Origin of the sequence: Klebsiella sp. CN_Kp100 (genome assembly GCF_040065315.1) — a bacterium.
Classification (GTDB): Bacteria; Pseudomonadota; Gammaproteobacteria; order Enterobacterales; family Enterobacteriaceae; genus Klebsiella; species Klebsiella oxytoca.
The window spans coordinates 56,425-139,800 of record NZ_JBEAIJ010000032.1 but is presented as its reverse complement, the minus strand read 5'-3'; the positions used below and the strand labels follow the sequence as shown (position 1 = coordinate 139,800).

At 56.0% G+C, this 83,376-nt stretch carries 79 protein-coding genes, 1 tRNA gene and 1 pseudogene (1 of these 81 only partly in view); 35 read left to right on the top strand and 46 right to left on the bottom strand.

Annotation, left to right across the window (positions count from 1 at the left end):
* Positions 1–199 precede the first annotated feature (199 nt).
* Complete coding sequence (nlpA, locus tag ABLV12_RS11465) at positions 200–1,009, top strand: lipoprotein NlpA (RefSeq protein ID WP_017145214.1); 810 nt, start codon at positions 200–202, stop codon at positions 1,007–1,009.
* 24 nt (positions 1,010–1,033) lie between these two features.
* Positions 1,034–1,894, top strand: a complete 861-nt coding sequence (locus ABLV12_RS11460) for a DMT family transporter (protein ID WP_004116528.1) — start codon at positions 1,034–1,036, stop codon at positions 1,892–1,894.
* Here the strand turns inward: ABLV12_RS11460 and ABLV12_RS11455 are convergent.
* Complete coding sequence (locus tag ABLV12_RS11455; protein ID WP_004116525.1) at positions 1,886–2,440, bottom strand: NUDIX hydrolase; 555 nt, start codon at positions 2,438–2,440, stop codon at positions 1,886–1,888. The two genes, ABLV12_RS11460 and ABLV12_RS11455, sit on opposite strands and share 9 nt — an antisense overlap.
* A gap of 169 nt (positions 2,441–2,609) precedes the next feature.
* Between ABLV12_RS11455 and ABLV12_RS11450 the strand changes: the two genes are divergently transcribed.
* Both ABLV12_RS11450 and ABLV12_RS11445 read left to right on the top strand, forming a co-directional pair.
* Positions 2,610–3,389 carry an MBL fold metallo-hydrolase gene (locus ABLV12_RS11450; RefSeq protein WP_064399126.1) on the top strand — a complete coding sequence of 260 codons (780 nt, stop codon included), beginning with the start codon at positions 2,610–2,612 and terminating at the stop codon, positions 3,387–3,389.
* A gap of 14 nt (positions 3,390–3,403) precedes the next feature.
* Positions 3,404–4,357, top strand: a complete 954-nt coding sequence (locus ABLV12_RS11445; RefSeq protein WP_064399124.1) for a helix-turn-helix domain-containing protein — start codon at positions 3,404–3,406, stop codon at positions 4,355–4,357.
* On the opposite strand, the gene ABLV12_RS11440 is transcribed toward ABLV12_RS11445, so the two are convergent.
* The 4 genes from ABLV12_RS11440 to ABLV12_RS11425 form a co-directional block, all read right to left on the bottom strand.
* Positions 4,354–5,403, bottom strand: a complete 1,050-nt coding sequence (locus ABLV12_RS11440) for an NAD(P)-dependent alcohol dehydrogenase (protein WP_064399122.1) — start codon at positions 5,401–5,403, stop codon at positions 4,354–4,356. The two genes, ABLV12_RS11445 and ABLV12_RS11440, sit on opposite strands and share 4 nt — an antisense overlap.
* Positions 5,404–5,561: 158 nt before the next feature.
* Entirely contained in the window at positions 5,562–5,864 is a 303-nt protein-coding gene (locus ABLV12_RS11435; RefSeq protein ID WP_004107000.1) for a putative quinol monooxygenase, read from the bottom strand.
* Position 5,865: 1 nt separating this feature from the next.
* Positions 5,866–6,873 (bottom strand): zinc-binding alcohol dehydrogenase family protein, encoded by a 1,008-nt coding sequence (locus tag ABLV12_RS11430; RefSeq protein WP_160887232.1) that lies wholly within the window; start codon positions 6,871–6,873, stop codon positions 5,866–5,868.
* A gap of 112 nt (positions 6,874–6,985) precedes the next feature.
* Positions 6,986–7,453 carry a DUF3237 domain-containing protein gene (locus ABLV12_RS11425; protein WP_004106996.1) on the bottom strand — a complete coding sequence of 156 codons (468 nt, stop codon included), beginning with the start codon at positions 7,451–7,453 and terminating at the stop codon, positions 6,986–6,988.
* Between the two features lie 259 nt (positions 7,454–7,712).
* Here ABLV12_RS11425 and ABLV12_RS11420 point away from each other — a divergent pair, with 259 nt between their 5' ends.
* A complete protein-coding gene (locus ABLV12_RS11420; RefSeq protein ID WP_224314363.1) occupies positions 7,713–8,207 on the top strand; it encodes a shikimate kinase in 495 nt (164 codons plus the stop codon).
* 625 nt (positions 8,208–8,832) lie between these two features.
* Here ABLV12_RS11420 and ABLV12_RS11415 read toward each other — a convergent pair.
* The 5 genes and pseudogenes from ABLV12_RS11415 to ABLV12_RS11395 form a co-directional block, all read right to left on the bottom strand.
* Positions 8,833–9,678, bottom strand: a complete 846-nt coding sequence (locus ABLV12_RS11415) for an HNH endonuclease (protein ID WP_105889373.1) — start codon at positions 9,676–9,678, stop codon at positions 8,833–8,835.
* Complete coding sequence (locus ABLV12_RS11410) at positions 9,675–10,355, bottom strand: OmpA family protein (RefSeq protein ID WP_064399113.1); 681 nt, start codon at positions 10,353–10,355, stop codon at positions 9,675–9,677. Before ABLV12_RS11410 ends, ABLV12_RS11415 begins: the two co-directional genes overlap by 4 nt.
* A 7-nt stretch (positions 10,356–10,362) precedes the next feature.
* Complete coding sequence (locus ABLV12_RS11405) at positions 10,363–11,670, bottom strand: hypothetical protein (protein WP_064399110.1); 1,308 nt, start codon at positions 11,668–11,670, stop codon at positions 10,363–10,365.
* A 339-nt stretch (positions 11,671–12,009) separates the two neighbouring features.
* Positions 12,010–12,087, bottom strand: a pseudogene (locus ABLV12_RS11400) (hypothetical protein); the annotation flags it as partial.
* A 159-nt stretch (positions 12,088–12,246) separates the two neighbouring features.
* Positions 12,247–12,341, bottom strand: a tRNA-Sec gene (locus ABLV12_RS11395).
* Between the two features lie 290 nt (positions 12,342–12,631).
* Here ABLV12_RS11395 and ABLV12_RS11390 point away from each other — a divergent pair.
* The 3 genes from ABLV12_RS11390 (at position 12,632) to ABLV12_RS11380 (ending at position 17,310) form a co-directional block, all read left to right on the top strand.
* Complete coding sequence (locus ABLV12_RS11390; protein WP_004106990.1) at positions 12,632–14,026, top strand: glycoside-pentoside-hexuronide family transporter; 1,395 nt, start codon at positions 12,632–12,634, stop codon at positions 14,024–14,026.
* 13 nt (positions 14,027–14,039) lie between these two features.
* Positions 14,040–16,358, top strand: coding sequence for an alpha-xylosidase (gene yicI, locus ABLV12_RS11385; RefSeq protein ID WP_017145223.1), 2,319 nt, complete (start codon positions 14,040–14,042; stop codon positions 16,356–16,358).
* Between the two features lie 220 nt (positions 16,359–16,578).
* Complete coding sequence (locus tag ABLV12_RS11380; RefSeq protein ID WP_004106985.1) at positions 16,579–17,310, top strand: MurR/RpiR family transcriptional regulator; 732 nt, start codon at positions 16,579–16,581, stop codon at positions 17,308–17,310.
* Between the two features lie 96 nt (positions 17,311–17,406).
* Here the strand turns inward: ABLV12_RS11380 and ABLV12_RS11375 are convergent, their stop codons facing one another.
* The 4 genes from ABLV12_RS11375 to ABLV12_RS11360 form a co-directional block, all read right to left on the bottom strand.
* A complete protein-coding gene (locus ABLV12_RS11375; protein ID WP_024274824.1) occupies positions 17,407–18,786 on the bottom strand; it encodes a glycoside hydrolase in 1,380 nt (459 codons plus the stop codon).
* 13 nt (positions 18,787–18,799) lie between these two features.
* Positions 18,800–20,359 carry a PTS transporter subunit EIIC gene (locus tag ABLV12_RS11370; RefSeq protein WP_004106980.1) on the bottom strand — a complete coding sequence of 520 codons (1,560 nt, stop codon included), beginning with the start codon at positions 20,357–20,359 and terminating at the stop codon, positions 18,800–18,802.
* A gap of 407 nt (positions 20,360–20,766) precedes the next feature.
* Positions 20,767–22,482, bottom strand: coding sequence for an AsmA family protein (locus ABLV12_RS11365; protein WP_047720523.1), 1,716 nt, complete (start codon positions 22,480–22,482; stop codon positions 20,767–20,769).
* A 145-nt stretch (positions 22,483–22,627) separates the two neighbouring features.
* Positions 22,628–24,019 carry a uracil-xanthine permease family protein gene (locus ABLV12_RS11360; protein WP_004106976.1) on the bottom strand — a complete coding sequence of 464 codons (1,392 nt, stop codon included), beginning with the start codon at positions 24,017–24,019 and terminating at the stop codon, positions 22,628–22,630.
* Positions 24,020–24,305: 286 nt separating this feature from the next.
* Between ABLV12_RS11360 and gltS the strand changes: the two genes are divergently transcribed.
* The gene (gltS, locus tag ABLV12_RS11355; protein WP_004116504.1) at positions 24,306–25,508 is read left to right on the top strand and encodes a sodium/glutamate symporter; all 1,203 of its coding nucleotides are present in this window, start codon (positions 24,306–24,308) and stop codon (positions 25,506–25,508) included.
* Positions 25,509–25,726: 218 nt separating this feature from the next.
* Here gltS and glpK read toward each other — a convergent pair whose 3' ends face one another.
* Both glpK and ABLV12_RS11345 read right to left on the bottom strand, forming a co-directional pair.
* Entirely contained in the window at positions 25,727–27,238 is a 1,512-nt protein-coding gene (gene glpK / locus ABLV12_RS11350; RefSeq protein WP_348867045.1) for a glycerol kinase GlpK, read from the bottom strand.
* A 21-nt stretch (positions 27,239–27,259) separates the two neighbouring features.
* Positions 27,260–28,111, bottom strand: a complete 852-nt coding sequence (locus ABLV12_RS11345; RefSeq protein ID WP_004106970.1) for an MIP/aquaporin family protein — start codon at positions 28,109–28,111, stop codon at positions 27,260–27,262.
* A gap of 443 nt (positions 28,112–28,554) precedes the next feature.
* Between ABLV12_RS11345 and zapB the strand changes: the two genes are divergently transcribed.
* From zapB to ABLV12_RS11305, 8 genes are all read left to right on the top strand, one after another.
* Positions 28,555–28,800, top strand: coding sequence for a septal ring assembly protein ZapB (gene zapB, locus ABLV12_RS11340; RefSeq protein WP_009652751.1), 246 nt, complete (start codon positions 28,555–28,557; stop codon positions 28,798–28,800).
* 150 nt (positions 28,801–28,950) lie between these two features.
* A complete protein-coding gene (locus ABLV12_RS11335; RefSeq protein ID WP_004106966.1) occupies positions 28,951–29,940 on the top strand; it encodes a sulfate ABC transporter substrate-binding protein in 990 nt (329 codons plus the stop codon).
* Between the two features lie 217 nt (positions 29,941–30,157).
* Complete coding sequence (locus ABLV12_RS11330; RefSeq protein WP_070556447.1) at positions 30,158–30,919, top strand: CDP-diacylglycerol diphosphatase; 762 nt, start codon at positions 30,158–30,160, stop codon at positions 30,917–30,919.
* Between the two features lie 266 nt (positions 30,920–31,185).
* Complete coding sequence (locus ABLV12_RS11325; protein ID WP_064398969.1) at positions 31,186–32,520, top strand: MFS transporter; 1,335 nt, start codon at positions 31,186–31,188, stop codon at positions 32,518–32,520.
* Positions 32,521–32,530: 10 nt separating this feature from the next.
* The gene (locus ABLV12_RS11320; RefSeq protein WP_233678994.1) at positions 32,531–33,490 is read left to right on the top strand and encodes an aminoimidazole riboside kinase; all 960 of its coding nucleotides are present in this window, start codon (positions 32,531–32,533) and stop codon (positions 33,488–33,490) included.
* 9 nt (positions 33,491–33,499) lie between these two features.
* Complete coding sequence (locus tag ABLV12_RS11315) at positions 33,500–34,540, top strand: ADP-ribosylglycohydrolase family protein (RefSeq protein ID WP_004106952.1); 1,041 nt, start codon at positions 33,500–33,502, stop codon at positions 34,538–34,540.
* Between the two features lie 62 nt (positions 34,541–34,602).
* Positions 34,603–35,325, top strand: a complete 723-nt coding sequence (locus tag ABLV12_RS11310) for a GntR family transcriptional regulator (RefSeq protein ID WP_004106944.1) — start codon at positions 34,603–34,605, stop codon at positions 35,323–35,325.
* A gap of 99 nt (positions 35,326–35,424) precedes the next feature.
* Positions 35,425–36,729, top strand: coding sequence for an SLC13 family permease (locus ABLV12_RS11305; protein ID WP_023321782.1), 1,305 nt, complete (start codon positions 35,425–35,427; stop codon positions 36,727–36,729).
* A 105-nt stretch (positions 36,730–36,834) separates the two neighbouring features.
* Here ABLV12_RS11305 and tpiA read toward each other — a convergent pair whose 3' ends face one another.
* Together tpiA and ABLV12_RS11295 are read right to left on the bottom strand one after the other, a co-directional pair.
* Positions 36,835–37,602: a triose-phosphate isomerase gene (gene tpiA, locus ABLV12_RS11300; protein WP_004106939.1), complete on the bottom strand. Its 768-nt coding sequence runs from the start codon at positions 37,600–37,602 to the stop codon at positions 36,835–36,837.
* A 108-nt stretch (positions 37,603–37,710) separates the two neighbouring features.
* Positions 37,711–38,310, bottom strand: a complete 600-nt coding sequence (locus tag ABLV12_RS11295; RefSeq protein WP_064398967.1) for a DUF1454 family protein — start codon at positions 38,308–38,310, stop codon at positions 37,711–37,713.
* Between the two features lie 112 nt (positions 38,311–38,422).
* Between ABLV12_RS11295 and ABLV12_RS11290 the strand changes: the two genes are divergently transcribed.
* Positions 38,423–38,851 (top strand): DUF805 domain-containing protein, encoded by a 429-nt coding sequence (locus ABLV12_RS11290; protein WP_004106933.1) that lies wholly within the window; start codon positions 38,423–38,425, stop codon positions 38,849–38,851.
* On the opposite strand, the gene fpr is transcribed toward ABLV12_RS11290, so the two are convergent.
* The 7 genes from fpr to gmk form a co-directional block, all read right to left on the bottom strand.
* Positions 38,852–39,598 (bottom strand): ferredoxin--NADP(+) reductase, encoded by a 747-nt coding sequence (gene fpr / locus ABLV12_RS11285; protein ID WP_064398966.1) that lies wholly within the window; start codon positions 39,596–39,598, stop codon positions 38,852–38,854.
* A gap of 95 nt (positions 39,599–39,693) precedes the next feature.
* Positions 39,694–40,704: a class II fructose-bisphosphatase gene (gene glpX, locus ABLV12_RS11280; RefSeq protein ID WP_016809637.1), complete on the bottom strand. Its 1,011-nt coding sequence runs from the start codon at positions 40,702–40,704 to the stop codon at positions 39,694–39,696.
* Positions 40,705–40,757: 53 nt separating this feature from the next.
* Positions 40,758–42,839 (bottom strand): ATP-dependent DNA helicase RecG, encoded by a 2,082-nt coding sequence (gene recG / locus ABLV12_RS11275; RefSeq protein WP_004106930.1) that lies wholly within the window; start codon positions 42,837–42,839, stop codon positions 40,758–40,760.
* A 5-nt stretch (positions 42,840–42,844) separates the two neighbouring features.
* Entirely contained in the window at positions 42,845–43,534 is a 690-nt protein-coding gene (gene trmH, locus ABLV12_RS11270) for a tRNA (guanosine(18)-2'-O)-methyltransferase TrmH (RefSeq protein ID WP_004106929.1), read from the bottom strand.
* A gap of 163 nt (positions 43,535–43,697) precedes the next feature.
* Complete coding sequence (gene spoT, locus ABLV12_RS11265; RefSeq protein ID WP_004106928.1) at positions 43,698–45,818, bottom strand: bifunctional GTP diphosphokinase/guanosine-3',5'-bis pyrophosphate 3'-pyrophosphohydrolase; 2,121 nt, start codon at positions 45,816–45,818, stop codon at positions 43,698–43,700.
* An 18-nt stretch (positions 45,819–45,836) separates the two neighbouring features.
* Positions 45,837–46,112 (bottom strand): DNA-directed RNA polymerase subunit omega, encoded by a 276-nt coding sequence (gene rpoZ, locus ABLV12_RS11260; RefSeq protein ID WP_004106927.1) that lies wholly within the window; start codon positions 46,110–46,112, stop codon positions 45,837–45,839.
* Between the two features lie 54 nt (positions 46,113–46,166).
* Positions 46,167–46,790, bottom strand: a complete 624-nt coding sequence (gene gmk / locus ABLV12_RS11255; RefSeq protein ID WP_348867043.1) for a guanylate kinase — start codon at positions 46,788–46,790, stop codon at positions 46,167–46,169.
* A gap of 257 nt (positions 46,791–47,047) precedes the next feature.
* On the opposite strand from gmk, the gene ligB reads away from it, so the two are divergent.
* Positions 47,048–48,724: an NAD-dependent DNA ligase LigB gene (ligB, locus tag ABLV12_RS11250; RefSeq protein ID WP_064398964.1), complete on the top strand. Its 1,677-nt coding sequence runs from the start codon at positions 47,048–47,050 to the stop codon at positions 48,722–48,724.
* A 5-nt stretch (positions 48,725–48,729) separates the two neighbouring features.
* Here the strand turns inward: ligB and ABLV12_RS11245 are convergent, their stop codons facing one another.
* Complete coding sequence (locus ABLV12_RS11245; protein ID WP_023329082.1) at positions 48,730–49,347, bottom strand: trimeric intracellular cation channel family protein; 618 nt, start codon at positions 49,345–49,347, stop codon at positions 48,730–48,732.
* Between the two features lie 275 nt (positions 49,348–49,622).
* Here ABLV12_RS11245 and ABLV12_RS11240 point away from each other — a divergent pair, with 275 nt between their 5' ends.
* Complete coding sequence (locus ABLV12_RS11240; protein WP_064398962.1) at positions 49,623–50,882, top strand: chloride channel protein; 1,260 nt, start codon at positions 49,623–49,625, stop codon at positions 50,880–50,882.
* Between the two features lie 74 nt (positions 50,883–50,956).
* On the opposite strand, the gene ABLV12_RS11235 is transcribed toward ABLV12_RS11240, so the two are convergent.
* Positions 50,957–51,820 (bottom strand): YicC/YloC family endoribonuclease, encoded by an 864-nt coding sequence (locus ABLV12_RS11235; protein WP_004106922.1) that lies wholly within the window; start codon positions 51,818–51,820, stop codon positions 50,957–50,959.
* A 123-nt stretch (positions 51,821–51,943) separates the two neighbouring features.
* Between ABLV12_RS11235 and rph the strand changes: the two genes are divergently transcribed.
* On the top strand, positions 51,944–52,660 hold the full coding sequence (rph, locus tag ABLV12_RS11230; protein WP_004106921.1) for a ribonuclease PH: 717 nt from the start codon (positions 51,944–51,946) through the stop codon (positions 52,658–52,660).
* A gap of 65 nt (positions 52,661–52,725) precedes the next feature.
* Entirely contained in the window at positions 52,726–53,367 is a 642-nt protein-coding gene (gene pyrE / locus ABLV12_RS11225) for an orotate phosphoribosyltransferase (RefSeq protein WP_004106918.1), read from the top strand.
* Positions 53,368–53,404: 37 nt separating this feature from the next.
* Here pyrE and ABLV12_RS11220 read toward each other — a convergent pair whose 3' ends face one another.
* The 4 genes from ABLV12_RS11220 to coaBC all read right to left on the bottom strand — a co-directional run bounded on the left by ABLV12_RS11220 (position 53,405) and on the right by coaBC (position 57,004).
* Entirely contained in the window at positions 53,405–54,421 is a 1,017-nt protein-coding gene (locus ABLV12_RS11220) for an SMP-30/gluconolactonase/LRE family protein (RefSeq protein WP_004106915.1), read from the bottom strand.
* A 160-nt stretch (positions 54,422–54,581) separates the two neighbouring features.
* Complete coding sequence (slmA, locus tag ABLV12_RS11215) at positions 54,582–55,178, bottom strand: nucleoid occlusion factor SlmA (protein WP_004106912.1); 597 nt, start codon at positions 55,176–55,178, stop codon at positions 54,582–54,584.
* Positions 55,179–55,356: 178 nt separating this feature from the next.
* A complete protein-coding gene (gene dut / locus ABLV12_RS11210) occupies positions 55,357–55,815 on the bottom strand; it encodes a dUTP diphosphatase (protein ID WP_004106909.1) in 459 nt (152 codons plus the stop codon).
* The gene (gene coaBC / locus ABLV12_RS11205) at positions 55,793–57,004 is read right to left on the bottom strand and encodes a bifunctional phosphopantothenoylcysteine decarboxylase/phosphopantothenate--cysteine ligase CoaBC (RefSeq protein ID WP_026056021.1); all 1,212 of its coding nucleotides are present in this window, start codon (positions 57,002–57,004) and stop codon (positions 55,793–55,795) included. The genes dut and coaBC overlap by 23 nt, the downstream gene beginning before the upstream one ends.
* 175 nt (positions 57,005–57,179) lie before the next feature.
* Between coaBC and radC the strand changes: the two genes are divergently transcribed.
* The 4 genes from radC (at position 57,180) to mutM (ending at position 59,489) form a co-directional block, all read left to right on the top strand.
* Positions 57,180–57,845 (top strand): DNA repair protein RadC, encoded by a 666-nt coding sequence (gene radC, locus ABLV12_RS11200; protein WP_004106905.1) that lies wholly within the window; start codon positions 57,180–57,182, stop codon positions 57,843–57,845.
* A gap of 217 nt (positions 57,846–58,062) precedes the next feature.
* Positions 58,063–58,299 (top strand): 50S ribosomal protein L28, encoded by a 237-nt coding sequence (rpmB, locus tag ABLV12_RS11195; RefSeq protein ID WP_002436699.1) that lies wholly within the window; start codon positions 58,063–58,065, stop codon positions 58,297–58,299.
* Positions 58,300–58,319: 20 nt separating this feature from the next.
* The gene (gene rpmG / locus ABLV12_RS11190) at positions 58,320–58,487 is read left to right on the top strand and encodes a 50S ribosomal protein L33 (protein WP_003024094.1); all 168 of its coding nucleotides are present in this window, start codon (positions 58,320–58,322) and stop codon (positions 58,485–58,487) included.
* Positions 58,488–58,679: 192 nt separating this feature from the next.
* Entirely contained in the window at positions 58,680–59,489 is an 810-nt protein-coding gene (mutM, locus tag ABLV12_RS11185; RefSeq protein ID WP_016809752.1) for a bifunctional DNA-formamidopyrimidine glycosylase/DNA-(apurinic or apyrimidinic site) lyase, read from the top strand.
* A gap of 126 nt (positions 59,490–59,615) precedes the next feature.
* Here the strand turns inward: mutM and coaD are convergent, their stop codons facing one another.
* The 7 genes from coaD to rfaQ all read right to left on the bottom strand — a co-directional run bounded on the left by coaD (position 59,616) and on the right by rfaQ (position 66,549).
* Complete coding sequence (coaD, locus tag ABLV12_RS11180) at positions 59,616–60,092, bottom strand: pantetheine-phosphate adenylyltransferase (RefSeq protein WP_004106901.1); 477 nt, start codon at positions 60,090–60,092, stop codon at positions 59,616–59,618.
* Positions 60,089–60,865, bottom strand: coding sequence for a glycosyltransferase family 2 protein (locus tag ABLV12_RS11175; RefSeq protein ID WP_004106899.1), 777 nt, complete (start codon positions 60,863–60,865; stop codon positions 60,089–60,091). Before ABLV12_RS11175 ends, coaD begins: the two co-directional genes overlap by 4 nt.
* Positions 60,865–62,139, bottom strand: coding sequence for a lipid IV(A) 3-deoxy-D-manno-octulosonic acid transferase (gene waaA / locus ABLV12_RS11170; protein WP_004106896.1), 1,275 nt, complete (start codon positions 62,137–62,139; stop codon positions 60,865–60,867). The genes ABLV12_RS11175 and waaA overlap by 1 nt, the downstream gene beginning before the upstream one ends.
* Before the next feature lie 92 nt (positions 62,140–62,231).
* Complete coding sequence (locus ABLV12_RS11165) at positions 62,232–63,221, bottom strand: glycosyltransferase (RefSeq protein ID WP_004106893.1); 990 nt, start codon at positions 63,219–63,221, stop codon at positions 62,232–62,234.
* Between the two features lie 30 nt (positions 63,222–63,251).
* Positions 63,252–64,346, bottom strand: coding sequence for a glycosyltransferase (locus ABLV12_RS11160; protein WP_064398960.1), 1,095 nt, complete (start codon positions 64,344–64,346; stop codon positions 63,252–63,254).
* A 2-nt stretch (positions 64,347–64,348) separates the two neighbouring features.
* Positions 64,349–65,476: a glycosyltransferase family 4 protein gene (locus ABLV12_RS11155; RefSeq protein ID WP_004106887.1), complete on the bottom strand. Its 1,128-nt coding sequence runs from the start codon at positions 65,474–65,476 to the stop codon at positions 64,349–64,351.
* Positions 65,473–66,549, bottom strand: coding sequence for a putative lipopolysaccharide heptosyltransferase III (rfaQ, locus tag ABLV12_RS11150; protein WP_004116432.1), 1,077 nt, complete (start codon positions 66,547–66,549; stop codon positions 65,473–65,475). The genes ABLV12_RS11155 and rfaQ overlap by 4 nt, the downstream gene beginning before the upstream one ends.
* A 111-nt stretch (positions 66,550–66,660) precedes the next feature.
* Here rfaQ and ABLV12_RS11145 point away from each other — a divergent pair, with 111 nt between their 5' ends.
* Together ABLV12_RS11145 and ABLV12_RS11140 are read left to right on the top strand one after the other, a co-directional pair.
* Entirely contained in the window at positions 66,661–67,623 is a 963-nt protein-coding gene (locus tag ABLV12_RS11145) for a polysaccharide deacetylase family protein (RefSeq protein WP_160887244.1), read from the top strand.
* 21 nt (positions 67,624–67,644) lie between these two features.
* Positions 67,645–68,727, top strand: a complete 1,083-nt coding sequence (locus ABLV12_RS11140; RefSeq protein ID WP_335270613.1) for a glycosyltransferase family 9 protein — start codon at positions 67,645–67,647, stop codon at positions 68,725–68,727.
* Positions 68,728–68,752: 25 nt separating this feature from the next.
* Here ABLV12_RS11140 and ABLV12_RS11135 read toward each other — a convergent pair whose 3' ends face one another.
* From ABLV12_RS11135 to rfaD, 5 genes are all read right to left on the bottom strand, one after another.
* Positions 68,753–69,919, bottom strand: a complete 1,167-nt coding sequence (locus ABLV12_RS11135; protein WP_160887248.1) for an O-antigen ligase family protein — start codon at positions 69,917–69,919, stop codon at positions 68,753–68,755.
* A complete protein-coding gene (locus ABLV12_RS11130; protein WP_160887250.1) occupies positions 69,897–70,805 on the bottom strand; it encodes a sugar glycosyltransferase in 909 nt (302 codons plus the stop codon). Before ABLV12_RS11130 ends, ABLV12_RS11135 begins: the two co-directional genes overlap by 23 nt.
* Positions 70,805–71,776: a lipopolysaccharide heptosyltransferase RfaC gene (gene rfaC, locus ABLV12_RS11125; RefSeq protein ID WP_348867041.1), complete on the bottom strand. Its 972-nt coding sequence runs from the start codon at positions 71,774–71,776 to the stop codon at positions 70,805–70,807. Before rfaC ends, ABLV12_RS11130 begins: the two co-directional genes overlap by 1 nt.
* A 3-nt stretch (positions 71,777–71,779) precedes the next feature.
* The gene (gene rfaF, locus ABLV12_RS11120; protein WP_016807661.1) at positions 71,780–72,838 is read right to left on the bottom strand and encodes an ADP-heptose--LPS heptosyltransferase RfaF; all 1,059 of its coding nucleotides are present in this window, start codon (positions 72,836–72,838) and stop codon (positions 71,780–71,782) included.
* 116 nt (positions 72,839–72,954) lie between these two features.
* Positions 72,955–73,899 (bottom strand): ADP-glyceromanno-heptose 6-epimerase, encoded by a 945-nt coding sequence (gene rfaD, locus ABLV12_RS11115; RefSeq protein ID WP_004106868.1) that lies wholly within the window; start codon positions 73,897–73,899, stop codon positions 72,955–72,957.
* 214 nt (positions 73,900–74,113) lie between these two features.
* Here rfaD and kbl point away from each other — a divergent pair, with 214 nt between their 5' ends.
* The 3 genes from kbl to ABLV12_RS11100 all read left to right on the top strand — a co-directional run bounded on the left by kbl (position 74,114) and on the right by ABLV12_RS11100 (position 77,302).
* On the top strand, positions 74,114–75,307 hold the full coding sequence (gene kbl / locus ABLV12_RS11110) for a glycine C-acetyltransferase (RefSeq protein ID WP_064398950.1): 1,194 nt from the start codon (positions 74,114–74,116) through the stop codon (positions 75,305–75,307).
* Positions 75,308–75,316: 9 nt separating this feature from the next.
* Positions 75,317–76,342 carry an L-threonine 3-dehydrogenase gene (tdh, locus tag ABLV12_RS11105; protein WP_004106864.1) on the top strand — a complete coding sequence of 342 codons (1,026 nt, stop codon included), beginning with the start codon at positions 75,317–75,319 and terminating at the stop codon, positions 76,340–76,342.
* 162 nt (positions 76,343–76,504) lie between these two features.
* Entirely contained in the window at positions 76,505–77,302 is a 798-nt protein-coding gene (locus tag ABLV12_RS11100; RefSeq protein ID WP_004116381.1) for a glycosyltransferase family 2 protein, read from the top strand.
* Here ABLV12_RS11100 and ABLV12_RS11095 read toward each other — a convergent pair.
* The 3 genes from ABLV12_RS11095 to gpmM are packed head-to-tail and all read right to left on the bottom strand — an operon-like array spanning position 77,299 to position 81,063.
* Positions 77,299–78,234, bottom strand: coding sequence for a divergent polysaccharide deacetylase family protein (locus ABLV12_RS11095; protein WP_032726811.1), 936 nt, complete (start codon positions 78,232–78,234; stop codon positions 77,299–77,301). The genes ABLV12_RS11100 and ABLV12_RS11095 overlap by 4 nt on opposite strands.
* Before the next feature lie 3 nt (positions 78,235–78,237).
* Entirely contained in the window at positions 78,238–79,509 is a 1,272-nt protein-coding gene (gene envC / locus ABLV12_RS11090; RefSeq protein ID WP_004106857.1) for a murein hydrolase activator EnvC, read from the bottom strand.
* 9 nt (positions 79,510–79,518) lie between these two features.
* Positions 79,519–81,063 (bottom strand): 2,3-bisphosphoglycerate-independent phosphoglycerate mutase, encoded by a 1,545-nt coding sequence (gpmM, locus tag ABLV12_RS11085; RefSeq protein WP_064398948.1) that lies wholly within the window; start codon positions 81,061–81,063, stop codon positions 79,519–79,521.
* A gap of 245 nt (positions 81,064–81,308) precedes the next feature.
* On the opposite strand from gpmM, the gene ABLV12_RS11080 reads away from it, so the two are divergent.
* The 4 genes from ABLV12_RS11080 to gpsA all read left to right on the top strand — a co-directional run.
* Positions 81,309–81,740: a rhodanese-like domain-containing protein gene (locus tag ABLV12_RS11080; RefSeq protein ID WP_004106853.1), complete on the top strand. Its 432-nt coding sequence runs from the start codon at positions 81,309–81,311 to the stop codon at positions 81,738–81,740.
* 111 nt (positions 81,741–81,851) lie between these two features.
* Positions 81,852–82,103 (top strand): glutaredoxin 3, encoded by a 252-nt coding sequence (gene grxC, locus ABLV12_RS11075; RefSeq protein WP_004106850.1) that lies wholly within the window; start codon positions 81,852–81,854, stop codon positions 82,101–82,103.
* A 60-nt stretch (positions 82,104–82,163) separates the two neighbouring features.
* Positions 82,164–82,631 carry a protein-export chaperone SecB gene (gene secB, locus ABLV12_RS11070; RefSeq protein WP_004106849.1) on the top strand — a complete coding sequence of 156 codons (468 nt, stop codon included), beginning with the start codon at positions 82,164–82,166 and terminating at the stop codon, positions 82,629–82,631.
* Positions 82,631–83,376, top strand: the 5' portion of a protein-coding gene (gene gpsA, locus ABLV12_RS11065) for an NAD(P)H-dependent glycerol-3-phosphate dehydrogenase (RefSeq protein WP_064398946.1). The gene runs 271 nt beyond the window's last position; the window shows 746 of its 1,017 coding nt (coding positions 1–746); the start codon lies at positions 82,631–82,633; the stop codon falls past the right edge of the window. Before secB ends, gpsA begins: the two co-directional genes overlap by 1 nt.

The following is an 83,376-nucleotide window of genomic DNA, read 5'->3' as shown; positions in this document are numbered from 1 at the left end:
CGTTACACAAAATGCAGAGATGGCTTGCATAACGGGAGGTGTCCATATACGGGCAGGCGCATCACGCCGCCCCCGGGAGAAAGGGGAAGATGATTTTATTTCCGGTTGCGGTTTTTGCGTTTAAAACCTCCCCACAAAGTCGTTATAGTTTCAGACGAAAAAAAATAACGATCTTCTATGGACTGACGGGGTGATAACAATGAAATTGCGTTTACGGACAGCCGCCGCCGTGGTGCTGGCGGGCCTGCTGCTGGCGGGCTGCGACCAGAAGGGCAGCGATGCGAAACACATTAAAGTCGGCGTGATTAACGGCGCTGAACAGGATGTGGCGGAAGTGGCGAAGAAAGTGGCCAAAGAGAAATATGGCCTCGACGTTGAGCTGGTGGGGTTTAGCGGCTCGCTGCTGCCCAATGAGTCCACCAACGCCGGCGATCTGGACGCCAACGTCTTCCAGCATCGCCCGTTCCTCGAACAGGATAATAAAGCCCACAACTATCACCTGGTAGCGGTAGGCAACACCTTCGTCTTCCCGATGGCGGGCTACTCGCGCAAAATTAAATCCGTCACCGAGTTGAAAGACGGCGCGACGATTGCCATACCGAACGACCCAACCAACCTGGGCCGCGCGCTGCTTCTGCTCCAGCAGGAAAAGCTGATTACCCTCAAAGCGGGCACCGGCCTGCTGCCGACGGCGGTCGATATCACCGACAACCCGCATAACCTGAAAATTATGGAGCTGGAAGGGGCGCAACTGCCGCGCGTTATCGACGACCCGAAGGTCGACGTAGCGATCATCAGCACCACCTACCTGCAGCAAACGGGCCTTTCCCCGGTGCGCGACGGTATCTTTATTGAAGATAAAAACTCGCCCTATGTGAACATCATCGTGACCCGCGAAGACAACAAAGACGCGGAAAACGTCAAAGCGTTTATCCATTCCTACCAGTCGCCGGAAGTGGCGAAAGCGGCAGAGACGATCTTTAACGGCGGCGCGGTGCCCGGCTGGTAATCACTCACACAAGGAGACGTGGCGATGACCCGGCAACGCCAGGCTGATTTGCTGCTCATAGCCGCGACGGTTATCGCCGCCTGCGGATGGATTTTTTCCCGGGAAGCGATTGCCGGTATGCCGGTTTTCGCTTTCCTCGGTCTGCGCTTTTTCTTCGCCGCGCTGCTGCTGCTGCCTTTCTGCCGCGGCTTTCGCGTCGGCAGGGAGCACTGGCCGCGCATTATAATCAGCGGTCTGTGGTTTGCCTTAAACCTGTGCCTGTGGATCTACTCGGTATCGACGACCCCGTCGCTGGGCGAAGGGGCGTTTATCATGAGTCTGTCGATGCTGTTCGTGCCGCTTACCGCCTGGGTGATGATGAAGGCGAGGCCGGCGCGGGCCTACTGGGAGTGCCTGCCGATAGCGGTTGTCGGTCTCGGCTTGCTCAGCCTGCATATGCCGATTGCGTTTCACCCCAGCCAGGGTTGGTTTCTACTGACCGCGCTGGTGCAGTCGATCTGGTTTTGCTACACCAGCAAAAGCGCCCGCGAGGTGCCGCTAATCCCGCTGACCACCGTGCAGCTCGGCATTACCGGGATTGTTGGACTGGGGGTCTCCGCCGCCGTTGAAAGCTGGGATCAGCCGTTTACGCTGCCGACCTTCGGCTGGCTGCTCGCCAGTATCGTTATCGCCACCAGCCTGCGCTTCGGCCTGCAAATGAAGGGGCAGAAGTACGCGGCGGTCGCCAGCGCGGCGATTATTATGGTGCTGGAGCCGCTGCTGACGGTGATTGCCGCGGCGCTGTGGTACGGCGAACAGCTACCGCTGCAGAAAATTATCGGCGGCCTGCTGATCCTCGTCGCTCAGCTATGGTTCCGCTGGCGAATGCTGAAGCCGCTACGCTAAACCGGTACGCCGCTGCGCCATCAGATGCAGCAGCGGCACCAGCGATAGCCCGTCCGGCATATCGCCGCGGGCGATCATCTGGCCTATCTCTTCGAGGGTAAACCAGCCCGTTTCCATCACTTCGTCCTGATCTTCATCCATTCCCACCCAGGCCAAATCGCGGGCCAGCCAGGTAATAAACAGCTGATCGCTGCTGCCGTAGGAGGGGTTATAGCGGATAATTTCTTCAGCGTGCTGCGCCTGCCAGCCGGTCTCTTCTCGCAGCTCCCGCAGGGCCGCCTCGCGCGGGTCTTCGCCTTCATCGACGCCGCCGGAAGGAATTGCCCATACCACCCGATCGATCAGGTAACGGTAGTGGCGAATCAGCAGCACTTTGTCATCCTGCATCGCCACAATCCCTACCGCCGGGTGCGGGTAGTGAATAGAGTAAAAATCCCGCCGATCGCCGGGCGCCATATCAATCCCAACCTTGCGCATACTGAACCACGGACAATGCGCCAGAACTTCGGCATCATGCAGGTCGTCGGAGGTGAGTTTTTTCTTCATCGTCGCCACTGTTTCTGAAAAATGAGCCTTCAGCACACCATAGCCGGGCGGCGATGGCAACCGTCGCAGATTGGCCCGATTTCATCGTTCATTGCCCAAACGCCCATATTGCGCCAGGCTTGTGGGACGTACGATGTTCAGCAGATGACCGCGAAGAGGAATGAACATCATGAAAATCACCCATGTGCGTAATGCCACCCAGCTTATTGATTATGCGGGTAAAAAGTTTCTCATTGACCCGATGCTTTCTGCCAAAGACGCCTGGGCGGGCTTTGCCGGTACCGCGCGCAGCGAGTTGCGTAACCCGCTGGTGGACCTGCCTTTTTCCATCGAAGCGATCGTTGACGTGGATGCCGTGATTGTTACCCACACCCATCAGGATCACTGGGACGAAGCGGCGATCGCGGCGATCCCCAAAACCCTGCCGGTTTACGTCCAGCATGAGGCCGACGCTCAGCTACTGCGCGGGCAGGGCTTTCGCGATATTCGTCTGCTCTCTGAGGACAGCGCGTTTGCTGACGTTGCGCTGGTAAAAACCACCTCGGGCCAGCACGGCAGCGACCGCACCTATGCGCTGGCGGCAATGGCCGAGCGTCTGGGCGAAGCCTGCGGCGTGGTGCTGCGCCATCCGCAGGAGAAAACCCTGTGGCTGGTGGGGGACACTATCTGGCGCGATGAAGTGGAAGCCGACATGCTCAGGCTGCGCCCTGAGGTGGTGGTGCTGAATGCCGGGTATGCGCACGTCATCGGTTTTGGGCCGATCATCATGGGCAAAGAGGATGTGCTGAAGGCGCACTTCACCCTACCGGAAGCCAAAATCGTCGCCAGCCATATGGAAGCGGTGAACCACTGTCTGCTGAGCCGCGATGAGCTGCGCCAGTACGTGGCTGACAATCAGATTGCCGGGGCGGTCAGCATCCCGCAGGATGGGGAAAGTATGGTCTTTTAGAAGCGGAGCGGGCGATGAAACTGACGGAAGTGGCGATTGTGGCGGTGGACGGGTTTAGTCCGTTTCACTACTCGGTGCCCTGTATGCTGTTTGGCGATACGGTCTCGGAAACCAAACGCTTTAACCTGCATATTTGCGCCGAACACCCCGGGCTGCTGAACGCTCGCGACGGCTTTGCGCTGAACGCCAGCGGCGATTTTTCCACTCTGGAGCAGGCGGATATTGTGGTGGTGCCTTACTGGGGGGCGGTGAATCAGCGCCCACCGCAGCCGCTGCTTGACGGCCTGGTTAGCGCGCGTAACAACGGCGCGCAGATCGTCGGCCTGTGTCTCGGGGCGTTTGTGCTTGGCTACGCCGGGCTGCTGGATGGCAGGCGTGCGGCGACCCACTGGGAGTTCGAGCAGGATTTTCAGCACCTGTTTCCGCAGGTGCGGCTGGATATCAACGCGCTGTACGTTGACGATGAGGGGATCATCACCTCGGCGGGCACCGCGGCGGCGCTCGACTGCTGCCTGTATCTCATTCGCCAGCGCTTCGGCAGCCTTGCCGCCAATCAGATCGCCCGGCGGATGATCGTCCCGCCGCACCGGGAGGGAGGACAGGCGCAGTTTATCGCTCAGCCGGTACCGAAAAACACCCGCGACGCGCGGATAAACGGCCTGCTTGAGTATCTTCAGCAGCATATCCGCGAATCGCATAATCTCGATTCGCTGGCGCAGGTGGCGGCGATGAGCCGCCGTACCCTGACCCGCCATTTCGCCAAAGCGACCGGTATGGGCATTGCCGACTGGCTGGCCGCCGAGCGCCTGCGGCGCAGCCAGATCCTGCTGGAGGCCGGGGATTTACCCGTCGGGCAGGTGGCGGAGGAAGTGGGCTATCGCTCCGCCGTAACCTGGCGTCAGCAGTTTAAAGCGCGCTTTGGCGTCAGCCCGGTGGAGTGGCGGCGCACCTTTCGTCGCGGGGCTTAGCCGCCGAGGGTGGCGCTGTCGATGACGAAACGGTATTTCACGTCGCCTTTAATCATCCGCTCCCAGGCCTCGTTAATCTGGTCGCCGCGAATCAGCTCAATATCGGCGACGATGCCGTGCTCGGCGCAGAAATCGAGCATCTCCTGAGTTTCCGGGATGCCGCCGATCATCGATCCGGCAATTGACCGGCGGCGGAAGATCAGATTAAACACTTCCGGCGAGGGATGCGGCGTGGCGGGCGCGCCCACCAGCGTCATGGTGCCGTCGCGTTTGAGCAGCGTGGTGAAGGCATCGAGGTTATGCGGCGCCGCCACGGTGTTAAGTATAAAGTCGAAGCTTTTCAGATGGGCGGCCATTTCGTTTTCGTTGCGCGAGACCACCACTTCGTCCGCGCCCAGCTCTCGTGCCGCGTCACGCTTGGATTCCGAGGTAGTAAAGGCCACCACGTGGGCCCCCATGGCGTGGGCCAGCTTGATGCCCATATGCCCCAGCCCGCCGATGCCCACGATGCCGACTTTTTTGTCCGGCCCAACGTTCCAGTGGCGAAGCGGCGAATAGGTCGTGATACCCGCGCACAGCAGCGGCGCGACGGCGGCCAGCTGTTCTTTGGGATGGGATATGCGCAGCACGTAGCGCTGATGAACAACGATCTGCTGGGAGTAACCGCCGAGCGTGTGGCCGGGCGCATCCTGCGTCGGGCCGTTATAGGTGAGCACCATATGATCACAGTAGTTTTCCAGCCCGTCCCGGCACTCCTCGCACTCTTTACAGCTATCGACCATACAGCCGACGCCCACCAAATCGCCAACGGCGTGACCGGAGACGCGGCTGCCCACGGCGGTCACTCGGCCGACGATTTCATGACCCGGCACGCAGGGATAGAGCGTCCCTGCCCACTCGGAGCGCGCCTGGTGCACATCCGAGTGGCAAACGCCGCAATAATCAATGGCGATCTGCACATCGTCCGGCCCCGGCTCGCGGCGGGTGATGGCCATAGATCCCAACGGCTGGCTGGCCGAATTCGTTCCAATAGCGTTGATTTGCATAGCAAAACCTCTTCTACATAATGGCGTTGAATAAAACGGAGGGGGAGAGCGTTTTTTGAGCGGCAGGATCAAGCGTAGCCTGGTTGAGGCGCGATGGGAGGGGGAGAGCTCAAAGGGTTAAAGATGGGCTCACCCCCGCAAACGGAGTGCAGAAAATATCAGGGCGCGACGGGCGTCAGATAATCCAGCCGCAGCGGCCCGGCAAGCAGGCTATCCATCTGCGCAATAAAAGCCTGGAAGTGCGGCAGGGCGATATGCGCGTCCAGAGCCTCCTGATTGCGCCAGGATTCGCGCATATAGAACGTATCCGGCGCATCGCGCAGCTGAAACAGAGCGTAATCGAGGTTGCCTGGCTCCTGACGCGTGGGCAACAGGAGCGCCCGCAGGGCCTGGCGCAGCGCGTCGCTGTGGCCCGGTTTCGCCGTCAGCACCGCGAGAAGTGAAATCGCCTCGCCGCTCATCTTAAAAGCCCTCCAGCACGATTTTGCCCACCGAACGCCCGGTTGCCAGCTGCGCGTGCGCTTTTTGCAGGTTGGCGGCGGTGATGGCGCCGTAGTGCTCGCCGAGGGTGGTCTTAATGGTGTTGTCGTCAATCAGCGCCGCCACGCGGGTCAGCAGCTGATGCTGGGCGATCATGTCCGGCGTTGCGAACATTGAGCGGGTAAACATAAATTCCCAGTGCAGGGAGATGCTTTTCGCCTTCAGCGGCACCACGTCGAGGGTTTGCGGATCGTCGATTAGCGCCAGCTTGCCCTGCGGTGCGAGAGCGGCGATCAGCTGCGGATAGTGCTGGTCGGTATTGGTCAGGCTGGCGACGTGGGTTACCGCTTTGACGCCAATCCGCGCCAGCTCTTCAGCAAGCGGTTTGCTGTGATCGATAACATGATGCGCGCCCGCTTCCCGTACCCATTTCTGGCTTTCCGGACGCGAGGCGGTGCCGATAACCGTCATACCGGTGAGCTTGCTGGCGAGCTGGGTCAGTATCGAACCGACGCCGCCCGCCGCGCCGACGATCAGCAGCGTGTCGCCCGCGTTGCCGCCTTCCTCTACGCCAAGGCGGTGGAACAGCAGCTCCCATGCGGTGATGGCGGTGAGCGGCAGCGCGGCGGCGGCGGCGTTATCCAGCGAACGCGGTTTGCGGGCGACGATGCGTTCGTCCACTAACTGAAACTCGCTGTTGCTGCCCGGACGGCCCAGCGCGCCGGCGTACCACACTTCATCGCCCGCGGCGAACAGGGTTACCGCGCTGCCGACGGCTTTAACTACGCCAACCGCGTCCCAGCCCAGCACGCGCGGGGTATCGGCGTTAAAGCCGGCGCGGACTTTGGTATCCACCGGGTTGACGGAAATGGCCTTCACTTCAACCAGCAGATCATGCCCCTCGGCAACCGGCTGCGGCAGCTCGATGTCGGTTAAAAAAGGAATGTTGCTGCCTTCGGTCGCTGCGCGAGTAATGGCGATCGCTTTCATACACTCTCCGGTTTTGAATGAGGTTCATCGTTTGAATGTATTGAGGATAGACCGCGGCACGTGGGGGAAAAATGGCCCGGCGGCGATAACAGTTATATTGAAAAAGTGAAAATCAGCGGACGCGATAAAAATCGAGCGTTACGCCGTCCTGGGAGCGGCCGCCGGAACAGATAAACAGCGAGGTGGTGAGCCAGCGCAGCGCCGGCGCATCCACTTCGAAAGTCGGTACGGTACGAAAATAGATCGCTTCCGGCGGTATATCGCTAAAAAAGCGCATATCGTCGCCAAAAAGACGTTCTTTATACTCTTCGGGTAGGCGTCGAATGCCGTTGTTTTCAATATATACCGTGCCTCCTTCCACGTGTAAGGCATAGCGCGCGGAGAGGCGGCAGGTGCCGTCAGGCTCGATGATCTGGCTGTCGACGCCGCCGGGTAAGACGTGGCCGTTGAGCTCACCGCGTACGATTCCGCTGAGGATAGGGATCAGCTGACGTTTCCCGCTCTGCGGGCTGCGGGAGACGATGACCGGTTTGTCGACCTGAATGGTGATAGAGAAGCTGTGTTTGAGTTCGGGTGTCATCATTGGTCTCCTTTTTAAGCCACGTTATCCCGTTAGTGTAAGGATTTAAAGGTGAAGGGAATAACGCAAACATTGGATGGAAATGATTGGCTGGGGAGATGAAAGTGAACAAAAAACGGCCGCGATCGCGGCATTATTTGGCGTATTCTGTTGACATAATGCTTTCACACGGACGCGAGGAATAAAGATGAATACGCTATTTCTGATTGGCCCCGGCGGGGTGGGAAAAAGCACGGTTGGAGCGCTGCTGGCGTAGGCGATGAGCTACCAGCTTATCGATCTCGATAGCGAATTTTGCGAACGGATTTTAAATATTCGACAATATATTCAGTGTAATGGATACGAACGTTATGTGCGTGATAACGCCGCGCTATGCTCTCGCCTGCTGGCGGAGAATCCGCATGAAAAACGAGTGGTGGTGCTCTCCTCGGGATTTCTTGCCACCGATGTCTGTCCGGAGATTGTCGCCGGGAATCGACAGCTTGTGCGGCAGACCGGGTATTCCATCCTGCTATTGCCTTCAGAGGATATTGATATCGCTACGCGCATAGTGGTCGCGCGCCAGCTGATGCGCGGCTTTGGTCTGGTCGAAGAAAAAGAAGAGATAAAGTTCCGCCAGCGCTTTAGGGAATATTGTGCATTATGCGATTGCCGGGTGATTTCGTCTGAGGAGCCGGAGAGGGTGGCGGAGCTGGTGCGGGAGAAGGTGGCTGCGGAACAGCGGAAACAAAAAAGCCTGGAGGCGATGCGTTAGCTGAGTGAACTATCACAGAAGTTGGGATTGTATAACTAAACGCCATGCAGCGCAGCTCTGTGGGTATTACACAGGCCCAAAGATAATCTCAGATCGCGTAGGCCGGGCAAGTCGCCGCCCGGCAGAAAGGCGCGAACAATACATAAAACATGAAATATATCAGTTGCTTAATTTATGGCGCAATTTAGACGTTACTTAATGCTCTGCCTACACTTTGGGAGGATTGATGAAGTTGCAGTAATACGGCCTGATGTCAGGGATGCAAAATCTGCATAGAAAACAAAATCAACTCGTTGAAGTAATAGCTGGATACCGTGGCAGCGGAAGAAGGGGGGAATTTTACGAGCTGGTTTAAAGAGCTGGCGAGAAGCGCTAAAAGCGAAGGGTATTGAATCGAAAGGCTGATTTTCTGGATAAGTTCACATGGATAAAAATGATTGAACGCAATCGCAGAGAATGCATTCAAAGTCATAATTGATATGATCATATTGGATATTTTTTTGTATGATTTTCTCTAGTGCCCTTTTGGTGTCCTCAGATGATTTTGGCTGCCTGATCATCCTTGGTTCATATAATGGTTTGCAAACGATACATGATATAGAGCGAACACCAATTTGTGTTGCGCTCAGCACTTGTAATTTGTCATAAATAGTTTGTAATCAGGATGCTCTTTAAGATGCCCATGCTCAGGTTGCTGTGCATGGCAGGCAATACAAAGCACAGCCAGATTTGAGCTTCTATTGTCATTCTTCAGACCATTGCGATGGTGAACATGAACAAATCGAGAATCATTCGGGCTGAAAGACTCCTTGCAGGATTCACACAGGTACCCACGCCTTTGCCTGATGCTTTTCGATAACTCAGCCCAGTTTTTAGGGTAGTCGTTAAGTGGTGCGGTCATTGACGTGTGCAAGGGTTTTGCGCCGATCAGGTCACGAGGATACTCTTTGAAAAATTCAGTTAGCGAAAAATTAAATACTCTACTCCAACGTTCACCGCCAGACATGTTTTGCAGGCTAAACCCATGCCAGCGAATCCTGTCAAGACAATTCTGGCAAATATTTAATCTTACGGTTTGGTTTTCTTTGCTATTACCTATGATGTTGACCTGAAACTCCCCCGTATCTCTGTTTGCGACAACATACCGATCAAACCGAGAATTCCTACGCATTTTTTCGAGAACCCGACAATTAGCCAAATGATATTTTGGCATCCGGACCTCTCCTGCAATGGATGAAATGTCCCGTATATGAAGCAATACGCGTTTACCATTACAGATCAATGTTCCATCATTATGAGCCTTAACTTCATCGAGGTTGATTTCGATACCACCTGAAAGCAATTTTTCAGCAAAAGAGCCATCTGACTGTATGGACACCAATGAAAAATTGGTTGTTAACGGCGCATTCATCTTCTGCCGCAAGGCATCCAGTGATGACCAGTTGAGAAAATCAGGTAATTTAAAACTCATTTTTTAGTTAATTTCCCTGCGATCAAATCCATCTTCTCGCTGGCGTTAGTGACAATACGGAACTCAACGCGCTGGTTTGCCGCTTGCGATGACTCATGCGAGAGAGGATGGGAGGATGACAGTCCATTCGCAGTAACATGCTGAATCAGCCATTTTTCATTACCTTGCACTTTTGATAATGACATCAGATATTCGAGTGTGCTGCGGGTTCTTGCCTGGGAGAGTTCCATATTTTTGAAGTAAGCCTCTTTTTCATTTTCAGCGCCGCTCCAGAAAGCACTGGTATGCCCTTCTATACGTATTTCTTTGACTGCGCTTCTGTATTTATCTGATGTCAACAGAGCGATATAACGCGGGAAAAACTCACCGAGCACTTCTCTGAAACGAGGACGTAATTCCGACGAGCCAGTGGCGAAAAGAACGGAAGGATCGTTAAAGCGGATAGTCATATCCCCCAGAATTTCGGCGTTCCATTGCTTCAGGTCTTTCGCAAATTCTTTCTGGAGGGCCAACTGCATATCACGCTTCGTGACTTCATACTCTTTTACTACCAGCGTCGTCGTCTGCTCTACGCGGAGCATAAATGCGGCAGTTAGCAGCATAAATACCATCATTAAGCCCGTCATCAGGTCCGCAAGAGGTATCCAGTAAGATTGATTACTTTGTTCTAAATTCATCTTTTTCTCACGTCGCAGAAGCGATCCGCACAACCTCTCTAAGGCGCTCGGTGAGAGGGGTATAATCAGCGACAAATTTCTCGGAAAGAGAAGCAAGCTGTCGGCCCAAGGTTTCGAGGCTTTTTGTCAGCTCCTCCTGCAGTCCAGTATCCAGCGCGACAACACTCTGATGGATCTTTTCCATGGACTGAGTGAGTCCTGAACTGACTTCCGACTGAGACTGGCTAAGTGTCTCAGTCAAAAAACGTTTAATGTCAGAGGAGAAAGATTGTGCTTGGGTACCAAAATCTATGACGATATCACCGACGTTGTCCTGCAGTTTTGCCACGCCCAGGGACATTGATGCCATCATTTCATCAATTTTGCGTGAGAACTGAGGAGTGACCTCTTTCATCTGCGCCAGAACTTCACTCATGGAACGCTGAGACTGATCGATGTCCTGATGCTGCTGAACCAGATGTTCAAGCGTTGTTTCCAGCACGCTTGCGGTCTGGGCGAAACTGGATGCCTGTCCGATGAATGAAGCAAGGCCCAAGGAGGCTTCTCTGAGATCCTCGGCTGAGGATTTTTGTACAGCCTGCAACGTATCCAGTTCGTCCTTATACTGCTGCTGCCAGATGACAAGCTTTTCCACACTTGCGTTCAGATGTTTGAAATTTTCGCCAAACTGCTCGTTAATTTGCGAATTAAAATCATTGATGACGTCTTTCAGTGCATTAATAAGTGCTTTGGAGCCATCCTCTGCCATTTTCTGAGAAAATGTATCAAAGGAGCTGCGTAAGGCACGTAATTCGTCCGCCTGTTCCTGGCGCATTAATTTAAGCTGTGTCAGGAGGCTGCTGTCTTCGTTGCCGGCGAGACTTTGCTGAAGTGCATGAGTGGCCGCAACGACATCATCCAGACTTGCTGCTTTAGGAGTACCAGAAGTTTGAGGTATGGGCTTATTCTGGAAATAGTGTCTTGCTCTGATCACTAGTGAACCGAAAACACCACTTAATGAAGCGAGGAATGCTGTCTTAACGCCTTCAAGTAAATGTGGAACGCTTTCTGCTACGTTGGTCGAATCAAAGTGCAGTAGCGAAGTTGCAATTCCCGCGAAACAACCGAGGATGCCAACGGTCGTGAGTATTTCAGGGCCATGAACAACTGCGAACCTGTCGAAGCGTATGAAGGCGAAAAATATTGCCAGGGCAAGGTTAACTAATACGAAGCCGTTGGTAATGGGATCGGATGTAACAGTGCTGAATGTTACAGATGTTGCGGCGTATGACATGCAAGGCGTGAGTAACAACAGAAGTAGAAGTCTTTTCTTCATTATCTTGATCAAAGGAAGGGGCTCTAAATGTAAGCGCCTGACATTGCATACAGGCCGTAAAATGCTGTTTATGATACTCCCTGATTTTTGTAGAGTTTATGTTATTGTGGCATTTGCCCGAATAGCTGCCTTTATATCGTCCACTATGTACTGAAAGAACTAGCAAACTAGGGCTTGGTTCAGAAAACGCCTAGGTATTGGTTTGAAATCCGGACCAATATTTCCTGCAACATCCAGATGTAGTGTTAGATAAACGCCCAAGGCAGGCGCTTCTCTTTACCAGTATAACGGTATTTGAATCTCAAGTAGCGAGCACCACTATTTGATACTGCCCAATTAACGTCCTCCTCCATCGGATAGCTTATATGTCTTGTCTTTGGACTTAGCTGTTTCAACTTGCCGGACGGCTAGGTTCATTGAGGGTAGCCAATGGAGTCCAGTTATGCTCACTTATAATGCCACCAGAATGCACTTAATTCAGAAAGCCATGTGTTGAACTCAGGAGAGCACTATTGGCTTTATTTGCTAGTAAAATAAGGAATTTATCGAGTCGAATGGAGTTCATGAGAATTGAACTGGCGGAAGATCACAGGAGTTGAACCTGCCCGGGACCGCTGGCGGCCCCAACTGGATTTGAAGTCCAGCCACCTCACCGGAGATGACGATCTTCCGCGCCTCGATTGCTACATGGAGGCGGGCGCATTATAGCTACTTTCCTGCATTAACCACATCCCCCAAGGCACTTTTTTACTGCGAAAACTGGACTTTACAGAACCTTCTGAAACATTCCTTTGCAAAATCCGTGGCTTACACTTTTACACACTCTTTCAGGCTACCGGGATCACATAAAACAAGAAACGTAATTTGATTATGAGATATCGCAATTCATCTTACTGCGCGGATGGGTTACAAAGCATGTAACCGGTACCAATCCGCGGTAGCGCTGAGAGAAGAGTGTGCGATGAAAGATCATATTTTGTCCGTCAAAGAGAAGATTGGCTACGGCATGGGCGATGCCGCTAGCCACATCATTTTTGATAACGTCATGTTGTATATGATGTTTTTCTATACCGATATCTTTGGTATCCCTGCCGGCTATGTCGGTACCATGTTCCTGCTGGCCCGCGCGCTGGACGCGATATCCGACCCTTGCATGGGGCTGCTGGCCGACCGTACCCGCAGCCGCTGGGGAAAATTCCGCCCGTGGATACTGTTCGGAGCGATTCCGTTCGGTCTCGTGTGCGTACTGGCCTACAGCTCGCCGGACCTGAGTCATAACGGCAAGCTGATATACGCCGCGGTCACCTACACGCTGCTGACCCTGCTCTACACCGTGGTCAACATCCCCTACTGCGCGCTGGGCGGAGTCATTACCGACAATCCGACGCAGCGCATCTCCCTGCAGTCCTGGCGCTTTGTGCTGGCGACGGCGGGCGGCATGCTCTCCACCGTCCTGATGATGCCGTTGGTGAACTTTATCGGCGGCGAAGATAAAGCGTTTGGTTTCCAGGGCGGCATCGCGGTGCTCTCGGTGATCGCGTTCCTGATGCTGGCGTTTTGCTTCTTCACTACCAAAGAGCGCGTCGAAGCGCCGCCGAGCTCTACCTCGATGCGGGAAGACCTGCGTGATATCTGGCGCAACGATCAGTGGCGAGTGGTTGGCCTGCTGACCATTCTCAATATTCTCGCGGTCTGCGTTCGCGGCGGCGCGATGATGTACTACACCACCTGGATTATGGGATCCGCGGGTCTGTTCACCGCCTTCCTCACCACCTACTGCGTCGGCAACCTGATTGGCTCGGCGCTGGCGAAGCCGCTTACCGACTGGAAATGCAAAGTCAGCGTTTTCTGGTGGACCAATGCTCTGCTGGCGGCGCTGAGCGTGGCGATGTTCTTCGTGCCGATGGACGCCGAAATCACCATGTTCGCCTTTATCTTCGTAATTGGCGTGCTGCATCAGCTGGTGACGCCGATTCAGTGGGTGATGATGTCCGACACCGTCGACTACGGCGAATGGTGCAACGGCAAACGCCTGACCGGCATCAGCTTTGCGGGCACCCTGTTCGTGCTCAAGCTGGGCCTGGCGCTGGGCGGCGCGCTGATTGGCTGGATGCTGGCGGGCGGCGGTTACGATGCCGCGGCCAAAACCCAGAACAGCGCCACTATCACCATCATCATCTCATTGTTCACCCTTGCTCCGGCGGTCTGCTACCTGCTGAGCGCGGTTATCGCGAAACGCTACTACACCCTGAAAACGCCGTTCCTGAAGAAGATGATGGCGGAACTGGCTCAGGGCGCGCGCCGCAACGAACACGACTTCACTTCAGCGCCGACAGGCAAAGAATTGCAAAACTAAGAGGAAGCTATTCATGAAAATCAGTGATGGAAACTGGCTTATTCAACCAGGGCTCAATCTGATCCAACCCGTGCAGGTCTATGAGGTTGAGCAGCAAGGTAACGAGATGGTCGTCTATGTGGCGTCTCGCGAAGTTCGCGAACGCGCCGCCCAACTGGACGTTCCGCTCTTTACCGTGCGCTTCTTCTCCCCACAGGAAGGGGTGATCGGCGTACGCATGGAGCACTTCCAGGGCGCGTTGAACAACGGCCCGCATTACCCGCTGAACGTGCTGAAAGACGTGAACGTGGAGATTAATAATGGCGCTGAATATGCCGAGCTGAAAAGCGGCAATTTGACCGCACGCGTCATGAAAGGCGATTTCTGGTCGCTGGATTTTCTGCGCGACGGCGTGCGTATTACCGGTAGCCAGCTGAAAAATGACGGCTACGTGCAGGATACCAAAACGAATCGCAACTATATGTTCGAGCGTCTGGATCTCGGCGTCGGCGACACCGTTTATGGCCTCGGCGAGCGCTTTACCGCGCTGGTGCGTAACGGCCAGACGGTCGAAACCTGGAACGAAGACGGCGGCACCAGTACCGAACAGTCGTATAAAAATATCCCGTTCTACCTGACTAACCGCGGCTACGGCGTGCTGGTGAATCATCCTGAGCGCGTCTCTTTCGAAATCGGCTCCGAAAAAGTCTCGAAGGTGCAGTTCAGCGTTGAAGGGGAATACCTGGAGTACTTCGTCATCGACGGCCCGACTCCGAAAGAGGTGCTGAACCGCTATACCCGGTTTACCGGGCGTCCGGCGCTGCCGCCAGCCTGGTCCTTCGGCCTGTGGCTGACCACCTCGTTTACCACCAACTACGATGAAGCGACGGTTAACAGCTTTATTGACGGTATGGCAGAGCGCAACCTGCCGTTGCACGTGTTCCATTTCGACTGTTTCTGGATGAAAGCCTTCCAGTGGTGCGATTTTGAGTGGGATCCGGTGACCTTCCCTGACCCGGAAGGGATGATTAAACGCCTGAAAGAGAAAGGACTGAAGGTCTGCGTGTGGATCAACCCGTATATCGGCCAGCGTTCACCGGTGTTTAAAGAGCTCCAGGAGAAAGGCTATCTGTTGAAACGTCCGGATGGTTCATTGTGGCAGTGGGATAAATGGCAGCCGGGCCTGGCGATTTATGACTTCACCAATCCGCAAGCCTGCCAGTGGTATGCCGACAAGCTGAAAGGCCTGGTGGCGATGGGCGTAGACTGCTTCAAAACCGACTTCGGCGAGCGTATTCCGACCGACGTGCAGTGGTTTGATGGTTCCGATCCGCAGAAAATGCACAACCACTACGCCTTCATCTATAACGAGCTGGTGTGGAACGTGCTGAAAGAGACCGTTGGCGAGAAAGAAGCGGTGCTGTTCGCTCGTTCCGCCTCGGTGGGCGCGCAACAGTTCCCGGTGCACTGGGGCGGCGACTGCTACGCCAACTATGAATCGATGGCGGAAAGCCTGCGCGGCGGCCTGTCGATCGGCATGTCCGGTTTTGGGTTCTGGAGCCACGATATCGGCGGCTTCGAAAACACCGCGCCCGCCCACGTCTACAAGCGCTGGTGCGCCTTCGGCCTGCTGTCGAGCCACAGCCGTCTGCACGGCAGCAAATCCTATCGTGTGCCATGGGCCTACGATGACGAGTCCTGCGACGTGGTGCGCCACTTCACGCAGCTGAAATGCCGCATGATGCCGTATCTGTACCGTCAGGCGGCGCTGGCCAACGAGTTCGGTACGCCGATGCTGCGTTCGATGATGCTGGAGTTCCCGCACGACCCGGCCTGCGACTATCTGGACCGGCAGTACATGCTGGGGGATTCGGTGCTGGTGGCGCCGGTGTTTAGCGAAACGGGCGACGTCCAGTTCTGGCTGCCGGAAGGCCGCTGGACCCATCTGTGGCACAACGATGAAGCGCAGGGCAGCCGCTGGCATAAGCAGAATCATGATGTGCTGAGCCTACCGGTGTACGTGCGTGACAACACCCTGCTGGCGTTGGGCAACAATGACCAGAAACCGGACTACGCGTGGAATGAAGGCACCGCCTTCCAGCTGTTTAATCTCGAAGATGGGCGCGAAGCGGTCAGCCAGGTGCCGGCAGCGGACGGGTCGGTGGTCTTTACCCTGAAGGCGAAACGCCAGGGCAATGTCATTACCGTCAGCGGTGACGGTGAGGCCAGCGGCTGGACGCTGTGCCTGCGCAATATCCAGCAGGTAGCGAGCGTGCAGGGCGGTGTTCAGGCAGGCAGTGAGCTGGGCGTGGTGGTGACCGCGCAGGGCAATGCGTTGACCATCACGCTGTAAGTTTTTGCTTCCTGAAGCATGGGTTCACAGCCGTCTGCGGACAGGTAACCCGGTGGCGCGACGCTTACCGGGGCTACAGGCTATGCCCTCTTCGTTTGCGGAGAGGTTTTTTTATTCCATTTCTTCTGAAAAAGTAACGTTCATTTCATTCTGGTGATTCACCCCACAGACACTCGCGCCGTCAGGTGATAGCGTAGTTTGCCGCTGAGAGGAGCCCGGAATGGATTTAGAAAACATCTTTCGTGACGTTAAGCTAAGCAAAACCGAAATGACCGTGCTGCGTTTTATTCAGAATGACCCTGAGCAATGCGTACGCGAGGGCATCCGCGCCGTCGCGGAACACTGTTATAGCAACCCTTCCTCGCTAGTGCGGCTGGCGAAGAAACTGAAATTCAGCGGCTGGCTGGAGCTGGTCTATTTTATTAAATTCAATATCACCATGCCGAAACTCGATGTCACCAACGATATCGACTACATGAGCATTCAGCCGATAGAGCGGATAACTTCTCTACTGGAAAGCCTGCAACATCATCGCATTTTGATTCACGGCAGCGGCTTTTCGCAGCTGATCGCCCAGTATATTTACAATAAATTTTTGGTGACCGGGGTAAACGCCAGCCTGGCGCTATGGCCGGATTACGAAATTCTTGAGCAGAAGAACGCCGCTAAATTTGATTCGATCTGGATTATTTCCAAATCCGGGCGTAGCAGTTCGGCGCTGAACTGGGTGAAGGCGCTGGAAGGGAAGAAGATTAATCTGGTCTGCTTCACCGGCGATTATCAAAGCCCGCTGGCGCAGGCGGCGGATACGGCGTTTATTATTCACGATCCGCAGAAATTCGATGATGATATTTACTGGAGCAACCCGTTTTTTGGCTACTGCATACTCGGGTTTGAGCGGCTGCTGAAGATGTGGTTTACACACACGGGGATCCCCGGAGGCGGCGCCTGAGGCGCCTGTCCGGGCTACCGCCCCGCAGGCGGTGGTGAACCCGTAGCCCGGTCAGCGCAGCGCCACCGGGAGGAGTGCGGTGGCGCGAGGGTGGGATTATTGCCAGTCGGCGAACTGCTTATCATCGAGATAAGCTTCAACAAGCGCTTTTGCCAGCGAATAAGAGCCGACCAGCGGATGCGCCATCAGCGCCCGTACCGCCAGTGACTTATCCCGCTGCAGAATCGCCGCCACCGCCAGCCGCTCATACTCCTTCACGCTGGCGATCATGTTTTTCTGCGCTGTCGGCACATGCTTCGGCGTCACCGGCTTCAGGCCCTCTTTACTGAGATCGCAGCTGATCTCAATCACGTCGTCCTGGCGCAGGAAGTCCAGCGTGCCGTTGTTGGGCATCGACACCACAATACGCTTGGTGGTGGTGCTGTTGACCGCCTCCAGAATATCCAGCGCCACCCCTGCGTAGCCGCCGGTATCCGGCTCCTCGATAAACTGCTTTAAGGTTAACGGCTCGCGGGTATGGAATTTTTCCTGCTGCGACTCGTTCTGCATATAGCTATTTTCCCGGCGCAGATAGTGCTTCATCCAGATGGTAAACGCCGCTTCCGGGTTGGCTTTCACATCCACGGTCCGCAGCTCTTCGCGCATATCGTGATTGATACGGGCAATCTGCTCGCCGCGGGTTTCCGCTGCGTTCTGAATCGCTTTTAAAGCCACTTCTCGATAGTAGTAGTAGTAAAGATATTCATTAAGCAGTTGCTTATCGCATAGCTGAACCAGCTCCGGCGAAAAGTACTGCATCGCCGTCTTACGATACAGCTCAGGACTGGTAATCAGGCGCTCGGTGACATCCTCGCCGCTTACGGTGAAGTGGGTAAACCAGGAGAAGTGGTTCAACCCGTAGCACTCAACGCCGAGATCGCGCTCGTCACAGCCGAGGATTGCCGGCAGCTCGCGAATCAGCTCCGACGGCGCGTCGCAGATGCCGTACACCCGGCGCTTAAAGCCGGATTTGATAATCGCCTCGGTGACCAGCCCTGACGGGTTAGTGAAGTTAAAAAGAATAGCGTCTTCGGCGGCGTGCTCTTCAATCAGGCGGCAGTAGTGAAGAATCGCCGGAATGGAACGCATCGCCATGGCGAAACCGCCTGCGCCGGTGGTCTCCTGGCCCAGGGTGTTGTGCTGCAGGGCGATACGCTCGTCGCGAATGCGGCTCTCATCGCCGCCTACCCGCAGGGTGGTGATGACATAGTGGCTATTTTTGAGTGCCGGCACCGGGTCGCTGGTTACGCTGAAGTGAATATCCGGGCGAATCGTATTAAACACATAGCGGGCGATTTCGCCAAAAATTGCCAGATTCTCAGCGGAGCTGTCGAGAAATACAACTTCCGTTAAACCAATGCGGTGCGCGTTATATGCCAGAGATTTTGCCAGGAATGCAGAGCGAACGCCGCCCCCGCCTAATACGGTTAATTTCATAAACAACTCCTAATTAATTTTCTGCTAGCCAGCTATCAACCCGGGAACGGACCTGTCCCACTTTGACGCCGTAAATAACCTGAACTTCATTTCGATTTCGTACTACGCCGTTTGCACCGGTGCTTTTTAATATTGCATCATCAACTAAATCCATATTGTGAATAGCGACGCGCAGGCGGGTAAAACAGTTGTCGACGGAAATAATATTCGCTTTGCCGCCTAAGCCATTAATAATCTCGTTGGTCACCGACTGCGGTTCGCCCATTTTTTTACGATAATCAGCTTTGCTATATAACTTCACGTTTTCATCATCTTCACGGCCCGGCGTTTTGAGATTCAACTTAACGACCAGCGTGCGGAAGATAACGTAGTAGACGGCGAACTGGCCGATCCCGATGAGCACGTAGCCGGGCCAGCGGGTCAGGGCGACCGGCAGCGGCAGGTTGTAAATCAGAAACTCAATCAGCCCCGAGGCGCCCCACGGACGGACGGTAAAGATGTCGCAAATCGCCTGCGAAGCTGCGGTTAAGGTAGCATGGATCACCCACAGCAGCGGGGAAACGAACAGAAAGGTAAACTCAATCGGCTCGGTGATACCGGTGAGCATGGAGGTGATAATGGCCGGTAGCAGAATCGCTTTAGCCATCATTTTTTTCTCCGGTTTCGCCGTATGGTAGAACGCCAGCGAGGCGCCGGCCAGGCCGAAGATGGTGGTCATCCCCTGCTGTGAGAAACGCAGCGCCTCGTTCATCACCGGCGTCAGATCCGGGTGACGCATATAGGCGAGGAAAATCGCCTGGGTTCCGGAGACTATCTGCCCGTCGACGTTCAGCGTGCCGCCGATTTGCGTGAGCTGGAACGGCGACCAGACGAAGTGGTGCAGGCCGGTGGGGATGAGGAATTTTTCAAAGAAGCCGTAAACGAAGACCCCCGCCACGCCGGCGTTTTTCATAAAGCCGGTCAGCGCCGCGATGCCGTGGGTCATAAACGGCCAGATCCAGGTAAAAGCGATGGCGTAGAAAATGATGACCGGCGTCATCGCCACCAGCGTCAGCTTGGCCCCGCCGTACATGGAGAGCGCGCCGGGTAGCTCAATAGTCGATACTTTGTTATGCACCCAGGCGATGGTGCAGCCGAGAATAATGCCGAGGAAAACCCCCATATCGACCACCACAAAGCCCAGCAGTTGGGTTTGCCCGGTGCCGTAATATTCGCCGTTAATTTTTTCCGCCAGGCCGTGAGTATGCTCCAGCCAGGAGTGGTTGGCGCCAAGAAACATAATAAAACACATCACTGAAACCAGCGCGACTTCGGTTTTTTTATCTTTTGCCAGGCCATAGCTGATGCCGACGCAAAAGAGTAATCCCAGATTGCCGAATAAAGGCCAGAAGGTATCGCCGAGTAGCTGTCCAAGCTGGTGTAAAAAGCTGGTCTCCGAAATTAATGTTGGGTTGGTTAAGACTGAGCTGAGTGCCAAAATTAAGCCGATGACCGGCAAGAACAATACTGCACCGATCATTGCTCTGGAGAATTTTTGCATATTCTCCAGAATACGTTGACGTATTACGGACATGGTCGTTCCTTTATTTTTGTATACCCGTCATACTTCAAGTTGCTTATGTGTTAGCTACGCTCGCTCACCCCAGTCACATAGTTATCTATGCTCCTGGGGACTCACTCCCTTGCCGCCTTTAAGCAACTCGAATTATTTTGGGTATAGGTTCAGGGACTTTAATTATTTTTTTAACTTCCAGTATTTTTGTTATAGCAAGTCCGCTATTTGAAAGGAACAGGTTGCGGAAAATAGGTACAAATAGCCGCTAAATGGCAACAGGTTTCACCATTAAGGATATTATATGACCCTCACCCCAAACCTCTCCCTGAAAGGGAGAGGTGGTCGATCGGTGTGGGCATAAAAAATAAAGAGTGCAGAGGGCGGTTCCCTCTCCCCGGCGGGGAGAGGGTTAGGGTGAGGGGAAACTAGGGGGTAGACATTATCGGAGCAGAAGGAGCCTGAGCGCTGGTAACTTCACCGTTGCGCATGACCTGCGCTACCTGCTGTTTCTCCATATTGACTGCGCTGAGCTGACCGTTAACGGTTGGCTTCAGCGGCGCATCTGGCAGCACGCTGCCGGTCGCCGTTAGCTGGAGATTACCATCGCCGGATATCGGCAGCGCTGGCCAGCCCCAGGCCTGCAAAATATTTAGCGGCACGCCGCGACCGCTCAGGCTCAGGTTGACCTGACGCTGCGGAAGCTGCGACACCGCCGCGGTGGCTTGCAGGATCCCACGCTCGGTAAAGGCGCTGAGCTCGTTAACGTTCACCGTTGAGGCATTGGCGCTCAGCTTCAGCGACGGGCGGCGGACATCAATACGATTAAAGGTCGCGGCGGCGGCGTTCAGCGTCGCGCTACCGTTCCACACGCCCCAGCTGCGGTTTTTCACCAGCTGCAGCTCGCCGCCGTAGCCGTCGAGCGCGGTGATTTGCCACGGGAACGCCGGTTCAACATCGATAATGAGGTTGCGGCTGGCGCTGAACTTTCTCAGCGTCAGGCTTTGCAGCCACTCGGGAAGCGGCGCCATCCATAGCTGCTTCCAGTTGGTCGGCAGCGTATATTCCAGTCCGGCGAACGCGGTGTCGTCCAGCACCAGGGCATGGTCGGCGCGCAGCCAGTTGCCGGATGTGCGCACCATCCCGCCCTCCCAGCGTGAGGTGAACTGGCGCAGCGCGATACCCTGCGGGGAGAATCCGGCGTTAAGGATTGGGTCGAGGAAGTGCAGCGAACCGTAAATAAACTCGTTGGCGTTCATCGACAGCGTGCCATCCTGGCTTTGCCAGTCGCCGCGGCTCAGGGTCAGGTTGCGCAGATTAAGGTCGAGGCCAGCGATCGCCCAGTCAGGCCCCTGCAGGCTGGCGTCGGTCACGTCAAGGCGGCCAATCTGCAGCGAGGGCAGGGTGGTCAGCGGCGTGAAAAAGTCGGCGAGTGATTTATCGCTTTGCAGACGGATCTCGTTGAGGCGCAAATTATCGACCTGCCAGCCGCCGTCGGCGCTGCGTTTCGCCGTGCCGGTGAGCGTGCCGCGAGCGACGTCCGCCCCGAGGGTTGAGAGCGTCACTTCGCCGTTATCGATATTCCCCTGAATCAGCACGTTGCTGGCTTCAATACCGTTGAGCGTCATCGACCCGGCGCTCATCTGAATTTGCGTTTTCTTGCCCAGCACATTACCCGCTTCCGGCGCCCACGGGCTGACGCCGCCGGTGACGCGCTGCGCGCTCAGATCCCAGTCGCTCTCCGGGCTGTTGAACGCCATATTGCGCAACCGGAGACGATCGGCGGCGAACGGCAGCGCTGCGGAAGAAGGGGAGAAGTTTAGCGTACCGTCGCTGAGAATGATTTCGTCAGCATGCAGCGGGTCGCTAAACTGGCGGCTGCTAAATCCGATATCCACGGTTTGCGCCACCAGCGTGGCGGGTTTGCCGTCGCGACCGAGGGTGACGTTTTGCAGCTGCAGGTGCAGTGGCGAAGAGAAATTATGGTCCATTTTGTTGAAAGAGACCTTCCAGCCGGTACCGTCGCTTAGCCAGGCGCTGGCCTGACGCCCTCCCCACTGGGTTTGCAGCAGGAAATAAGCGGCAATAATCACCACCAGCAGAGCAATCAGCAGCCAGAGAATCAGCTTTCTGAGAAATTTCATGATCTTCGATCCTGAGCGAGGCACATAAGGCTGTTATGCCCGAATTATGCGCAATCCTCAAGACAGGAATTGTGTAATGAGATGATGTGAGGTTGATGATGTTTGCGCTCCAGCCGACGTTGCGCGGCCGGAGCATCAGAGAGGATCAGTTTTTCTCTGGCGGGAAAATCAGATTCAGAACAATCGCCGTGATACCGCCGGCGGCGATACCGGAGGAGAGCAGATTCTTCAGCCAGTCAGGGGCGAACTGCAGGATCAGCGGCTGCTGGGAAACGCCAAGGCCGACGGCCAGCGACAGGGCGATAATCAGGATCGCGCGGCGGTTCAGCGGCTCGCGGGAGACGATACGCACGCCGGAGGCGGCAATGGTGCCGAACATCACCAGCGTTGCGCCGCCGAGCACCGGCTCAGGAATATGCTGCACGAAGCCGCTCACCGCCGGGAACAGGCCGAGCACGATCAGCATCAGCGCGACCACAAAACCAACATAGCGGCTGGCGACGCCGGTCAACTGAATCACGCCGTTGTTCTGGCCAAAGCAGGAGTTCGGGAAGGTGTTGAATACCGCCGAAACAAACGAGTTCAGACCGTTGGCCAGCACGCCGCCCTTCAGACGCTTCATATATAGCGGGCCGGAAACCGGCTGCTCGGAAACGTCAGAGGTGGCGGTGATATCGCCGATGGTTTCCAGCGAGGTAATCATAAACACCAGCATCAGCGGCAGCAGCAGATTCCAGTCGATGCCCAGCCCGTAGTACAGCGGCGTGGGAACCATAATCAGGCTGCTTTCCGTCGGTGCGGTATTGGTCGGCAGCATATCGAGTAGCCATGCCGCCAGGTATCCGGCCGCCATCGCGATAACCAGCGAAGCGATGCGCAGATACGGGTTGCGCTGGCGGTTAAGGATAATAATCAGCGCCAGCACGATCCCCGCCAGCAGCAGGTTTTTTGGCGCGCCGAAGGTGTGGTCGGCCATGGCGGCATAGCCCCCGCCGATGGAGGTCAGGCCAACCTGAATCAGCGACAGGCCGATAATCATTACCACTACGCCGGAGACCAGCGGAGTGATTATGCGGCGGGCGAGATGCAGAACGCGCGAGAGAACCATCTCCGTGCAGCTGGCCAGCATCAGGGTGCCGAACAACGCGGCCATCATGGTCGGAACATCGGCGCCGCCGGTTTTCAGCGCGGTTCCGCCCATAATCAGCGGAGCGACGAAGTTAAAGCTGGTGCCCTGAATCGAAAGCAGACCAGAACCCACCGGGCCCCAGGCTTTAATTTGAATGATGGATGCCACGCCGGAGGCGAACAGGGACATGCTGATGATGTGTTGTGTATCCTGAGCCGGGAGGCCCAGAGCCTGACAAATTAACAGCGCCGGAGTGATAACCGCGACAAACATCGCCAGCAGGTGCTGGAACGCGGCGAACAGCGTTTGCGGTAGCGGCGGGCGGTCTTCAAGGCGGTAGATTAATTCGCTGGTTTGCTTATGCGCAACCGGTTGCGCATTTTCTGATTCTGCGGTGTTAACGGACATCACAACAATCCCAAAGGTGGCAAAGCGGGGATTTTATCGGACTGTAGACCAAAAGCAAACGTTTGCCACTCTTTAGCGGCAAATATTTATGCAGGGAATAGGTGTCAAATATTTATTAACATTTTGTATGCTTGATCGCATCATTATCCCTACAAAATATCTTTTCCTGTCCTTTTTTCCGTACTTCTGCTTAAAATCCCTTCCCGATTACTCATGATGAGAAGCAATCGACACCGGGAATTTCGTCGCGTGTGAATGGATCATGCGCCTATAAGGAGCTCTTTTTATGTTTCATCTCGATACCTTATCGACGCTCGTTGCCGCAACATTAGTGTTGCTACTAGGTAGAAAACTCGTTCAAACCGTCCCTTTCCTGAAGAAATACACCATTCCTGAGCCCGTTGCGGGCGGTCTGCTGGTCGCTCTGGCGCTGCTGGTATTAAAGAAAAGCATGGATATCGAAATTGATTTCGATATGAGCCTGAAAGACCCGCTGATGCTGGCTTTCTTCGCCACTATCGGCCTGAATGCCAACCTCGCCAGCCTGCGCTCTGGCGGCAAAGTGGTGGGGACATTCCTGATCGTGGTGGTGGGGCTGCTGCTGCTGCAAAACGCCCTCGGTATCGGCATGGCGAAGCTGCTGGGCCTCGACCCGCTGATGGGGCTGCTGGCCGGTTCGATTACCCTTTCCGGCGGCCACGGTACCGGCGCGGCGTGGAGTAAACTGTTTATTGAGCGCTATGGCTTTGTCAACGCCACCGAAGTGGCTATGGCTTGCGCAACCTTCGGTCTCGTTCTTGGCGGCCTGATCGGCGGGCCGGTGGCGCGCTATCTGGTCAAACACTCTTCATCACCGGACGGCACGCCGGACGATCAGCTCGCGCCGACCGCGTTTGAAAAGCCGGATATGGGGCGCATGATCACGTCGCTGGTGCTGATTGAGAGCATCGCGCTGATCGCCATCTGTTTGACGGTAGGGAAGATCGTTGCGCAACTGTTGGCGGGGACCGTATTCGAACTGCCTACCTTCGTTTGCGTGCTGTTTATCGGCGTTATCCTCAGCAATAGCCTGTCAGCACTTGGCCTGTACCGCGTATTCGACCGCGCGGTGTCGGTGCTGGGTAACGTCAGCCTGTCGCTATTCCTGGCGATGGCCCTGATGAGCCTGAAGCTGTGGGAGCTGGCGTCGCTGGCGCTGCCGATGATTGCCATTCTGGCGGTGCAGACGATAGCAATGGCGCTGTATGCGGTATTTGTGACCTATCGAATGATGGGTAAAAACTACGATGCCGCGGTGCTGGCCGCCGGCCACTGTGGTTTCGGCCTCGGCGCGACGCCGACGGCGATTGCCAATATGCAGGCGATTACCGATCGTTTCGGTCCGTCGCATATGGCGTTTCTGGTGGTGCCGATGGTGGGGGCGTTCTTTATCGATATCGTTAACGCGCTGGTGATTAAGCTCTATCTGCTGTTGCCGGTATTTGGCTGATAAAAACCCGGAGGTGGTGCGCTACGGGATTATGCGGTCTGCGGGCTGTAGCCCAGGTAAGGCGTATACGCCGCAACCCGGGGATACTCCGGGATTCATGACTCGGCGTGGCTTCTCGCCGGCTCGCGCTGCGCTTAGCCGGGCTACGGGGTGTGCGGTCTGCGGGTTGTATCCCGGCTAAGGCGTTTACGCCGCCAGCCGGGAATACCTCAACAATCTTACGCTTCGTCGTGCTCTTCCCACGCCAGCGCGCGTTTTACCGCCTTCTTCCAGCCGCTGTAGCGATAGTTACGCTCGGTGGTTTCAATTCCCGGACGGAACTCGCGCTCGATAACGGCTTTCTCCTGCAGCTCATCCAGATTCTGCCAGAAGCCCACCGCCAGACCGGCCAGATAGGCTGCGCCCAGCGCCGTGACTTCGCGGACTTCCGGGCGTTCTACGCGGGTGCCGAGAATATCGGACTGGAACTGCATCAGGAAGTTGTTGGCGACCGCGCCGCCGTCAACGCGCAGGGCGTACAGACGGATCCCGGAGTCAGCCTGCATCGCTTCCAGCACGTCGCGGGTCTGATAGGCGATCGATTCCAGCGTGGCGCGAATAATATGGTTGGAATTGACGCCGCGGGTCAGGCCGAAGATCGCCCCGCGGGCATACGGGTCCCAGTAAGGCGCGCCAAGCCCGGTAAACGCCGGAACCACGTACACGCCGTTGGTATCCTTCACTTTGGTGGCGAAATATTCGGAATCGAACGCGTCGCTAATCAGCTTCATCTCATCGCGCAGCCACTGAATGGAGGCGCCCGCCATAAATACCGCGCCTTCCAGCGCATAGTTCACTTCACCGCGCGGGCCGCAGGCGATAGTCGTCAGCAGGCCGTGCGTTGATGCCACCGCTTTCTCGCCGGTATTCATCAGCATAAAGCAGCCGGTGCCGTAGGTGTTTTTCGCCATCCCCTCTTTAACGCACAGCTGGCCGAATAGCGCCGCCTGCTGGTCGCCCGCGATGCCGGCGATCGGAATACGCGTGCCGCCCTTACCGCCGATGTTGGTCTGGCCGTACACTTCGGAAGATTTGCGCACTTCCGGCAGCATGGCGCGCGGAATATCCAGCGCGTCGAGCATTTTGTCGTCCCAGTCCAGTTCGTGGATATTGAACAGCATGGTACGCGAGGCGTTGGTGTAGTCGGTAACGTGAACGCGTCCCTGGGTCATTTTCCAGATAAGCCAGGTGTCTACTGTGCCGAACAGCAGCTCGCCGCGTTTTGCGCGCTCGCGCGCACCTTCGACGTGGTCAAGGATCCACTTCACTTTGGTTCCGGAGAAGTAGGGGTCAACCACCAGGCCAGTTGCCTTACGGATGTACTCTTCCATGCCGTCGCGCTTGAGCTGTTCGCAGATCTCGGCGGTACGGCGGCACTGCCAGACGATGGCGTTATAAATCGGCTTACCGGTTTCGCGCTCCCACACGATGGCGGTTTCACGCTGGTTGGTAATGCCGATCGCGGCGATTTCATCGGAACTGATATCGGCCTTTGCCAGCACTTCAACCAGCGTAGAGCTTTGCGATGCCCAGATTTCCATCGGGTCGTGCTCAACCCAGCCTGGACGCGGATAAATTTGTTCGAATTCTCGCTGAGAGACGCTGACGATATTGGCATCGTGATCCATTACCACGGCGCGGGAGCTGGTGGTGCCCTGGTCGAGCGCTACGATATATTTTTTGTCGGTCATAGTATGAGTCCCGTAGTCAGATTACAGCGAAGCTTTGTGTTGTGTCGTAGAGGGAGATGCGGCTTCTTTCTCTTCAACGACGCAGGTGTCGCAAGGCAGGTGGCGGCCAATCAGCTTGCGGTAGCAGAATGCGCCCAGCGCAGCACCGACGATTGGCGCACACAGCGGCACCAGAAAATAAGGAATATCTTTGCCGCCCGTGAAGGCGACGTTGCCCCAGCCTGCCAGCCAGGCGAAGGCTTTCGGTCCGATATCACGCGCCGGGTTCATGGCGAAGCCGGTCAGCGGGCCCATGGATGCGCCAATGACAGCGATCAGCAGACCAATCAGCAGCGGCGCCAGCGGGCCGCGCGGCACGCCGTTGCCATCATCGGTCAGCGCCAGAATGACGCCCATCAGGATAGCGGTAATCACCATTTCTACCGCGAAGGCCTGCACAAAATTGATATGCGGGTTTGGATAGGTAGAGAAAATACCCGCCAGCTCAAGACTTTCGACGCTACCGCGCACCATATTGTGGGTATGTTCGAAATCGAAGAAAAGATTGTAATAAAGCCCGTAAACTAAAGCCGCAGCGCAAAAGGCGCCAGCGAATTGCGCAATGATAAAAGGAACAACTTTACGACCGTCAAAGCAGGCGAACAGCCACAGCGCGATGGTCACCGCCGGGTTAAGGTGCGCACCGGAAACCCCTGCGGTCAGGTAAATCGCCATGGCGACGCCCAGACCCCAGATGATGCTGATTTCCCACTGACCGAAGCTGGCTCCCGCGACCTTAAGCGCAGCGACGCACCCAACGCCGAAAAAGATCAACAACCCGGTACCGAGGAACTCTGCGATGCACTGGCCTTTTAGTGTTGATGTTTGGCTCATAATCGAATCCTGAAGCGAAGTGATGATTATTGTATGTGTGAAGGTCGCAGGCGACCACGCTGCCATGTAGGCATAGTGTTAATTTATCGTTAACGAACAAAAACGAGAAATATCGAAATTCAAATGTGTGTGCCTCGTCAAGAAAATGAGCGTTTTCGCGCCATAAACGCGTGTTCGGTCATTTGCGGGAGCGTTTCACCGCTCATTTTTTTAACGAGGTGATTAACAATTACGAAAAAGTACCGGGTAAAAGCGGCGAACGGACCAGGTAAAGACTGAAAAGTGTTGCAAACCGCAATCTACGCGGGTTGTCGCTGGACAGGGGCGGCGGGGCTTCATACAATCGACTACATCACCACTGTAGTGCGCTAATTTTCGTTAAGGCGTCAACGCGTATACGAAACGGACGGTTTCTATCAACGCCTTGCAAGTTCAGGAGAGGTATGACGATGTCATTAGAAGTGTTTGAGAAATTAGAATCTAAAGTTCAGCAGGCGATTGATACCATCACTCTGTTACAGATGGAAATCGAAGAGCTGAAAGAAAAGAACAATACGCTGGCGCAGGAAGTACAGAGCGCCCAGCATAGCCGTGAAGAGCTTGAGCGTGAAAACGGTCAGCTTAAAGAACAGCAGCAGGGCTGGCAGGATCGTCTGCAGGCGCTGCTGGGCCGTATGGAAGAAGTCTAATGCTTCCCGCCTCCTCCCGTTCGGGAGGAGGCAAACTCACCTCGCTCTATATACTCACAAGTTATAGCCAATCTTTTTTTATTCTTTAATCATCAGTCTGCTTTCTGGCACGCTTAATCCATCACAACACTACATAAAGAGAGCGGTGCGATGAATAAGTGGGGCGTGGGGTTAACTCTGTTGCTGGCATCCGCCAGCGTTCTGGCAAAAGACATTCAGCTATTAAACGTTTCTTACGATCCGACGCGCGAGCTGTACGAACAGTACAACAAAGCCTTCAGCGCGCACTGGAAGCAAGAAACCGGCGACAACGTGGTGATTCGTCAGTCACACGGCGGCTCCGGCAAACAGGCGACCTCGGTGATCAACGGCATTGAAGCCGATGTGGTGACCCTTGCGCTGGCCTATGACGTCGATGCGATCGCCGAGCGTGGACGAATCGACAAAAACTGGCTAAAGCGTCTGCCGGATAACTCCGCGCCGTATACCTCAACCATCGTGTTCCTCGTACGTAAAGGTAACCCGAAGCAGATTCATGACTGGAACGACCTGATCAAACCGGGCGTGTCGGTGATTACCCCGAACCCGAAAAGCTCCGGCGGCGCGCGCTGGAACTATCTGGCGGCCTGGGGCTATGCCCTGCACCAGAATAACGGTGACCAGGCTAAGGCGCAGGAGTTCGTAAAAGCGCTGTTTAAGAACGTCGAAGTACTGGATTCCGGCGCCCGCGGTTCGACCAACACCTTTGTGGAACGCGGGATCGGCGATGTGCTGATTGCCTGGGAAAACGAAGCCCTGCTGGCGACCAACGAACTGGGTAAAGACAAATTCGAGATCGTCACCCCGAGCGAATCGATTCTGGCCGAGCCGACCGTTTCCGTGGTGGATAAAGTGGTCGACAAAAAGGGCACTCGCCAGGTGGCGGAAGCGTATCTGAAGTATCTCTACTCGCCGGAAGGCCAGGAGATTGCGGCGAAGAACTTCTATCGTCCGCGTGACCCAGAAATCGCGAAAAAATACGCGGATGAGTTCCCGAAACTGAAGCTGTTCACCATCGATGACGTGTTTGGCGGCTGGACTAAAGCGCAGAAAGAGCACTTCTCCAACGGCGGCACCTTTGACCAGATCAACCAGCGTTAAATAGCCTCTCCTTATCCCCGCTCGCGCTGCGCGTAGCGGGGCGACAACGCTTGTCGCCCGGGTAAGGCATAAGCCGCGACCCGGGGCAGAGTAGTCTGGTAGCCCGCTCAGGCGCGTTAAGCACCGCTTCCGGCAAAACTCACCGCACCTCCTCTCGTTTTCATTTGGTCATCAAACTGCGCTACTCTTCCGTTTCTGGCTGAGACAGGAAAAAATAATGCGAAGAGTACGACACCTTTTTTTAGCGCTGGTGGTAGTGGTTGTGGCGGCGATGGCTGGCGGCTACTACTGGCTTCATTCCGGCAACCGTGACGCGTTGCGTCACATTGTTCTGCAACAGTGCGTCCCTCATCAACAGCAGAATCACAATCCCGCGCCCTGCGCGGAAGTGAACCTGAAGGGCGGCTATGTCCTGTTTAAGGACCGCAATGGCCCGCTGCAGTATTTGCTGATGCCAACCTACCGTATCAACGGCACTGAAAGCCCGCTGCTGCTTGAACCGCTGACGCCGAACTTCTTCTGGCAGGCCTGGCAGGGACGCGAAATCATGAGCCAGCACCGTGGTTCTGCCGTACCGGATGAGGCGGTCTCGCTGGCCATCAACTCGCGCAGCGGACGCACGCAAAATCATTTCCATATTCATATCTCCTGCCTGCGACCTGATGTGCGCCATCAGCTGGATAGCCAGGCTGCCGCTATCAGCAGCCGTTGGTTACCGCTGCCCGGTGGGCTCATGGGCCATGAATATCTGGCGCGCCGCGTAACCGAAACCGAACTGGCGCAGCGCAGTCCGTTCCTGATGCTGGCTGAAGAGGTGCCGGAAGCGCGAGAACATATGGGCCGTTTCGCGCTGGCGATGGCGAAGCAGAGCGACGGCTCGCTGCTGCTGCTGGCAACCGAGCGTAACCTGCTGACGCTGAATCGCGCATCGGCAGAAGAGGTTCAGGACCATAGCTGCGCCATTCTGACATCCCGTTAATTTTCTTTACGTTCCCGCCATTCATTATCTCCTTGATTCTTATCCCGGTTTAACGCCGGGGTAGGATCGGGTGCATAAAAATATGTGAAACCGATCAAAAGATATAAAGGTATACCTTTATATCTTTTTGAGGATGGTTACACTCTCTTCATAGCCTCCATTGCGTGTCGGACAGGCGGCTTATTTATAAAAACGTTTTTATTTCATGTAGTGACATCATTAATTGTTTCCTCTATTTGCGCGGCTAAGCGTAAAGGAATATCAACATGAAACTTTCTATCGTGGAAAAAATCGGCTTCGGCGCAGGAGATATGGCGATAAACGTTGTGATCATCGCCATGCAGCTGCTTCTCGCCTATTTTTATACCGATATCTACGGCCTGAGCGCCGCTGATGTTGGCGTACTTTTCGTGGTTGTGCGGATGATCGATGCCATTATCGATCCGGCCATGGGCGTTCTTACCGATAAGCTGAATACGCGCTGGGGACGCTATCGCCCGTGGCTGCTGTGGTTTGCCATCCCTTTTGGCTTCGCCGTTTATTTAATGTTTATCACGCCTGATATGGTTTATATGGCTAAGCTGGCGTGGGCCTATGGCACCTATATTCTGATGACCCTGGTCTATACCGCTATCACTATTCCCTATATCTCGATGATTGGCGTGATTACCAGCGATCCCGTGGAACGGCTAAGCGCAAACGGCTATCGCTTTGTGATGACCAAAATTGCCGCTTTTCTGGTGACTATTGTCGTCCCGATGCTTGCCGTCTGGCTTGGGCAGGGCAACAAGGCCCTGGGTTACCAGTTTTCTATGGGGCTAATGGGCGCGATGGGGGCCCTGCTGTTTATCTTCTGTTTTCTCACCACTCGTGAACGTAGCGAGCCGGAAATTACTTCGCTATCGGTAGGGAAGCAGTTTAAGTATCTGTTACGTAACGATCAGTGGATTATTCTTGGGGTTGTTATTTTATTGCTGATGTGCGGTTACGTTATTCGCGGTTCCGTCGCGGCCTATTATGCCAAATATTATCTTAATGGCGGCGATAGCCTGATTTCACCTTTTCTGACTACCGGTGTTGTCGCCTCTATTCTGGCGATGATCGCCACCACCTGGATAACTAAATTCTGGGATAAGATTAAGATGTTCCGCTACACCCAGATTATTACCTTTGTACTAAGCGCGCTGATGTATTTCTTCGTCGGGCGTGAAAATCTTATCCTGGCATTTACGTTCTATTTTCTTATTAATTTCTTCTGCGATATGCAAATGCCGGTGTTCTGGTCCTCTATCGCCGAAGCGGTGGATTATGGCGAAAAGAAAACCGGGCTGCGGGTATCCGGCCTCGCGTTTGGCGGCATCCTCTTCTTCCAGAAGTTTGGTATGGGGATCGCGGGGGGCGTACTGGGATTTCTGCTGAGCCACTTTGGCTATCAGGCCGACGTTGAACAGAGCGCGCGTTCGCTCACCGGTATTGCGCTGATGATGACGCTCATTCCGGCACTTTTCCATCTTGCGGTTGGGCTGCTTATGAAAAAGTATATGATTAATAACGAATATTATCGTGATATTCAGCTAGCCCTTGCGCAAAAACAGGCATAAGGAGGCGTAAATGAATGCCATGAATAAGGTTTGGGCGATCGGCGACGCCTCCGTAGACCTGGTACCGGAAAAACAGAACAGCTACCTGAAATGTCCCGGAGGCGCTTCGGCGAACGTGGGGGTCTGCGTTGCCAGGCTGGGCGGAACGTGCGGTTTTATCGGCTGCCTTGGCGACGATGACGCCGGGCGTTTCCTGCGCCAGGTTTTTCAGGATAACGGCGTCGATGTCTCTTCGCTGCGGCTGGATGCGAGCCTGACCAGCGCGGTACTGATCGTCAATCTGACGGCTGACGGCGAGCGCAGCTTTACCTATCTGGTACATCCGGGGGCTGATACCTACGTTTCACCTCAGGATCTGCCGACGTTCAGAAAATACGAATGGTTTTACTTTAGCTCCATTGGTCTCACCGACAGCCCCGCTCGCGAGGCATGCCTTGAGGGCGCGCGAAGAATGCGGGAGGCCGGCGGCTACGTTCTGTTTGATGTCAACTTGCGCAGCAAGATGTGGCGCAATGCCGCTGAGATCCCTGACCTGATCGCCCGCTCCGCTGCGCTGGCGTCTATCTGCAAAGTCTCGGCAGATGAGCTGTGTCAGCTGAGCGGCGCCAGCCACTGGCAGGATGCGCGGTATTACATGCGCGATCTGGGCTGCGATACCACCATCATTTCGTTGGGGGCCGAAGGGGCGTTGCTCATCACCGCCGAGGGAGAGTTCCTTTTTCCTGCCCCGCGCGTGGAGGTCGTCGATACCACCGGAGCCGGTGATGCCTTTGTTGGCGGCCTGCTGTTCACGCTTTCCCGCGAAAACCACTGGAATCATGCCCTGCTGGCGGAGGCGATCAGCAATGCCAACGCCTGCGGAGCGATGGCGGTGACGGCAAAAGGGGCAATGACTGCTCTGCCGTTTCCCGACCAGCTCAATACTTTTCTGTCCAGCCGTTCGCTGGCACAAGCCATGACCGTGAAATAAGGAGTCATCATGCACGTTGATCAAAACAAAATACTGGGATGCCTGGTGGGTGCCGCCGCCGCGGACGCGATGGGCGCGGCGACGGAAGTACGGACTCAGCAGCAAATTAAGGACTATTTCGGCGGCTGGGTGACGACCTTTCAAAAACCGCCAGCGGATACGTTTGGTCGCTGTAACGAAGCGGGTATGTGCACGGATGATTTTATTCAGGCGAAATACATTATGGACGCGCTGCTGCGCCACCAGCGCCAGGTCAGCGATGAGGCGATGCGCGAAGCCTTTCAGCAGTGGCTGGATTACCCTTACTACGCCAACTTTACCGGCCCGACAACGCGTGCGGCAATGAAAGCGATATTCAATGACCATCGCGCCTCTTTGCAGGGTGATCTTGAAGGCGAAAAGCAGTCGGTACAGATTATTAATAAGGGAAACGCGGAAGCCACCAACGGCGCCGCCATGAAGATTTGGCCTGCGGCGGTACTGCATCCGGGAGATATTGATGCGGCGATTCACTGCGCGCTGCAGATTTGCCGCTTTACGCATAATAACGTGCTGGCGATGTCCGGCGCAGCGGCGATGGCGGCGGCAACCAGCGAAGCGTTACGATCGCAGACCAATGCGGACACCATTATTGCCGCCGGTATTTATGGCGCGCAAAGAGGCTATCTGCTGGCGCAGGATCAAGGGGCGATGATGGTGGCAGGCCCATCCGTTGCCCGACGCATCGAACTGGCCGTGGCTATCGGTCAACGGCATCGTCATTGGGAAACGGCGGTGGTGGAACTTGCCGATATTATTGGTTCCGGGCTGCACGTCAGCGAAGCCGTACCGGCGGCCTTTGGCCTGTTCGCGTGTTGTCCGAATTCTGCCGTAGATGCTATTATCTCCGGCGTTAATATCGGCAATGATACTGATACTGTCGCTACCATGGTTGGAGCGATTTCCGGCGCATTCCATGGCGTGGAGGCTTTTCCCGCCGATTATTTAACGACCGTGGATCGTATGAATCATTTCGATTTGGCACAACTGGCCAGGCAAATCGCAGGGTAGCGAATTCACCCTGCCGGGGACGGTAAAACGTCCCCTGCTGGCGAAGACGTGAGGTGCGCAGTTTGCAGGTTGATAAAACGAGCTTTACTCCGCTTTATAAGCAACTATTTTTTATCATCTGTCAGCAGATTCAGAATGGGTCCTTGCCGTTAGGCAGCCAGCTGCCGACGCAAAAAGAGGTTGCCAGAGCCTATAACGTCTCGCTCATCGTGGTTAAACAGGCCTGGAGCGAATTAATCAATGCGGGCATTATTTCGTCCCAGCGCGGAAGCGGATCGGTAGTGTGCTCTGTGCCGGAGGGAGTAAGCTACGGCCACACGTTTCGCGGCATTACCAGCGATCTTCAGGATGCCAGCGTCGAGATAGAGAACCGTATTCTTGAGATCGCGCCGCGTCGCGCGCGTGACGCTCAGGCAGATGGTTTGAGCCTGCCCGCCCATCATCATTATCTCTATATCTCGCGTATTCGTTGCCTGAACAATCGCCCGTTTAACCATGAAAAGATCTATCTCGATCTTAGCTTCTTTCCCAATCTGCAGCTCACGCCAGAGGCGCTGGAACATACGTCGCTTTATTCGCTATTAAACGTCACCAGTGACTCGGCGACTGAAAAGGTGGAGGCGATCTTACCTTCCGCCGACCTGTGCGAAAAGCTGCAGATTGCGGCGAATAAACCACTATTATCCGTCGCCAGACAGACGTTTCAGGCCGGGCATAACAGCCCTTTCGAATATTGCCGCTATTACGTGCTGTCGGAATACTTTGGCGAAATTCATTATCACTAATCTGCCCGCACCAGAGTTGTCATAACCCCCACTATATCTGGCGTTTACCTGCCCTGTTGTCCGTCGTATTCTTGCTGAAAAAACCGACAGGAGACAGGTATGTCGCTCTGGTTGTCCCATCCTCTGTTCCTTCCTTCAATTATCGTTGGCCTCACTATCCTGCTTTGGGCGACATCGCTCCTGCCGGAGTTTATGACCGCGCTGCTGTTTTTTGCCGCAGCGATGATCGCTAAAATCGCGCCGCCGGAGGTGATTTTCGGCGGCTTCGCGTCGTCGGCATTCTGGCTGGTGTTCAGCGGCTTTGTGCTGGGGATCGCTATCCGCAAAACCGGGCTGGCGGACAGGGCGGCACGGGCGCTTTCGTCGCGTCTGACGGATTCCTGGCCGCTGATGGTCGGCAGCGTGGTGCTGCTCAGCTATGCGCTGGCGTTTGTGATGCCGTCCAATATGGGGCGCATCGCGCTGCTGATGCCGATTGTGGCGGCAATGGCCAGGCGTGCCGGTATTGAAGAGGGGACGCGCCCGTGGTTTGGCCTGGCGCTGGCGGTAGGGTTCGGGACCTTCCAGCTGTCTGCCACCATCCTGCCCGCCAATGTCCCGAATCTGGTGATGAGCGGCGCGGCGGAGGGATCGTATGGTATCCATTTGAATTATCTGCCCTATTTACTGCTGCATACGCCGGTGCTCGGCTGGCTCAAGGGGGCGGCGCTGATCGTGCTGATATGCTGGCTGTTCCCGGGGAAACCGCATCCGCCGCGCGATCTGTCGCCGCTGCCGCCGATGAGCCGCGATGAGAAGCGCCTTGCCTGGCTGCTGGTCGTGGTGCTGACGCTCTGGGTGACGGAGAGCTGGCACGGCATAGGGCCAGCCTGGACGGGGCTGGCGGCGGCGGTGATAACGCTGCTGCCGCGAGTCGGTTTTATCAGCGGCGAGGAGTTTTCCAGCGGCGTGAACATCCGCACCTGTATTTACGTCGCCGGAATTTTGGGGCTGGCTATCACCGTGACCCAGACCGGGATCGGCGGTGTGGTGGGGAATGCCCTGCTGCAGATTATGCCGCTGGATAAAGATAGCCCGTTTACCAGCTTTCTCGCGCTGACCGGTATTACCAGCGCGCTAAACTTTATTATGACCGCGAACGGCGTACCGGCGCTGTATACCACTTTCGCACAGAGCTTCTCCGATGCGACCGGCTTCCCGCTGCTGAGCGTGATTATGATTCAGGTGCTGGGATACTCCACGCCGCTGTTGCCGTATCAGGCGTCACCGATTGTAGTGGCGATGGGGCTAGGGAAAGTACCTGCACGGGCGGGAATGCTGCTGTGTATTGCGCTGGCGGCGGTGAGCTATTTAATTCTGCTGCCGCTGGACTATCTGTGGTATCAGGCGTTGGGCAAACTGTAGCCTGTTTCGTTCGGGGATTTTCCCGGAGGCGGCGCTGCGCACCTGTCCGGGCTACCAGGCACTCCCCGGTTGCGAAGCGCGACCGGGGAGTGCCTGTAAAGCGAATTACGCTTTTTTCGCGGCTTCTGCTGCTTTAACGATTACCGCGAAAGCGTCCGCTTTCAGGGATGCGCCGCCAACCAGCGCGCCGTCGATGTCCGGCTGGGTGAACAGTTCTGCTGCGTTGCCCGCGTTAACGGAACCGCCGTACTGGATAATGACTTGTTCAGCCACTTTCGCATCGGCTTTCGCGATGTGATCGCGGATGAATTTGTGTACTGCCTGAGCCTGAGCCGGGGTAGCGGATTTGCCGGTACCGATCGCCCATACCGGTTCGTAAGCGATAACCGCGCCTTCGAACGCCGCCGCGCCCTGGGTTTTCAGAACGGCGTCGATCTGACGTGCGCACACTTCTTCGGTTTTGCCCGCTTCGTTTTCCGCTTCGGTTTCACCGATGCACAGTACCGGGATCAGGCCCTGCTCTTTCAGTACCGCGAATTTCTTAGCGATAAACTCGTCGGACTCTTTGTGGTAGGTACGACGCTCGGAGTGGCCGATGATGATGTATTCAGCGCCGATGTCTTTCAGCATTTCGGCAGAGGTTTCGCCGGTGAATGCGCCGGACAGGTTCAGATCAACGTTCTGCGCGCCCAGGTGAATGTGGCTGCCGGCAGCGGCTTGTTTAGCCAGGTCGATGTACATCTCAGGCGGAGCAATGGCAACTGCACAGCCGGTAACGCCTGCCAGTTCGGTACGCAGGTTCGCGACCAGTTCGTTTACCATGTGGCGGCTGCCGTTCAGTTTCCAGTTACCCATCACTAAAGGATGTCGCATTTTTATTCTCCACGCTTTAAAGCGAATTAAGGAATATAGCCGCCCCCGCGGGCAGCATGGTCTGTGAAACAGTATAGAGATTCATCACTGGAAAGGCTTTGCTTTTTGTCATTTATTGTTGTTTTCCAGCGTTTCAGATAGCGCCAGCTTAATCGGTTCAACAGCGAAGGTCAGCCCCTTTTCGCCGTTGTCCGCCACCACATAGCGTACCGCGCCTTCGGTTTCCGAAAAGTACCGTTTGCCTTTTCCGGCGGCCAGCAGCTTTTGTAGCTTCTGTTGGCTCTGCGCCTGGCTGAGCGTCGGCACGAACGCGCACATGACGGCGCTCATATACTCGAGGGCCCGGGCTTTCGCCGCTTTCTGCTGCGGCCCCTGAATCGGCAGCCAGGTTATCTGCATCGATTTAATTTTAAGCGTACCGCGCTCAAGCGCGGTCGAGGCATAAAGATTGTCGTTGATCCTGGTGGCGGCGCGGGTCAAATTCGCCTGGTCTTTACTGGAGGCGACGGCGCGAAACTCATTGAGCAAAAGCTTCGGGTTATCGGTATTGAATTTTTCCCGAAACGCGCTGATGGAGATATCAAACACCGGCGCGCCGGAGAGAAGATAGGGCGCCGTAGCGGCGGAGTCAGGCTCGGCGGACAACGCATTTTGGCCGACGGATAGCGCCGTCAGCCCAATTAAATATAAAGTTGCCCACTTCTTCATGCCCATGTTTCCTTTTTTTGTCTGCCGACGATTAAAACGAGAACCGTCACGCTTGTCAAAAAGTCACGCCTTCAGGGTAAACTACGTCGGTGATGATGATAAGGAATAAAACATGACCCTACAGCAGTGGCTATTCTCAATTAAAGGGCGGATTGGACGTCGCGACTTCTGGATCTGGATTGCTATCTGGATTGCGACCATGAGCGCGCTGTTCACGCTGGCTGGCAGCAACCTACTCAACTTACAGACCGCGGCGTTTATTCTGGTATGCCTGCTGTGGCCGACGGCGGCGGTGACCATTAAACGTCTGCACGATCGGGGGAAATCCGGCCTCTGGGCGCTACTGATGATTCTGGCGTGGATGCTGCTGGCGGGGAACTGGTCGATGCTGCCGGGCGTCTGGCAGTGGGGCGTCGGGCGGTTTATACCGACGCTGATTATCGTGATGATGCTTATCGACCTGGGGGCGTTTGTCGGCACCCAGGGGGCAAATAAGTTTGGCAAAGAGACGCTGGACGTGCGCTGGAAAGCGGAACCCTGATTACCAGTAGTGTTCGGCGGTCATATGACCCGGTCGGCGGCGCAGATGCTTGCTCATCTGCCGGGTCTCTTTCAGCAGCTGCTGAGTGTCGCGCACCATCTGCGGGTTACCGCACAGCATGACGTGGCTACTCTCGGTGTTCATTGGCAGGCCGACGGCCTCTTCCAGCGCGCCGGTTTTAATCAGGAACGGGATACGTCCCGTGAGCATGCCCGGCGCGGTTTCCCGACTGACGACCGACTGGATGCGCAGCTTGCCCGCATAGCGCGCCTCCAGCGCCTGCATCTGCGGCAGATAGCTGAGATCCGCGGCATAGCGCGCGGCGTGCACCAGTACGAGATTTTTAAAACGATCCAGGTCCTTCCCTTCTTCGAGAATTGACAGATACGGGCCAATCGCCGTGCCGGTGGCGAGCATCCACAGGGTGTCGCAATCCGGCACCTCTTCGAGCACGAAGAAGCCGGCCGCTTCGCTGACCACCTGCACTTCATCGCCCGGCTTCAGCGCCGCCAGCCGTGGGCTAAGTTTGCCTTCCGGAACCGTCACCAGGTAGAACTCAAGATCGGGATTACTGGGGGCATTGACGTAGGAATAGGCGCGCTGCACGCGTTCACCGTCGACATCCAGCCCCAGTTTGGCAAACTGCCCTGCGGTGAACGGTTCAACCGGTGCGTGAACGATGAGGCTAAACAGTGCATCCGTCCAGTTTTGAACTTTTACGACTTTGCCTGTAACCCAGTTTGCCATAGCGTCTCTCCTCTCAATCCTGTTAGCGTATCTTCACCGCGACGAGAGCAGATTTCCAGCCCGAAAAGGCTGGAAAGCTCTATTGATCAAATGTTTTACAGGATGTGTAGCTGGATATCCGGGTCTTTGCGATCGAGATAATGAATCGACTGAATTCGGCGGATAGTGCGGGATTTACCGCGGATCAGTAGGGTTTCGGTAGTGGCCATATTACCTTTACGGGTAATACCGTCCAGCAGATCGCCTTTGGTGATGCCCGTCGCCGAGAAAACGACGTTGTCGCTGCGCGCCATATCGTCCAGACGCAGCACTTTGCCTGCTTCGATGCCCATGGCCTGACAGCGTGCCAGCTCGTTCTCGCCGATGCGGCGGTTCTCTTCACTGTCGCCCTTAACGTGGTGGCGCGCCAGCAGACGACCGTGCATATCGCCGTCCAGCGCGCGGATCACCGCCGCTGAAACGACCCCTTCCGGGGCACCGCCGATACCGTACATAACGTCAACTTCGCTATCCGGCATGCAGGTCAGAATAGAGGCGGCAACGTCGCCGTCGGGAATAGCGAATACGCGCACGCCCAGTTTTTGCAGCTCAACGATGACCTCGTCATGGCGCGGCTTGGCTAAGATGGTAACGGTTAATTCACTTAGCGGCTTATTCAGCGCGCGGGCGATGTTTTGCAAGTTTTCCGCCAGCGGCAGGTTCAGATCGATGGTGCCTTTCGCGCCCGGACCGACAATCAGCTTTTCCATGTACATATCCGGCGCGTTCAGGAAACAGCCTTTATCGCCTACCGCCATCACCGCCAGCGCGTTGGCCTGGCCCATCGCCGTCATGCGGGTGCCTTCAATGGGATCGACGGCGATGTCTACCGCATCACCGTTGCCGGTACCGACGCGTTCGCCTATATATAGCATCGGCGCTTCGTCGATTTCGCCTTCGCCAATCACGATAGTACCGTCGATGTTGATCAGGTTGAGCATAATGCGCATGGCGTTGACGGCGGCGCCGTCGGCGGTGTTTTTATCACCACGGCCTAACCATTTATAGCCTGCCAGCGCGGCGGCTTCGGTGACGCGCGAAAATTCGATGGCCAGTTCTCGTTTCATAATCCACTCATCTGAATAAAAAATTATGCGCAGCGTGGCGGATAACGTGCGCGCTACGCGTTGGAATAGCGTTCGGTTTCCGGCATCCAGCGCTCGATAAGCGCCTGGGCCTGCTGAGGATATCTTTCGTGTATATGACGGGCGATGCGCTGAACTTCGGGGATCATGGCCTGATCGCGCATTAAATCTGCGACTTTGAATTCAGCGTTGCCGGTCTGGCGCGTGCCGAGCAGCTCGCCGGGACCGCGAATTTCCAGGTCTTTCTGGGCAATGACGAAGCCGTCGTTGCTATCGCGCAGAACCTGCAGGCGCTTCTGCGCGGTTTTAGAAAGCGGCGATTTATAGAGCAGCACGCAGTGTGAGGCCACCGCACCGCGCCCGACGCGCCCTCTGAGCTGGTGCAGCTGAGCCAGCCCCAGACGCTCAGGGTTTTCGATGATCATCAGGCTGGAATTAGGCACGTCCACGCCGACCTCAATTACCGTGGTGGCGACCAGTAGATGCAGCTCGCCCTGCTTGAACGCGCTCATGACCGCCTGTTTCTCGGCAGATTTCATGCGCCCGTGCACCAGGCCGATATTCAGCTCCGGCAGCGCCAGCTTCAGCTCTTCCCAGGTGGCTTCCGCCGCCTGGGCCTCCAGCAGATCCGACTCTTCAATCAGCGTACAAACCCAGTAGGCCTGGCGACCCTCGTGAGTACAGGCGTTCCGTACCCGGTCGATAATATCGCTGCGGCGGGTATCCGGGATGGCTACCGTCGTAACCGGCGTACGGCCCGGCGGCAGTTCATCGATGACCGAGGTGTCGAGATCGGCATAAGCGGTCATCGCCAGGGTCCGCGGAATCGGCGTCGCGGTCATAATCAGCTGGTGCGGATGAAAGCCCTGCTGTTGGCCTTTCTCCCATAGCGCCAGCCGCTGATGGACGCCGAAACGATGCTGTTCGTCGATAATCACCAACGCGAGGCCGTTAAACTGGACCTGTTCCTGAAAGATGGCGTGGGTACCGACCACCATCTGCACCTGTCCGCTGGCGATAGCCTCCTGCTGCGCCAGGCGCGCTTTGCCTTTTTGTTTGCCCGCCAGCCAGCCTACTTCAACGCCCAGCGGTTCAAACCAGCTGCGGAAGTTATTGGCATGCTGCTCAGCCAACAGTTCTGTCGGCGCCATCAGCGCCACCTGCTTGCCGTGCGCGATGGCGCGCAGGGCGGCCAGCGCGGCAACCAGGGTTTTACCGGAGCCAACATCCCCCTGCACCAGACGCATCATTGGCACGTCCAGCGCCATATCGCGCTCGATTTCAGCCGTGACGCGCGCCTGCGCGCCGGTCGGCGTAAAGGGGAGAGAGGCCAGCAGCTTGTCTTTTAGCGTGTCGTTAGCGCTGAGCGAGAGAGCGTGGTAGCGCTGAGCGCCTGCCCGCAGCGCCAGCATGCTGAGGTTATGCGCCAGCAGCTCTTCCAGGATTAAGCGTCGCTGAGCCGGATGTTTGCCGCTTTCCAGCTCGCTAAGCTGTAAAGAGGGCGGCGGGCGATGCAGCGTACGCAAGGCGTCAGGCAGGCTCATCATCCCCTGCGCCAGCTCCGGCGGCAGCAGCTCGGCGATAGCGCAGGTTTCCAGCAGCTCCAGCGCCTGGTCGGTGAGCTTACGCAGCGTAGCCTGCTTGATGCCTTCGGTGGTGGGATAAACCGGGGTCAGCGTTTCCTGTAAATCAGGGGTACTCATATCACCCTGAACCCGATATTCCGGGTGGATCATCTCCGCCCCGTGCTTACCGCGCTTCGCCTCTCCGTAGGCCAGCACGCGACGCCCGGTTGCCAGGCTATTTTTCATCGCTGCGCTGAAGTTAAAAAAGCGCATGGTGAGGATGCCGGAGCCGTCGCTTATCTGGCAGGTCATCATCCGGCGGCCGCCGAAAGTGATATTGCAGTTAAGAACTTCGCCTTCAACGGTGGCGTAAACGCCGGGCAGCAGTTCACCGATTTGATACAGATGGGTGCGGTCTTCGTAGCGTAGCGGCAGGTGCAGAAGCAGATCCTGCACCGTGTGCAGGCCGATTTTCGCCAGTCGGCTGCTCTGTGCCGCGCCAACGCCGGTTAGGGTATTAAGGGGGACGGCATCTAACAGGCGACCTTGCATCGTTTTTATCCTGCAGCCTGCATAGTGGCCCACCACGTGGCATCGGCTTCGACTTCGCCCAGCTCGTTGACGTGGGGGTAGGGTAGACCTTTACGTTTTGCGACCTTCGCCAGCACCGGATAGCCGCCTTCAAACAGCAGACGCTGCTGGTCTTCTTTCGGCAGCATGCTGTTGTCGCGCAGATACATGCCGGCGTTCTGCCGCTGGCGCTGGGCTTCATACAGAATAAGCGCCGAGGCGACGGAAACGTTCAGCGACTGCACCATGCCAATCATCGGAATAATGATGTCCTGATCCGCCAGGTCCAGCGCTTCCTGAGTAATGCCGGTTTTCTCCTGGCCCATCAGGATACAGGTGGGGCGGGTATAGTCGATTTCACGAAAATCAACGGCGTTATCAGAGAGATGGGTTGCCAGAATCTGCATGCCCTGGCCTTTTAAATGCGTGACGGCATCGCCAATAGTACGATGGGTTTTCACCTGCACCCAGCTATTGCTGCCTGCGGCTGCGGAGGCCATGGTACGCATACGGCTACCGGGCCAGATGGCGTGCACTTCATGCACGCCAACGGCGTCTGCGGTACGAATAATCGCAGAGACGTTATGAGGCTTATGGACCTGCTCCATGCAGACCGTCAGGTCAGGCTGACGCCTGGCGAGCATCTCGCAGATACGCGCATAACGCTGTAAATTCATTACACTTCATCCTTCGAATGACTCTTTAATCGCTGCGGATTACTCGGCCCATCCCTGGGCCTCGCCCCTTACGGAGCCGCTGTAAGCAGCGTTCAAATCTGCTCCTGGCAGATTTGTCATTCGCTTGCCGCCTTGATGCAATTCGAATGATTTTGTGTCAGAGCTAATTTCGGTTACGGGTGACTTTTATCACATCCGGCATGACGCGAATTTTGCGCATAATATTCGCCAGATGCACACGGTCGCGCGCGGTGAGGCGAATAAAGGCGCTGTAAACGCGGCCATCTTTCTCTTCCGTATTCAGGCTTTGAATATTGGAAGAGGCGGTGTTGATTGCGGCGGTAAGATTCGCCAGGGCACCCTGATGGTTGAACATATCCACCTTAATTTCGGTGATAAATTCCTGCGCCGTCTCTTTGTCCCACTCAACCGCCATAAATTTCTCCGGCTCTTTTTGGTAGCCGCGAATGTTACGACAGGACTCGTGGTGAATCACCAGGCCTTTGCCCGGGCTGACGTGCGCAATAATCGGGTCGCCGGGAATCGGACGGCAGCACTTGGCAAAGGTGATCAGCACGCCATCCGCGCCTTTAATCGGCAGATGGTTATGGCCGACAGGCGCCGGCTGTACAGGCACGGCTGTGGTTTCACCCTGCTGCAGGTTTTTTGCTACGACGACGCTCATGGCGTTACCGAGGCCAATTTCGGCCAGCAGATCGTCAAGCGTTGCCAGCTTCATACGGTCAAGTTCGCGCTGAATGTTCTCTGGCGGAATTTCGGCCAGCTTGCGGCTGCCGCCGAGCGCGTGATTAAGCAGGCGTCGCCCGAGGCTAACGGAATCGTCGCGCTTGAGGTTTTTCAGCAGTTGGCGAATTTTGGCGCGCGCTTTAGAGCTGACGACAAAGTTCAGCCACGCGGCGTTCGGACGAGCGCCCGGCGCGGTGATGATCTCCACCGTCTGGCCGCTGGAGAGCGACTGCGACAGGGGATATGGCTGGCGGTCGACGCGCGCGCCGACGCAGGCATGGCCGATATCGGTATGCACCGCGTAGGCGAAGTCCACCGGCGTCGCGCCAGCGGGCAGTTCGACGATGCGCCCTTCCGGGGTGAAAACGTAAATCTCATCCGGGAACAGATCGGATTTCACGCTCTCAATAAATTCAAATGAGCTACCGGCGCTCTGCTGGAGCTCCAGCAGGCTCTGCATCCAGCGCTGAGCGCGGATTTGCGCCGTGGTACTGCTTTCGCCGCCGTGCTCTTTATAAGCCCAGTGCGCCGCAACCCCCATTTCCGCCATCTGGTCCATGTCTTCGGTACGAATTTGTACCTCAACCGGGACGCCGTGCGGGCCGATCATCGAGGTGTGCAAAGATTGATAGCCGTTCGCCTTTGGAATGGCAATGTAGTCTTTGACGCGGCCTGGACGCGGCTTGTAAAGGCTGTGCATCTGGCCTAGCACGCGATAGCAGGTGTCAGAATCATGGACAATCACGCGGAAGGCGTAGATATCCATAATCGAGTGAAAACGCTGCTCTTTGAGCACCATCTTGCAGTAGATGGAGTACAAATGCTTTTCGCGACCGCTAACGCGACAGGGTATTCCCGCTTCCTGCAAACGCCCTTCGATTTCGGAGAGGATTTTTTGAATCATCTCTTTACGGTTGCCGCGCGCTGCTTTAACTACCTCTTTAATAACGCGGTAGCGGTTAGGATACAGCGCCTCAAAGCCCAGCTCTTCGAGCTCGGTTTTGATGTGATGAATACCTAAACGGTGCGCCAGAGGGCTGTAGATTTCCAGCGTTTCGCGGGCGATGCGGCGGCGCTTATCCGGGCGCAATGAGCCCAGCGTGCGCATGTTGTGGGTGCGGTCAGCAAGCTTGATAAGGATGACGCGAATATCCTGCACCATCGCCATAATCATTTTGCGAAAGTTTTCGGCCTGAGCCTCTTTCTTGTCGCGAAACTTTAGCTTATCAAGTTTTGACACCCCCTCTACCAGTTCTGCAACGCTTTTGCCAAAAAGCTGCTCCATATCCTGATAGGTGGCGGGGGTATCTTCTATCACGTCGTGCAGCAGGGCAGCCATCAGCGTTTCATGGTCGAGCTTCATCTCGGCCAGGATACAGGCTACCGCTACCGGGTGCGTGATATAGGGTTCACCGCTTGAACGTGTCTGGCCCTCGTGAGCGTCACGTGCAACGAGATAAGCCTGCCGAAGGCGTTTGATTTGCTCTTCGGGCAGGTAGTTTTGAATCAGCTGATTCAGGCTTTCAAACAGATACAAGGGCGACCCGCTGTGTGATTAACGACGACCTTCAGCAATAGCGGTAACGGCTTGTAATTCAGCGGCTTCCTGCTCTTGCTGTTCCTGGCGCTCGCGAACGTCGAGGATCTTGTTGTTGATCAGACCTTCTTCGATTTCGCGCAGTGCGATAACGGTAGTTTTATCGTTTTCTTCCGGTACCAGCGGATCCTTTCCGCCTACCTGCATCTGACGAGCGCGACGCGCGGCGACCAGTACCAGGTCAAAACGGTTACCAATTTTCTCTACAGCGTCCTGAACAGTTACGCGTGCCATACTTAAAATGCTCCACAGGTGAAGAAATGACTGGGCATGATACTGAATGTGGGTTCAGTCTGCCAACAGTTTGGTGATTAAAGCGCCATGTCGCTGCTTTTGGCGGCTCATGCGCAGACGTTCGGCGCGAATAATAATTTTCAGATCGCTCAGCGCGGTATCAAAATCATCATTCACAATCAGGTAATCATATTCCGCGTAATGGCTCATTTCTGCAACTGCCTGTGCCATACGTTTCGCGATAACCTCTTCGCTATCCTGACCGCGGCCGCGCAGGCGACGATCAAGCTCATCTTTTGACGGCGGCAGAATAAAAATGCTGCGTGCGCCGGGCATTCTGTTGCGGATTTGCTGTGCGCCCTGCCAGTCGATATCAAGGAAGATGTCGACGCCGGTCGCCAGTACCTGCTCGATAGCTTCGCGCGAGGTGCCGTAATAGTTGCCAAAGACTTCTGCATGTTCAAGAAAAGCGTCTTCGCCAATCATCGTCCTGAATTCGTCGTGATTGACAAAGAAATAGTGTTCACCGTGCACTTCACCCGGGCGCGGAGCGCGTGTGGTATGCGAAACAGAAACCTGAGAGTCGTACAACGGTTGGGTTTTTAATAAAGCCTGAATCAGGCTGGATTTACCCGCGCCGCTAGGGGCGGAAACAATATAAAGCGTGCCTTGAGCCATGAGTGTCTTTTGTATGTGATGGTCGAAATAGAGCTTACATACGAGCCTATTATACACGCCGCCGCTGCGTGACGCAGTCCCTGTCACACTTTTTGCATTTTTTCTTTCATTTTGCTTGCCGTTTCCCTGATTTGTCCGGGCATTGCAGAAACAACATAGAAAACCTGGACGTCTGCTCGCAGCCTTAAAAATCCCCTATCGCCGATGAAAATACGCCTGCGGCACAATTCCCGGCGAATAAACAGGAGGGCATCGCGATGCAAAAGGGAATCCAGGCGCTGGTGCTGTGGATGCTGGTGGGATACGCGCAGGCAGCCTGCCCCGCGTGGCCGCAGGCGAGGGCCGAACAGGAAATGGAACGCCTCAGCCAGCAGATAACGGAATGGAAAAACGCCTACTGGCAGCAGGGGAACAGTGCGGTAAGCGATGAAGTCTATGACCAGCTGGCGGAGCGGCTGGCGTTCTGGCGGCGCTGCTTCACCGGCGAGGCTCCCGCTCACGATGCTCTTCCGCTGCTGAGGGGGGATGTCAGGCATCCGGTCGCGCACACCGGCGTGCGTAAACTGCCGGACCGCGCTGCGGTGGCGCGCTGGATGCGCGGTCAATCCGGCTTGTGGGTACAGCCTAAAGTCGATGGCGTCGCAGTGACTCTGGTCTATCGACAGGGGCGCCTGGTGCAGGCAATAAGCCGGGGGAATGGTCTTGCCGGAGAAGACTGGACGGCCAGGGTTTTACAGATCCCCTCCGTGCCTAAAGTCTCTGACGGTGCACTGGCCAATAGCGTTCTGCAGGGAGAACTGTTCCTGCTTCGCGCGGGGCATGTGCAAAAGCAGATGGGGGGCATGAACGCGCGCGCAAAGGTGGCCGGCATGATGATGCGCCAGCAGGCTGCGGCGGAACTTAATCAACTGGGCATCTTTATCTGGGCATGGCCCGATGGTCCGCAGGAGATGCAACAGCGGCTGGCGCTGCTGCGGCAGGGCGGCTTTGTTTACAGCGCGCGCTTTTCGCATCCTGTCGCGAATGCGCAGCAGGTGGAACAGTGGCGCCAGCGTTGGTTTACTTCGCCGCTGCCTTTTGCCAGCGATGGCGTAGTGGTGCGGCGGGGAAAAGAGTCAGCCGGGCGCTTCTGGGTACCGGGACAGGGTGATTGGGTTATCGCCTGGAAATATCCTCCTGCCTCACGGGTTATGGAGGTTCGCGGTATCAGCTTCAGCATCGGGCGTAGCGGTAAAATAGCGGTGGTGGCGCATCTGGAGCCGCAGCTGCTGGACGATAAGCGCGTGCAGCGGGTGAACGTCGGCTCGGTATCCCGCTGGTCCACTCTGGATATCGGTATTGGCGATCAGCTGCAAATCAGCCTTGCCGGGCAGGGAATTCCGCGCATCGATTCGGTCGTCTGGCGCACGGCGCAGCGTAATAAACCCCAGCCGCCGGCGGCACGGTACAATGCCTTAACCTGCTATTTCGCCACGCCAGAGTGCGCGGAGCAGTTTCTCTCGCGGCTGGTCTGGCTCTCATCCCGATCGATTCTCAACATTGACAGCGCGGGAGAGACGCTGTGGCGGACACTGCACGATGCCCGCGGCATGGAGCATCTCTTTTCATGGCTGGCTTTTACGCCGGAACAGCTGCAAGCCATACCAGGTATCTCCGCGCAGCGCGGGCAGCGGCTGTGGCATCAGTTCAATCTTGCGCGCGAACGGCCTTTTCTACGCTGGATCCAGGCGATGGGAGTCCCCATACCGAAGACGGCTTTTGTCAGACTGGAGGAGGACAGCTGGCGGCAGATGCAGGATCGAAACGAAGAGCAGTGGCAACGGCTGCCGGGCGTCGGGGCTGAAAGGGCGCGGCAGCTGGTGACGTTCTTACATCACCCGGATGTTGCCGCGCTGGCGAAGTGGCTGAGCGGGCAACGCATTCCGGGGTTCTGAAAGTATTAATGCGCGCTGTGGTTGTAGTTAAATACCGGCAGGCCCAGCTTCCAGCGCAGCGCCAGCATACGAGCAGTAAAGCCGAACAGCAGGGTGGAAATGACGACTACATCGTGACTGCTGACGTAATGCTGAAGCGCGATATATAAAATCGCGGCGGCGAACGATACTCCGGCGTACAGCTCTTTCTGGAACACCAGCGGGATACGCTTGCAGAACATATCACGCAGCACGCCGCCAAAGACGCCGGTGATGACCGCGGCAATGGAGGCGATTACCGGGCCCTGGCCCATATCCAGCGCGATCTGGGCGCCAATAATTGAGAACACCACCAGGCCGAGCGCATCAAGTACCAGAAACAGACGGCGCAGGTGCGGCATGACCGGCGCGGCAATCGTGGTGAGGACCGCAGCAATGGCAACAATAATGACGTACTCGGGGTGTTGTACCCAGCCAAGCGGATAGTGACCAAGCAGAATATCGCGCACCGAACCGCCTCCGAGGGCGGTCGCTGTCGCAATGATAATCACGCCAAACGTATCCATACGGCGGCGCCCGGCAGCCAGTGCGCCGGTCATGGCTTCCGCCGTGATCCCAATCAGATAAAGAATATGAAGCAGCATAAATCCCCCACGATGATGGCGGAAGGTTAACGATTTGTGCTCAGGATCACGACTGAGATTTTCTAAAGCATTCGCATTTAACCAGATTAAACTAATGCGAGATGTGCTTATATTGGCTTTATTTAATGGTTATTTAATTGCTGTTTCTTCATCCATTGATTAGAAAAAATAATGACTAAACCTTTTATGCACATCTATATTGAAAGCGGTATGAATACTTAATGTTTAACTCTGGGCCTTTATCCTTTTAGTTTCCTCCTTCAAGGTCTGAGAAAATGACTGCCGCCGCTGACAATAAAAACTATCTCATCCGCCTGCTTGCCGTTGTGCTGACGGGGATACTGGCCGGCCTGTCAGGCATGGTTCTGGCGCTGATTTTACACGCGATTCAGCACCAGGCTTTTGGCTACAGCCACGGCCAGCTCGTTGGCTCAGAGTCATTTTTACAGGGCGTCACGGATTCGTCCTGGCCGCGTCGGATCATGGCAATCGTCGCCGGCGGTGCAGTCGCCGGGTTCGGCTGGTGGCTGCTTGGGCGATATGGGCAGAAGCGGGTTTCAGTTGCGTCAGCGGTGGCCAATCCTTCCGTGCCAATGCCTGCGGGTACCACCACGATTCATGCCCTGTTGCAGATCGTCACCGTGGCGCTGGGCTCACCTCTTGGTCGCGAAGTCGCGCCGCGGGAAATGGGCGCGCTGGGGGCAGGGATGGTGGCGCGTAAGCTGGGTCTGCCGGAAGATGAAAGCCGAACGCTGATTGCCTGCGGCGCAGGTGCGGGACTGGCGGCGGTGTATAACGTCCCGCTGGCCGGCGCGTTATTCAGCCTTGAGGTGATGCTGCTGTCGTTTAGCTGGGAAAAAACGCTGGCGGCTATCATCACATCGGCGATTGCCGCGTGGACGGCTACCCTCGGCTTAGGCGATGAGTCGCAATACCATTTTACTTCCGACATCCTGCCGCATTCATTTCTCTGGTGGGCGATTATCTCTGGCCCCATTCTCGGCGCCGGGGCCTGGCTCTTTCGCAAAGCGACCAGTACCGCTCGTTCGCACGTCCAAAGCAACTGGCAGATGCCGGTTTTCTGTCTGCTGGCGTTTTCTCTGCTTGCCGCCCTCAGCCTCTATTTCCCCCAGCTTCCGGGAAACGGTAAAGGACCTATGCAGCTGGCTCTCAGCGATGAACTGGGTTTCCCCGGGGCGGCGATGCTGCTGGTGCTGAAGATGGTGGTGATTCTGGCGGTGCTACGCGGCGGTGCGGAAGGCGGCCTGCTGACGCCGGGGCTGGCGGTAGGCGGCTTGGCCAGCCTGCTGCTGTGTATGCTCTGGCAACAGCTGCTTCCCGGCGGAGATTACGGCAGTTTTGCGCTGGTTGGCGCGGCGGCGTTTCTCGCCGCATCCATGCAGATGCCGATAACGGCGGTGGCGCTGGTGATGGAATTCACCCATATGGATCACAGCTATCTGGCCCCCACGCTGCTGTGCGCGGCAGGGGCATTTTTAACCTGCCGGATATTGGATAAGAACGATTCCTTCTGAAACGCAGCGAAAATAAAAGGCCATGATTTACCATGACCTTTTGTTCAAAAACGATTTGCGGGGGCGAGTCATCGTTACTCGATATTTTGGATCTGCTCGCGCATTTGTTCGATTAGCACTTTCAGTTCAATGGCGGAGTTCGTCACTTCGGCATTAATCGATTTAGACGCCAGCGTGTTCGACTCGCGGTTGAACTCCTGCATCATAAAGTCGAGGCGGCGACCGACCGCTTCTTTCTTCTTCAGGATATTCCACGTCTCTTTCACATGCGCTTCCAGGCGATCCAGCTCCTCGGCAACGTCAATACGCTGCGCCATCAGCACCAGCTCCTGCTCAAGGCGGTTATTTTCCAGCTGCACTTCGGCGTCTTCCAGTTTGGAAACCAGACGCTCGCGCTGCCACTGTAAAATTTCCGGCATGTGGGCGCGTACTTTAGCCACTTCGGCGGTGACCCCGTCCAGGCGCTGCTCAATAAGCGCTTTCAACGCCTGGCCTTCGGTTTCACGGGCGACGATAAAGTCGTCCAGCGCGCCGTTCAACGCGCCCAGGATTTCGGCGGCAATGGCGTCCAGATCCTGCTCATGAGCCGACATTACGCCGGGCCAGCGCAGAATATCCACCGGATTAATTTCGCCCTCGTCGCTCTGCATTTTTACCCAGTTGGCGGCATTAACCAGCTGCTTTGCCAGCTTTTCGTTGAGAATCAGCTCGCCCTGTGCGCTCGGGTCCTGCTCAAAACGCAGGGTGCATTCGACTTTACCGCGGGTCAGACGGGAGCGAATACGTTCACGCACCACGGGCTCCAGGCTACGGAACTGCTCCGGCAGGCGGAAGTAAGTTTCCAGATATCGTTGGTTTACCGAGCGCAGTTCCCACGCGGCGCTACCCCATTCACCCTTGATTTCACGCCGGGCGTAGGCGGTCATACTGCGGATCATAGACGTTCCTGTTTTTAAAGGAGAGTGGGGTGGATTATAGCTTTCGCGACCTTATCAGGATAGGAATAAGCGCGCATTATCCGTATAATGCGCAGCCACATTCGTTTCAAGCCGGAGAACATCATGCGTCCAGCAGGCCGTAGCGCTAATCAAGTGCGTCCAGTAACCCTGACCCGTAACTACACAAAACACGCAGAAGGCTCCGTGCTGGTCGAATTTGGTGACACGAAAGTATTGTGCACCGCTTCTATTGATGAAGGCGTGCCGCGCTTTCTGAAAGGCCAGGGGCAGGGATGGATCACTGCCGAATACGGCATGCTGCCGCGTTCTACCCACACGCGTAACGCGCGTGAAGCCGCCAAAGGTAAACAGGGCGGCCGCACCATGGAAATCCAGCGCCTGATCGCGCGTGCGCTGCGCGCGGCAGTTGACCTGAAAGCGCTGGGCGAATTCACCATTACTCTGGACTGCGACGTGCTGCAGGCCGACGGCGGCACCCGTACCGCATCGATTACCGGAGCCTGCGTGGCGCTGGCGGATGCGCTGAATAAGCTGGTTGCGGCCGGTAAGCTGAAAACTAACCCGATGAAAGGAATGGTGGCGGCAGTCTCCGTAGGGATCGTGAATGGCGAAGCGATTTGCGATCTGGAATACGTTGAGGATTCCGCGGCGGAAACCGATATGAACGTGGTGATGACCGAAGATGGTCGCATCATTGAGGTGCAGGGTACGGCAGAAGGCGAACCGTTCACCCATGAAGAGCTCCTTACCCTGCTGGCATTGGCCCGAGGGGGCATCGAATCCATTGTCACGACGCAGAAGGCGGCGTTGCAAAACTAGTTTTTAAGGCGACTGAGAAGTCGCCTTTTTTTTGTCCGTAGAAAAGTAAGATGAGGAGCGAATCCATGAAACCGTATCAGCGCCAGTTTATTGAGTTTGCGCTTAACAAGCAGGTACTTAAGTTTGGCGAGTTTACGCTGAAATCCGGGCGCAAGAGTCCCTATTTCTTCAACGCCGGCCTGTTTAATACCGGGCGCGATCTGGCACTGTTAGGCCGTTTTTATGCCGAAGCGCTGGTGGATTCCGGGATTGATTTTGACCTGCTGTTTGGCCCGGCCTACAAAGGCATCCCTATCGCCACTACCACGGCGGTAGCGCTGGCGGAACATCATGACCGCGATCTGCCTTACTGCTTTAACCGCAAAGAGGCAAAGACCCACGGCGAAGGTGGAAATCTGGTGGGGAGCGCGCTGCAGGGCCGCGTGATGCTGGTAGATGATGTTATCACCGCAGGCACCGCGATTCGGGAATCGATGGAAATTATTCAGGCCAACGGCGCCGAGTTAGCCGGCGTACTGATCTCTCTGGATCGTCAGGAACGCGGACGCGGTGAAATCTCAGCGATTCAGGAAGTTGAGCGCGACTACAGCTGTAAAGTGATTTCCATCGTGACGCTGAAAGACCTGATCAGCTATCTGGAAGAGAAGCCGGAAATGGCTGAACATCTGGCAGCCGTTCGCGCCTATCGCGAAGCGTACGGGGTGTAAATATCAGCCCGGCCGGCAACGTCCGCCGGGCATATTTTCAGACCAGCTTTGCGCCTTGCGCATTGACGTAGAGCGAATAGATGGACGTGCTGGATGCCATAAACAGGCGGTTGCGCTGTTCACCGCCGAAGCACAGGTTGGCGCAGCGTTCCGGTAACTGAATAATACCGATGTTTTTCCCCTGCGGATTGAAGACGCGGACGCCGTCCAGCTCTTCGCTGCCCGTACCCCACCCGCACCACAGGTTCCCGTCCATGTCGCAGGCGATGCCGTCAGCGGTTCCGTTACCGCAGTCAATATGCACTCTTTTGTTTTTCAATGTGTTATCGACAACATCCCACGCCAGGATAAGCCGGTTTGGGGTAGCGCGGCTTTCCACCACGTAGAGCGTTTTTTCATCGGCGGAAAAACAGAGGCCGTTTGGCCCCTTGACGTCGCCCAGCACGACGCTCAGTTTACGGCTCTCCGGGTCCAGTCGATAAACGTTTTGCGGCAGCTGCGGCGTGGCCTTATGACCTTCATAGAATCCGCTGATACCGAAAGGCGGATCGGTGAACCAGATGCTGCCGTCTGACCTCACGACGATGTCGTTTGGCGAGTTCAGCGGTTTGCCTTCGAAGTTATCCGCCAGTACGGTGATGCTACCGTCATATTCAGTGCGGGTAATTCGTCGGGTATCGTGTTCGCAGCTGATGAGCCGTCCCTGCCGATCGCGGGCGTGGCCGTTCGCGTAGTTTGCCGGTTGGCGAAATACGCTGGTAGCGCCGGTGGCCTCATCCCAGCGCATAATGACGTTGTCAGGAATATCGCTCCAGAGCAGCATGCGCGTATCGCCAAACCATACCGGCCCTTCCGCCCAACGAAAGCCGGTGGCGATCTGCTCCACTTTTGCGCTGGCAAGCATATAGCGGCGAAAGCTATCATCCACCGCCATAATACGCGGATCGGGATAACGTGCAGATGGCGCCCAGGCCGCGAAGCTTTTTTGACTAAGCACGAGTGATGCGGTTGCCAGACCGCCCAGTTTGAGCAATTCCCGTCGTGATGTCGCCATCAGCCCTCTCCTTATCCATTGCAAAGATACAATCAAAGGATGGTATGAGAGAGCGAGAGCCGAAAACATCTGGCAGTTCTACGAATTGTTCTGGGCGTTATGCCAGAATAATCAAAAAAGAGAGATGCAGCCTTTCGGGCTGCATAGAGACAGGAGAGGGTTACTTCAGCTGGGCGGCGACCAGCGGCCAGCGGGCGTCAAAATCGTCCGTCGGGCGATATTTAAACTCGCTGCGTACAAAGCGCGACAGCATCCCTTCGCAGAATGCCAACAGCTGGCTGGCCAGCAGGGCTTCATCGACGGAGTAGCCTTCACCTTCACGCATTTTCTTTTCACGCATCACTTGACGCAGCTGGACTTCAATACGCTCGAAAAGCTGGTTTATGCGATCCTGAAGCCGGTCCTGTTCAAACATCAGCGCGTGGCCGGTCAGAATTCTTGTCAGCCCAGGATTACGCTCGCCAAACCCCAGAATCAACAACACAATCAGACGCAGGCGCGCGGTGGTGTCTTTTTCATCTTTTAAAATCAAATTGATGCGCGTAATCAGGCTGTCTTCGATAAACTCAATCAGGCTATCAAACATGCGGGTCTTGCTCGGGAAATGCCGATACAGAGCCGCTTCGGATACGCCAACGGAGGCCGCCAGCTTCGCCGTGGTGATACGCTGACTCCCGTCGCTGGATTCGAGCATTAGCGCCAGAGATTGAAGTATTTCTTCGCGACGATTCCTTTTCGCAGTTTGTTTTTCTGCCATGTTTTAAAATACCCCTGAAAAAAAGCACTTGTCAGGCAGGCATCCACAAAGCGACCGCAAGCTGTTGCCTGCGGTGATGTTATTGCATTAGTGCGCTTTGCGATGCAGGTTCCACTTCATCTTTGGGGCTGCCCGTTTATCGGCGACGCCCCGAAGATTTTTGTCTATTACCGGGCTTTTATTTACGCCCTGAGTGACCGAAGCCGCCTTCGCCGCGATCGGTGGCGTCAAACTCTTCCACCAGGTTAAATTCCGCCTGTACAACGGGCACGAACACCATTTGCGCGAGACGCTCGCCGGGTTCGATGGTGAAGCTCTGCTGACCGCGGTTCCAGACGGAAACCATCAGCTGACCCTGATAGTCGGAATCAATCAGGCCGACCAGGTTACCCAGGACGACGCCGTGTTTATGACCCAGCCCGGAGCGCGGGAGAATCACTGCTGCCAGAGACGGATCGGCAATATGAATCGCCAGGCCAGTTGGCACGAGGAGCGTAGCGCCAGGCGCCAGCTCTACGGCGTCATCGAGACAGGCTCGCAGGTCAAGTCCGGCGGAACCGGAGGTGGCATAGGTCGGCAGCGGAAATTGCTGACCAACGCGCGGGTCCAGAATCTTAACGTCGATTTTTTTCATCATAACGGGTCACGATCTCGTCGAGTAATAATTGGCCCAGGAGTTCCTTGCGCTCAAGTGGTAAGCGCTTATCTCCCTCCTGCCAGAAAAGGTGTAATGCATTGCTGTCGCTGTTAAATCCCTGATTTGGCTGTGAAACATCATTAGCGCAGATCAGATCAAGATTTTTGCGGGCTCGCTTTTGCCGTGCGTATTCTTCCACATTATTCGTTTCGGCGGCAAACCCAACGACGTAAGGGCGGTTGGCCTTAAGCGCGGCGACCCCTGCGACGATATCCGGATTTTTAACCATTTTCAGGGTGAGTTCATCACCTTGTTTTTTGATTTTTTCTTCGGCAATGGTGACCGCACGGTAGTCGGCGACCGCCGCGCAGCCAATAAAAATATGCTGCCGTGAGGCGCCGTTTTGCACCACGGCTTCCATTTCCAGCGCCGTGGTGACATCAATTCTTTGTACAAACGGCGGCGTAGGTAGAGAAACCGGGCCGCTTACCAGCGTGACGTTTGCCCCGCGACGCGCGGCGGCGGCGGCAATCGCGAAGCCCATCTTACCAGAACTGTGGTTAGTGATATAACGCACCGGATCCAGCGGCTCGCGGGTTGGGCCCGCGGTAATCATGATGTTGAGATGTTGCAAATCTTTGACAGGAGAGAAGTGCTGCGCGGCCATATCCACAATGGTCAGCGGGTCCAGCATCCGCCCCGGCCCAACATCGCCGCAGGCCTGGCTGCCGCTGTCCGGGCCCCAGACCAGCAAACCGCGCGAGGCAATCACCTCAAGATTATGCTGGGTGGCGGCGGCGCGATACATTTGCTGATTCATGGCGGGCACGACCGCGACGGGCGACGGCGTCGCCAGGCAAATCGTCGAGACGAGATCGTTAGCCATGCCTGCCGCGACTCGGGCGATTAAATCGGCGGTCGCCGGAGCGAGAATAACCAGATCGGCCCATTTCCCCAGCTCAATGTGGCCCATTGCGGCTTCGGCGGCCGGGTCGAGCAGGCTGTCGGAAACCGGATAACCCGATACCGCCTGTAAACTTAATGGCGTAATGAAGGCTTTAGCGGCTTCCGTCATGGCGACGCGGACATCCGCACCGCGGTCGCGCAGGCGGCGCACCAGTTCCGGCGTTTTATAGGCAGCAATGCCGCCGCTCACGCCGAGAACGATCTTTTTACCAGCCAGACTCATCATGATTTTTTCCTGTTGCGGTACACCAGAATTCGCGCATCTTATCACAATCCTCACGGCATCGTGTGCCTGGTGGCGATCCACTTTGCGAGGCGCTACGCAGGGATAAAACTTGCCTGTCGGCGGCGCAAAAAGGCTGTGTCAGGATAGCGGGGAGTGGGAAGGAGAGGCCGCGATGGAGATACAGGAAACCCTCATGCCGAGGGAAAAGATGCAGCGTTACGGTATCGAAGTTTTATCGGATATCGAGCTGTTAGCGCTGTTTTTACGTACTGGTACGCGCACGCAGGACGTGATGACATTTTCGCGAGAGCTGCTGCAGCGATTTGGCTCGCTGTACGGCCTGCTTTCGGCGGAAGAGTCACAGTTCGCTGAGATTGAAGGCATTGGTCTGGCGAAATATGCGCAGCTAAAAGGGATTGCTGAACTGGCGCGACGCTATTTCAGCCTGCGGATGACGGAAGAGCCCTCATTGGTCACCCCGTCGATGACGCGGGAGTTTCTGCAAAGCCAGCTGGCCGACGAAGAGCGCGAGATCTTCATGGTGATCTTTTTAGACAATCAGAACCGGGTATTGAAACATAGCCGACTTTTTTCTGGTACTCTTAGCCACGTTGAGGTGCATCCGCGAGAAATCGTACGCGAAGCCATCAAAGTGAACGCCGCCGCGGTGATCCTGGCACATAATCATCCATCCGGAAGTCCTGAGCCGAGTAAGGCCGACAGATTGATTACCGAAAGAGTGATAAAATGTTGTCGATTCATGGATATACGTGTGCTCGATCACCTTGTTATCGGCCGCGGAGCGTACGTATCTTTTGCTGAACGCGGCTGGATTTAGCCCCGATCATGCGATCCATCGGGATCTTTGTCTGTTCGGGACTTGAGCACATCGCAGAGTCAGCGTATACTACGCCACCTTTGAGAATCTCGGGTTTGGCATTTGGGCCTGGCAATCGAGAGTTCAATAGAACTATGCGATGACCGGGCTGTAAAGCCTGACGAGGCGCCAATACCCCATACGAAGCTCGAGCTAATTTGATTTTTGGAGAATAGACATGTCCCGAGTCTGCCAAGTTACTGGCAAGCGTCCGGTGACCGGTAACAACCGTTCCCACGCACTGAACGCGACTAAACGCCGTTTCCTGCCGAACCTGCACTCTCACCGTTTCTGGGTTGAGAGCGAGAAGCGTTTTGTCACCCTGCGCGTATCTGCTAAAGGTATGCGTGTTATTGATAAGAAAGGCATTGATACAGTTCTGTCCGAACTGCGTGCCCGTGGCGAAAAGTACTAAGTACTTAGAGGAAATAAATCATGGCTAAAGGTATTCGTGAGAAAATCAAGCTGGTTTCTTCTGCTGGTACTGGTCACTTCTATACCACCACGAAGAACAAGCGTACTAAGCCGGAAAAACTGGAACTGAAAAAGTTCGATCCAGTTGTCCGTCAGCACGTTTTATACAAAGAAGCTAAAATCAAATAATTTTAGGTTCCTTGTAAAGAAAAACCCCGCCTCGGCGGGGTTTTTTGTTATTAAAACGACGCCACCGTCGGCGCTGGCGGGAGTTTAGCCCTCCTGTGGCAGGCGGAAGAGCAAGCTGAACAATAATTGCCCTGAACCTCGTCGCTGAACGCGGTAAGATAGAGCATCCAGCCGTTTTTGTTCGAGAAAAGAATGCCTGAATTACCTGAAGTAGAAACCAGCCGCCGCGGCATTGAGCCTCACCTGGTTGGTGCGACCATCCTGCACGCCATTGTGCGCAACGGGCGCCTGCGCTGGCCGGTTTCCGAAGAGATCTATCGCCTGAGCGACGTTCCTGTGCTCAGCGTGCGCCGCCGCGCTAAATATCTGCTGCTCGAACTGCCCGACGGCTGGATTATCGTCCATCTCGGCATGTCGGGAAGCCTGCGTATCCTCAGCGGAGATCTGCCGGCGGAAAAACACGACCATGTGGACCTGGTGATGAGTAACGGCAAGGTCCTGCGCTATACCGATCCGCGACGCTTTGGCGCCTGGCTGTGGACTAAAGAGCTGGAAGGGCATCCGGTGCTGGCGCATCTGGGGCCGGAGCCGCTGAGCGATGAGTTCAACGCCGATTATCTCCAGCAGAAATGCGCGAAGAAGAAAACTGCGATCAAGCCCTGGCTAATGGATAACAAGCTGGTGGTCGGCGTGGGTAATATCTACGCCAGCGAATCGCTATTTTCGGCGGGTATTCACCCCGACAGGCTGGCCTCTTCGCTGTCGCGCGAGGAGTGCGAACAGCTGGTGAAAGTGATTAAGCTGGTCCTGCTGCGCTCCATTGAACAGGGTGGGACGACGCTGAAAGATTTCCTGCAAAGCGACGGTAAACCGGGTTATTTTGCCCAGGAGCTGCAGGTGTATGGCCGCAAGGGCGAGCCGTGCCGCATTTGCGGGACGCCGGTTATCGGCAGTAAACACGCCCAGCGGGCGACGTTTTATTGTCGCCAGTGCCAGAAATAATATGCGGTGGTTGCGGTGAACCCGGCTCGCGCTGCGCTTAGCTGGGCTACGCGTCCGTGCGATTTGATTGGGTAGCCCGGACAGATGCGCAGCATCGCCTGCGGGAAGAGACCCGATGGCGCAGGATTACAGCTTCTTCAGCAGCGCCTGGTGAACGTTTGCCGGCAGAAAGTGGGAGACGTCGCCCTGGTGGCGCGCCACTTCTTTTACCAGCGAAGAGGAGATAAACGACCACTCTTTGCACGGCATCAGAAACACGCTCTCCAGCGTCGGCATTAAATGACGGTTCATATGGGCCAGCTGCATCTCATATTCAAAATCCGCCACCGCCCGCAGGCCGCGAATTAAAATGTTCGCCTGCTGCGCGCGGGCAAAATTGGCCATTAAATCGCTGAAGCCAATAACCTCAACGTTGACCAGATGCGCCGTTGCCTGGGTGGCCAGCGCGATACGCTCGTCGAGAGTGAACATCGGCTTTTTGCTCGGGCTGGCGGCGATAGCCAACAGCACCTTATCGAACATGCTGGCCGCGCGAGTGACGATATCGATATGGCCGTTGGTGATAGGGTCGAAGGTTCCCGGATAGATCGCTTTTGTGCTCATAATGACACTTTCTCCGAGTAGCCGCGGCTCAGGGCCCACAGCTCGGTGTATTTATTAAACGTGTATTGCGCGTTGACCACCGCCAGTAGCCAGCCTTGTTTCCCATCCAGAATGCCGCCGCGCAGCAGCAGCGTTTTCACAAAGGCGCCCAGCGTATGGCCGAAGATAGCGGCCAGCGAGGTCTTTTTGCCTCTCTGATGGCGCTCCTGCGCCCAGGCGGCGGCGTAGGCCAGCTGCTTTTGCTGAAAGCCGGAGAAATCACGGCAGGTCAGATGCAGCAGATCGCCCGCGAGCTCGATAACCGGCGCGCCTCGGGCATCGAGAGATTCGTGGACCAGATTATCGTTATAGCGGTAGCGGCCGCGTTCGTACAAGCGCATCACGCGATCGGGATACCAGCCGCTGTGGCGCATAAAGCGGCCAAGAAAATAGTTGCGCCGGGCAATGCTGTATATTGCGCCGGTTTGCGGCGCGGCCAGCACGCTGCGGATAGACTGCGCAAGCTCCGGAGTGACGCGCTCGTCGGTATCGATCATCAGCACGTAATCGCCGGTGGCGTAGTCCTGGGCGCGCTGGCGTTGAATACCGTAGCCCTGCCAGTCGCGATTGACGTGCACCTGAACGCCCATGCTGCGGGCTAATTCGACGGTGTTGTCGCTGCTGCCGGAATCCAGCAGCACTATCTCATCGGCCCAGCTTACCGACGCCAGACAATCAGGCAGCAGATCCGCCGCGTTTTTGGCGATCATCACGACCGAGAGTCGAGGCGACATTAGTGGCTCCGCTGCGGCAGATAGGGTTGGAGTAACTGTAGCAGGCGGGAGAGGGCGCCCTGGTTTTGATGCAGGACTTCCACCGCGTGACGACCATACCACAGACGGTAATCTTCATCGGTCAGCAGGTTTGACACCTCCGTCACCAGCGAGTCGGCGTCGGTGACGGTAATCAGTCCATCGTCCTGCTGCAGCTTGGCGCAGATATCTTTGAAGTTAAAGGTGTGCGGGCCCATCAGTACCGGTATCGCATGAGCAGCGGGCTCCAGCGGGTTATGACCGCCGCGCTCCACCAGGCTACCGCCGACAAACGCGAGGTCGGCAATGCCGTACAGCAGCATCAGCTCACCCATGGTATCGCCAATCACCACCTGGGTACTGTTCGACGGGATTTCGCCGGTACTGCGCAGGGTGTAGCTCATTCCCGCTTTCTGCACCATCTCGCGGGCGTCGCCGAAGCGCTCCGGGTGGCGCGGGACAAGGATCAGCAGCAGGTTGGGGAAGCGCTCCAGCAGCTTTTTATGCGCCTGAAGAATGATTTGCTCTTCGCCGTCGTGGGTGCTGGTGGCAATCCATACCTGGCGGTGCGGCGCCCACTGGCGACGCAGGGTGATAGCGCGAGCGGCCAGCTCCGGCGTGACTGAAATATCAAACTTCAGGCTGCCGGTGACCGCCAGTTGATTGCGTTTCAGGCCAAGGGCGATAAAGCGGCTGGCGTCTTCTTCATTCTGTGCGGCGATAAGGGTAATGCGGCTCAGCAGCCGACGCATAAATTTGCCCAGTTTGGCATAGCCTTTCGCCGAGCGTTCGGACAGCCGGGCGTTGGCGATAACCAGCGGAATTTTGCGTTTATGCAGCGTGGCGACCATGTTCGGCCACAGTTCGGTTTCCATGACGATAACCAGCTTTGGCTGAACGGTATTGAAGAAGCGGTTCATTGCGCCGGGAAGATCGTAAGGCAGATAGACGTGATGGACGTCTTTACCGAAAGCGGACATCGCGCGTTCGGAGCCGGTTGGCGTCATGGTCGTGACGGTGATCGGCAGATAGGGGTAGCGGTGGCGTAGCGCGCGCACCAGCGGGATAGCCGCCAGCGTTTCACCTACGGAAACGGAATGCAGCAGGATGCCACCCGGTTCTACCTTGTTCTGGCAGAAGCCATAACGTTCCTTCCAGCGTTTACGATAGGCAGGGGCCTTACGGCTGCGTAACAGCAGTCGCAGCCACACCAGCGGCTGAATGAGGTAAAGTAGGGCGGTATAAAGCAATTCCAAGCGATTTATCCGTATTTATGTTTTTGCGGGCAAATTCTAAGCATTTAACCCGCGTAAAGCTATCTCTTTGGCGGAAACTAAGGGATTCAGTATTAAGCCGCGTCGCGATAGCGCTTGATGCGCAGATAGCGGCGTCCAAGACGCCAGCGTAGACGGAACGTATGGGCATTTTTCCAGATCAGGCTCCAGATACCGCGGTCAAAGAACTCTTTAATGATAATATGCTTTTTTGACTCATCTTTCATGCTATCGAAGGTATGAATAATTCCCAGCCCCTCTTTAGCGATCTGCCAGCGGCAGGCGGAAATATTGCGAACCTTGTCCGGATAGCGCTGGTTGATGGCGTCCAGCATCTCAAGAATCTTCATATAGTGGCGCGCTGAGCGCATCAGCGTATCGTCATTGTCCGGCTTATGCGACACCGATTCCGAATGGATGTAGTAATCGTAGAACTGCTCGCTGGTGTACTGCACGCGTTCTGCCGCCAGCAGCACTTCCGTGGTCCAGGGAATATCCTGATGACGCAGGCCCGGCTCAAAATGGAAGCGGTGATCCGCGATAAACTCGCGGCGGTAAATATTGAGCCAGGTGACATGCAGGAACTTACGAGAATCCAGCGCCTGTTTTAACCAGACGTGGCCGGGCAAAACGCCGGTCGACTGTAGCCGGTCCAGCGGGAAAATAGGATGGATATCTTTTTTCGTCTCGTAGACGTAGCGGCCGTTGCAGGTGGCGACGTCAAGATTGCCCTTTTCCGCCATTTCCAGAAGCGTACGGTACATGCCCGGGTAAAGCTTATCGTCGATATCCGGAAAGGTCAGGTATTTACCGGTCGCCGCGGCGAGCCCGGTATTGCGCGCCACCGACACGCCCTGGTTTTCCTGTTCCAGTACGAGCACGTTTTGCAGGCGCTCTTTCCACTGGTCGATAACCGCAAGGCTACCGTCCGTCGACCCGTCGTTCACCAGGATCAGTTCATAGCTTTCCAGCTGCTGTTGCTCAAGGCACTCAAAGAATTGCGCAAGGAATTTTTCGCCGTTATAGACGGCGGCTACGATGCTTAGTAAAGGCGTTTGACTCATAAATCATTCGATCCTGGTTGAATAACGGCGTCAGGCGCTGCGCAGCTGACGATACTGCTGACAAATCGATGCCACGCTGAATTTCTCCAGCGCCGAGGCGTCGATGGCAGGGGGGCTATGGTAAATGCTTTGCATCGTATGAGCCAGCGCCGGGCTGTTGAGATCGGCCAGGCCGAGCGACAGCTCGCCGGTGAGGATCTCGGTCACGCCGCCCGGGCAGCGGGTGCTGGCGACCGGCGTATCCAGCAGCAGCGCTTCAACCACCACGTTGCCAAAACCTTCGCTATCGGAACTCAGGACCAGCATCCGCGCGCCTTTGATCCACGGCAGCGGATTTTTCTGGAAGCCTTTAAACAGGACGCGATCGGCAACCTGTAGCTGCTGCGCCAGCTGGCGCAGGCGCTGCTCTTGTTCCGGTTTTCCCTGTCCCAGCAGCACCAGCGGCGCATCGATACCGCTTTGCGCATACGCCTCAATCAGGCGGTCGTGGCGTTTACCGGGATGAAAGCGGCCCACGTGAATAATATAGTCGCCGTCGGGTCGCTGGCTGGGCTCTTCAGCCGCTGCGCGCAGCGCGGCGATATCAAACGGGTTATAGATGGTTTTCAGCTGGGCCGGGCGAATGGCGAACTGCTCGACCAGATCTTGACCTACCGCATCGGAGACGGTGACGACGTTGCGTCCCTGGTAAACGCGTCCGATCTTCTGCTGCTTCAGCCAGCGGTCAAAACCGGTGCGATGGCCGAGATAGGAAGTAGAGAATACGCCGTGCAGGCAATACCAGACGTTTCGCCCGTTCAGCAGGCGGCTGCGGGAGACAATGCGGTCAGTTTTATGCAGATTCGAGAGCACCAGATCGAAGCGGCCCTGCCGTTCTGCGCTATCGATGGCCGCATCAAGCTGGCGCGCGCGCCGGGAGAGTTCCGTCAGTTTGCGCCACGGTTTGCGGCAGCGGTCGGCGATGACCTGATAATCCAGTCCTTCCGGCAGCGGATAATCGCAGACGTCGCGCAGGGAAAAAAGCGATACCTTTTCCCCCTGGCTGAGAAAGTGCGCCGCCAGCGTCAGCACGACTTTTTCCGCGCCGCCGCCGGGCAGGCCGTCGATAACAAACAATATGCGCATCTTTATTTCACCAAATCCTGATAAAGGGAGAGCAGCTGCGCCGAGAGGCGTTCGCTGGTGCAGGCCATGATGCGCTCGCGGGCGCGTTCGCCTTCCGCGGAGCCTAACGCCCGGGCGGGAAGGGCGCTAACCGACTCCTGCAGGGCCGGGATATCCAGCGCATCGCAAACGTAGCCATTGCTGCCCTGAACAATAAACTCCGCGCCGCCGCAGCCGGTAGTGGTAATGACCGGCAGGCCGCAGGCCATCGCTTCGAGAATAACGTTGGGAAACGGGTCGTACAGCGTCGGCAGCAGCAGGCCGTCGGCCATCTGATAGAACGGCAGGGTTTCCGACTGCATGCCGAAAAAGCGCACCCGCTCCTCGCAGTTCAGCGTTTTCGCCAGCTGCTGATAACGACTTTGCTCTTTATCTTTGCCCACTACCAGCAGGTAGCGGTTGGTCGGCGCGATGGCGCGGATCGCCGCATCCAGCCCCTTGCGCTCAAAGCCGGAGCCGACGTAAATCAGGCAGGTCGCCTGGAGCGGCAGATTCCATTTGGTACGCAGTGCGACAAAGGCCGCTTCCGTCGGCGGCAGAAAACGCTGGTTATCGATGGCGTTATAGATAACGTGGATTTTTTCCGCCGGCAGGCCGAAGTCTGCAATAATCTCGCGTTTAATCATCTCCGCGTTGCAGATAACGCCGCGCAGGTGCGAGTCCTGGTACATTTCGCGCTCGGCCTGCATTACATAGCGATGGTAGCGATCGGCAAACAGCAGGCGGCTTTTCCAGCCGGGCAAAATGCGCGAGCGCTGCTGCAGCCAGCGGCGGTGTACGCCGTCTCCGGCGCGGTACAGGTCGCAGCCGGGGATACGCTCATGGCTTTGCACCAGATCGAAGGCTTCGCGCTGCCACAGCTGGCGGGCGGCGTCGGCAAACCCACGCTCGCGGCTGATCCGCCCCCATTTACGCGGATTGCAGATGTGGATGTTCCACTCGGGCTTCACCGGCCCCTGCCACTCGCGGGTGATGACGTTCAGCTCAAGGTCGCTGTCGTCGAGGGCCTCCAGCGCGCGGGAGACAAATCGTTCCGCGCCGCCGTCCGGGCGATACTTCTGGCGTACCAGAGCCAGCCTGAATTTACTCATGCCAGTACCTTTTTCGCCGCCGCGATAACCGCGTCGGTGGGGATTAAATCGAGATAGCGTTCCTCGGTGTTGGTATCTATGTCGTCAGGATCGGGAATCGAGCCGAAATCACCCGCCCAAATTACCTCACCCTGCGCCTGCCATGGACGCCAGAAAGTGAGCTTGGAGGGGCCGAATAGCGCCACCAGCGGTGTGCCCAGCGCGGCGGCCATATGCATCGGCACGGAGTCGACGCCGATAAACAGGCGGGCATGGTCGATGAGAGACGCCAGCTGGCGCAGGGTGAGCTGCCCGGCGAGGGAGTACAGGCGAGCATTGGGACAGCCCGTCATAATCGCGTCGATCATCTGCTTCTCTTTGGCGTCGGGGCCGGAGGTCAGCACGACCGGATAGCCTGCCTCAGAAAGGGCGTTTATCAGGGCGCTCATCCGCGCTTCGCGCCAGCATTTAAAGAACCAGCGGGAGGTCGGCTGAATGACGATATAGTTGTCCTGAAATCCTTCCGGCAGCAGCGCGCGGCTGGCGAGCCAGTCCTGTTCGCTGTAGCCCATCGTTGCCGGCGCATCATCAATATCCAGCCCAAGCGGCGCCAGAATCGACAGATTCTGCTGTACGGTATGCTGCTGGTTGTGCAGCTCGGTTGAGGCGAGGGCGGTATGGCAAAAACGCCAGGCCGGATGACGACGCTTCGGAAAGTCAAAGCCGATGCGGGTGGTCGCCCCGGTCAGTTTAGTGATAATCGCGCTGGGCCACTGATCGGCAAGATTGAGCACCATATCGTAGCGCTGCTGGCGGAGCGTACGGATCAGCTGCCATTCCATCTTGAGCTGATGGCCGGTGCCCTGTTTTTTCCAGCGCCGATCGATACCATAAATATGGCGGATCTCAGTATTCGCTGCGAGCATATCCCGGGTTTCTTCATAAAGCAGCACATCCACGCAGGCGGCGGGGTATTGCTGTTTTAGCGCGTGAATAAGCGGCGTTATCAATAACATATCGCCATGATGGCGAAGCTTAATAACCAGGATTCGCGCCGGGTTCACGCGGCCGGAAGTGCGGGTTTCAGGCGTCATTCTCTGTTCTTCATTCAGGGTCAGGGCTCCGATTCTAGGGGATCAGATAGATTGAGAGAAGCCTTGTCTTGCTCTACCATGACCCGATACGTATGGCCTGAGGACGTTTTCGTGCACAAACCCGCATTTCTCATCACGATTGATACAGAGGGCGATAACCTCTGGCAAAAACATGACAGCATCACCACCGAGAATGCGCGCTATTTACCGCGTTTTCAGCAGCTTTGCGAAAAGTATGGCTTCAAACCGGTTTATTTGACCAACTATGAAATGGCCATCGACCCGGTTTATATCGAATTCGCCAAAGATGTGATTGCCCGGGGGACGGCGGAAATCGGCATGCATCTGCATGCCTGGAACAGCCCACCGACCGACCCGCTTACCGATGACGACTGGCGGCATAAACCGTATCTGATCGAGTACAGCGATGCGGCGATGCGTGCCAAAGTCGACTATATGACCCGTCTGCTGGAGGATACCTTCCAGACTAAAATGGTCAGCCATCGCGCCGGACGCTGGGCGTTTGACGAGCGCTACGCGCGTCTGCTGGTGGAGTATGGCTATCTGGTCGATTGCTCGGTTACTCCCAGGGTGAACTGGAAAACGGCGAAAGGCGCGCCGCAGGGCGACGGCGGTACCGATTATCGTCACTTCCCGCAGCACGCCTACTTTCTCGACGAGAACGATATTCGTCGTGAAGGCCAGTCGCCGCTGCTGGAAGTGCCAATGAGCATTCAGTACAAGCATTCTGCGTGGATGAATAGCCTGAAGCAGGGTTACGATCGCCTGCGCGGCAAAGTCCGCTCGCCGTCGGTACACTGGCTGCGTCCGATGGGCGGCAACGTGGAGACGATGAAAAAAGTGGTCGAACAAACGTTGACTCAGGGTAATGACTACGTCGAATATATGCTCCACTCTTCTGAGTATATGCCTGGCGGCAGCCCGACGTTTAAAAACGAGCAGGATATTGAGCGCTTATATGCCGATCTGGACGCTTTTTTCAGCTGGCTGGCACCGCAGGTGAAGGGAATGACGTTGGCGGAATATTACCAACAGAAACGCGCACAGCGATAAAAGATCACAACCAGGTACCGTATGCGTATCGTGAAGCAGTTCACGCGGAAGAAAAATGCCTTCTTCCGCGAAATTAAATTTAATTTAATTAACTATCGTTACAGAAATAAAAGCGCACGCCAGCCTTTTAATCCCGCGAAGATTCAGCATGTTTTATTATTGCGCCTGGATGACAAAGTCGGGGATATGGTCGTGACGACCGGCTGCGCAAAGCTTTTGGCCGACCGGGGCTATAAGGTGTCTGTTCTTACTGGGTCTGTCTGTAAACAGATGCTTGCCGGTGCGGATTTTCTTGAGCAGGTCTATTTATATCAGCCGCGGATGCCCTTAAATGCGCTGCGTGCGGTGGGATTTGACGCGGTCGTTGATTTTGATGATGTTAAAACCTACGAACGTTTTAAACTACTCTCTGATTTGCGGCCTGGCTGCGTTATTGGTTTTAATAAACAAGAATATAAGCTTTACGATCACTCCATTCCTTTTTTTGACAGCGCCAGGCATATTTCCGCCCGCTACAAAGAAGTGGCCAGGCTATTTGGCATAGAACACGATCGTTACCACTATCATCTGCCCGGCGATCTTCACGAACGGGAAAGGGTTAAGCTTTTACTTAATCAGGAAAAAGCGCGCGCGCTCTGTATTGCGATCAACCCGTTTACCGCTTCAACGGATAAAGACTTTTGTCATCACCAGGTGGCGACTCTGATTGACCGCCTGCATACGCTTCCGTATGCCGTGAGGGTCGTCATGGTTGGGCATAGCGAAAAAATTCGCCAGCTAAATCTGGATAAAGCGCTATATCTGCCTGATAGCAATATTAATTCAGCGGTAGAGATCGTTCGCCAGTGCGATCTGGTGATTACGGCGGATACCGCCATCGTGCATATTGCCCGCGCATTCGACAAGCCCATGGTGGCGGTTTACAACAAACGTAAGCTCAAAGATACCGGTTTGCCGGGCTATACTATTTGGGCGCCGGGTTATGACAAGGCCAGACAGATTGTCTGTGAAGAGACCCACGTCGCCGACATGACGATTGACGCCGTCTGGCCGGTGATTAAAGCGCAGGCGGACGACCTGGTTGCCTCTCGCGAGCAGGCATAAAAAAGGCCCGTAACGGGCCCTTTGCTTAGCGTTTCGCCTTCAGGCTGCCGCTCAGCGCAATACCCAGCGGTAACCAAAACAGCGGCCAGGTTTCGCGAGGATTGCTGATGATAAACATGCCCTGCGAAGCCATAAAAATCAGCGCATAGATAAAAATCGCCAGTCCGTAGCGGCCATCCTGCTGTTTGCGCCATGCCTGCCATAGCCCTCCGGCAATCACCGCCAACAGCAGCGCCAGACCAATGATGCCGCCTTTCAGCAGGGCGCCAAGATAGACGCTGTGGGTGGTGGTGATATGTTCGCCGCTGTAGTTGGTAAAGTTCAGCTCGTAGTCAAAACCTCGCCCCAGCCACGGCTGGCTGGCCACTTCCTCGATCGTATGATGCCAGATGCTGATGCGCAAACCGCTTTGCGTCCCCAGCTCCTCAAAGCGCGCCAGCAGCAGGTCTCCGGTGGGGGTGAAGAAGAAAAGCAGTCCCAGAATCATCGCTAACGCGGCGACAATCAAGATATTACGGCGGGTAAAGACGTGCAGATGCAGGGTGCAAACAAACGCCACCAGTAGGGCGATAATCGGGCCGCGGCTTTGGGTCAGAAATAGCATCACCAGCATGATAGCCATCGGCACATACAGAAGGTGGTTGCCTTTTTCTTTCAGCAGCATGGCGCAAATAAGAACCCCAATACCGCAATAACCCGCCAGGTCGATAACGTTGGTCGGGCCGGGATTATCCGGCGACACCAGGCGCTCCTTGAGGACCAGGGTGAAGTCGATAACCATCGTCCAGATAGACAGCACCGTGATCCCGGCCACGATGCTCAGCAGCGTCAGATGCCGGGTGCGAGGATGGCCAAGTAGCGTTGTCAGCAGCAGAAGATAGAAAATGGTATAGGTGCCGTGGGTCAGAGGGGAATCGATATGCTGCGGCGTCTGGCCCCAAATATTGCTCAGCGCATAGTACACGCAGAATACGACCAGCAGACCATAGACCGGCCACTGCTGGCGCAGGCTCTCCGCTAATGCCCGGCGGTTGTCTGTGTTCAGCTGTGAAAGCAAAAACAGCAAAATGGATAAATGAAGAAGGTTATTTGCGCGAGTTGATACGCAAAAAATAGCGCTAAAAAACAGAAACAAAGGAAAGAAAATGGTGTAACCCTGTCTGGCGTAACTACTGATTTTTAAAGTACTCATCAAATGAAACCTTTTCGAAAATCGTTTCCGGAACCGCGCTTTCTAAGGAGAAGTTAACGACCCGAATATGGTTTTGTTGCAGCACGTTGGCAGCGTGCGAAAAGGACGGCATGACCAGGTCATCCACCTTATTTGCCAGCCAGGAGGGGAGTTTATCCTGTTCCGTTTCGTAGAATCGCGGCTGGTTGAAATTGCTCATATCCAGCCCGCTTATCAGAATGGTTTTAAATCCCAGCCACATCAGAATTTGCAGAGCCCAGTAGACCACGGTACCGGCATCAAAAATGCCATGGCGGATGTCGGTGCTAAAGCAAATATCCTGCCTTTGCGGATGAAAGCGTAGCGCGGTGACGCCGCGCCAGACCTGCTGTATCGCGCTTCTCGGGACTTTAGGCTGGTAAATTTTATAACAGGCGTCTTCAATTAATGCCAAACGACAGCGAAGCGCTGAGCCGTGGCGGTCGAGGATTTTGGCAATGCCATGCATGGTGGTGAAGAGTACGATGTCCGGTTGGCTAATCACCGCACGAATAATGTCCGGTTTTTTATCGTAAAACTCCATGTCCACAATGGTATAGAGCGAAAATTTAATTTTATCAGAGAGATGCCACGCGCCATTCACCCCCATCACCGGGATGCTGTTCGGCAGCCGCGTAAAATCGATGCTACGCGTAGAGGGACCGGTTGCCGTCAGCAGCACTTCGCCCTGAGCGCTATCTTTTAGTTCGCTGAGGTTGACCAGCGGGACCGCTTTTCCTTTGTATTTCAGGGTGCGGATTTCACCGCTTGCCGCGCGGGTGATATGGGTAAACGGCCAAAGATTTTCGTTATGGCGAAAGGCTCGTCGATGCGTGTAGCGATAGATCTGCTTAAATAATGAACCCATTAAGCCAGTTCCTGAGATTTCAACAGTTGCAGAATCCGGGAGGCGGCAATATCCCCCGTGCTGTTGCCGCTTTCCGGGCGCACGACATACTGGTTTTTACCGTAGCCGCCAATCAGCCCCGGATCGGTCGGGCCGTACAGCGTGAAGTTCGGTTTATCGAGCGCGGCGGTGAGATGGCTCAGTCCGGTATCGACGGAAACCACTCCGCGCGCGCCTGCCAGCACTTGGGCCACCTGCTCCAGGCTCATACGCGGCAGGACGTCGACAAAATCGTGCCCATCCGCCAGGCGTCTGGCCCGCGTTTCTTCATGGGGGGCGCCCCACGGCAGTTTGATACGCACGCCGCTGTCGGCAAGCAGAGCGATTAGCGCTCGCCAGTTCTCTTCCGGCCAGTGTTTATCATCCCGCGTTGTGGCGTGGAGAAATACCAGATAGGGCACAGCGGAGGCGTCGGCCTGGCGCAAAAAATGGCGAGCGATAGCGTAGTCGCCCTGGGTTTCCGGCTTCGCGTAGCCAAGGCTTTTAGCAAACAGCTCGCGGGTGCGCTCAACGGCGTGCTGATGTTTGGCGATATGGTGGCGACGGTTATAGAACAGGCTCGCCAGCGGTTCGCGAGCGGTCTGCCAGTCCATACCGTGCTTAACGCCGCGGGCCAGTCGGGTGACCAGCGCGGCGCTCTTCACCAGCCCCTGGGCATCAATGATGGCGTGGTACTTTTCCGCCTGTACGGCGTCGCGAAATGCCTTGCGTTCGGCTTTAACGGGCGCGGAAAACCACGCTTTGCGCCAGCGACGAATCGCCACCGGAATGACCCTGTCGACGGTCTCATGCCAGGAGGGGATCTGTGCGAAGCCCTCTTCAACCACCCAATCGAAACGAATGCCGGGAAAGGCCAGCGCGGCGTCGCTCAGCGCGGGCAGCGTATGCAGCACGTCGCCCATGGACGAGGTTTTTACGATCAATACCCGCATCCGTCAGGCTTCCTCTTGTTCCGTTTTTTCCAGCAGCAGGTCGTTTAATTCTTCCAGTACGCGCTGCGGCGTAATGTCGATCAAACTCTGATGATAGCCTTCGGCGGCGTCGCCTTTACGCACTTTGTGGTAGCCGCTGATCAGGCGGATAACGCGCGCTTTGTGCGACAGCGGAGGGGTGAAGTCCGGGCTACTTGGCCCATAGAGCGCCACCAGCGGACGATCCAGCGCCGCGGCAACGTGCATCAGGCCGGAATCGTTGCTAACTACCGCTTTACAGGCGGCGATCAGAATGACGGCCTGCTCAAGCTGAGTTTCCCCGGCCAGGTTGCGGCACCATGCCTGCTGCTCGGTCGTGAGCGCGGCAAGGATTTCATTACCCGCTTCATGATCTTTTGCGGAACCAAACAGCACGATTTGAAAGCCTTCATCGATCAGCTGTTTCGCCAGCTCGGCGTAGTGATAGTGCGGCCAGCGTTTTGCCGGGCCGAACTCTGCGCCTGGGCAGAAGCCGATTATCGGGCGCTCGGCTGAAATATTAAATGCGCTACAGGCCTGCGATTTTTCGCCTTCATGCACCTGCAGCTGCGGCCAGAGCAGCGGCTGCGGCAGATCTTTCGCGCAGCGCATCACGCCTTTATCGTATGCGAGACCGACGTAGCGTTCGACCATCAGCGGCCAGGCTGCTTTATCCAGCTTACGGGCATCGTTCAGCAGGCCGTAGCGCATCTCGCCGAGCCAGCCGGTGCGATGCGGGATACCGGCGAAAAACGGCACCAGCGCCGATTTAAACGAGTTCGGCAGCACGTAAGCGCGATCGTAGCGACGCTCGCGCAGGCTGTGCCCAAGCTTGCGCCGTTCGCCGATTTCCAGCGCGCCGTGGCCGAGCGGCATCGGGATCGCTTCGTTGACTTCCGGCATGCGCGATAGCAGCGGACGGCACCATGCTGGCGCCATCACGTCGATTATCGCCTGGGGATAGCGCGCCCTGAGCGTACGATAGAGACTTTGCGACATCATCATGTCGCCCACCCATGACGGGCCCACCACCAGTATCTTCATTCATTTCATCCTTCAAGCTGTCTCTGCGTTGGCTGCCTTCGTTCACTTCAGTCACATCGTTATCCTATGTTCCTGAAGATTCGCTCAGTTGCTGCCTTAATACCGCCCGAATGATTTTATGAATTCGCATGATTGTCGCGATTGAGCCAGGCCATATATTCCGTTACGCCTTCGGCGACGGTCTTGAACGGTTTATCATAGCCCGCTGCGCGCAGGTTAGTGAGATCCGCCTGGGTAAACGCCTGATAGCGGCCTTTCAGCTTGTCCGGGAACGGAATGTATTCGATGCTGCCTTTCTTATGATAAGCCAGCGTTGCGTCTGCAACGGCCTGGAAAGACTCCGCGCGGCCGGTGCCGAGGTTAAAGATGCCGGAAACGCCGTTTTCCCAGAACCACAGGTTTACCGCCGCGACGTCGCCGACGTAGACGAAGTCGCGCTTGAAGCCATCGCTGCCTTCGAACAGTTTCGGACTTTCGCCATTATTCAACTGAGTGTTCAGATGGAACGCGACACTGGCCATACTGCCTTTATGACCTTCGCGCGGCCCGTAGACGTTGAAATAGCGGAAGCCGACGATCTGCGAATTTGCTTCCGGCAGGATCTGACGGACGTATTCATCAAACAGAAACTTGGAGTAGCCGTAAACGTTGAGCGGCTGTTCGTATTCGCGGGATTCAATAAAGTCGCTGGTGCGGCCGCCGTAGGTCGCGGCGGAAGAGGCGTACAGGAACGGGATTTCACGCTCCAGGCAGTAGTGCAGTACCTCTTTGGAATACTGATAGTTGTTATCCATCATGTACTTGCCGTCCCACTCTGTAGTGGACGAGCAGGCGCCTTCATGGAAAATGGCGTCGATATCGCCGAACTCCTCGCCCGCCATAATTTGGATCAGGAAGTCTTCTTTATCCATGTAATCGGCAATGTTCAAATCCACCAGGTTGATGAATTTAGTGCCGTCTTTCAGATTATCTACGACCAGAATGTCGGTAATGCCTTTGTCATTCAGCGCCTTAACGATATTGCTGCCGATAAAGCCTGCGCCGCCGGTAACGATGATCATAACTGTAACCTTTGAAGTGGGTAGTCCAGAGACAATCCGGACATGAATACTCCTATCATATCACCACATCGGAAAGGCTTCAGCCATTCGCCGATAAGGTGAAGAGGGTCTCGTGATTTATGCTGCAAATAATTCATGCAGTAATGCATCATCTCGTATCAGCGTATAGCTTTAGGTAATATGTGCCAAATTTTGCCGAATCTGGAGAGTTGCAATGCGTGGTGATTTCTACAAACAGTTAACCAATGACCTCGATACCGCGCGCGCGGAAGGGTTGTTTAAAGAAGAGCGTATTATTACTTCGGCGCAGCAGGCGGATATCACCGTCGGCGGTAGCCAGGTCATTAACTTCTGCGCCAATAACTATCTGGGTCTCGCGAACCACCCGGATCTCATTGCCGCCGCGAAAAGCGGTATGGATAGCCACGGTTTTGGCATGGCCTCCGTGCGCTTTATCTGCGGCACTCAGGATAGCCACAAAGCGCTTGAGAAGAAGCTGGCGGATTTTTTAGGCATGGAAGATGCGATTCTGTACTCCTCCTGCTTCGACGCCAACGGCGGACTGTTTGAAACTCTGCTCGGCGCAGAGGATGCGATTATCTCCGATGCCCTGAACCACGCGTCGATCATCGACGGCGTGCGCCTGTGTAAAGCGAAGCGCTTCCGCTATGCCAACAACGACATGCAGGAGCTGGAAGCCCGTCTGAAAGAGGCGCGTGAAGCCGGCGCGCGTCATGTGCTGATCGCCACCGACGGCGTGTTTTCGATGGACGGCGTGATAGCCAACCTGAAAGGCGTTTGCGACCTCGCGGATAAATACGATGCGCTGGTGATGGTCGATGATTCTCATGCTGTGGGTTTCGTAGGGGAAAACGGCCGCGGTTCCCATGAGTACTGCGACGTGATGGGCCGCGTTGACATTATCACCGGTACGCTGGGTAAAGCGCTGGGCGGCGCGTCCGGCGGCTATACTGCCGCGCGCAAAGAAGTCATCGAGTGGCTGCGCCAGCGCTCGCGTCCGTATTTGTTCTCCAACTCGCTGGCTCCGGCGATTGTCGCCGCTTCGATCAAAGTGCTGGAGATGGTGGAAGCCGGCAGCGAACTGCGCGACCGCCTGTGGTCGAACGCGCGCCTGTTCCGCGAAAAAATGACTGCGGCAGGGTTTACCCTCGCGGGCGCCGACCACGCCATTATCCCGGTAATGCTCGGTGAAGCCACCGTGGCGCAGCAGTTCGCGCGCGAGCTGCAAAAAGAAGGTATCTACGTCACCGGATTCTTCTATCCGGTGGTTCCAAAAGGCCAGGCGCGTATACGTACCCAGATGTCTGCGGCGCATACCCCTGAACAAATTGAACGTGCGGTGGAAGCCTTTACCCGCATCGGTAAACAACTGGGCGTCATTGCCTGAGGGTGTGAGATGAAAGCGTTATCCAAACTGAAGGCGGAAGAAGGCATCTGGATGACCGACGTACCGGAACCGGAAGTCGGCCACAACGATCTGCTGATTAAAATTCGCAAGACCGCGATTTGCGGTACCGACGTACATATCTATAACTGGGACGAATGGTCGCAAAAGACCATTCCGGTACCGATGGTTGTGGGCCATGAATACGTTGGCGAAGTGGTGGGTATCGGTCAGGAAGTTCGCGGCTTTAAGCTGGGCGACCGCGTTTCCGGCGAGGGGCATATCACCTGCGGCCACTGCCGTAACTGCCGCGCCGGCCGTACGCATCTGTGCCGCAATACGACGGGCGTCGGCGTGAACCGTCCGGGCTGTTTTGCCGAATATCTGGTGATCCCGGCGTTTAACGCTTTTAAAATTCCGGACAATATCTCCGACGATCTGGCATCGATTTTTGACCCGTTTGGCAACGCTGTACATACCGCGCTTTCATTCGACCTCGTGGGTGAAGACGTACTGGTTTCCGGCGCAGGCCCCATCGGCGTGATGGCGGCCGCGGTGGCGAAACACGTTGGTGCGCGCAACGTCGTGATTACCGACGTTAACGAATATCGCCTGGAACTGGCGCGCAAAATGGGCGTCACCCGGGCGGTGAATGTGGCGAAAGAGAACCTTAGCGATGTGATGGCCGAGCTGGGCATGACGGAAGGCTTCGATGTGGGCCTCGAGATGTCCGGTGCGCCGCCGGCGTTCCGCACCATGCTCGATACCATGAACCATGGCGGGCGCATCGCCATGCTGGGTATTCCGCCGTCGGATATGTCCATCGATTGGACCAAGGTGATCTTCAAGGGGCTGTTTATCAAAGGGATTTATGGTCGCGAAATGTTCGAAACCTGGTACAAGATGGCCGCGCTCATCCAGTCCGGCCTCGATCTGTCGCCGATCATCACCCACCGCTTTGGCATTGATGATTTCCAGCAGGGCTTTGACGCGATGCGCTCCGGCCAGTCTGGCAAAGTTATTCTCAGCTGGGATTAACCTGCTCCGAATTTGAGCTTAAAAAAGCGCCTGCGGGCGCTTTATTTAGAGAGCTGACTTCCACTTTTCTGATTTTTAATCCACTCCGCACTTTTTCTAAATCGCTTTCTCACCTATTCGTTTATACAGTCAGTTTAATCGCAGTTTAACCACACAAATACTATGCTTAAACTCTCTGTATGCTTATTGACCTGTAATTCATCCCGCTTATTACGGGAGGTTTTACCACCTTTGCTTAAGGTGGCCGATGAATTTATCGTCATCGACTCAGGCAGCACGGATGCCACGCTGCAGATTTGCCAACAGTTCGGGCTCACCGTTCACCATCATCCCTATACTTCTCACGGCGCGCAGATGAACTACGCGACCTCCCTGGCCTGCCACGATTGGGTGCTGTGTATGGATAGCGATGAGATTCTTGACGACGAAGTGGTGGCGGCTATTCTGGCGCTGAAGGCGGGGGACGATCCTGACCCGGCCCGCGCCTGGCGACTGCCGCGTTACTGGTTCGTACTGGGCGAGGAGGTTCGCACCATTTATCCGGTATCATCGCCGGATTTCCCGGTTCGTTTGTTTAATCGCTCCGTCGCCAGGTTCAACGATCGGCCGGTAGACGATCAGGTCGTGGGCTTTCAGCACTCCAGCAAGCTACCGGGCTTCGTGCGACACGACACCTTTTACTCCCTGCATGAGGTGTTTAATAAGCTCAATAGCTACACTACGCGGCTGGTTAAATACCAGAAGATCAGGCCATCTCTCGCACGCGGAGCGATCAGCGCGATTGGCGCTTTCTTTAAATGGTATCTGTTCAGCGGGGCCTGGCGAAAGGGTAAGGTGGGCGTGGTCACCGGGCTCTATGCGACCTTTTATAGCTTTCTGAAATACTTTAAAGCCTGGTATGCCTATCAGGATAAGCCGGAATCCGCGGCGGATAAACGCCGGGACTCCAGGACGGTTTAGTTGGTGGGGGTATCCCAGCCCTGCCACTTCAGCTGGTAATACTGCACCAGCGTACTCTTGCTGATGCTTTCGCTCAGAATGGTAAAGAAGCGGCTGGCGTTGATCGGCTCCGGAGGGCGCTTAGATTTGCACTGCTTCACGCCACGGAACGGGTTGCGCGGCGGCTGTTTCGGCGGCGGGGCAGCGTTCGGCGTTGAGGTGTCCACCTGCGGCTCGTTGAGCAGGCTGCTCGGGCGAACCAGGGTGATATCCGGCGGCAGGTTATACACCATCTGCTGCAGCACGCGCACCGTCGTCGGGTGCGGGTGGCCGATAGCAATTGCGGAACCGTTGCGTCGCGCCAAAGCGATGGCGCGGTTGAACTGATAGCGAATATCCGCTTCGTTTTGGGTATCGTCGAGGAAAACCTTACGCTTAATCACCTTAACGCCGGTGCCCTGCGCCGCCCGCATGGCCTGGGTATTGCCGATGGTGACGCTATCCAGAAAGTAGAGATTGTAGCGCTCAAGCGCCTGCATCACTTTCTGCATACCGAAGAGATTCGACGTCATGGCGCTGCCCATATGGTTATTCAGCCCCACGGCGTACGGAACCTTACCGTAGGCTTCGCGGATAATGCGTTCTATCTCGCTGCTGTTCATATCCGGGCGGAGGGTATCTTTTTCCAGCGGCTGTTTACTGATCGGCGCCATCGGCAGGTGAATTAGCACCTCGTGGCCGAGATTATGCGCTTTCGTCGCCATTTCGCGGGCGTGGGGCGCATTAGGAAGTACGGCAACGGAGATCGTCGCTGGCAGCGCCAGCACCTGATTTTCCGTTTGTGGACGATAGCCAAAGTCGTCGATAACAATGGAGAGTTTGCCAGCAAAAACCGGCGACGCCATAACCAGCGTACTGGTTACTGCGAGTGCAATTCTGCGAAATTGAAGCAAAACTTATCTTCCCAACCACGGCTGTGGATTGACCGCCTGACCCTGGCGGCGAATTTCGAAATAGAGCGACGGGCGGCCCTGACCGCCGCTGCTGCCTACGAGAGCGATCGGCTGGCCCGCCCGGACCTGAGTGCCGACGCTGACCAGCGCGCTTTGGTTATAGCCGTAAAGACTCATGTCGCCTTTGCCGTGTTCAACGACCACCACCAGGCCATAGCCCTGCAGCCAGTCGGCAAGAATAACCCGACCATCGGCAACGGCTTTGACCTCGGTGCCTTCAGACGCAGCGATAACCATCCCCTTCCAACGTAGTTCACCTTGCAGCTGTTCGCCATAGCGATGGAGAATTGAGCCGCGAACCGGCCAGAATGCCTGGCCTCGCGGTGAACCAAGCCCGCCGGTGCGGGACATCAGCGAGCGTTCGCTTTCGGTAGGTTTGTAGGTGGTGCCTTTACGTGAGGCTTCCTGCTGGCGATTGCGTACGTCCTGCGCTTCGCGGGCTTCGCGATCCGCTCGCGCTTTGGCCGCCGCCGCCGCCTGGGCGATACGACCGCGCAGGCGTGATTCGTTAGCCCGCATTTCGCTGAGCTGCTGCTGGCCTTGCTGAATAGAGGATTCAAGGCTGGCGAGGGTTTTTTTACGCTCGTTGCGCGCCTGCTCCAGCTTACTCTGCTGGGCGCGCTGCTCGTACACCAGGGTTTGCTGCTGGCTCTGTTTCTCTTCCAGCATGGATTTTTGCACCGCCACGTCTTCGCGAGTTTGCTTGAGCTGGGCGATGGTTTCCTGACGCGCCTGATTCAGATAGCCAAAGTAGGCCTGCAGACGCTGATTACGCTGCCCCTCTTCGCCGCTGAGGATCATCTGGATGCCGGTGTGCGGCCCCTGACGAAACGCGGCATCGAGCTGGGCGGAAAGGTTGCGCTCCTGCGAGGCGCGCTGACGCTCCAGCTTCGCGAGCGCGGCGTTCATTTCGTCGATCTGCTTATTTAGCTGGTTCAGCGTTTCCTGGGTTTCGCGCAGCTTGCGCGCGGCGGCGGAGATGGCCTCCTCCTGCGCTTTAAGCTGGGCAACCAGGGAAGCACGCTGCTGCTGCTGCTGTTTAATCGCCCGCTGTTTAGCGGCAATGTCGGCCTGAATGGATTTAAGCTGGTCGCGATCGTCGGCGTGAGCAGATGCGGCGCACAGCAATACGCCAGCGCTAAGCGCGCTGGCGTAAAGGACGGATCGAACTGCCGTTGCGATCCATGTAGTTGAATAAGTCGCCTTTCCCCTCATGGGGAAGGATTATTCCACGATGAACAGCGGCTTGCCAGTCATCTCTTGCGGGATTTCCATTCCCATCAGCGTCAACATGGTCGGCGCGATGTCGGAAAGTTTGCCGCCGTTGACCGCTTTGACGTTTTTATCGCCAACGTAAATCAGCGGAACCGGCAGGTTGGTGTGCGCGGTGTGCGCCTGGCCAGTGGCCGGATCGCGCATCTGCTCGGCGTTGCCGTGGTCTGCGGTGATCAGCAGCTGTCCGCCTACGGATTCAACGGCTTTGCTCACCTGGTCGATGCAGTCATCCAGCGCTTCGACCGCTTTAACGGCGGCTTCCATCACCCCGGTGTGGCCAACCATATCGCCGTTCGGGTAGTTACAGATGATGGTGTCGAACTGACCGCCCTTGATGGCGGCAACCAGTTTTTCGGTCAGCTCAGCGGAGCTCATTTCCGGCTGCAGATCGTAGGTTGCGACCTTCGGTGAATTGATCAGAATGCGCTCTTCGCCTTTGAACGGCTCTTCAACGCCGCCGTTGAAGAAGAAGGTGACGTGAGCGTATTTTTCAGTTTCGGAGATGCGCAGCTGGGTTTTGTCATTTTTCGCCATCCATTCGCCGAAGGTGTTCACCAGAGATGCCGGCGGATAAGCACAGGCGACTTTAATGTCTGCGGCGTACTCGGTCAGCATGACGAAATCGAGGTTAACCACTTTCTTACGGGCAAATCCGTCGAAATCGGTGTTAACGAAGGCGCGGGTGATTTCGCGAGCGCGGTCGGCACGGAAGTTCATGAAAATCAGCGCATCGCCGTCTTCCATGGCCGCATCGGCCTGGCCTTCAGCGCGAATAACGGTTGCTTTCACGAATTCATCGTTTTCATCGCGTGCATAAGCGGCCTGGAGGCCCGCAACGGCGGTATCGGCCTGGAACTCGCCTTTCGCCAGAGTCATCAGATCGTAAGCCTGCTCAACGCGATCCCAACGGTTGTCGCGATCCATGGCGTAGTAGCGGCCAATGATTGAGGCGACGCGGCCCTTGCCGAGTGCGGCAAATTTATCTTCGAATTTCGCCAGCGTCTTTTCAGCGCTGCGCGGCGGGGTATCGCGGCCGTCGAGGAAAGCGTGCAAATAGATTTTATCCGCGCCGCGTTCGGCTGCCAGCTCCACCATCGCCATGATGTGGTCTTCGTGGCTGTGGACGCCGCCCGGAGACATCAGGCCCATAATATGCACGGCTTTGCCAGCGGCAACGGCTTTATCCACCGCGCCGGTCAGTACCGGGTTGGCGAAGAAGGTGCGTTCTTTGATTTCAACGTCCAGGCGGGTCAGGTCCTGATATACGATGCGGCCCGCGCCGAGGTTGACGTGGCCCACTTCGGAGTTACCCATTTGACGATCCGGCAGACCGACTTCCAGGCCTGAAGCATCAATCAGAGTATGCGGACGTTTTGCCCACAGTGCGTCCATAACAGGGGTTTTGGCGCTGTAAATAGCGTTATCCTGCTGGTCTTCACGGTAGCCATAGCCATCCAGAATCACCAGTACCATAGGTTTTTTAGAAACCGACATTGCGACAACCTCATGCTCAAAGACAGAAAATTTGCGTAATTTTACTACAGCTGAATCGATCAAATCACCGTAAAAGATCAAAGAAAGAGGGCGGCCAGAGCGCATCGCCGCGGCGAGAGCGGTTTTTTTTCGTGACGGGCCGCAGAAAATACATTACATCGCGCTCACTGGCTGTATTTGCCGCAATGCACAGGTATACTCCTTCCCTGGTTTTTTTCTCACTTAGTCGGGAGTTGTAACCCCCCATGCAAGAAATTATGCAATTCATCAGCCGTCACCCCGTCCTGAGCATCGCGTGGGTCGCGCTGCTGGCGGCGGTGCTGTTCACCACCTTTAAAGGGCTGATGTCGAAAGTTAAAGTCATCACCCGCGGTGAAGCGACGCGCCTGATCAACAAAGAAGATGCCGTGGTTGTCGACCTGCGTCAGCGTGACGATTTCCGCAAAGGTCATATTGCGGGTTCTATTAACCTGCTGCCGAGCGATATCAAAGCAAATAACGTCGGCGAGTTGGAAAAGCACAAAGCACAACCCATTATAGTAGTAGACGGCTCAGGTATGCAGGCGCAAGAACCCGCCAGCGCGCTGAACAAAGCCGGTTTTGAAAAGGTCTTCGTACTGAAGGAAGGCATCGCAGGCTGGAGCGGCGAGAACCTTCCGCTGGTACGCGGTAAATAATTTACCCGCGTCTTTATGGCGTAGTGCGGTTTCCCCTGTGCCGGCGATTCGCCAGCGGGGGAACATTGCCTGCGGTGTAAAACCCTCGGGGGTAAAAACAGGAGTGAAGTCATGGCCAATATTGATATCTATACCAAAGCGACATGTCCGTTTTGCGTGCGTGCGAAAGCCCTGCTGAACAGCAAGGGCGTCACGTTCAACGAGTTGCCTATCGATGGCGATGCTGCAAAGCGTGAAGAGATGATTCAGCGCAGCGGTAGGACGACGGTTCCGCAGATTTTTATTGATGCGCAGCACATTGGCGGCTGTGACGACTTGTATGCGCTTGATTCACGTGGTGGACTCGATCCCCTCTTGCGCTAATTTTTTGCGCTCATCTCCATTGGACGGGCGTACTTAAGGACAACACGAAAGGGTTTTACTATGTCAGAACAAAACAGCACCGAAATGACTTTCCAGATTCAGCGCATCTATACCAAAGATATTTCTTTTGAAGCGCCGAACGCGCCGCAAGTTTTCCAGAAAGATTGGCAGCCGGAAGTTAAACTTGATCTGGATACAGCTTCCAGCCAGCTGGCTGAAGGCGTGTATGAAGTGGTGCTGCGTGTCACCGTAACCGCCTCGCTGGGCGAAGAAACTGCATTCCTGTGTGAAGTTCAGCAGGGCGGTATTTTCTCCATCGAAGGCATCGACGGTACCCAGATGGCGCACTGCCTCGGCGCATACTGCCCGAACATTCTGTTCCCGTACGCGCGTGAGTGCATCACCAGCCTGGTTTCTCGCGGTACCTTCCCGCAACTGAACCTTGCGCCAGTGAACTTCGATGCGCTGTTTATGAACTATCTGCAGCAGCAGGCTGGCGAAGGTGCTGAACAACATCAGGATGCCTGATGAACGCGCTTAACGCTGCAATGACTGTAGTCGGTGCCGGCTCTTACGGCACCGCTCTTGCCATCACCCTGGCAAGAAATGGCCACCACGTTGTGCTGTGGGGCCATGACCCGAAACATATTGCGACGCTGCAGCACGATCGCTGCAACGCCGCATTTCTTCCTGACGTTCCTTTCCCCGACACGCTGCATCTGGAAAGCGATCTGGCGACCGCGCTGGCTGCCAGCCGCGATATTCTGGTAGTCGTGCCGAGCCACGTTTTCGGCGAAGTGCTGCGGCAGATTAAACCGCTGATGCGCTCTGACGCTCGTCTGGTGTGGGCGACAAAAGGTCTGGAAGCGGAAACCGGACGCCTGCTGCAGGACGTGGCCCGTGAAGCCCTGGGCGACGATATTCCGCTGGCGGTAATTTCCGGTCCGACCTTTGCGAAAGAGCTGGCGGCAGGCCTGCCGACGGCGATATCGCTGGCGTCGACGGATCCGCAGTTTGCTGATGATTTGCAACGCTTGCTGCACTGCGGCAAGAGCTTCCGCGTCTATATCAACCCGGATTTTATCGGCGTGCAGCTCGGCGGAGCGGTGAAAAACGTTATCGCTATCGGCGCCGGCATGTCTGACGGCATCGGTTTTGGCGCCAATGCGCGCACCGCGCTGATTACCCGCGGGCTGGTCGAAATGTCTCGCCTCGGGGAGGCCCTTGGCGCCGATCCGGAAACCTTTATGGGTATGGCGGGCTTAGGCGATCT

What these genes read in the sequence shown, in the direction of transcription:
- slmA (WP_004106912.1), bottom strand. Translation starts at nt 55,178, where the DNA reads ATGGCAGAAAAACAAACTGCGAAAAGGAATCGTCGCGAAGAAATACTT.
- tdh (WP_004106864.1), top strand. Translation starts at nt 75,317, where the DNA reads ATGAAAGCGTTATCCAAACTGAAGGCGGAAGAAGGCATCTGGATGACC.
- ABLV12_RS11220 (WP_004106915.1), bottom strand. Translation starts at nt 54,421, where the DNA reads ATGGCGACATCACGACGGGAATTGCTCAAACTGGGCGGTCTGGCAACC.
- recG (WP_004106930.1), bottom strand. Translation starts at nt 42,839, where the DNA reads ATGCAAGGTCGCCTGTTAGATGCCGTCCCCCTTAATACCCTAACCGGC.
- ABLV12_RS11380 (WP_004106985.1), top strand. Translation starts at nt 16,579, where the DNA reads ATGGATTTAGAAAACATCTTTCGTGACGTTAAGCTAAGCAAAACCGAA.
- ABLV12_RS11450 (WP_064399126.1), top strand. Translation starts at nt 2,610, where the DNA reads ATGAAAATCACCCATGTGCGTAATGCCACCCAGCTTATTGATTATGCG.
- yicI (WP_017145223.1), top strand. Translation starts at nt 14,040, where the DNA reads ATGAAAATCAGTGATGGAAACTGGCTTATTCAACCAGGGCTCAATCTG.
- ABLV12_RS11165 (WP_004106893.1), bottom strand. Translation starts at nt 63,221, where the DNA reads ATGAGTCAAACGCCTTTACTAAGCATCGTAGCCGCCGTCTATAACGGC.
- ABLV12_RS11130 (WP_160887250.1), bottom strand. Translation starts at nt 70,805, where the DNA reads ATGGGTTCATTATTTAAGCAGATCTATCGCTACACGCATCGACGAGCC.
- dut (WP_004106909.1), bottom strand. Translation starts at nt 55,815, where the DNA reads ATGATGAAAAAAATCGACGTTAAGATTCTGGACCCGCGCGTTGGTCAG.
- ABLV12_RS11140 (WP_335270613.1), top strand. Translation starts at nt 67,645, where the DNA reads ATGCGTATCGTGAAGCAGTTCACGCGGAAGAAAAATGCCTTCTTCCGC.
- trmH (WP_004106929.1), bottom strand. Translation starts at nt 43,534, where the DNA reads ATGAATTTACAGCGTTATGCGCGTATCTGCGAGATGCTCGCCAGGCGT.
- rpoZ (WP_004106927.1), bottom strand. Translation starts at nt 46,112, where the DNA reads ATGGCACGCGTAACTGTTCAGGACGCTGTAGAGAAAATTGGTAACCGT.
- ABLV12_RS11440 (WP_064399122.1), bottom strand. Translation starts at nt 5,403, where the DNA reads ATGCAAATCAACGCTATTGGAACGAATTCGGCCAGCCAGCCGTTGGGA.
- ABLV12_RS11335 (WP_004106966.1), top strand. Translation starts at nt 28,951, where the DNA reads ATGAATAAGTGGGGCGTGGGGTTAACTCTGTTGCTGGCATCCGCCAGC.
- ABLV12_RS11320 (WP_233678994.1), top strand. Translation starts at nt 32,531, where the DNA reads ATGAATGCCATGAATAAGGTTTGGGCGATCGGCGACGCCTCCGTAGAC.
- ABLV12_RS11435 (WP_004107000.1), bottom strand. Translation starts at nt 5,864, where the DNA reads ATGAGCGGCGAGGCGATTTCACTTCTCGCGGTGCTGACGGCGAAACCG.
- rfaC (WP_348867041.1), bottom strand. Translation starts at nt 71,776, where the DNA reads ATGCGGGTATTGATCGTAAAAACCTCGTCCATGGGCGACGTGCTGCAT.
- glpX (WP_016809637.1), bottom strand. Translation starts at nt 40,704, where the DNA reads ATGAAACGAGAACTGGCCATCGAATTTTCGCGCGTCACCGAAGCCGCC.
- ABLV12_RS11175 (WP_004106899.1), bottom strand. Translation starts at nt 60,865, where the DNA reads ATGTCGCCTCGACTCTCGGTCGTGATGATCGCCAAAAACGCGGCGGAT.
- ABLV12_RS11345 (WP_004106970.1), bottom strand. Translation starts at nt 28,111, where the DNA reads ATGAGCCAAACATCAACACTAAAAGGCCAGTGCATCGCAGAGTTCCTC.
- ABLV12_RS11160 (WP_064398960.1), bottom strand. Translation starts at nt 64,346, where the DNA reads ATGCGCATATTGTTTGTTATCGACGGCCTGCCCGGCGGCGGCGCGGAA.
- ABLV12_RS11305 (WP_023321782.1), top strand. Translation starts at nt 35,425, where the DNA reads ATGTCGCTCTGGTTGTCCCATCCTCTGTTCCTTCCTTCAATTATCGTT.
- ABLV12_RS11415 (WP_105889373.1), bottom strand. Translation starts at nt 9,678, where the DNA reads ATGAGTTTTAAATTACCTGATTTTCTCAACTGGTCATCACTGGATGCC.
- fpr (WP_064398966.1), bottom strand. Translation starts at nt 39,598, where the DNA reads ATGGCAAACTGGGTTACAGGCAAAGTCGTAAAAGTTCAAAACTGGACG.
- ABLV12_RS11235 (WP_004106922.1), bottom strand. Translation starts at nt 51,820, where the DNA reads ATGATCCGCAGTATGACCGCCTACGCCCGGCGTGAAATCAAGGGTGAA.
- ABLV12_RS11460 (WP_004116528.1), top strand. Translation starts at nt 1,034, where the DNA reads ATGACCCGGCAACGCCAGGCTGATTTGCTGCTCATAGCCGCGACGGTT.
- nlpA (WP_017145214.1), top strand. Translation starts at nt 200, where the DNA reads ATGAAATTGCGTTTACGGACAGCCGCCGCCGTGGTGCTGGCGGGCCTG.
- radC (WP_004106905.1), top strand. Translation starts at nt 57,180, where the DNA reads ATGGAGATACAGGAAACCCTCATGCCGAGGGAAAAGATGCAGCGTTAC.
- zapB (WP_009652751.1), top strand. Translation starts at nt 28,555, where the DNA reads ATGACGATGTCATTAGAAGTGTTTGAGAAATTAGAATCTAAAGTTCAG.
- ABLV12_RS11430 (WP_160887232.1), bottom strand. Translation starts at nt 6,873, where the DNA reads ATGAAAGCGATCGCCATTACTCGCGCAGCGACCGAAGGCAGCAACATT.
- ABLV12_RS11360 (WP_004106976.1), bottom strand. Translation starts at nt 24,019, where the DNA reads ATGTCCGTTAACACCGCAGAATCAGAAAATGCGCAACCGGTTGCGCAT.
- gltS (WP_004116504.1), top strand. Translation starts at nt 24,306, where the DNA reads ATGTTTCATCTCGATACCTTATCGACGCTCGTTGCCGCAACATTAGTG.
- gpmM (WP_064398948.1), bottom strand. Translation starts at nt 81,063, where the DNA reads ATGTCGGTTTCTAAAAAACCTATGGTACTGGTGATTCTGGATGGCTAT.
- ABLV12_RS11420 (WP_224314363.1), top strand. Translation starts at nt 7,713, where the DNA reads ATGAGCTACCAGCTTATCGATCTCGATAGCGAATTTTGCGAACGGATT.
- rpmB (WP_002436699.1), top strand. Translation starts at nt 58,063, where the DNA reads ATGTCCCGAGTCTGCCAAGTTACTGGCAAGCGTCCGGTGACCGGTAAC.
- ABLV12_RS11100 (WP_004116381.1), top strand. Translation starts at nt 76,505, where the DNA reads ATGCTTAAACTCTCTGTATGCTTATTGACCTGTAATTCATCCCGCTTA.
- glpK (WP_348867045.1), bottom strand. Translation starts at nt 27,238, where the DNA reads ATGACCGACAAAAAATATATCGTAGCGCTCGACCAGGGCACCACCAGC.
- gmk (WP_348867043.1), bottom strand. Translation starts at nt 46,790, where the DNA reads ATGGCTCAAGGCACGCTTTATATTGTTTCCGCCCCTAGCGGCGCGGGT.
- rfaF (WP_016807661.1), bottom strand. Translation starts at nt 72,838, where the DNA reads ATGAAGATACTGGTGGTGGGCCCGTCATGGGTGGGCGACATGATGATG.
- ABLV12_RS11425 (WP_004106996.1), bottom strand. Translation starts at nt 7,453, where the DNA reads ATGACACCCGAACTCAAACACAGCTTCTCTATCACCATTCAGGTCGAC.
- ABLV12_RS11155 (WP_004106887.1), bottom strand. Translation starts at nt 65,476, where the DNA reads ATGAGTAAATTCAGGCTGGCTCTGGTACGCCAGAAGTATCGCCCGGAC.
- ABLV12_RS11295 (WP_064398967.1), bottom strand. Translation starts at nt 38,310, where the DNA reads ATGAAGAAGTGGGCAACTTTATATTTAATTGGGCTGACGGCGCTATCC.
- ABLV12_RS11080 (WP_004106853.1), top strand. Translation starts at nt 81,309, where the DNA reads ATGCAAGAAATTATGCAATTCATCAGCCGTCACCCCGTCCTGAGCATC.
- ABLV12_RS11240 (WP_064398962.1), top strand. Translation starts at nt 49,623, where the DNA reads ATGACTGCCGCCGCTGACAATAAAAACTATCTCATCCGCCTGCTTGCC.
- ABLV12_RS11330 (WP_070556447.1), top strand. Translation starts at nt 30,158, where the DNA reads ATGCGAAGAGTACGACACCTTTTTTTAGCGCTGGTGGTAGTGGTTGTG.
- pyrE (WP_004106918.1), top strand. Translation starts at nt 52,726, where the DNA reads ATGAAACCGTATCAGCGCCAGTTTATTGAGTTTGCGCTTAACAAGCAG.
- ABLV12_RS11135 (WP_160887248.1), bottom strand. Translation starts at nt 69,919, where the DNA reads ATGAGTACTTTAAAAATCAGTAGTTACGCCAGACAGGGTTACACCATT.
- ABLV12_RS11365 (WP_047720523.1), bottom strand. Translation starts at nt 22,482, where the DNA reads ATGAAATTTCTCAGAAAGCTGATTCTCTGGCTGCTGATTGCTCTGCTG.
- ABLV12_RS11245 (WP_023329082.1), bottom strand. Translation starts at nt 49,347, where the DNA reads ATGCTGCTTCATATTCTTTATCTGATTGGGATCACGGCGGAAGCCATG.
- coaD (WP_004106901.1), bottom strand. Translation starts at nt 60,092, where the DNA reads ATGAGCACAAAAGCGATCTATCCGGGAACCTTCGACCCTATCACCAAC.
- ABLV12_RS11455 (WP_004116525.1), bottom strand. Translation starts at nt 2,440, where the DNA reads ATGAAGAAAAAACTCACCTCCGACGACCTGCATGATGCCGAAGTTCTG.
- secB (WP_004106849.1), top strand. Translation starts at nt 82,164, where the DNA reads ATGTCAGAACAAAACAGCACCGAAATGACTTTCCAGATTCAGCGCATC.
- rph (WP_004106921.1), top strand. Translation starts at nt 51,944, where the DNA reads ATGCGTCCAGCAGGCCGTAGCGCTAATCAAGTGCGTCCAGTAACCCTG.
- envC (WP_004106857.1), bottom strand. Translation starts at nt 79,509, where the DNA reads ATGAGGGGAAAGGCGACTTATTCAACTACATGGATCGCAACGGCAGTT.
- mutM (WP_016809752.1), top strand. Translation starts at nt 58,680, where the DNA reads ATGCCTGAATTACCTGAAGTAGAAACCAGCCGCCGCGGCATTGAGCCT.
- ABLV12_RS11375 (WP_024274824.1), bottom strand. Translation starts at nt 18,786, where the DNA reads ATGAAATTAACCGTATTAGGCGGGGGCGGCGTTCGCTCTGCATTCCTG.
- grxC (WP_004106850.1), top strand. Translation starts at nt 81,852, where the DNA reads ATGGCCAATATTGATATCTATACCAAAGCGACATGTCCGTTTTGCGTG.
- kbl (WP_064398950.1), top strand. Translation starts at nt 74,114, where the DNA reads ATGCGTGGTGATTTCTACAAACAGTTAACCAATGACCTCGATACCGCG.
- ligB (WP_064398964.1), top strand. Translation starts at nt 47,048, where the DNA reads ATGCAAAAGGGAATCCAGGCGCTGGTGCTGTGGATGCTGGTGGGATAC.
- tpiA (WP_004106939.1), bottom strand. Translation starts at nt 37,602, where the DNA reads ATGCGACATCCTTTAGTGATGGGTAACTGGAAACTGAACGGCAGCCGC.
- ABLV12_RS11410 (WP_064399113.1), bottom strand. Translation starts at nt 10,355, where the DNA reads ATGAATTTAGAACAAAGTAATCAATCTTACTGGATACCTCTTGCGGAC.
- ABLV12_RS11445 (WP_064399124.1), top strand. Translation starts at nt 3,404, where the DNA reads ATGAAACTGACGGAAGTGGCGATTGTGGCGGTGGACGGGTTTAGTCCG.
- ABLV12_RS11405 (WP_064399110.1), bottom strand. Translation starts at nt 11,670, where the DNA reads ATGAAGAAAAGACTTCTACTTCTGTTGTTACTCACGCCTTGCATGTCA.
- ABLV12_RS11290 (WP_004106933.1), top strand. Translation starts at nt 38,423, where the DNA reads ATGACCCTACAGCAGTGGCTATTCTCAATTAAAGGGCGGATTGGACGT.
- ABLV12_RS11370 (WP_004106980.1), bottom strand. Translation starts at nt 20,359, where the DNA reads ATGTCCGTAATACGTCAACGTATTCTGGAGAATATGCAAAAATTCTCC.
- ABLV12_RS11325 (WP_064398969.1), top strand. Translation starts at nt 31,186, where the DNA reads ATGAAACTTTCTATCGTGGAAAAAATCGGCTTCGGCGCAGGAGATATG.
- rpmG (WP_003024094.1), top strand. Translation starts at nt 58,320, where the DNA reads ATGGCTAAAGGTATTCGTGAGAAAATCAAGCTGGTTTCTTCTGCTGGT.
- coaBC (WP_026056021.1), bottom strand. Translation starts at nt 57,004, where the DNA reads ATGAGTCTGGCTGGTAAAAAGATCGTTCTCGGCGTGAGCGGCGGCATT.
- rfaQ (WP_004116432.1), bottom strand. Translation starts at nt 66,549, where the DNA reads ATGACGCCTGAAACCCGCACTTCCGGCCGCGTGAACCCGGCGCGAATC.
- ABLV12_RS11390 (WP_004106990.1), top strand. Translation starts at nt 12,632, where the DNA reads ATGAAAGATCATATTTTGTCCGTCAAAGAGAAGATTGGCTACGGCATG.
- rfaD (WP_004106868.1), bottom strand. Translation starts at nt 73,899, where the DNA reads ATGATCATCGTTACCGGCGGCGCAGGCTTTATCGGCAGCAATATCGTT.
- ABLV12_RS11315 (WP_004106952.1), top strand. Translation starts at nt 33,500, where the DNA reads ATGCACGTTGATCAAAACAAAATACTGGGATGCCTGGTGGGTGCCGCC.